Genomic DNA, 114,596 nt, shown 5'->3' with positions numbered 1-114,596 from the left:
AACTTACCTAAAAATAGCGCAAGAGGAGATAGCCCTGCAAACCAATCATGTAAGTTTACATTAAAATCAACATTCCTTGGTCGGTCTTTTTTCAGGGCGCTTTGCGCACGCCGCTAGATAGCCAGCATAATGTAGTTAAATCACTACATCACCCGTGTTTCACCCAAGCGCCGACGATGGCGCCCCGTCGTCACGGAGACTTCATCGCCCATGGTCCGACACGATCTGCTCGATCGCATACGCCGGCAGCTCGACGAGCTCAACCGATCCGAACGCAAGGTGGCCGACGTCATCCTGGCCGATCCGACATCGGCCACCAGCATGAGCATCGCCACCCTGGCCCAACTAGCCTCGGTCAGCGAACCCACGGTCAACCGCTTCTGTCGCAGCTTTGATGCCAAGGGCTATCCGGACTTCAAGATCAAGCTCGCCCAGAGCCTGGCCGGCGGCACCCCCTACGTCAGCCAGGCAGTGGAACCCGGCGACTCCGCCACCGACTACACCCAAAAGATCTTCGGCGCGACCATCGCCGCCCTGGACCAGGCCCGACGTGAAGTGCCCCCTGAGCGCATCGAGCGCGTGGTCGACTACCTGATCCAGGCCCGGCAGCTGCACTTCTTCGGCCTGGGGGCCTCCGGGGCAGTGGCGCAGGATGCCCAGCACAAGTTCTTCCGGTTCAATCTACCCGTCACCGCCTATGTGGACGTGCTGATGCAGCGCATGGTGGCCGCCGCCTGCCACACCGGCGATGTGGTGGTGGTGCTCTCCTGGACCGGCCGCACCCGGGATCTGGTGGAAATCGCCCGGCTGGCGCGAGAGAACGGCGCCGTGGTGCTCGGCATCACCGCCCCAGACTCGCCGCTGGCCACCGAGTGCACCGAGACCCTGGAAGTCACCACACCGGAGGACACCGACTACTACATGCCCATGACCTCGCGGATGATCCAGTTGGCGCTGATCGATGTCCTGGCCACCGGTGTGACCCTGCGACGCGGCGAGGACTTCCTGCCCCACCTCAAGAAGATCAAGGACAGCCTGCAGACGACACGCTATCCCGCGCGGGGTCACAACGACCAGCCTTGAGGCATTACCCGACTTGCCAGGCCGACGCCGAGCCACAACAATGACCATCCCATCATTCGCTCCGGAGACCGAGATGCGCTGGCTTGCCGCTTCTGCCCTCGTCACTTCCACCATGGCGCTGACCCTGTTCGCCCAGGGTGCCGTTGCCGATACGCTCCACTTCACCGCCATTCCCGACGAGGACCAGTCGCGGCTGGTCGAGCGCTTCTCCAAGGTCGCCGACTACCTGGAGGAGCGACTCGATGTGGAGGTGGAGTACGTGCCGGTGAAGTCCTATGGCGCCACGGTCACCGCCTTTCGCAACAACCAGGTCCAGTTGGCCTGGTTCGGCGGCCTCTCCGGGGTTCAGGCGCGTCGCCTGGTGCCGGGTTCGGAGGCCCTGGCCCAGGGCAGCGAGGATGCCCGATTCAAGAGCTACTTCATCGCCCACCGCTCCACCGGCCTGGAGCGAGCAGAGGAACTGCCCGATGCCATCGAGGGAATGAGCCTCACCTTCGGCTCACGCACCTCCACCTCCGGCCGACTGATGCCCGAGCACTTCCTGCGCCAGCGCTTTGGCGAGGCACCCGACGAGCTCTTCTCCCGGGTCGGTTACTCCGGCGACCATTCGCGCACCATCGCCCTGGTGGAAGCCGGCACCTGGGACCTGGGCGCGGTGAACTACACCGTCTGGGACGCCGCAGTGGAAGACGGCCGGGTGGATACCGACAAGGTCGAGGTAATCTGGACTACCCCAGCGTATCCCGACTACAACTGGACCCTGCGCGGCGACGTGGACGAGCAGTTCGGTGAAGGCTTTACCGAAAAGGTTCGCGCTGCCCTGCTCGAGATGGACGACCCCGAGCTGCTGGCGAGCTTTCCCCGCGAGGACTTCATCCCCGCCGACAACGCCCTCTACGCCCCCATCGAGGATGTCGCAGAAGAGCTCGGCCTGCTGCGCTGATGGGCGGCGAGCCACGCCGGCCGCTGGTCGCCTTCGAGGCCGAGGACCTCGGCTACGATAACCAGGTGGTACTATCCCGTCTGGCTCTTGCCCTGTATCCGGGCGAGCGGGTCGCGCTACTCGGCCCCAGCGGGGCCGGCAAGTCCACCCTGCTCGAGGCCCTGCGCCGACGGCTGGGTGACTCCGCTGCCTGGTGTCCCCAACAGCATGGCCTGGTGCCTCAGCTTGCGGTCTATCACAACATCTACATGGGGCGTCTGGCCGAGCACTCGGCGCTGGCCAACCTGTGGAACCTGGTGCGCCCGTTGGCGGGGCCTTGGCGCCAGGTTGCCGAGCTCTGCGACGCCCTGGGCCTGGCCGGGCTGATGCGCCGGCCGGTCGGCCAGCTCTCCGGGGGCCAGCGCCAGCGGGTCGCCATCGCCCGGGCCCTCTACCAGCAGCAAGAGCTGTTCCTCGGCGACGAACCCGTGGCCAGCATCGACCCCCACCAGGCGCTGCGCCTGCTGGCACTGATCGAGGCGCGCCACGCCACCGCGGTGATCGCCCTCCATTATCGGGAGCTGGCCCTCAGCCATTTCGACCGGGTGTGGGGATTGCGAGACGGTCAACTGGTGATCGACGCCCCGGCCCGCGACCTGACTCTGGCGGACCTGGACGGCCTCTATCCCGATGCCGATAGCTCGGCCGACGAGGCCATTGACAGAGGCCAGCCATGAGCCAGGCCGTCCTTCGCCAGCCCGAGCCCCGGCCGGGCTGGCTGGCCGGACAGAGCAGCGGCGTGCGCCTGGCGCGCCACAGCCTGACCCTGGTGGCACTGGCGGTGATTCTGGTGCCCTTCGCCGACCTGGCGATCCTGACCCGCGACCCCTGGGGGGAGCTGGCGCGCATGGCCCGGGGGCTGGCCTGGCCCGCCTGGGGAGCGCTGGAATCACCGCTGGAGGCCCTCGGCCTGACCGTGGCCGTGGCCCTGTGGGGAACGCTGGGCGGGATGCTGCTGGGCTTCCCGCTGGCCCTGCTGTTCGCCCGCTCGCGGCTGGTCCGCGCCGGCTGCGCCTTCGTGCGGGCGATCCACGAGCTGTTTTGGGCGCTGCTCTTCCTGCAGGTGTTCGGTCTCTCGGCCGCCACGGCGCTGATGGCCCTGGCGATCCCCTATGCCGGCATCTTCGCCAAGGTCTATGCCGAGATCCTCGAGCAGCTACCGGGCGCCCCGCGCGACGCCCTGCCTCTGGGGGTCGGCCGGTTATCACGCTTCGTCTATGCCGAGCTGCCGCTGGCCTGGGCCAGGCTCGCCGCCTATACCCGCTATCGCTTCGAGTGCGGGCTGCGCGCCAGCGTGCTGCTGGGCTTCGTCGGCCTGCCGACCCTGGGTTTCCAGCTCGAGACCGCCTTCCGCGAGGGGCGCTATCACGAGGCCGGTGCGCTGCTGTGGCTGTTCTACCTGCTGATCGCCAGCCTGCCCTGGTGGGGCCACCGGCGGCTGATACCGCTGCTATTGCTGGGCGGTGCCTTGCTGCTGGGCCCCTGGCCGACGGTGGATGGCAGCCTGCTGTGGCGCTTCGCCAGCCAGGATATCTGGCCTTCGGCGCTGCTCGACGGCGACTGGCGAGGCCTCATCGACTGGCTTGCACGCATCCCGGAGCTGGGTCCTGCCATCGGCAACACCCTGCTGCTCGGCCTGCTGGGCAGCGTGGGGGCCCTGCTGGTCGCCCTGGCACTCTGGCCGCTGGCCTGCCGACACTTCGGCAACCCGGCGACTCGGCTGGCCGGGCGCGGCCTGTTGATCTTCCTGCGCTCGACGCCCGAGCTTATGCTGGCCTTCTTCTTCTTGCTGCTGCTGGGGCCTTCGCTGTTGCCCGCCTGGCTGGCGTTGGCACTGCACAACGGGGCATTGATCGCCTTCCTGGTAGCGCGCCATGCCGATGCCATCACCCCGGGCATGCCGGGGGTGAACGCCTCGGGCCGGCTGGCCTACGAACTGCTGCCGCGGCTCTATCCGGGCATGCTGGCACTGCTCTACTACCGTGCCGAGGTGATCCTGCGCGAGACGGCCATCCTGGGAATGCTGGGGGTAGCCACCCTGGGCTACTACATCGACGCGAACTTCGAGTACCTGTTGTTCGATGTGGCCTTTTTCCTGTTGCTGATTACCGCGGCTCTCAACATTGCCGTAGATGCCCTTTCGCGGCGGCTGCGCCCGCGAGAAACCGCCATCATCGATGATCCCTGCCAGCGCTAGGGACCATTGCCGCTCCCGGCGCTGAGCATCAATCGGCGCAGTCGATGCATTTCAGCACCAGCGGATCCCCTTCCAGGCGCCTGGCGCCGATCCTTTCACCACACTCGATGCACTCGCCATACTCGCCCTTGTCGATGCGCGAGAGTGCGCCCGTAATCCGGCGAAGCGCCAGCTGGCGCCGCTGCTCCTCGGCCTTGGCCATGGCCTGTCCCTGCATGGCATCCATGCGCGACAGGCGCCCCACCGAGGTCTGGTCGAGCATCACGGTATCGCGGGATTCACGGCTGGCATCGCTCTGCTCGAGCAGGTCGGCGCGCAGCGCATGCAACCGCCTCACCACGGCGTCCATGTTCAGCTCTGGATGATTCATCACCGCCTCCACTTACGGGTACATCGAATCGGCCCGGTACGCCTCCGTTGGCATTCAGCTGATATCCTGTGGTGCTTTTGGCTCTGCCTATGGGGCTCCATCTTGCCACTGCGGCCCTGCTGCCGCACTCCCGTCACCACAATCCGGAGGTCACCATGGGTTACCGCACCCTGCTGCGGGATCATCGCGGGCTGCTGGGCATCGCCTTCCTGGCAATGTTCTCCTCGAGCCTGGGCCAGAGTTTCTTCATCGGCCTCTTCCAGGCGCCCATCAGCACGCACCTGGGGTTTTCCGCCGGGCAGTTCGGTACCGCCTACGCTGCGGTGACCCTGGTGTCGGGATTCGCCGTGCTATACCTGGGCCCCAGCATCGACTGGGTGGCGCCGCGGCGCTTCGCACTGTTGGTGCTCGCCACGCTGCTCGCCGGCATCCTGCTGTTGACCGCCGCGCCCTGGTGGGGTCTGGGACTTCTCGGCCTGGGTCTGGTGCGCTTCGGCGGCCAGGGCATGATGAGCCACCTGGGCAACACCCTCGCCGGCCGCGAGTTCGTCAACCTGCGTGGCCGCGCCCTGGGCCTGGTCGGCATGGGCATCATGCTGGGTGAAACGGCGCTGCCGCCTTTGATGGCGGCTCTGCTCATGTGGTTTGGCTGGCGGGAGCTGTGGTGGCTGTTCGTGACCTTCCTGGCCTTGTTCTGGTTCCCGCTGCTGCTTCTCGGTCCCTAGCCGAAGGCGCCAGGCAAGCGCCCTGCAAGGGGCCAGCGTCGCGACGGCCCGCGCCCCTTCCGCGAGGCGCGCTTCTGGAAGCTGCTGCCGTTGCTGATGATCCTGCCGGTGACCATGACCGGGCTCTTCATCTACCAGGCGCGCATGACCGAGGACCTTGGCAGTTCGCTGGGCGTCTATGCCCTGGCCCTGACCGGCATGGGGCTCGCCAAGCTGCCCGGTGCGCTGATGGGCGGACGCTGGGTCGACAGACTCGGCCCGGTCCGCTTGGCGCGGCTCTACCTGCTGCCCTATGCGTTGGGCTTGCTGCTGGCCACCTTCGCCGGCGGTGATCTCGGCGTCTGGGCGATGATGGTCGGCGGCGGACTCACCATGGGGGCTCAGGAACCCATCGCCACCAGCCTGCTGGTGCGCAGCTGGGGGGCAAAACACCTGGGCACGGTGCGTGCCACCCTGAGCGCGTCGATGGTCTTCTCCACCGGCCTCGCCCCGGCGGTGCTGGGCATAACCCTGGACCTTGGCGCCTCGTTCAGCACCATCCTTGCCGGCATGCTGGCATTTCTGGTCGCCGGCTGGTGGCTGGCCCAGGGAGTGCTCAGGGATCTCAAGGCACAGGGGTAACAGTCGGCGGCGCCCCGGGCTCCCTGCATCGGTTCAGGATCCCGGGGCATCGGCGTGAGCAATCGAGGGCGATCAGCGCAACAGCAGCACCGGGTTGGTGGCCTTGCGCAGCATCTCGGTGGTGGTGCTGCCCACCAGCAGGTGGCGGATGCGCGAGTGGCCGTAGGCCCCCATCACCAGCAGGTCGATTCCCTGCTCCTCCTGGTAAGCATGGAGCGTCGGCTCCACTTCGCCGGCGCGGATGGCGCCCTCGGCCTCGTGGCCGGCATCACGCAGGGTCTTGAGCGCCCAGTCGAGCTGGGAGCGGTTGTCTCCTGTCTCGGCGCCAACGATGACCACATGCACCGGAATACCGTCGAACAGCGGGCTCCTGGCCAGCATCTCCACCCCCTTGCGGGTGGTCTTGCCGCCGTCGAAGGCGAGCATCACCTTCTCCGGCGTCTTGTAAGCCTCGGGCACCATCAGGATCGGCCGGTGCAGGGTGCGCACCACCCGCTCCAGATTGGTGCCCAGATGGTCACCGTCCTGGTGGGCCATCTCGCCGCGCTTGCCCATCACCAGCAGGCGGATTTCGTCCTGCAGCTCCTCCAGGGTCTCCACCAGGGTGCCGTTGCGCTGCCGAGTGGCAGGTTCGGCCACGCCATCCTCGACGGCACGCTCCTTGGCCGCAGTGAGCATCAACCGGCCCTGTTCCTGGGCCACCTTGGCGCGCTGCTCATCCAGCTGGGAGAGCTCCTCGAGCAGGTGCTCCCGGGCGCCGAGCCCGATATTGCCGGTGAGATCCGCCTCGGCGGTCTGGGGGTGGTTGTCGTTCACATGCAGGAAGATCAGCGGGGCATCAAGCGCCAGGCTGGCCCAGGCGGCGTAGCCGCTGACCCCTTCCGAGTACGTCGAGCCGTCAATGGCGGCCATTACCTGTTCTGTCATCTATCCGTTTCCTGGCTGGCGTATATCGTTGTCAGTGGCCTCGTTTCTACCCGATCGAAGGCAGCTTGCCTAGGACATGGATCAACCCCCCATGCGGTTTGGAGACGATGTCGCCGGTCAGGTGGCTTCCAGCGAGATCCGCCTCGGCGGTCTGGGGGTTGGCGGCCATTACCTGTTCTTCCATGTCAGTGACCTCCCATCAGTTTCTCGACGGCCTCGGGGTCGTCATGCACGGCGAAGCGATCGACGATGGTGGCACTGGCCTCGTTGAGGCCGATCATCTCCACCTCGGTGCCTTCGCGGCGGAACTTGATCACGATGCGGTCCAGGGTCTGGACGGCGGTGATGTCCCAGAAGTGGGCGCGCGACAGGTCGATGGTGACCTTTTCCAGCGTCTCCTTGAAGTCGAAGGCCTCGCCGAAGCGCTCAGAGGAAGCGAAGAACACCTGCCCCACCACCTTGTAGATGCGCGCATTGCCATCGTCGGTTTCTTCGCTGCCGACGTAGAGGATGTTGCCCACCTTGTTGGCGAAGTTCATGGCGGCAAGCAGCACACCGACGAAGACGCCGATGGCCAGGTTGTGAGTGCTCACCGTCACCACCACGGTGGCCACCATTACCATATTGGTGCTCATCGGGTGCTTCTTGAGGTCCTTGATGGAGCTCCAGCTGAACGTCCCGATGGCCACCATGATCATCACCGCCACCAGGGCCGCCATGGGAATCTGCGAGACCCAGTCGGCCAGGAACACCACCATCAGCAGCAACGCGACACCGGCGATCAGGGTCGACATGCGACGGCGACCGCCGGACTTGATGTTGATCACCGACTGGCCAATCATCGCACAGCCCGCCATCCCGCCGAGCAGGCCGGAACCGATATTGGCGATGCCCTGGCCCTTACACTCGCGGTTCTTGTCGCTGCGGGTATCGGTGAGGTCATCGATGATGGTGGCGGTCATCATCGACTCCAGCAGGCCCACCACGGTCAGCATCAGCGAGTAGGGCAGGATGATCATCAGCGTCTCGAGGTTGAGCGGAACCTCGGGCCACAGGAAGATCGGCAGGCTATCCGGCAGCTCACCCATGTCGCCGACGCTGCGGATATCCATTCCCGTCAGCAGGTAGACGGCGGTGAGCACCACGATACACACCAGCGGCGAAGGAATGGCCTTGCCGATCACCGGCAACAGAGGGAAGCCGTAGATGATCGCCAGGCCGGCCAGCGTCATGGCATAGACGTGCCAGGTCACGCCGGTCAATTCCGGTAGCTGGGCCATGAATATCAGGATTGCCAGGGCGTTGACGAAGCCGGTGACCACAGAACGCGAGACGAAGCGCATCAGGTCGGCGAGCTTCAGATAACCGGCGATGATCTGCAGCACGCCGGTTAGCAGAGTGGCTGCCAGCAGGTACTCCAGGCCGTGCTCCTTGACCAGGGTGATCATCAGCAGCGCCATGGCGCCGGTAGCCGCAGAGATCATTCCCGAGCGTCCGCCGGTGAAGGCGATGATCACGCAGATCGCGAAGGAGGCATAGAGGCCCACCTTGGGGTCGACGCCGGCGATGATGGAAAAGGCGATTGCCTCGGGAATCAGCGCCAGGGCGACGACGATGCCCGCGAGGGTGTCGCCCTTGAGGTTGGAAAACCAACTCAGTTTCATTTTTTCGTACATGATGCGGTCCAGTCAGGGAGGGGGTGATGGATGGGCCCGGGTAAGCGTTGTCGCCGATGGCAGATTCGGGAGAAAGCGGAAACCGCCAGGTGACGCACAGGGGCGCCAGAGACATCATCGTGATGTCGAGCGATAGCGCACCGAAGACGGTGGCATCGCCTGAAGATAGGAGGGGGTACGCTAGGGCGGCGTGGCCAGTCCTGCCAGGGAAGTCATCATGTTCTGCTGGATCCCTTGCTCTGCATCAAAGGCGTGCCATCAGACGAAAGTCCAAGGAATGGGCGCGACAAGAGCGAAGGATTCTAGCAGAGCGGAGGCCATGCTGCACCCGGACTGCCGCGACCGTTAGGGCTATTGCAGTTGGCTTTAGCGAGGGGCGCCAATACTGTTATCTGCGATAGTCCTGCCGCGACCTTGGGGTGGCCGCGGCGGAATCCCGGGGACTCGGCGGGCAGGATCAGGAGGCGTCGCTATCGTCCGGGGTAGTCCCGCCGGTACGGGCCCTGGCGGCTGGCGACGCCTTCATGTGCTTGAAGGCCTCCATGATGTCCATGGGCAACGGGAAGACGATGGTGGAGGCGTTCTTGGTACTCATGTCGCTCATGGTCTGCAGGTACCGCAACTGCAGCGCGGCGGAGTTCTCGGACATCACGTTAGCCGCCTCGACCAGTTTCTTGGAGGCCTGCAGCTCGCCCTCGGCGTGGATCACCTTGGCACGACGCTCGCGCTCGGCTTCGGCCTGGCGGGCAATGGCTCGGATCATGCTTTCGTCGAGGTCGACATGCTTGATCTCCACGTTGGCCACCTTGATGCCCCAGCTCTCGGCGGAGCTGTCGATGATCTCCTGGATATCATCGTTGAGCTTGTCGCGCTCGGAAAGCATCTCGTCGAGATCATGTTTGCCGAGCACCGAGCGCAGCGTGGTCTGGGCCAGCTGGCTGGTGGCATTGACGAAGTGCTCCACCTGGATAATCGCCTTTTCAGGGTCCACCACCCGGAAGTAGAGCACCGCGTTGACCTTGACGGTGACGTTGTCCTGGGAAATGACGTCCTGCTCCGGCACATCCATGGTGATCACCCGCAGGTCGACCACCTCCATCTTCTGGATGCCGGGAATGATGATCAGCAGGCCCGGCCCCTTCACCGACTGGAAGCGACCGAGAAAGAACACTACCCCGCGCTTGTATTCGGGAAGGATGCGAATCGACGCTGCCAGCAGCATGACCAGCAGGACGACCGGAACGAGATAGGAAATCAACATGGTTTGCTCTCCTTCGATGTGTCCGGCGACGGTAGGCGCCGGGGATCTTGCCAGAGCCTCAGGACGACGCGTCTAACGGCTCCACCTCCAGGGTCAGGCCCTCGACCGCCGTCACCCGGACCGCCTGTCCGCGGGTCAGCGGCTGCGTGCTGCGCGCATTCCAGCGCTCACCCATCAGCCGCACATGGCCTTTTCCCTCGAAATCTTCGACGGCGGTGGCCTCGCTACCGACGAGTTCCTCCTGCCCGGTGCGGGGCGCGCGGCGTCGCAGCCCGATGAAGCGGGTCACCACCCACAGCATCAGGCCTGCCGCCAGCAGGGCGATACCGCCGATCATCGGTAGCGAAATGTTCAGGTTATCTGCATCCATCAGCATCACCGATCCGATCACGAAGGCGACGATGCCGCCTATCCCGAGAATACCGAAACTGGGCATCAAAGCCTCGCCCACGATCAGCCCCAGCCCCACCAGGATCAGCGCCAGGCCGGCGTAGTTGACCGGCAGCACCTGGAAGGCGAACAGCGCCAGCAGCAGGGAGATGATGCCGATGGTGCCCGGTATCAGGCTACCGGGGTTGGACAGCTCGAAGATCAACCCGTAGAAGCCGATGATCATCAGGAAGTAGGCAACATTGGGGTTGGTGATCACAGCCAGCAGCTTGGTGCGCCAGTCGGGATCGAAGCGCTCGATGACAAGATCGGCGGTCGCCAGGGTGCGCTCGCCATCGTCCATTACCACGCTGCGACCGTCGATCTGCTCGAGCAGGTCGTCGAGGTCCCGGGCCACCACGTCGATGACGTTGTTCTCGAGCGCCTCACTGGCGGTCAGGTTGACGGCCTCACGCACGGCCTGTTCCGCCCACTCGGCATTGCGACCGTGGCGCTCTGCGAGCGAGCGGATATAGGCCACCGCGTCCTCCAGCACTTTGCGCTCCATGGCGGTCTCGCCGCGGCGCGGCTCGTCGTTCGCCGTCTCTTCCGCGGCTTCCGTATCGGCCGCTTCCTCCTCGGCAGCCTGATCGTTGGCCTCGCCCTGGCTCTCCTCTTCAGCCTCGCCGCCAATTCCCGGCAGGCCGCCACCCCCCATCTGCACCGGAGTCGCCGACCCGAGATGGGTGGCCGGCGCCATGGCCGCCACGTGGCTGGCATAAAGCAGGTAGGTGCCGGCACTGGCCGCCCGGGCTCCCGCCGGCGTGACATGGATGGCGACCGGTACGCCCGAGGACAGCATCGCCTGGATCATGTCGCGCATCGAGGCATCGAGTCCACCGGGGGTGTCCATCTCCACCATGACCAGCTCGGCCCCGCGCCCTTCGGCAAGTTCCAGGCCACGCTGGAAATAGTCGCTGATGGCTGGCCCGATGGCGCCCTCAACGGTCATCACCAGGGCGGTACGCTCACCCTGCTGCGCCTGGACCTGCCAAGCCAGCAAGGCACCGATTGCCAGGCACAGCAGACTGGCCAGCATCAGGATGCGCCCGGTCATGCCCCTGCGATCTGGATTCCTCATCTCGTGCCCGCCCTGCGATTCATGTCCCTGAGAGCCTCATCGGGGGACACTGGTTCAGTCATTACCGATATCAGCGTAGGCAGTAGGGGCGGGAGCAGCAATAGCCTGCATCCGCTCGAGCCGATCTCGAAAACTGCCCCACACTATCAATGGCGATGTAAGGAAGGTCCCCCCTCGTGCGACCATCAGTGACCGACAGCCCAGACATCGAGGAGCGTCATGCCGGATACCACCTCCAGTCATGCCTCATCACAGGCCCGACAGGGCCTCTGCCGTCCCCTGGCCGAGGCCCTGCGACACGCCGGTCTTGAGGCGGGCATCAAGGCAATGCACCCGATGGCCGATACGGGCCTGGCCCACCATCATGTGTGGCTCGAGCGCGAACAGATCGACTGGGTGGCGCGGTTGCCAAAGCAGAGCCAGATGGGACTCGCCCCCACCGCCAACCTCGATTATCAGGCGGCCTGTTTTGCCCGCGCCAGCCAGGGCGGCCATGCCCCAGCCCTGCACGGCATCCTCCCACCTAGCCCGGCGCTGCCGAGGGGCGGGCTGCTGGTCAGTGCCATCCGAGGACGCCCGGCCCGACTCCCGGAGGATCTTCCCGCCATCGCCGAGGCGCTGGCCAGCTTCCACGTGCTGGACCTGCCCGAGACCAGGGCACGCCCGCCGCTGCTGTCACCCGCCGATCCCTGGGCGGCGATGCTCGAGGAGGTCAGAGGACAGGCACGCTTCCTCGACGAGGCTGGGCTGGATGCCGACGCCAGACAGCTGATCGAGGCCGAATTGACCGCCCTTCCCCAGCACCTGCCTCAAGGGCCTGGCGCCGAGCCACGGCTGATCAGCTTCGATGCCCACCCGGGAAACTTCCTGACCACCGAGTCTGGATGCGCGGTGCTGGTCGACCTGGAGAAATGCCGCTACGGCCTGTCGGGCTTCGACCTGGCCCACGCCAGCCTCTACACCTCTACCACCTGGGATCTGGATAGCTATGCCGAACTGACACCCGCTGAAGTGGTGGCCTTCTACCGTCATTGGATGGCCAGGACCGGCCTCACCGATACGAGGAACCTGCTCAACTGTCGCCGCGCCATGTGGCTCTGGTCGCTGACCTGGTGCGCGAAGTGGCGCACCAGCCACCGTCTCGAGCGCGATGCCTCCGCCGGGGGCGAAGACTGGTCGAGCGAGCTGAGCGACGATGCCCTCGTCGCCCATGTCCGCGACCGCGTCGACCACTATCTTTCCACGGCGACCATCGAGCGTGTGCAGCGGGAATTCGGCACCCTCGAGAAGGCACTCACCGACCGAGACCGAACAACCGATGGCCGAGCGTAGTTTATCCAAACACGCCCATTGCCCAGATAAGGAACCCACGATGCCGATTCACCCGCTCGCTGTTGCTGCCGCCGCCCCTCTCGCCCTGCTGCTCGCCGGCCCTGTCGCCGCAGCCCCCGATCCGACCGACTGGGAGGCCGTGCTCGACGAGGCTCGCGGCCAGGCCGTCTACTGGTACGCATGGTCCGGCGACCAGCGCACCAACGACTATATCGACTGGGTAGCCGAGCGGGTCGACGAGCAGTTCGAGATTGCGCTCACCCACGTCAAGATCGGCGATACCGCCGAAGCGGTCTCCCGGGTACTGGCAGAGAAGCAAGCCGGCAATGACGACGACGGCAGCGTTGACCTCATCTGGATCAACGGCGAGAACTTCGCCGCCATGCGCGACAACGACCTGCTGTTCGGCCCCTTCGCCGAGTCGCTGCCGAACTTCGCGCTTACCTACCCCGAGCACAATCCCGAGGTGGTCACCGACTTCACCCTGCCCACCCAAGGATTCGAGTCGCCCTGGGGCAAGGCCCAGATCACCTTCTACTATGATAGTGATGAGCTCGGCGGGGATAGCCAAGCCATCGAGACGCCTCCGCAGGATATCCATGCCCTGCTGGAGTGGGCCGAGGCCAACCCCGGGCGCTTCACCTACCCGCGGATTCCCGACTTCACCGGCAGCACTTTTCTCAAGCAGGCGCTGATCTCACTGACCGACGAGGACGAGGCGCTCTACGCCCCGGCCGAGGAGAGCGACTTCACGGCCGTTACCGCCCCGTTGTGGGACTACCTGGACGCGCTTCACCCCCACCTGTGGCGCAGCGGTCGCCAGTTCCCCGCCACCGGGCCCGAGATGCGCAGCCTGATGGGCGATGGGGAACTGTCGCTGGCCTTCACCTTCTATCCCTCGGAGCCGGCCGCGGCGGTGGCCGACTACGAGTTGCCGCCCAGTACGCGCAGCTACGTGCTGGACGAAGGGACCCTGGGCAACGTTCATTTCGTGGCCATTCCCTACAATTCGCCCCACAAGGCCGGCGCCATGGTGGTCGCCGACTTCCTGCTCTCGCCCGAGGCCCAGGCACACAAGCAGGACCTCGACGTCTGGGGGGATCGCACCGTGCTGGATGTGTCTCGCCTCGATGACGACAGCCGGGCCATGTTCCGCCTGGACGAAAGCAACCCGGCGATGCTGCCGGCAGGCGCCCTGCAACAGACGCTGCCCGAGCCGCATCCCAGTTGGATGACAGCCTTGCAGGACGCCTGGCAGGCACGCTACATCGGCAATTGATGACAAGGATCCCCGCCCGGTGCGCCGCAGTGAGGCCCGTCCGATGATGCTGCACCTGGCGCCCGTGCTGATCGTCATCCTGCTGGTCGCGCCGATACTGGGCGGCCTGACCATGGCCCTGCTGCCGGCCTTCGGTTACCTGCCGGCCCTGGGCGGGGAGAGCCTGTCACTCGATCCCTGGCGGGCCCTGTTTGCCCAACCCGGCATCTGGCGTTCGATCGCGGTCAGTCTCGCCAGCGGGCTCATCGCCACGGCCGTATCACTGGCGGTGGTGCTGCTCTATCTGGCCGCCGTGACCGGTAGTCGCTTTGATCGCTGGATCCGGCGGCTGGTCTCGCCGCTGCTCTCCATTCCCCATGCCGCGGCGGCCTTCGGCCTTGCCTTCCTTATTGCTCCTTCAGGACTGATCGCTCGCCTCACCTCGCCGGGGCTGACCGGCTGGGAGCGCCCCCCGGACCTGCTGATCGTTCAGGACCCCTGGGGGCTGTCGCTGATCGCAGGACTGGTGATCAAGGAGATTCCCTTCCTGCTGTTGATGAGCCTGGCGGCCCTGCCCCAGCTAGACGCCGAACGCCGGGTGGCCATGGCTCGCTCGCTGGGCTATCGCCCGACGCTGGCCTGGTGGAAGGTGGTCGCTCCGTCACTCTACCCGCTCATCCGCCTGCCGGTGTTCGCGGTGGTCGCTTTCGCCTCCTCGGTCGTGGATGTGGCGATGATCCTCGGCCCCACTCTGCCACCCACGCTGGCCGTCTCGATACTGTCCTGGTTCAGCGACCCCGACCTCGACATGCGTTTCATGGCCTCGGCCGGCGCGATCCTGCAGCTGGGGGTGACCGCCTCGGCGCTGGCATTATGGTGGGGACTGGAGCGGCTCGTGGCCAGGCTGATGGGGTGTTGGATCGCGCGCGGTGGACGCGAGAGAGGCGAAAATGGCCTGCGCCTGGCCGGCAAGAGCCTAATATTGCTGGCTTCCGTAACCGCCTTCATCGGCATCGCCGGCCTGGCAATCAACTCCGTGGCCGGCTTCTGGCGTTTTCCGGATGCCTTGCCCGGCAGTTTCACGGCCAGCCACTGGGCTCGAGCACTGCCCTCGCTCGCCGGACCAATCGCCTCGACGGCGCTGATTGCCCTGGTGGCGACGCTGCTCGCCGCGGTCCTGGCGCTGGGGGCGCTGGAGAATGAGCAGCGCACCGGCCGACATCCTTCGCGGGCCCTGTGGCTGCTCTACCTGCCGCTGATCGTGCCGCAGATCGCCTTCCTGTTCGGCCTGGTGGTGATGATGGAACAGCTCGGCACCCGACCGACCCATGCGCTGGTCATCTTCGGCCACCTGCTGTTCGTGTTGCCCTATGTCTTCCTGTCGCTGTCCGAGGCCTACCGCCGCTTCGATCCCCGCTGGTCACATCTGGCGTTGACGCTGGGCGCCTCGCACAACGGGGCCTTCTGCCGAGTCCGCTTGCCGATGCTGCTGGCCCCGATTCTCACCGCCATGGCCGTGGGGCTGGCGGTCAGCATCGGCCAGTACCTGCCCACCCAGTTGCTGGGCGCCGGACGCGTGACCACCGTGACCACCGAGGCCGTATCGCTGGCCGCCGGCGGCAATCGCCGCGTCATCGGCGTCTGGGCACTGGTCCAGGCCTGCCTGCCGCTGGCGGGCTTCATCATCGCCATCGGCCTGCCCAGGTTACTATGGTCGAATCGCCGTGCCATGCAGGGAGCCCCATGACCGCCACGCATCGCCTCGAACTCCGTGACATCTGTATCCAGTTGGGCGACCAGGTCCTGCTCGAGCTGGAGGCCGAGATCGGTCCCGGTGAGGTCCTCACTGTCATGGGCCCCTCCGGCTCGGGCAAGTCGACCTTGCTGGCCTATCTCGCCGGTTTCCTGGCGCCCGAGTTCCAGGCCAGAGGCCAGGTGCTGCTGGATGGGCAGGACATTGGCGCCCTGCCCGCCGAGAAACGGGGCATGGGACTGCTCTTCCAGGACCCGCTGCTGTTTCCTCATCTTTCCGTGGCAGGCAACCTGGGTTTCGGTCTGCCCCGGTCGGTTGACGACAAGGCCGCTCGGGTCGAACAAGCACTGGAAAACATTGGCCTGGCCGGCTTCGCTGACCGCGACCCGGCCACCCTCTCCGGCGGCCAGAAGGCCCGGGTGGCGTTGATGCGCCTGCTGCTGTCGGCGCCCTGCGCGGTATTGCTCGACGAACCCTTCTCCAAGCTCGACACCCGTTTGCGCCACGAGATGCGTCAGCTGGTATTCGGCCGCCTGCGCGATGCCGGCCTGCCCAGCCTGCTGGTCACCCACGACCGGGAAGACGCCGAGGATGCCGGCGGTCGGGTGATCGAGCTAGCCCATTGATCCACGTCAGGCATTGCGTGATAGTGGCAGACAGGCCCGACCATCACGGAGATCGATACGATGCGCGATGATCCCGGAACACGTGGCCATACCTCTCAACATGTCCATGAGCTGCTCAGTTTCCATCGCGATAACCTGCCCCTGGCGGTGATCGAGTGGGACAGCGACTTTCGCATCGCGCGCTGGTCGAGACACGCCGAGACCCTGTTCGGCTGGCCGGCCGACGCCGTCATCGGTCTTCATCCCTTCGACTTTGCCTTCGTTTTCCCCGAGGATGCCGAGGCCGTCGCCGAGGTGATTCGTCGACTCCTCGCGGGTGCTGAGCCGCAACATGTCTCGACCAACCGCAACCTGACCCGGGCAGGGACCCTGGTCGAATGCGAATGGCACAACTCCATCCAGCTCGATGATCAGTGTCGCGTCGTCTCTGTGCTCTCGGTGGTGCATGAGGTCACCGAACGCAATGCCGCGGAGAGGCGCAATCGCGAGCTATTGGCCCGCGAACAGGCCCTCAAGGATCAGTTTCGCGCTATCTTCGAATCCGCCCCGGGCCTCTATCTCGTCCTGACCGCCGACGACTACCGGATCGTCGGGGTCAGTGATGCCTACCTTGAGGCGACCTATACCGATCGCGAGGCCATCATCGGGCGCCAGCTGTTCGACGTCTTCCCGGTGACGCCCGACCGTTCGAATGCCGCGGGGGTCGAGGAGCTGAGTGCGTCGCTGGAGAGAGTCAAGCGCTATGGCCAGCCCGACACCATGCCCGTCCTGCGCTATCCGATTCCCGATCCCGCGACGGGCGGCTTCGAGGAGCGCTACTGGAGCCCCATCAATGTCCCGGTCTTCGACGAACAACAACGGCTTTCGCTGATCCTGCACCGTACCGAGGACGTGACCGACTATCTCGACGACGCGCCGACCATCGAACCCACGAACCTGGAGCTGATCGCACGTGCTCGGGAGCTCAAGACCCTGCTCGAGCGCCATCGCAGCAGCGAGGAGCACTGGCGCCGGCTCTTTGCCGAGGCTGCCACCGGCATCGTGCAGGCCGACACCCAAGGTCGCTTCCTGTATGCGAATCAGGCCTTCTGCGACATGGTCGGCTATTCCGAGGAAGAGCTGAGGGCCACGGACTTCCTTGCCCTGACGCATCCCGACGACAGGCAGACCAATACCGATGAGCTCAGGCGCCTGCTAGCCGGGACGACGAATAGCTTTGTCATCGAGAAACGCCTGCTGGACTACCGCGGCGGGATAGCCTGGTGCCGAAACAGCGTCTCTGCCCAGCGCGATATGCACGGTACCATCGTCAGCCTGGTCGCGGTCATCGAGGACATCACCGCCCAACGCGAGGCAGAAACCCACCAGCGGTCGCTGGCGCAGCGGCTGACCCGCAGCCTCGAGAACATGGGCGACGCCTTCTACCTGCTCGATGAGAACTGGTGCTTCTCCTACCTCAATCACCAGGCGGAACGCGTACTGAAGCGATCCGCCGCCGAACTCCTGGGCCACAGCGTCTGGGACGCGTTTCCCGAGGCTCAGGAGAGCGAGCTCTGGGCCTGCTATCATGCCGCTATCGAATCCGGCGAGGCGCAGCAATTCACCTTCTATTTCCCGCCCCTCGCCCACTGGTTCGAGGTCAATGCCTACCCGGGAGAGGAGGGCCTGGCGGTCTACTTCCGCACCGTCACCGAGAAGAAACGCCTCGAGGCGCAGCTTCAGGAAGCGCATCGCATGGAGGCCATCGGTCACTTGACGGGAGGCATGGCCCACGACTTCAACAACCTGCTGACGGTAGTGATGGGCAATGCCGACCTGCTCGTCGAGGCGCTGGCGGACGACACCCGCCTCAGCCCCCTCGCCCAGGCCGTCGCCGACAGCGCCCAGCGAGGGGCCGACCTGACCCAGCGCCTGCTCGCCTTTGCCCGTCGCCAGGCACTGGCTCCCCAGCCCACCGACATCAATCGCTTGATCCATGGGTTGACCGAGATGCTGCGGCGAACCCTAGGAGACCAGATCGAATTGAGCTTCCATCCAGGGGGTGGTCTCTGGTCGGCCAATATCGATCCCTCCCAGCTCGAAAGCGCGATCCTCAACCTCTCCATCAACGCCCGGGATGCCATGCCCGATGGCGGTCAACTGACCATCGAGACCCGCAACACCTCCCTCTCGGCACAGTACGCCGACAGTCATCTGGAGCTGGCACCAGGCGACTATGTCTGCGTCGCGGTCAGCGATACCGGCACGGGCATACCCGAGGCCATTCGGGAACGCGTCTTCGAGCCGTTCTTCACTACCAAGGAAAAGGGTAAGGGAACGGGGCTGGGCCTGAGCATGGTCTTCGGCTTCCTCAAGCAGTCTGCCGGACACGTCAACCTCTACTCCGAGGAAGGAGAAGGCACCACCATCAAGCTCTACCTGCCACGTATCCGGCAAGCCGCCGCCGATCCGCAACCCCTGCCAAGGGAGGAAAGCCGCCTGAGCGGCAGCGAGACACTGCTGGTGGTCGAGGACGACGAAGCGGTCAGGAAGTATGTCGTGGCGCAACTCGAGGCTGCCGGGTATGGTGTGCGGCAGGCAAAGGATGGCCCGAGCGCCCTGGCGATTCTCGCCGATGACACCACTATCGCGCTTCTCTTCACCGACGTCATGATGCCGGGGGGCATGACCGGCAGAGAACTTGCCATCGCTGCCCGCCGACTGAGGCCCGATCTCAAGGTGGTCTACACCTCCGGCTATACCGAGAATGCCATCGTCCACAACGGCAGACTGGACGAGGGCGTCCGATTCCTCGGCAAGCCCTACCGCCCCGTCGCCCTGCTGAAAGTGATCAGAGAGACCCTGGATGAAGACTGAGCCACCCGGCAAGGGAAAGCCGCCGCGCCTGCTGATCCTCGACGACGAGTCGATGACCGGCGAGACCATTGCACGCATCGCCGATTTCGCCGGCTTCGAGGCGCGACACCTCATCTCGCCAAGCGCTTTCTTCGAAGAGGCAACTCGTTGGCATCCGGATATCCTGGCCCTCGACCTGATCATGCCGGAGATGGACGGCGTGGAGGTGATGGCCGAACTGGCCAGGCGTGGCTGCCGGGCCCGACTGATCATCACCAGCGGTGTGGGTAGCCGGGTGCTGGACGCCGCTGCACGCTCGGCAAGAGAGCACGGCTTGGACATCGTCGGCGTGATTGCCAAGCCCTTCTCGGCTTCGGCGCTTCGCGAGCTCTTGCACAAGGCCATCGAGAAAGGGGGGACCACCGACGACTCGGTGAGCGAACGATATCCTTCCCGGGAAGCCAGCGTCGAAGACCTGGAGGAAGCGCTGACCCTGGGCCATATCCGCCTGGCCTACCAGCCCAAGGTACGCTGTCATACCGGTACCATTGTGGGTTTCGAGGCACTGGCCCGCTGGCATCATCCCCAGTTGGGTTTTATCCCCCCGGACATCTTCATCCCCCTGGCAGAGGACCACGGCCTGATCGATCGCCTCACCCTGCAGGTCACCGAGCAGTCCCTCGACTGGCTGGCCGATATCTCATCGAACGACACCGCCCGGCGGGTCGGGCAGCACGTCCTTCAGGATACCCTACTGTCACTGAATATCTCTGCTCGATCTCTCGAGAACGGTGAGCTGTTCGACACCATCCTGCAGCACTGCCGTGATCGTGGCATTGCACCCCAGCGCATCGTGCTCGAACTCACCGAGACCAGTGCCATGCAGGATGCCACCACTTCGCTGGATACCCTGACCCGGTTGCGCCTGCAGGGCTTCCAGCTTTCCATCGACGACTTCGGCACCGGCTACTCCTCCATGGTGCAGCTGGTCCGTCTGCCCTTTTCTGAGCTCAAGGTCGACAAGCGTTTCGTGATGACGGCCAACGATTCCGAGGAATCGCGTGCGGTGATCCGTTCGGTGGTGGAGCTGGGCCGCAGCCTGGGTCTGAACACCACCGCCGAAGGCGTCGAGGACCAGGAGACACTGGATTATCTCGACGAGCTGAAATGCGATCTGGCCCAGGGTTATCTGATCTCGCGCCCTCTGCCGCCTGAAAAGGTACTCGACTGGTTCATCACCCACGAAGCACAGCGGGAGGAACGACGGCTCGCGGCACTTGCAGGCCTGGGCCTACTGGACACTCCCGCCGAGGCACGCTTCGACCGCCTCACGCGGTTGGCATGCCGGCTGTTCGGCGTCTCTACCGCGCTGATCAGCCTGCTGGATCGTGATCGCCAATGGTTCAAGTCTCGGCAAGGCCAGGATGTCACGGAGACCTCACGCGACATCGCCTTCTGTCACAAGACGCTGGAGCGCGACGCGCAAATGGTGGTTCCCGATACCCATGTCGATCCCCTCTTCCACGACTACCCCGGTGTGGTGGGCGCTCCCTTCGTCCGCTTCTACGCCGGACGGCCCCTCTACCTGCGTAGCGGCGAGAAAGTCGGCACCCTCTGCCTGGTCGACCCCAAGCCTCGTGCCTTCGGAACAGCGGATGCCGAGCTGCTCGACGACCTGGCCAGCATGGTCGAGAACGAACTGGCGCTCTCCTCGACGGATGGCCATGACGCCTGCACGGGACTGCTCAATCGCACGAGCTTTCGCGAACAGGCCGAGGCCGCCTGCCAACTATGTCGACGCCTTGGACTCCCCATGGCCCTCGTATCGGCGAGGCTGGAAGAACTCCCCACCATCAACAAGCTCTTCGGCCGGGACGCCGGCGACCAGCAGTTGCAGGACCTGGCTCAACTGGTGGTAGAGGTCGCCGAGGATGCCGACCTGACCGGTCGCTATCGCGCCACCGAAATCACCGCCCTGCTGATGGGAGCCGATATCGAGAAGGCACGGCAGATCGGGGAGCGATTGCACAGGGCCATCGCACTCAGCAATGACAGCCAGGCGCCCGACCAGGCGAGCCTCACGCCGAGCATCCGGGTGGCGGAGCTCTACCCCGATGAAGGTCCCTTCGAACAGCGCCTGGAAGAAGCCTGGCAGTTCCACCGCATGGTCGAGGCCGACTGAGCCCCGGGGCTGGAGAGGCAACGCCTGCATGCCGAATACGCCGACGCTGAGTATCATCATCCCGACGTTGAATGAAGCCGCCAAGATCGAGGATCTGCTGAACGGGCTTGTTACTCGGCAGACCGGCGATGCGAAGGGCGGTGTGGAAATAGTGGTCGTGGACGGGGGCAGCCGCGATGATACGGTGGACCGGGCTCGCCCTCTGGCATCAAGGGTGATCGTCGAAGCGCTCGGCCGTGCTCGCCAGATGAATGCCGGGACTCGCGAGGCCCGCGGACGATACCTGCTGTTCCTGCATGCCGACACGCGCCTTCCCCCCGGCGCGGACCTGTCGATCGCCTCTGCCCTGTCGGGCCAAAGTGTGTGGGGGCGTTTCGATATCCGGCTGGAAGGGCATCATCCATTGCTGCCCGTCATCGCCCGCGCCATGAACCTGCGCTCACGCCTGACAGGAATCGCCACCGGCGACCAGGGGCTGTTCATGACCCGCGAAGCCTTCGAGGCCGTCGGCGGCTTTCCCGACCAGCCGCTGATGGAAGATATAGAGATGTCGCGTCGACTCAAGCGACTCTCGCCGCCAGCCTGTTTGAAGGAGAAGGTCGTCAGCAGTGGCCGTCGCTGGGAACGGGATGGCGCCTGGGCCACCATCCGCCTGATGTGGCGGCTACGCTGGCGCTACTGGCGGGGCGAGCCAGCCGAGAGCCTGGCTCGGGAATATCGCCATGTCCGCTGATTTTCCGCTGGCGATACTCGCCAAGGCGCCGATCCCCGGGGAGGTGAAGACCCGCCTGGTGCCTGCAATCAGCGAAGGAGAGGCGGTCCGGCTCCACGAGCGCCTGCTTCGACACACCCTGGCAGTGGCCCTCGAGACCACGGCGTGCCATCGCATTACCCTCTGGACGGCGCTGGATCACGCTCACCCGCTGTTCCTGGAACTGGCCGCGCGCCACGCGATCGAGCTTCGACCCCAGCCCGAGGGCGATCTCGGCGAGCGCATGCATCACGCCCTCGCGCACATGGGAGAGCCGGGGCTGCTGATCGGCAGCGACTGTCCGGTACTAACGCCAGGGTTGCTGTACCGCTGCCAGGCTGCCCTGACAGAGGCCGACGCCGTCTTCCTGCCCGCCGAGGATGGCGGCTATGTGCTGGTGGGGGTTCGCCATGCCAACCGACGCCTCTTCGCCTCCATCGACTGGGGCACGGACCGCGTCATGGCACAGACGCGCGAGCGCGCCAAGGCACTGGGCTGGCGGCTGGCCTGCCCGGCCCGCCTCTGGGATGTGGACAGGTCTGAGGATCTGGGAAGGATGGCGCGCGAGCTCCCCGGCCTACTTCCGTACTGAAAATTCCGTACTGAAGGTTAGACAGTGGATGAGCCAGCCCTGATCATCAGGTACTGGTCATCCACTGCTGTTGTCATAGACTATCGTCATCAGGTGCAGGCGTATGGGATGCCTCGTTGTCGAAACGCTTGCCGGCCTGGTGCAGCAGGGTGAACTGCTTGTCGCATTCCCTGCAGGCGCCGCACATCAAGAGGTGCATTCGCAGCGAGAGGCGTTGCTGGAAGCTGAGGGGACGATCCTGCTTGAGTGACATCAGGCGAGTTGCTTGTTTACACATCATCATGCTGCTTACTCCTTGAGCCAACCCTTCTCGATGCATGCACGCAAGCGAAGTCTTGCCCGATGCAGGATCACCCAGCAATTGTTCTCCTTGATACCGGTTTCCCGACAGATATCCTCGGTGGAAAGACCCATTAGCTCGCGCAGGGAGAAGACCCTCGCGATGTTGTCCGGCAGTGCCACCATGCAGGCATCGAAGACCCGCCAGAAACGCTCATTCTCGAAGACAGTCTCCGGCTCTCCCCAGCCCATGGGGCGCATCTCCTCTCGCCAGCGTCCGTTCTGCTGGAACTGTCGGTCTATGGCCTCGTCGCCGGTCTCGTCATCGAGAGGCTGCCAGATTCCCTGACGCTTCTGTGCCCGCATGGCATCCAGAATCTTGTACTTGAGAATGCCGAATACCCAGGTCTCGTACCCCGAACGCCCGGCAAAGCTGGTGTCCTTCTCGATGGCCGCCATCAGTGTCTCCTGAACGGCATCCTCGGCCTGGGCATTGTGCCGCAGGTGGAGTCGAGCGAAGGACAGCAGCCGTGGCCTGACATCCGTCAGGCGTTGCATCCGCGTAGCGGATGGGCTGCCTCGATCCTCGTCCGGGCCGAGAGGATGGTCATTCATGGCGATACCTCCCTTTCAAGATAGGCTCGGGACATTACAACCCCTTGTTCATAACGGCTGAATCATTGAGTCGTGATGAAATGATTTACCTTACCGACCTGAGCTCCGCGTGCCTTGGGGCCGAGCCCATTCGGCGAGAGGAAGCTGAATTAGTGTGAATCCAGTCTGTAAGGCCGACAAGTCTCCAGCTACCAAAGGCAAGTGCCGAGTGAGCCATGCTCATTGGTGATCGGCCAGCAATGAGGGTGACAGTGAAAGATATCGACTAGATCTTCTGGAGGAAAACCATGACGAAACAAGACGACAAGCGCCGCAAACTACTGGACCGCCTTAGCCGCCAACTTGCCTACACAGCCCCCGCACTGGCACTGATTGCCGGGGGTGCGGCCTTCCAAGCCTTGGCAGAGAATAGCCCAACAGAGGCGGGAGTGACGAAGCCACATGATACGACCCTTTGGCTGGCCAGTGCTCATGCTGCGAGTGACGCCGAGGCAGAGGGCGAAGCCGAGGCAAAGGGTGAAGCCGAAGCAGAGGGCGAAGCTGAGGCAGAGGGCGAATCCGAGGCAGAGGCCGGATCAAATGCCGAGGTGGCACGCCCTGATGACTATATTCCTAATTATGCCGAGGAAGCCGGGAAAAACCCGGATGATCTGATCGCCAGAGGGGAAGCCCTTTACAGGGATACCTCCCTGAGTGCTAACGGCCTCGCATGTGCCAGCTGCCATGGTGCCGACGGCCTGAACGGCTACCAGGACACCTTCAATAACCCCTACCCCCATGCGGTTGCCATGGGAAGCAACCAGTTCGGCATGGCAAGCGTGCATGCCAATGAAATGGTGCAGATCTGCATGGTAGCGCCCATGGGGGCAGAACCGCTGCCCTGGGATTCCGAAGAATTGGCGGCGTTATCGGCCTATGTCGTGGATGCCCAGCAGCGTTATGCCGAAGAGCCCTGAAGGCAGGTAAGCTGGCAGTTCGTTTGATATGAGTGGAGTGACTTACCCGATGACTCGATCCTTGTTCTCCTGCTGCCTGATGACGCTGATGACACTGGCAGCAGGACCAGCCACAGCAGCAGATGAACTGCACTTTTCGCCAGCCGATATCCTCTCCTGGCCGACTCGGAACTTCGAGGGAGAAACCGAGTACCGGGTCATTGAAAGGCAAGGCAGTCGTGTGCTTCAGGCCAGGGCGCGGCAACAGGCCTCGGCGAAATACCTGGAACGCGAGATCGACCTGCGCAAGACACCATACCTGCAATGGTGCTGGAAAGTATCGGAAATCCATGAGGGTCTCGACGAGACACGCAAGTCCGGTGACGATTACCCGGCCAGGGTCTATGTCGCTCGCAAGACGGGTCTGCTGCCCTGGCAGGTCGAGTCGGTGAACTATGTGTGGGCCTCGAGCAAGCCTGCTGGCTCGAACTGGCCCAATGCCTTCACCTCACGCGCCCAATTGCTGGCCCTGCAAAGTGGCAAAGCGCGCGTAGGCGAATGGGTGGCGGAAGTTCGGGATATCCGCGAGGACTACCGGCGACTCTTCGGGAGCCGCCCCGACAGTATCGATGGCCTCGCCCTGATGAGCGACGGCGACAATGCCGAGGTCGACGCCACGGCCTGGTTCACGCATCTGGCCCTCTCCACGAGCAACGAACCACCCGACTGCCCCTGAGCAAGCACGGGTTAAGCACCCACGGGGAGGCCGCTCAGGCAAACTGCAGGTGGCAGTATCCCTGACCGAGGAAGATGCGTCACTAATCCGATACCTCGGTGGCACGCTGCGCAATGGCGGCAAACAAAGTATCGAGTTCGCGGGCCACCGTTTCCAGTTCTTCATCGGCCGCCTCCATGTATGGAGAAAGCAGATGCGTCGGCGTCTTCCAGGAGAGCGTGGCGCTGCCATCATCATTTTCGGTGACATAGAAGCGCATGGGGGCTTCGATCATCGCCGGGACGCTAAGCCTCAGGATCCGCACGGCGTAGTCGTTTCGAAACACGCCCACTACCCGATTGCCGGGAATGGTCACCCCTCTGTTTGCCGCCGCCTCGGTGGGCCCGGCCTCGGTGACAACGAACATGCCTTCGGCCTCGACAGCTTCATGCAAGGCCTCCAGCAATTCCTCATAGGCCAGCGGTGTCGGCATCACCTGCCAACCCTGCTCAGGCCAGCGGGATTCAGCAGCCACCGGGGCAGACAGGATCAGCGCCAGCAGCCATATTCCCAGGGTCGCGACTTTCATCAGGCACTCCTCCGCGAGAGTGACGCCTGCTCGGCAGAAGCCTGCTGCCAATGGCGTAGGGTGGAAGGATGCACGCCGAAGGTCTCGGGCAGATGTATGCCCGACTGTTCGGCCAAGAGGGCGATGATCGCCATGTGGTGAATGCTGTGACTGGTCAGGAAGGCCAGCTCTCGGTTCAGGCTAGACGGCAGGGTGAGCGTATGGTCGTCCGTGGGGTAGCCAAGAGACAACGCGTCCGGCGTCGAACCATTCCCGAGTGATAACAGCCGGGCCTCGATGCCCGCCAGATGACTCGCTGCTTGCTGCGGCCATTGCTCGAGGACCTCATCGCGCCGGCGCTGCTCGTAGTCGATGCCCTCTGCTTCTCGGTTGAGACCATCGAGAAGGGCATCGTAATGATCGATGATGTGACGCACATGCTTGCCAAGGGTGTGACGTCCATGCTCGCCGAACGCCTGTCGATAACCTTCAGGGGTAAGGTCCGCAACCATGCTCCTGAGCTGGGCAAGGATCAGTAGATTCTCCTCGACGAGGAGTGCCGTGGAAGGAGACGACCGGGATAAAGATGATGTCATGAGAATGTCCTTGAAATTCCGCTGTGGGTTCCGCTGAGAGTTACGTAAGGGAACCGCCTTGAGGCGGAAAGGGAAGAGGCCAGGCCGCCACCTTGGTGACGGGCCTGGTTTCCCGCTGATGGGGAACGAAAGGCTCAGCCCTCTGCTTCGCCCTCGCCTTCTGCTTCACCCTCGGCCTCACCTTCTGCTTCACCCTCGGCCTCACCTTCTGCTTCACTCTCGGCCTCACCTTCTGCTTCGGCGCCGCCCTCGGCGTGAGCCTCGGCAAGCATCAGCGGGGCCTCCTGGCCATTGGTATAGCCGAGTTCAGGGGATGTCTCGCTGGCAACGGCCTGGAGTGCAGCACCGCTGGCAACCAGGGCAAGTGTAGGTGCCGTATAGCCCAGTTGACGACTGAGGCGACTCAGCAGGCTACGACGCTTCTCATCTTGTAGTGTCATGATCATGACCTCCTTGATGCACATTGGGCGACATGCTGGGCATGCCGTCTTGCAGTGAAGTCGGCTCTTGGGGCCGGCTTCGTCATCGGTGATGCCATCGCATCACCGTATGCTCGTGCCCCGGATCATCCCTTCGCCATGGCAGGGTGACCGACCGAAAGATCGGGTTCTAACCGAGTGATCAGCCATTCGGCCAGAGAGTCAGCATCCGGCGCATCCGGTCCCGATTTCACGGCGCTCGAGTCAAGAGTGGCGAGCCAATCGCTCAGTAGCGTCACGCTCCGGGCATCCAGTGCCTGGTTATCGGCGGTCAGGCAATTCGCAAGCACGGCGCCAAGCACCTCCAGCATGGCGACCGGAGCGAGGGTTTCCTTGGCAGACACTTCTGCCGGCAGCAGCACGCCGCGAATTGTCACTGAGTCGGGCAACTCAGTTTCGGCAATGTCGGTGACGCCCGGCAGAGGGAAATCCAGAGGCTCGGCTGTTTGCGGGTTCGCCAGATCCAGGCGCACGCCCCGGGTCAGCACGCCACCCGTGGTCTCCCCTAGCCGCTGCATCAACAGGCAACTCTCCTCTTCGTCGGGTAGCAGGCAGAGCACCCCGGTACCCTGCGGCGTGACCAGTAGACCAGCGTCTATCACCGGGCGACCGGGCATCGCGGCTTGTCGAATCAGATGCGCCATCAGTACTGGGCCCAGCTGTGCCAGCGTCAACCGCGAGGCCAATAGTCGATCGTCGGTGGCCAGCGCATAGCCGCCGGCCTCGCGCAGTACAGCCAGCCGTGGAAGCCGGCTGGCAGTCTCATCGTCAATCGGTGACAGCCATTCGCCGAACCAGGTCGTCAACCGCGCCAGGGCGGGACCGCTACCCATGTCCAGTCTCCAGTGACGGCCGTCCAGGCTGAGTCTCATGGCCCGCCCTGACGATGACACCGGCGTCGTCTGATCATTGGCGCCGTGGTCTCCCGCCAGTGCTTGCGGCACGACGCCCTGCTGGCAGAGCAGGCCGGTAAGGCACCAGTCGTGCAGGGTGTTCCACACATCACGCCGCATTGCCGTACGCTCTGCCGGCACCCCCGTCTCGGTAGTGGCGTGAGCCAGCTCATCGGCGATGGCATCGGGCTCCAGCCCGTCGGTCGCCAGCAGCCAGGTCAGGGCCGCCGTGTCGTTAGGGCGATAATAGCGACCGCTGCGTGTGTCATAGAGTGCAAGGCGCTCTTCATCGACCAGTTCCACCACGTGGCGACGCTGTAGTCGCGGGCGCGGCAGAGAACGCCCTGTCAGCCCTTCAGCCAGCGACAGGTCAGCCGGGGTGGGCAACGTGAAATAGGGCAGGTAACGCTCTGGGTCGTCGGCCGGCAGCAGCCGACGGAAACCTCCGGCACGACCCTGTTCGGCTTCGGCCTCGGCGACCAACCGAGCGGCGAAACCGGGGCCCTGCAGGGCAGCATCCGTCTCGGCCGTTTCGGAGAGCGCCTCGCCAGGGATATCGATCAGCGAGACCATGTCACGCACCAGCCCGCCCTTGACCGCTTCCTCGATGCGCCCTCCTGTCTCCGGGGCGGCACAGATCCCCAGCGAGGGGCTGAGGTTGCACTCCAGGATCCACGGTTTGAGGGTGTCGTCCACCAGGCAGTCGAGTCCCAGCAGCTCATAGCAGCCACGCGGATCGGCGCCGGCCTGAGCCGTACGGCTGCGCATGGCGTCCACGGCGGAGATCGCAGTCAAGGCCACCAGATCCTCGATTCGCGTGAAGAGAGCATCGTCGTCGTTTCCCTGGTCGCGCAACCACTGTCGATAGCGGTCGAGGTCGATAAACTCAACCGGCACCTCGGCTCGGTCATTGAGGGCATTGATGTCCGGATTGGTCAGCTGGCTGAAGGGGTTGTCGGCATCCTCGGGATCCCAGGGCTCGGAGGCCAGCTTGGCGAAGCCCTGGCGATAGAGGTAGACACGCAGCGGCTCCAGGGAGGTAATCAGCACATAGAGTCGCAGCACATACTTGTGGCCGCGAATGGTGTGAGGATTAGCCACATACTCCTGTACCAGCCAGTCCTGGGCGAGCGGCGCCTCGGCGACATCCTGCAGGACGCGTACCCCCTTGCCCTTGGAGGCATTGGTGGGCTTGAGGATCCAGCGCTGGTCGGGGTTGGCCAGGGCGGCATCCTGCAGCGCATGGTAATCACCGGGCATCACGTAGGCATGGGGGAAAAATTCCAGTCGCCGGGCAAGATCATGCCGGGCGCCATGGCTGTCCCGGATGCGCTCGCGCAAAGTGGAAAGGCTGTCGTGGAGACGGCTCTTGACGGTCAACGCGGCATTGCCCGGAAAGTGGTTAATCCTGCGAGTCGGCGAGACCCGACGGAACTGTGCGGCATCCGGCATACCGGTGATCCAACCGGCATCCCAGTCATGCTCGTCCCCGAGTTGCCAGCCCAGAGGCTCCAGGGCCTCACGGAAGAACCGGTCCTGCTCGGCCGCCCGCTTGCCGCCCAGCCAGAAGCGTCTTGTCGGCGAATGCTTTTCCGTCATGCTCGGGGTCTCCTCTACGGCCATCGTGAGCGTGATGCTGTTGATGATGGCGTCTGGCTACTCTGTCGACGCAACCAAACGCTCCTTACATCGATAGCAAGCGGGCATGATCTGTCGCGCATTGATTTATGGAACGATCGATACTAAATTAAACGCTATGACACGAGGACGCCCTATCGCATTCAGCCCGGACGAGGCTGCCAACGCCGCCATGCAGGTCTTCTGGTCACGAGGCTATGAAAGCGCTTCGACCCGGGACCTGCTCGCGGCCATGAGCCTCTCGCGCAGCAGCCTCTATCAGGCCTTCGGCAACAAGGAGCAGCTATTCCTCGAAGCCCTGAGACGCTATCGCGAGTCTCTGGTAGGACGTCTGGGTCGCCGCCTCGAGGCATCTCCCTCGGCAGTAGATTTCCTTGCGAGCTTGTTCCGCGAGACAGCACAAGAGGCCGGCAGCGATCGCGCCGCACTGGGTTGCCTGATCTTCAACTCCGCCAGCGAGCTCGGCCAGCAGGATGGCCTACCCTCGCAGCATGCCCGCCAGAGCATCGCCGCCATCACGGCACTGTTCCAGCAGGCAGTGGAGCGAGCCCAGGCGGAAGGTGATATCGACCCGGACCGGGATGCAGCGGCCCTGGCCAGCTACCTGACGATGGGCATGGCCGGGCTCAGGATCCTGCTGAAGAGTGGGTCAGACACCCACCAGGCCGGACAGGCGGTCGAGCTGCTCCTGGACGGACTCCGACGCTGACGTTTTTTTCCTCGCCATTTTTGGAACGATCGATCCTTAAATGGTGCAACAGCAATACCCACGACAACAAAGGAGACATACACCATGTCCGCCGACTATCAGATGCAACTGGCTCCGCAGACCCTCGACAACGCCGATGCCAAGGCAAAACCTTTGCTCGAGAAGGCCAACGAAACGCTGGGCTTCGTGCCCAAGATGTACGAAGGCATGGCCAAGGCCCCGGGCGTGCTGGACACCTACCTGCACGGCTACGAGCTGTTCCGCGAGGACTCCGGCTTCGCGCCGCCCGAGCAGGAAGTCGTGTTCCTGACCATCAGCCGTCTCAACGGCTGCAGCTACTGCATGTCCGCCCACAGCATGCTGGGTGAGAAGATGTCAGAGGTGCCGGCCGATGTCCTGGAAGCGCTCCGCAACGACAAGCCGATTGCGGACGAGCGCCTCGCCGCACTGAGTGAATTCACCAAGGTGATGTTCGAAACCCGGGGCAAACCCACTCAGTCAGACGCCAAGGCTTTCCTGGATGCCGGCTTCGAGGAGCAGCAGGTGCTGCAGATCGTGCTGGCCCTGGCGGTCAAGACGCTCTCCAACTACGCCAACCACGTCAACCACCCGGAACTCGACGAGGCATTCGCCGGCCACGCCTGGCAGGGCTGATCAGCGCTTTCCTCGCACCAGCGACGGAAACAGCAGCGCCCCGCGGCTCTCCAGTCGCGGGGCGCTGTTGTGTCATGCTGGTGCAGCTAGCCTAGCCGATCGGCCAGGGCATCGAGGTCGGGGACGGTAATGTCGGGCTCGATTCCCCAAGGATCGAAGGGAGCATCTGGAACACGGCGAATCCAGGCGGCATGCAGCCCGGCATACCGGGCACCGATGACGTCGAAGGAGTTGCTGGAGATCAACCAGGTGTCGCCGGGCTCGCTCTCCAGCCGGTAACGCAGATGCGCGTAGACCGCCGGGTCGGGCTTGAATCGCTTGACCTCATCGACGCTGACCACCATCTCGAAGCGCTCGCGGATTCCTGCCTGTTCGAGCAGCCCCTCGACCGCCTCACGGCTGCCGTTGGAGAAGGCCACGCATCGAACCCCCGCCTCGGCGAGGCGATCCAGTGCGGACGACGCCTCGGGAAAGGCCGGCAGCCGGGCATAGACACCCATCAGGTGTTCCTTGTCGGTCTCCGAGAAGCGCGTCTGCAGGGCGCGGTCGGTGAACTCCAGCGCTTCGCGGGTACACAGGGAAAAGTCCGCGTAGGCACCCATCAGGCCGCGCCGGAAGCTGTACTCCAGCTGCTTGTCGCGCCAACGCCGCGAGAACGCCGGGGCCAGGTCAGAACGGTCCTGCCCGGCAAGGCGCTGTTCGAGTTCGGCGACCACGCCATGGGTGTCGATCAGGGTCCCGTAGACATCGAAGGCGAGTACCATTGCCATCCCCTTGCTCCTTTCATCGGTGAAAATCCCAGCCTGCGCCAGGAGTCCCGCGACGACAAGTCGACTTGCGGCGACAGGGCTCAGCCGGACACGAGCTGCGCCAGGGCGAAGTTGGCGATGGCGGTATCCTGGACACCGGTGCCGGTGAGATCACACACCGTGAGCGTGTCCTCCGACAGGCGCAAGCGCTGCCCCTCGGCAATCACACGGCCCAGCTCATGGACCTTGAAAGGCACTTCGCCGCCTTCGAACGCCTTTAGCTCACCGTTGCCTTCACTCTGGGCACGGCTATCGCAGACGAAGGCGTCGGCCCGGATCAGCACCGAGGCATCGAGCTCGCGCTTCTGCGCACTGTCCGAGCCCATGGCGGTGACATGCACGCCCGCGGGCAAGTCCCGGGCATGCAGCAATGGCAGGTGTGACGGCGTGGTGGTGACGATGATATCCGCCGCGGTACAGGCCTCGGCCACGTCATCGTGGACGGTTACCCTCAGCCCCATCGCGCGCATCCGCTCGGCGTAGCCCTCGGCGGCCTCGCGACGGCGGGCCCAGACGTCGACACTATCGAGGTCGCGCACCAGGCGCAGCGCCTGCACCTGCCGCTCGGCCTGCTCACCTGCGCCCAGTACCGTGACCCGTCGGCTGTTCTCCCGTGACAGCTGCTTGGCGGCGATCGCGCCAGCCAGAGCCGTGCGAACCTGGGTGAGGTAGCCTTCGTCGAAGAGCACCGCCTCCACCAGCCCGGTCCTGGCCGAGAAGACCAGCATCAGGCCATTGAGGCTGGGCAATCCCAGCTTGGGGTTGTCGAAGAAGCCGGGGCTGACCTTGATGGCGAAGCGCTCGGCGCCACGGATATGGGCCGTCTTGACGTCCACCTCGCCGTTGGCTTCCTCGATGGCCATGGAAAGGATCGGCGGCTGCACCACCTCGCCACGCCCCAGGGCGGCGAAGCCCGCCTCCACGGCGGCCAAGGCGTTGCCATCAAGCCCCACGGCACCTTCTATGGCATCGCGATGATAGAGCTTCATCAGTATCTCCACAGGGAAGAGGGAACTCAGCGTCCCGCCAGGGCACGCGCCCGATCGAGAGTCGCAAGCGACACGCCATTGCCGGAGAGGATCAGCGCCACGCGCTGGCCTCGCACATCCAGGCCATGCTCCTCGATGGCGGACAGGCCCACGGCGGCGGCGCCCTCCACCAGCAGCTTCTCGTCCTGGAGGATATCGACCATGGCCGTGGCGATGGCACGCTCGGAGACCTGGAGGTGGTCGTCCATCACCTCGCGCACCAGGGCCAAGGTGCAGCGATTGTCGAGCCCGATGCCGCCGCCCAGAGAGTCTCCCAGGCTCTCGACCTCATCGACCGCCACGGGGTGGCCAGCCTCGAGACTCTCCCACATGGCCGCGCCATGCGACAGACTCACCCCGGTGACCCGGCAGGCCGGACGAATCGCCTTCACGGCCGCGCCGATGCCGCCCAGCAGGCCGCCACCGGAGAGACCCACGATGACCCGGTCCAGGTCCGGGCAGTCCTCCATGAGCTCGAGGCCGATGGTGCCCTGCCCCGCCACGATCCGCGGGTCATCGAAGGGCGGAACCAGAGTCATGCCGTGCTCGCTCACCAGCCGCTCGACCTCCGCGAAAGCCTCATCCTGACTGGCTCCGACGCGTCTCGTCTCGGCACCCAGCGCCTCGATGGCGGCGACCTTGTTGTCCGGTACCAACCGCGAGAGACAGATCACCGCCGGTATGCCAAGGGATGAGGCGGCGTACGCCACTGCCCGGCCGTGGTTGCCGGTGGAGGCCGTGACCACTCCGGCCGCCAGCGCCCCCCGGCCGTGCCGCTCGATCAGCGCGACGAGCATGTTGACGGCACCACGCAACTTGAAGGCGCCGGTGGGCTGGTGGGTCTCGAGCTTGAGCAGGATCTCGGCATCAAAGCGCTCCGATAACGCCGCCGAGCGTATCAGTGGCGTGCGCACTACCTTGTCGGCGATGCGCCGACGCGCCTGATAGAGCGTCTCCAGGGAGACACCGTGATCGTGCATCGTCTCTCCTCCGCGCCAACGGCGTCGCCGCGGGAAGGCCCGCGGCGACGCTCATGGTTTACGGTTTCCCGGCGTGGCCAGGGTCGGGCAAACCGTCAGGCGACCGTATCCGCCACCGTCTTGATGGCACCCTCGCGGACCAGCTCGTCCAGCACCGCGTCCACGGCGCGACGGGTACGCGCGATGATCTCGTCGACCTCCTCGCGCGTGGTTACCAGGGGCGGCGCGAAGCCGAGGATGTCTCCCTGAGGCATGGCGCGGGCGATCAGGTTCTCTTCCATCGCCGCGGCGGCGATGCGTGGGCCGACCTTGAGGGTTGGGTCGAAGGCCTCGCGACGGCTCGGGTCGGCGGCGAACTCCAGGGCCGCCAGCATGCCCACGCCACGCACATCGCCGACGATGGGGTGGTCGCCGAAAGCGGCCTGCATCTGCTGCTGCAGGTAGGCGCCGGTCTCGGCGGCATTGGCGGTCAGCCCCTCGCGCTCGATGATCGCCAGGTTGGCCAGGCCGGCGGCACAGCCCAGGGCATGACCGGAGTAGGTCCAGCCGTGACCGATGGGGCCATATTCCCCAGTGCCTTGCTCCAGCACCTGCCACACGCGGTCACCGACGATCACGCCGGAGAGTGGCTGATAGGCGCTGGTCAGGCCCTTGGCGACGGTGATCAGGTCAGGCTTGATGCCATAGAAGTGGCTGCCAAAGTCGGCCCCGATGCGCCCGAAGCCGCACACTACCTCGTCGGCGATCAGCAGCACGTCGTACCTGGCCAGCACCGCCTGGATCTCGGCCCAGTAGCCTTCCGGCGGGGGCACGATACCCCCGGTGCCAAGCACCGGCTCGCCGATGAAGGCGGCCACCGTCTCCGGCCCCTCGGCGAGGATCATTTCCTCGAGCTTGGTCGCGCATTGCTTAGAGAACTCGCGTTCGCTCATGCCCTCGAGCTCGGCGGCCCGCTGGTAGTAGAACGGCGCCTCGGTGTGGCGGATGGTATCGATGGGCAGGTCGAAGTGGTCATGGAACGCCTTGAGGCCGGTCAGCGAGCCCGAGGCAATACCGGAGCCGTGGTAGCCACGCATCCGCGAGATGACCTTCTTCTTCTGCGGCAGGCCGCGCACGTTGTTGTAGTAGCGCACGATCTTCAACTGGGTCTCGTTGGCGTCGGACCCTGACATGCCGTAGTAGACCTTGGACATGCCGGGGCCGGCGAGCTCGAGGATCTTCTCGGAAAGCTCGATCTGCGGCTCGCTGGAGTGCCCCACATAGGTATGGTAGTAGGACATCTGCAGGGCCTGCTCATAGATGGCCTCGGCCACTTCGGTGCGACCGTAGCCGATATTGACGCAGTACAGCCCGGCGAAGCCGTCAATGAACTCGCGGCCATCCCTGTCAACGATATGGATCCCCTTGCCGCCGGTGATCACGCGGCCCGGTGCATCACCCTGGGCGAAGTCGCGCAGGTGGGTGGAGGCGTGAAAGGTCACCTTGCGATCACGAGCGATCAGGTCCTGGTGCTGCTGGTTCATCGTGTTTTCTCTATTCTTGTCAGGGCATCCTGCCAGGGCAATTACAGATAGGGGCTGATCCGCCGGCAGGTCTACGAGGAGGCGCCCGGCGCTGAGTGCCCATTTGCCGGGGAGGCCTCCGGCCTCCCATCGCGCAGCAAGCTGTGCTCCCACAGCCTCTTCCACTCAGCTGCCGGAGACGGAGCCAAGGGCGCCGAGGCAGTAGTACTTGGTCTCCAGATACTCGTCGATGCCGGTCACCCCGCCCTCGCGGCCGAGGCCGGAATGCTTGACGCCACCAAAGGGCACGGGCGGCCCGGTCATCTTCACCGAGTTCACCGAGACCATGCCGAACTCCAGGGCCCGCATGATCTTCCAGATACGGCGGATGTCATGGGTGTAGAGGTAGGCCGCCAGGCCGTATTCGGTGTCGTTGGCCATCTCGATGACCTGGTCATCGTTGGCGTAGGCGGTGATGCCCGCCACCGGCGCAAAGCTCTCCTCGTGCCAGATCTTCATGTCGCGGGTCACATTGGTGAGCAGCACGGGCATGAAGAAGTTCTCGCCCGGGGCCTGGCTCTGGTCACCGGCCACCAGGGTGGCGCCCTTGGAGATGGCGTCGTCGACGATGGACGCGGCCTTCTCCACCGCCTGGCGATGGATCAGCGGTCCCAGGTCGATCTCTGGCTCGAGGCCGTTGCCCACGGTCAGCGCCGCCATGCGCTCGGCGAAGTGCACGACGAAGGCGTCATGGATCGACTCGTGGACCAGGATGCGGTCCGCAGCGAGGCAATCCTGCCCGGCGGTCTGGAACTTGGCCGCCACCGCAGCGAAGGCGGCCTCCCTGGGATCCATGTCCGGGCCGACGATGAAGGGCGCATTGCCGCCCAGCTCCAGCGAGACGCGCTTGACGGTGTTGGCACATTGCTCGAGCAGCAGCCGGCCCACCCGGGTGGAGCCGGTGAAGGAGAGCACCCTGACGCGATCCTCGGCACAGAGTATGCGCGACACCTCGGGCGGATCACCCAGCACCACGTTGAACACCCCGGCCGGAATGCCGGCGCGCTCGGCGAGTTCTGCCAGCGCCAGCGCCGAGAACGGCGTCTCACCGGCCGGCTTGACGATCACCGTGCAACCGGCGGCCATGGCGGCGGCGGCCTTGCGGGTGATCATAGCCAGCGGGAAGTTCCACGGGGTAATCAGGGCGGCGATACCCAGCGGCTCCTTGAGGGTCCCCAGCGCTGCATTGGGGATGTGGCTGGGAATGGTATCGCCGAAGGTGCGCTTGCCTTCCTCCGCAAACCAGCGCACGAAGCTGGCACCGTACTCGACCTCGCCGCGAGCGTCGGGCAACGGCTTGCCTTGCTCCAGGGTCATGATGGTGGCGAGGTCTTCGCGATGGGCCTGCAGCAGGTCGTACCAGGCCAGCAGCCGCTCGCAGCGCTCATCGACGCGCAGTGCGCGCCAGTGCATGAAGGCTGCCTCGGCAGCATCGACTGCGGCGGTGATCTGGTGGGGTTCCAGCCAGGGAATATGCCCCAGCGCCTCGCCGGTGGCCGGATCGAACACGGCCTCCTCGCGACCGCCCTCGCCATGGGTCCATTTGCCGTCGACATAGGCATATTGACGGAGCAGGCGCGGATCACTGAGCTTGCTGGACAGAGTCATACTGTACCTCCTTGACGCACCGGCGTGTGTCAACACCGGCGATGTTCCGGCGCGGCTTCGGGCGCCGAGAAAATGAGCCCGGCGCGGCTCTGGGCGCCGAGGAAAAGTTAAAAACGGGCAAGCCGCCTGTTGGTAACGCAACAGAGCGGCTCGATGGGATCAGGATAGGGGATTTGGCAGGACGGGACTTTTTGTTACTCATGGCAAGCGGCACAGGATTTTTTGTCCTGTGCCGCAAAGCTGCCGTTTTTTCTGTGGGTCGCCGTTGGTTCAGCGCGTTGCCGCGCTCACCCCGCTGGCGGGTTGTGCAGTGCGTCCTCGGTGAACACCAGCAGGCCGAGCTCCGGGCGATAACCGTGGATCTCGGTGACATCCAGTGCCTGCAGGAAGTAGAGAATCTCCTCGCTGACCACCTGCCCCGGGACCAGCACCGGGAAGCCCGGCGGGTAGGGAATCACGAAGCTCGCCGACACCACGTCGCGACCGGCCCGCATGGCCGCCTGGACCTCGCCGTTGTCGAAGCGCAGGTACTCGGTGTTCTCGTCATCGTAGCTGAGGAAGTAGGCACAGCGGATGTCCCCTTCCGGCGTGTTGCCGTCGGGGTCGGGACGGAAGGCTGCGTGGAAGCGGCTGAAGTCCGGCAGCGGCGGCAGTTCCTTGGTCAGCGAATGAACCCGGTTCTCGATGATCTTGCGTTCCGGGCGACTGCTCTCCTCCCAGCGATACTCGAACTCCTTGGCCAACTTGATCAGCACGTCGAGCAGATAGGCGATGGAGCCGCGGGTGGTACCGATGTTGGTCATGAACAGCACGGTGTTGCGCGAGGTCTTGTTGATCTGGATGCCGTACTTGTTCATCAGGTATTCGTTCTTGAAGGTATCCCCGTCGATACCGGTGGCGCCGATGGCGATGGTGATGCGGCTGGGATCGACGACGAATTCGTCATTGGCCCAGGCCTCTTCCATCTTGTTCCAGCCGGTGACCGGATCGTAGAAGGTCTCGACCCCCGACTGCCGATACTCCAACGGCACCATGTCCTTGTTGATCAGCACGCGGAAGTACTTCTGCAGCAGCGGGTGGGTATAGAGCTGCTCGCGTAGCGACAACGCCGCCTCCACCTGGGCGTGGACCAGCTCGAAGCCCTCCATCTCGGCCTGCATGCGCCCCACGTCCAGTGAGGCGATGATCTGGTAGTTGGGCGAGGTCGAGGTATGGGTCATGTAGGCCTCGTGGAACGGCGCCTCGACCTTCTGGCGATAGTCCTGGTCCCAGACATGGATCATTGACCCCTGACGCAGCGAGGTCAGGGTCTTGTGGGTGGAGTGGGTGGCGTAGGCACGGATCCGCACCTGATCGGGGTCGGGCAGCAGGGGCCGGTCGAGCCAGGTGGCATCGTCGTCGGGATCGAGGGCGTCGAATTCCGCCTTCCAGGCGTCGTACTCCTCACGATAGGCCTTGCTGCCGAAGCGGTCACACAGGGTGCGGGCGGAATGCATGGCAGTGCGTGGCCGATAGGTGGGGTTGAAGCCGGCGAAGGCGAACCACGCCTCGTCCCAGAGGAAGACCAGGTCGGGCTTGATCGCCAGGCACTCCTCCATCACCCGGCGCACGTTGTAGACCACGCCGTCGAAGGTACAGTTGGTCAACAGCAGCATCTTGACCTTGTGCAACTGGCCCGAGCGCTTGTACTCGAGCAGCGTCTTCTTGATCTCCTTGAGCGGCACCGCCCCGTACATGGAGTAGTCATGCAGCGGGTAGGAGTCCAGGTAGCTGACATGCGCGCCGGCCAGCACCATGCCGTAGTGGTGTGACTTGTGGCAATCGCGGTCGACCAGCACGATGTCGCGCGGCTTGATCAGCGCCTGCACCACGATCTTGTTGGCTGTAGAGGTGCCGTTGGTGACGAAGAAGCTCTGCCGCGCGCCGAAGGCCCGCGCCGCGTACTCCTGGGCCTTCTTGATCGGCCCGTAGGGCTGCAGCAGCGAATCCAGCCCGCCGGAGGTGGCCGAGGTCTCGGCGAGGAAGATGTTGATGCCGTAGAAGTCGATCATCTGCCCGGCCCAGTGGGAGCGGGTGATCGACTTGCCCCGCGAGATGGGCATGGCATGGAAGACCCCGGTGGGCTTCTTGCTGTACTCGCGCAGGGCATCGAAGAAGGGCGTACGGTAGCGGTTGTCGATGGCGCGCAGGATGGTGTGGTGCTGCTCGATGTAGTCCGTCTCGCGATAGAAGATGCGATTGAAGTGACGGATATCGCGACTCGCCGTGGCCTCCACGTCGCCACTGGTGACCAGGAACTGGTCGATCTCGGGGCGCAGCTCGTGGATCATGGTGCTCAGCAGGATGCTGCGCTCGGCCTCGGACTGGTGCTCCAAGGACTGCTCGGAAATGCCCTCGAGGTAGCTGCGCAGTGCGCTGAGGTTGTACTTCGACTTGTAGGGGAATTCGTAGCGGATCAGGCAGGCCTGGATATTGGGGTTGACCAGCACCGCGATCAGCGCGTCCTCGAAACTGCGTACCGTGACCACGTCGTAGACGAAGCGGTCCTCGGGACGACGCATGTTGTGGAAAGCCTCGCGGACGACTTCTTCCTCCGGGGTCGATAGGTTGTCGACGATAAGCAGCTCGAAGTAGGGCTGAGCCGAGCTGTTCGACGCCGGATGCCCGCGGCGCAGCTGCGCCAGCGCATCGAGGGTCTCGAGGTCCTCGGCATCGGCGTCGGTCTCGGAGAGATCGACGTGGCGCCGCCGGTAGGACTCGCTGATCAGCGCGCGCACCAGACGCTTGACCACTTTCTCGAGCAGCCCATACTCCGCGCGGTCGAACAGCGACCATAGATGACGAAAATCCTCCTTGGAGGGGAAGGCGTGGTAGTCCTCGATGATCTCGAGCCGCGTCAGCTTGATGTCGACGGCCTTGACCAGGTTCTTGACCCGGCCCTCGTCGTTCAGGCGTACCAGCTGGCCGAGATCACGCTTGAGCGCATTCCAGGTGTCGGCACGCAGCTGGGAGATCTTGTGATAGAAGCCCAGGGCGGTATAGGGCGTCTCGGTATGGCTAGTCTCTTGCATGGCAACACCCATCCTTGCTTGTTGTTGTCGAGGAACAGCGACCAGGGGTAATACGTATCAGCCGTCGTGCAGCGCCCGCGTGCCGTAGCGTACGGTGATCCGCTCCTCGGGAAAGTCATCGAAATTAAGGTCCAGATTCATGCCGGGCCAATGGAACTGGGCACGCCCCGCGTGGGGGTGGTAGACCGCGGTATACACGGTCCCCAGACCACGCCGGTAGTCGTGACGGAACAGCGGCGGTGCCGAAAAGGCCGCGATCAGGCGCTCCTCGGTGGTGGCCTCATCGTCCACCAGGATCGATAGCTGACGCTCGCGGATCAGGGTCTCCGAGGCCAGGGCATGGGCATACCACTCGATCTTCTTCTGGTGGTTGGTGGCCACCGGCACGCGGCGGATGCTGGCACGGCGATCCGGACCGATCATCGCCGTCACGTAGCGGCCGGCGGCGTCGGCCACGGTGATGTTATAGGCCATGTGGGTGGGCACCCGGGCCAGCACCTCGGCCGCCTCGGGGACGCTGTCACAGAACTCAAGCAGGTAACGCAGGATGATCGGGGCACCGAAGCCCTCGCCCACCGCCTTGCGACCGCCAAAGGCCAGCGACACGGCGAGCCCGCGGTCGTTCATGCCATCGAGCACGCCCCACAGGCAGTCCGACATGGCGATCACCCGCCGCTCGTTCCAATGCGTATAGAGGATCGTGCCCTCGCACAGCTCCGGCGGATAATCATAGTTGCGCGCCAGCACCGTGGATTCGGGGCTGGCGAGCACGGCCTGGGAGCAGCCGGTGATATAGGGCGGCGGCTGATAGAGGCTCAGGAAGCGCGCGGCCAGGTCACTGCCGCCGGCCAGATCGCAGAGCGTCCGATAGGTACCGAGCAGCTCCGGCATGTGGCGGCGCAGGGCGTTGTAGCAGGCGAGATAGCCCGGCCGCTCGCGCTCCCCTTCACTGAGGTACCACTGCTCGTAGGCCGGCCAGTGGTAGGCGAACAGCGCCTGCCACCGGGGGCCGGCCGTATCTTCACGCAGGGTCCGGAAATCGAGCATCTTGTCCATGTCAGCCGACGGCACCTCCCGGTGCGGCAGAGAAACGGTCCCGGAACTCACAATATCTTGAAGTTGCCGCCACCGACGGCATGGCTGACCGCCACCTCCTGCACCACCGGGTCCTGCAACGACTGGCCGGCGTACTGGCCGCGGATACCATCGATCCAGGCCTTGGCACGTTCGTTGAGCTGGAAGTCGTCGTCCATCAGCCGCCCCCGAGTGATCAGGATGCCGAGGTCCGCCCCTTCATAGCGGAAGTCCCCCGCCCCGCTGATGCGCAGGAAGAAGCCCTCGCTGTCGTTCTCCGCGGCATGAGGGTGGTAGCTGTAATGGTCGTAGCTGACGCTGCCATCGCCGGCCATCTTCCACACCCCGGTGCGCGGTGCGGCGGTGAGCAGGTCGACGCTTTCGTCGGTGTGCTTGATCACCAGCTGGCTCCAGCTGTCGACGCTCTCGGGGTGCGACCAGCGCTCGTTGATCTCGTTGATGTCGAGATCGAAGTCGACGTCCGAGAACTCCAGCAGGTGGAAGAGGAACAGCGGGATATCGGAGTGGGCGAAGGCGGCCACGTTGGTCAGCGAGCTGGCGCCGGTGACACGTGGGTTGAGCTCGCCCAGGTAGACCTCGCCGTTGTCCATGTCGATCAGGAAGTCGAGCTCGAAGTAGCCGCGGTAGCCTTCCTCGCGCAATGCCTCGCCGAACTGGAAGGTGTACTCGCGCGCCTTGTCGCGGATCGACTGGTCGAAGGCACCGGCGAACATCTCGTTGCCACACCAGCCGCCCTTGTAGGGGGTCAGCGTCTTGAAGCCCACCAGCTCGGTCATCAGCGGGCCGACCACGGTGCCACAGCGAGTGGCACAGGCCTCGATGGCCGAGCCGCGGCAGTTGATGCGCTTCATGATCTTGACTTCGGACTCGGCCTCGATCTCCTCGGCATGCTTGTAGTAGTCATCCTCGCTGGAGATGAAGAAGGTGGTATGGCCGGAGTCGCCGAAGGCAGTCTGCACCACCAAGTCATTGCCGAGCTCCTTGCTTACTTCGCACAGCTCCTGATAGCTACCGACCTTGGCCAGTACATTGGGTACGCTGGGCACGCCGGCCTTGTTACCGATGCGCACGGTCTCGATCTTGTTGTCCATGCGGCTGCGCAGGTTCGCCGGCGGGAACGCCACGCGGAGCCCGAGCTGCTTGCAGGTCTCCTCGGTGTGCTCGTCGAACATCAGGAAGGCAGCCACGCCGGCATTCTCGCCGTCCGCCCGCGACTGGATGTAGTCGATCACTTCCTTGTGCTCGAGAAGGTAATTGTTGATGTCCTCGATGCTCTCGAAGTCGCGCGGGAACTTCTCCTTGGGCACGAAGACGTTGCGCTGCTGGCCTTCGAAGCAATCGATATAGTTGATATGGCGGAAATTGCCCACCCAGTCGCCGATGCCCAACAGGTTGAAATTGGTGGCCGAGATGAAATAGATCGGCTCCTTGTTGTTGCGGAAGTGCCGGCGGACATCGGCAATGCTTGTTATTTTACTCATCTTCGTCGCTCCATCTTTGACGGGGGAGGCGCCGAGCGCCTTGCGCGCGGCAGGGGCTGCCGGGGAATTACCGAACAGGCGGCGCAGCTGTCGAATCAATTGCTCCAGCATGGGGTCTTCTCTTTTCTCTTCTCTCTTATCTCAACTGCACCGCCCGCAGGCGAAGGATCAATACTCTTCGACATCGGCGCGCAGCGGCTTCTGCAGCGGGCCGAGGGTATCGAGGAAGGGGCTCGAGCGTGCATCACTGCGGTAGAGCGAGAAGTCGACGGACCGGTCGCGGAAGCTCTTAAGCGGCTGGCCGAGGCCTCGCAGGCCGGTCTCGCGCTCACGACGCACCCGGCTGGGATCGATCTCGATAGGCATGATCTCCTCACCGGTACCGGCCTGGTGAATGACGTCACCGGAGGGGCCGACCACGATGGAACGGCCGTTGCCGAGCGCGCCGGCGCCATTGATATCGAAGAAGTAGCACTGGTTGACCGCAGCATTGGTACGGGCAATGGACAGCTCGATATCACGGTCGATGGTGTCGGTCATGGTCGGGTGAAGGATCACCTCGGCACCCATGGCGGCCAGGGTACGGGTGGTCTCGGGGAACCACATGTCGTAGCAGATCGAGACCCCGAAGCGAGCCACGTTGGGAACGTCGAAGGTGACGAACTCGCTGCCGCTCTCCACACCAGCTTCATAGGGCCGGAAGGGGAACATCTTGCGGTAGCGGGCCACCACCTGGCCGTGGGGATTGATCACCGAAAGGGTGTTGAAAACGCCCTCGTCGGTATGCTCGAACATCGAACCGGGGATCAGCCAGATGCGATGCTGCTCGGCGATCTGGCAGAACAGGGACTCGCTGCTGCTGGGCATCGGCTGAGCGTGATGCGGCGATGCCCCCATGGGCATCAGCTCACTGAACAGGACCATCTGCACCTGCGGGAAGCGACTCATCAGCACGTCGATCCGGTGGCGCATGGCCTCGGTGTTGTCACCATGGTGCAGGGCGTGCATCTGCACCCCGGCAATCGTGAAATAGGACATTTTGGTCTCTCTGCGTCAGGCGATCTCGGAAACTTCCAGGGCGCTGTCGAACACTGTCCGGCACCTTCGGGAGCATGCCGGTGGGATCGCCCGGCCGGGTGAGCCTCGGCCCACCCTCCTGTCATCAAGTTATGCCACAAGGGCCGAGGTGACATCAACGCTGTACTTTCGGTCGGCCGGGTCTCAGGACAGGTCGTCCGGCGTTAAGCCTGGAACGGGGCGTTTCACTGTCTTGGTAACGATATAGGTGAAGTAGCGCTCGATGCCGGCCTCACCGGTCAGCCAGGCATCCATTAGCCGCTGGTAGGCATCGATGGAGTCGGTCTCGAACTTGATCAGGTAATCGACACCACCTCCCACGGCCACGCACTCGGTGACTTCGGGGGTAGCGTGAACCAGCGCCTCGAAGCGGGCGAAACTCTCGGCATTGTGCTGCTTGAGTTCAAGCTGCACCCATACCGGGGTGCGCTTGACCAGCGCTGCGGCATTGATACGTGCGCTGTAGCCCTCGATGATACCGGCCTTTTCGAGCCGGCGCACCCGCTCCCAGCAAGGACTGACCGAGAGGTTGATCGCCTCGGCCAGCTTGGACTTGGTGATACGGCCGTCGCGCGTGAGGATCTCGAGGATCTTCAGGTCATAACGGTCGAGCTTCATGAGAGGGTATCGACGACATCGGCAATGACCGCGATGGTATCACCCATATTGACCAGCGCCGGATGGCGCCGCGCCGCTAGCACGCCACCTCGCCGGGCGCGATATTCCACCGGTGCGGTGCCGCTGCGCGTCATGTCATAGACCCGAGCCACGACCTCGCCCTCCTCCACGCGCTCGCCCAACGCGAAGCAGAGCTCGAGCACGCCGGAGTGCTCGCTCTGCACATAGCAACTGGCATCGGGCATGTCGAGATAGACCTGGGGTTCGGCCGGCATTTCCACCTCGCCGGCCATCAGGCCATAGTGCACCAGGAAGTTGCGCACGCCGCGCTCGGTGATCGCCATGCTCTGCGGCGTGGAGGAGCCGCCGCCGCCCAGTTCGGTGGCCACGAAGATCTTGCCCTGGCTCTCCACCGCGGTGTCGAACAGCGCCGCGGCGTCGAGCTCGAACATCATCATGGCGTAGGGGGCGCCGAAGGCCTTGGCGCCTTCCAGGGCCTGGCGCTGCTGGTCGGCATCCTCCAGCACGTGGGAGGCGCCGAAGGGAATGATATCCAGGGTACGACCACCGGAATGAAGATCGAGCACCACGTCGCACATCGGCACCATCACCCGGGTAAAGTAGTCGGCGATCTTCTCGGTCACGCTGCCGTTCGGGTCCCCGGGAAAGCTGCGGTTGAGGTTGCCGCTGTCCAGACCCGAGGTGCGCTTGCCTGCCATCACTGCCGGTTGATTCATGCAAGGAACGATGATCACCCGGCCGCGCACATCCTCGGCCTTGAGCGAGCTCGACAGCTTGAGCAGCGAGGTGATGCCCTCGTACTCGTCGCCGTGGTTGCCGCCGGTGAGCAGCGCCGTGGGGCCCTCGCCGTTCTTGACCACGGTGACCGGAATCATCACCGCGCCCCAGGCAGAGTCATCCACGGAGATCGGCAGCTTGAGAAAGCCGTGCTGAACGCCGTCGGCGTCGAAATCCACGGTGGCGGAAATGGGGCTGGGACGCTTGGTCATGTCAGGGAACTCCTTGTTCTAAACGGTGGCGGCTCAGCGCACAAATAGCTGGCGCGGGAAGTCGGCCAGGGTCTCGCAACCGGTCTCGGTGATCAGGATGCTCTCGGTGATCTCCAGGCCCCAATTTTCCTCCCACAGACCCGGCATGAAGTGGAAGGTCATGCCGGGCTGCAGTACGGTCTCGTCGGAGGGACGAAGGCTCATGGTGCGCTCGCCCCAGTCCGGGGGATAGCTGATGCCGATGGGATAGCCGCAGCGCGCGCCGCCGCGGTCGAAGCCGTACTTGTCCATCGCCGCGCCCAGGGCCATGGCGATGTCCGCGGCGCGATTGCCGGGCTTGGCCACCGCCAGACCATTCTCGATGCCCTCGAGCAGCGCCGACTCGGCGCGCACGAACTCCTGGGGCGGCCTGCCCAGGAAGACCGTCCGCGACATCGGTGCATGGTAACGTTTGAAGACCCCGGCAATCTCGAAGAAGGTGCCCTCGCCCTCGCGAAACGGTGTGTCGTCCCAGGTCAGGTGCGGGGCGGCGGCATCACTGCCGGTCGGCAACATGGGGACGATGGCGGGATAGTCGCCACCGTAGATCTTGCCCTGCTCGTCTCGCCAGCCTTCGATGCCGACACGATAGATCTCGGAGACCAGCTTGCTCTTGGGCAGACCCGGCTCGATCACTTCCAGGATCCGCGTGTGCATCCCCTCGACGATCTTCGCCGCCACGCGCATGTACTCGATCTCCTGGGGCGACTTGACCGCGCGACACCAGTTGACCAGCGCATTGGCGTCCATGAAGCGGGCGTGGGGCAGCTCGCGCAGCAGGCTCTGGTAGGCCTTGGCCGAGAAGTAGTAGTTGTCCATTTCCATGCCCACCACACCCTCGTGCCAGCCGCGGTCGGGCAGGATGGTCTGGGCGAGGTAGTCCATGGGATGCATGTCCGGATTCTGCACGTAGTAATCCGGGTAGTAGGTGATGTTGTCCGGATCGATCCAGCAGGTCCGCAGTGCGCCGTTGGCGTCCATCCGTCGACCGTACCATACCGGTTCACCCGCAAGGCCAACGAGCACACACTGGTGCACGTAGAAGGACCAGCCGTCGTAGCCGGTCAACCAGGCCATGTTGGAGGGATCGCTGACGATCAGCACGTCGATACCGCGGCTGGCCATCTCGGCACGCACCTTCCACAGGCGGGTCGCGTATTCCTCCCGAGTGAAGGGCAGGGAAACCTGGATCATGAAGCCACTCGCCATCGCATCATCAAGAAAATCGGCCCTCTCTGCGCTGAGAAGGCCGGGCCGGGGGCCGCATCACCATCGAAGTGCCGGGCCGCCTCATGGGAGCCGCGGGCATAACGGACAGTCTATATCGGTTCCCCTGAATGGAGGTTACTGCCAACCCACGGTAGGCGGTCAAGCATTTCGTGCTGCCGTGTTATGGATGCACCGTCAACCTTGTTCGCAGCCCCGCACGCTCCCATGATGAAAGACCACGACTAGCACGGGAGGGGTCATGAAGGTACTGGTCCATATCGACGACGCCGAGCAATGGCGGGAGGCCCTGGCCAGGCGCCTGCCCAACGCCGAGGTGTTCACCAGCAGCGCGCCGGCCGAGAAGCGTCGCGAGGCGGACTACCTGGCGGTGTGGAAACCCTCCGCCGAGCTGCTCGGCGAGCCCGAGCGGCTCAAGGGCATCGTCAACCTGGGCGCCGGGGTGGATGCACTGCTGGGCAACCCGGGGCTCCCCGAGGGCGTGCCGATCGTCAAGCTGCGCGACGCCGGCATGGCCGAGTTGATCGGCGACTATGTCCGCTACGGTATCCTGCACTTCCAGCGAGACTTCGACCGCTACCGCCGCCAGCAGGCTCGCTGCGACTGGCGTGAGCATGCGGTGGTCGACAAGGCCGACTGGCCGGTGGGCGTGCTGGGGCTGGGCGCCATCGGCGCGAAGGTCGCCGCCATGGTGGCCGCCGACGGCTTTCCAGTGCATGGCTGGAGCCGCTCGGAGAAATCCCTCGACGGCATCACCTGCCATCACGGCGACAAGGGGCTCGCTGAGCTGCTCGACCAGGTCATGAGCCTGGTGCTGCTGCTGCCGGACACTTGCGCGACGCGCCATGTCATCGATGCCGATGCCTTGGCGAAGCTTCCCGAGGGGGCCAGCCTGATCAACCCAGGGCGCGGCACTCTCATCGACGAGGCCGCCCTGCTCGATGCGCTTGGCCATGATGGCGATGACGAGGGAAACACGGAGGGCCGGCTACGCGGGGCACTGCTCGACGCCTTCCCCGAAGAGCCGTTGCCCGAGGACAGCCCGCTGTGGCGCCACCCCCGGGTGTGGGTCACCCCGCATATGGCCGGCCCCACCCCGCTGGGAGCGGCACTGGACCAGGTAGCCGAGGCGCTGCTCGCCTTCGAGGCGGGGAAGGCACTCGATACCGTCGACCCCGAGGCCGGTTATTGAGCCGCGCCCTTATTGAGCCACCCCTACAACAAGCCCCGGCAAGGCCGTACGCTGGCAAGTGATGACACTCAATGAGTTCAGGGAGATACATGATGACCATGAAGGTGGATTATACCCCCCGCGACGCGCTGCTCGTCGTGGATATGCAGAACGACTTCTGCGAGGGCGGCGCCCTGGCGGTGGACGGTGGCAACGCCCTGGTGCCCGGCATCAACGCCGAGATCGAGGCAGCCCAAGCGGCCGGCGCCCTGGTGGTCGCCTCTCGAGACTGGCACACCGTCGACCACGTAAGTTTCTCGCATCGTGGTGGCCCCTGGCCGGTCCACTGCGTGCAGGACACCCACGGCGCGGCCTTCCACCCCGACCTGACGCTGGGCGATGACACCATCCGCGTCAGCAAGGCCACCGCCTTCGATGCCGATGCCTATTCCGCCTTCGACGGCACCGGACTCGGCGGCTACCTTAAGGAGAAGGGTATCGAGCGAGTGATCGTCTGCGGCCTGGCGCTGGACGTCTGCGTCAAGGCCACCGTACTGGCAGCCCGCGAGGAGGGCTTTGACACCCTGTTCCTGGAGCCCCTCTCCGCGGCGGTGGATCCCGACGCCGTGGCCGAATGCCGGCGCGAATTCACCGACGCCGGTGCCGAGGTATGCTCATGAAGGAGTCGATCCCCCTGCAGATCGAGGATGGCGAGCTGGCCCTGCTGACCGACCTCTATCAGCTGACCATGACACAGGCGTACTGGAAGGAGGCGATGCACGAGCGGGCCACCTTCAGCCTCTTCTTCCGCAAGATGCCATCAACCCGTCGCTTCATGCTGGCCTGTGGACAGCAGCATGCCGCAGAACTGCTCAGCCGGTTGCGCTTCGGCGAGAAGGCACTCGAGCGCCTGGCCGATACCGGAAAGTTCGAACAGGGCTTCCTCGACTGGCTGCGCGACTGGCGCTTCACTGGTGATATCTGGACAGTGCCCGAAGGGACGCCGGTATTTGCCAACGAGCCACTGCTGGAAGTCGATGCGCCCATCGCCGAGGCCCAACTGCTCGAGAGCCTGGTAATGAACCTGGTGCAGCTGGAGACGGTCCTCGCCTCCAAGGCGGTGCGCCTGGTGATGGCGGCCCAGGGCCGCCCGGTGGTGGATTTCGGCATGCGCCGCATGCATGGCGTGGACGCCGCCGTGCGCGGAGTCCGGGCCTACCGCACCGCGGGGCTAGCCGGGACCAGCAACGTGCTCGGCGGCCTGCGCCATGATCTGGCGATCAACGGTACCATGGCGCACAGCTACATCCTCGCCCATGACGACGAAACCGAGGCCTTCCGCGCCTTCGCTCGTCATTACCCCGGCACCACCCTGCTGGTCGATACCCATGACACCCTCGAAGGGGTGCGCAAGGTGATCGAGATCATGCGCGAGGAACCCGAGGTCGGCGTCAAGTCGATCCGTCTCGACTCCGGCGACCTGGGCGAACTGGCCAAGAGCGCGCGCACGCTGCTCGACGAGGCGGGGCACGATGACATCACCATCGTCGCCAGCAGCGGCCTCGATGAGCACAAGATCGCGGCACTGATCGAGGACGGCGCCCCCATCGACGCCTTCGGCGTCGGCACCCAGATGGGCGTATCGGCGGATGCCCCGGTGATCGATCTCTCCTACAAGCTGGTGGAGTATGCCGGCACCCCGCGGGTCAAGCACTCGCCGGGGAAGATCAACCTCCCCTGTCGCAAGCAGCTGTATCGGCGCCAGGACGAGCACGGCCGCTTCGTCGGCGACGTCATCGCCCTGCGTGACGAGGAAATCGATGCCGGTGAGCCGCTGCTGCGCCCGCTGGTTCGCGCGGGAAAGCTGGACGATGACGAGATGGCACGGGCCGATGACGCCCGCGAGCGGGTCTCGGATGCCCTCGAGCGCTTTCCCGAGGACATCAGGCACCTCGCCGAGGGCGGGAGCGACTATCCGGTCGAGTTGAGCCCGGGGCTCGACCGTCTGCAGTCGAAGACCTGACACCAGAGCGGTTCTAGAAGATGGCCCTCGACGTATCACTGCTCACGGTCTTCATCGCCGCCATGATCACGGCGCTCGCCACCGGGCTGGGCGCCCTTCCCTTCCTCTTCGTGAAGCGATTCGGGGCGAGATGGCTGAGCCTGTTCAATGCCCTCGCCGCCGGCCTGATGCTGGCCGCCAGTCACAGCCTGATCAGCGAGGGAGGTAATCTAGATCCCTGGCTGACGGTGATCGGCATGCTGCTCGGCCTCGGGCTGGTCATCGGCTCGGATGCCTGGATCTCCCGGCATGGCTCGCCGGACATCAACGAGCTCAGCGGCGCCAATGCCCGCAAGGCGCTGCTGATCCTCGGCGTCATGACCATGCACTCCTTCGCCGAGGGCGTCGGCGTGGGCGTCTCCTACGGGGGCGGAGAATCCTTGGGCATGTTCATCAGTGCCGCCATCGCCGTGCACAACATCCCGGAGGGCCTGGCCATCAGTCTGGTCCTGATTCCTCGCGGCATGTCGGTGCTCAAGGCGGGGGGCTGGAGTATCTTCACCAGCCTGCCCCAGCCCCTCATGGCCGTTCCGGCCTTCCTGTTCGTAACCTGGTTCGAACCCTTTCTGCCGATCGGTCTCGGACTGGCGGCTGGCGCCATGATCTGGATGGTGTTCGCCGAGCTGATTCCCGATGCCATGGAGGATGCCTCCGGAAGTTCGGTCGGCACCACCGTGACACTGGCCTTCATGGCGATGTTCGCCTTCCAGCACCTGATCAACTAGGCAACTACCAACTTGGCAACTACCGGCAACCCCATATCCGGGGTACACCAACGCAGCCGGGCCAGGTCGCTCTCGACCCGGCCCGGCTTGCCTCGTGTCATCCAACGGGCGAGTCCCTCGCCCGTTGGATTAAAGCACCCGCTTGTTCAGAGCGGCTGCTTGGTAGGACGAATGATCAGCTCGTTGACGTCGACATCCGCCGGCTGCTCGATGGCATAGGTGATTGCCCGAGCGATGGCATCGGCATCGATGGCCATCTCGTAGAGCTCATTCACGTTCTCGGCGGTGTCGGGGTCGCTGATGGAGGTGGTCAACTCGGTGGCCACCGCCCCGGGAGAGATGTTGGTAGAGCGGATTTCCTCGCCACCCTCCTGGCGAATGCCCTCGGAGAGCGCCTTCACCGCATACTTGGTGGCGGAATAGACGGCCGAGGCCGGGAAGACCACGTGGCCAGCCACCGAGGAGAGGTTGATGATATGGCCAGCATGCTGCTCGCGCATGGTCGGCAACACCGCGGCAACACCGTAGAGCACGCCCTTGATGTTGACGTCGATCATCTGCTCCCACTCGTCGACCTTGAGCTGGTCAAGCGGTGACAGCGGCATCACGCCGGCGTTGTTGACCAGCACGTCGATGCGGCCATAGGCCTCCTTGGCGGCGGTCGCCAGGGCCTCGACCTGATCACGGTCGGTCACGTCGGTAACGCGATAGATAGCCTCGCCGCCCTGCTCGACGATAGCATCACGCAGCGCCTCGAGACGCTCCTCGCGGCGTGCGCCGAGCACCAGCTTGGCGCCGGCTTTTGCCAGCCGGTGGGCGGTGGCTTCGCCGAGGCCGCTGCTGGCACCTGTGATGATGACGACCTTGCCATTGATCTCGGACATAAAATCTTCTCCTTGGAAATAGTTAGTAGTGTCATTACCCGGCCGACTCGGCCGGGGTATTCGAAGATGTCAGGCCGGCTGTTCGGCCAGGCTCGGGTAGTCGGTATAGCCGCGCTCGTCACCACCGTAGAAGGTACTGTCATCCCAGTCATTGAGCGGCGCATCGAGACGGAAACGTTCCGGAAGATCCGGGTTGGCGATGAAGGGTCGTCCGAAGGAGACCAGGTCGACCTTCCCTGCAGCGATACGCTGGCGGGCCTCGTCGGCGCTGTAGGCACCGTTGCCGATATAAGCGCGTGAGAAGGCCGCATGAATGGCCTCGATCACCGTTTCGGGACGCCCATTCGCATGGTTGCCCTGGAAGGAGTCCTCGACCAACTCGATGAAGGCCACCCCGATCCCGTCGAGAGCCCGAGCGAACTCGCCGAAGGTGGCGACCGGGTCGTCGTCGACCATGGCGTTGAAGCTCCCGGTGGGGCTGACACGCACGCCGACGCGATCGGCACCCCAGACATCGACCACGGCCTGGACGACTTCCCGCGGCAGGCGCAGGCGATTCTCCAGCGAACCCCCGTAGGCATCCGTGCGCTTGTTGCTGCCACTCTTCAGAAACTGATCGAGCAGGTAGCCATTGGCCGCGTGGACCTCCACACCGTCGAAGCCGGCGCGCTTGGCGTTCTCGGCACCCTGACGGAACTGCTCGACGATGTCAGGCAGTTCTTCGAGTGCCAGCGCCCGCGGCGTCGGAATATCCACCATGCCGGAATCGGCGCTGATGAAGGTCTTGGCGCCTTCCGGCTTGATCGCCGAGGGAGCCACGGGAGAAGCGCCATCCGGCTGCAGTGCGGGGTGGGAGATCCGCCCCACATGCCAGAGCTGCAGGATGATGCGTCCGCCGGCCTGGTGTACGGCATCGATCACCCGCTTCCAGCCCTCGACCTGCGCCTCGGAATGAATCCCCGGAGTGAAGGCGTAACCCTTGCCTTGGGGTGAGACCTGAGTGGCCTCGGCGATGATCATTCCCGCACCGGCCCGCTGACGGTAGTACTCGACATTCATGTCGTTGGGCACATCGCCCGGCTGCGAGGACCGAGCTCGAGTCAGCGGCGACATGATCACCCGGTTGGGCAACTCCAGGGCACCGAGAGTGAAAGGTTCGAAAAGGCTATCGCGTTGCGTGGTCATCTACGACCTCCTGTGTCGATGTCTGTCTGGACCCATTGGTTTGAACCGTTTTTAGACCAGTCTACTAATAACGTGACGCATGCCATGCATGACTGACGTTGCGGTCATGGATCAACTTGCCTCGGGCAGCTCGCTTGCCAATACCTGGCGGAAGAGGATCGTCTCGAAACACTCCATGGGCGCCAGCGACTTGACCGTCTTGGCGCGCAGGATGGCGCCTTCCCAACCGGCCATGATGAAGCTCGCCAGCGCCTCTGGATCGAGGGCATCCGGCACCTCGCCAGCGGAACGGGCGTCTTCGAGGCAAGCCACCAGCCGACGCTCCCAGGCACGGAACACCTGGTCCAGGCGGGCTCGGAAGACCTCACTGCGCGCCGAAAGCTCCTGCCCCAGGTTGCCGATCAGGCAGCCGCGGGCGTGGTCGCAAGAAAGCATGTCCGCCTTGCCGGCGGCAAAATAGCGGCGCAACCGCACCAACGGCGAGGCGTCGGTAGCCTCGAAGATCGCCGCCAACCGGGCGTCATACTGCTCAGCGAAGGCGTCGATGACGGCCAGGCCGAAATCTTCCTTGCTCGAGAAGTAGTGATAGAAGGATCCCTTGGGGACCCCCGCCCGGCTTAACACCGCATTGATGCCGGTGGCGTTGAAACCCTGTTCGGCGATCAGTTCGGCGCCAATCTCGATCAGCTTGTCACGGGTGGCGTGCGTCTTCATGCCCCGAAGATTAGACCAGTCGTCTAGTGACGTCAAACCGAGCCGTGATGCCTTAGTCGAGCAAGGCGGCGAACTGCTTTAGCCAGGCCGGATGGGCCGGCCAGGCGGGGGCCGTCACCAGCTTGCCGCTGGTGACGGCCTGGTCGACTTCGATCTCGGCAAAGTCACCGCCGGCCAGGCGCACGTCCGGGGCACAGGCCGGGTAGGCCGAGACCCGATGGCCCTCGAGGGAGACCGCCGCCGCCAGCAGCTGGGCAGCATGGCAGATGGCCGCCACCGGCTTGTCATGGTCGAAGAAGTGGCGGACCATCTCCAGCACACGCTCGTCGAGGCGCAGGTACTCCGGCGCACGCCCGCCAGGGACGACCAGCGCATCGTAGTCGGCGACCTTAACTTCGGCGAAGGTGGCATTCAGGGTGAAGTTGTGGCCGGGCTTCTCGGAGTAGGTCTGGTCGCCCTCGAAGTCGTGGATGGCGGTGCGCACCTGGTCGCCCTCGCGCTTGTCGGGACACACGGCATCGACCGAATGACCCATGGCCTGCAGGGCCTGGAAAGGCACCATGATCTCGTAGTCCTCGACATAGTCACCGGCAATAAGCAAGAGTCTAGCCATGGGAGTCTCCTCAGTAATGTAGCGACGACGGAAGTGTCGTCCCGCAAGGCCAGCCTAGCAGCCCCTCGTCCTGCCCGCCGGGGAAAAGGGGGGAACCCCTGACCCCGCGGGGACTCTCATCCCTGCCCCTTTGTCGGCCAAGGAAACCTCGCATGCCTTTAACGCTGCACCGTTGCGCCGCCCTCATGCTGCTCCTGATGCTGTGCGTCGGCATCGTCCATGCAGCAGAGCCGCGCCCCTTCGATGCCCGCTACCGCCTCGAGGTCTCCGGCTGGCCCAGCACCACCGTGGAACACCGCCTGATCCGCGACGGACAGCAGTGGATCAGCGAGATGCGCGCCGCCATCGCGGTGGCCAGTGGCAGCGAGTATAGCCGCTTCATTGACGGCACTGACCTCCGCGCACTGCACTACGCCAGTGGCTACCGCATGCTGGGCATCGGCAAGGACTACGAACTGAACGGTGATGCCCTGGCCACGCTGCCCGACCGCCAGACCGCCCTGTTCGACCTCTCCCGGCGCGGCGTGACCGAGGACTGCGACACCCCCTGCCGGCTGCGTTACCTCGACCATCGCGGTCGCGAGGAGCGGGTCGACTACCGCCGGCTGGACCGCCGGATGCTCGAATTGCCCGCCGGTCGCTTCGAAGCCGTCAGGGTGGAGGTTACCGAGCCGGACTCCCCCGAAAAGCGCATGATATTCAGCTTCCACCCGCACGTGCCAGGCCTGTTGCTGGCCATGGAGTACCACCGCGACGGCAAGCGGAAAAGCCGACTGTCGCTCATCGACCTGACTCTGCACCCGTACTGAGCCCGCTTCCTCCCCGAAGGGAATTTGGCTAGAGTGGGCGGCTTTTGGTCGCCACCGGTGGCCTCTGGACGTGAAGAGGGTCGTGATGCTGAGCGGTCTGGTGATCGTGCTGTTGCCGCTGGTGCTGGGTTACCTGGTGCCGGTTCGGGATACCCGGCTGATGGCGCTGATCAACCGCGGTGTGAACGCCTCGATCTACGTGATCCTGCTGTTGATGGGCGTGAGCCTGGCCGGCCTCGACGACCTGGCCGGCCAACTCTCGCGCCTGGGCGGCCAGGCCCTGCTGCTGTTCGCGGTGATCTCGAGCTGCAATCTGGCGGCCCTCTGGTGGCTATCGCAACGACTGGGCCTCACTGCCGACCCTGCAAGAGTGGTGGCAGAGGCCCCCACCAGCAAGTGGGCCGCCATGATCGGCTCGCTCGCCCTGGTGGCAATGGTGGTGGCCGGCGTGGTGATCGGGCTGCTGCTGGAATGGCTCACCGGCAGCGGCCTGTTCACCGCGGCCGAGACCCTGGCCGAAGCGGTGCTCTACGCCCTGCTGGCACTGATCGGCTGCCAGCTGCGCAACTCCGGCATGTCGCTGCGCCAGATCGTGCTCAACCGCTTCGGCCTGGCCATCGCCCTGACCCTGGCCGCCAGCTCCCTGGTCGGCGGACTGCTCGCCGCACCCCTGCTGGACCTGAGATGGAACGAGGGGCTGGCGCTGGCCGCGGGTTTCGGCTGGTATTCGCTCTCCGGCATCCTGGTCGGCGACCAGTTGGGCCCGCTGATGGGCGGGGTAGCCTTCTTCAACGACCTGGCCCGGGAACTGCTCGCCTTCGTGCTGATCCCGCTGGTCATCCGCCGCCATGCGGTCCTGGCGATCGGCTATGGCGGCGCCACCTCCATGGACTTCACCCTGCCGGTGATCCAGCAGCACGGGGGCGTATCCTGTGTACCGGTGGCCGTGGTCAGCGGCTTTATCCTGTCGCTGCTGTCGCCACCGCTGATCCTCTTCCTGCTTTCTCTGTGACCCGTCATCCTTGCCGGCCGGAACAGAGTGGCCGAGGCTGGCCTCAAGCTGCACATTGCCTGCACAGAACCTGACCGATGGCTGCACGCCGAGCAGAGAGAATACGCCATATTCTAGCCGCCCACGCTCCCGGAGCCCGTCCATGCGCTCGCCACGTATCCCACGCCCAGCCGTCTCACGGCTCGGCATCAAGCTTTTCGCGATCATTCTGGTGGTCAACGTGGTCATTTCCGGGCTGGTGTTCCTGGCGGTCTCGCGCAGCCTCGACCAGGGCTTCATAGAGTACCTGGACCAGACCCAGACCCGCCGCGCCGAGACACTGGCCGAGGGACTCGCCGAAGAGTGGGCCAGCCGCGGCGACTGGCAATGGCTGCGCCAGTCGCCGCGCACCTGGCACCGCCTGGTGCGACGCCAGCTATGGCCCGGCGACACCCCGCCGCCTAAGGGCATCGAGCAACGCCTGGGTGACCCCAAGGACTTCGTGCTCCACGACGCAAACGGTCTGCCGGTGATCGGCCTGCCGCCGGATGACGACGAGCAGGCGGCCGAGCTGCGCTGGCTGCCGATCGAGAGCGGTGGCCAGCAGGTCGGGATGCTTGGTTACCGCCCGCCCCAGCAGCTGATGGCGCGCATGGACCGCATCTTTCTCTCTCGCCAGCAGCGCAACCTGGGCATCATCGTCGCCTCCCTGGGCCTGGCCTCGCTGCTGCTGGCCGGCGGCCTCTCCTGGTGGCTGGGGCGACGCACCCGCGGCATGGCCCGGGCCACCCGCCGCCTCACCGAAGGCGACTACAGCACGCGCCTGGCAGAAAGCGGCCGCGACGAGCTCTCGAGCCTCGCCCACGACTTCAACGTGCTGGCCGCCACCCTGGAAGCCAGTCGTGAGGCACGCAACCGCTGGGTCTCCGATATCGCCCACGAGCTACGCACGCCGCTGGCGGTGTTGCGTGGCGAGATCGAGGCCATGCAGGACGGCATCCGTTCCCTGGACCAGGACAACCTGAACTCGCTGGCCCAGGAGGTCGGCCAGCTGGAGCGACTGGTGGCCGACCTGCGACTGCTCTCGCAGAGCGATGCCGGCGCCCTGGAGGTCCAGCTGGCCCCTCTGAACCTTGCGGAGAGCCTCGCCTCGCGCCTCGATGAGGCCAGTGGATGGCTCGGCGATAGCGGCATTCACCTGGAACGTGAGATAGAGGGGCCGGCCTGGATCCGTGGCGACACCCAACGGCTGCGCCAGCTGTGGAACAACCTGATCGACAACACCTGCGCCTACACGACCATTCCGGGGCAGCTTCGCGTGCGGCTGAAGGAGCACCAGGGGCAACTGCGGGTAACCTGGGAGGACAGTGCACCCGGCGTGCCCGATGCCGAATTGCCGCGGCTCACCGAGCGGCTCTACCGTGTCGAGGGGTCGCGCAATCGCGCCAGTGGTGGCAGCGGCCTGGGGCTGTCGATCGCCATCGCCCTGGCTCGTGCCCACGGTGCGCGCATGGAGGCCACCTCATCGCCGCTCGGCGGGTTATGCTGGACGCTGACCTTCCCCGCCATCGAGGACCACCCGCTCAGGGAGCACGCCACATGAGCACCCCGGATACCGATCAGGACCGGATCCTGATCGTCGAGGACGAACCCAAGATCGCCCTCCTGGTCGCCGACTACCTCCAGGGCAGCGGCTTCACCAGTCACCACCTGGACCACGGCGATGCCGTGATGCCCTGGCTCGAAAACTGCCGGACGCTTCCGGAGCTTGTGCTGCTCGACCTGATGCTGCCGGGCACGGATGGCCTGACCCTTTGCCGGGAGATTCGCCAACGATGGCCGTCGATGGCGATCATCATGCTCACCGCCCGTGTCGAGGAAGTCGACCGCCTGCTGGGCCTGGAGCTGGGCGCCGACGACTATATCTGCAAGCCCTTCAGCCCCCGCGAGGTGGTGGCCCGGACCAAGGCCGTGCTGCGCCGCAGCCGCGCAGCCAGTGCGCCCGCTCCCGGGGGCAGCGACCTGGTCCTCGACGATGAAGGCTGGCGCGCCCTGGCCGATGGCCAGGACCTGGGCCTCACCGCGGTGGAGTTCCAGTTGCTGAAGGTAATGATGCACTCTCCCGGGCGTATCTTTACCCGCGAGCAGTTGATGGACCACATGTATCGCGACCATCGCATCGTTTCCGAGCGCACCGTTGACAGCCACATCAAGAAGCTGCGCCGCAAGATTGCCGATATCTGGCCAGAGCGCGAGGTGATCCGCTCGGTCTACGGCGTCGGCTACAAGTATCAGCCGGAGGAGTGAGCCCCGGCAGATGCACGACCTTTGCACGCTCGCTGCATGCCGATTGCACCCCCGGCGACGAGACTGACAGCGTCAACCCGAGGCCCGACGAGGCCCACAAGGAGAATCTCATGACACGCTCTTTCACCCGCACTCTGCTGGCCCCCGCCCTGCTTGCCGTCGCTATCGCCCCCCTGGCGCTTTCCGCCAGTGCTGCCTCGGGAGAAGGCAAGAAGCAAGACTGGAGCGAGGAGCATCACCAGCAGTACGAACAGCGCCGACAAGCCCTCTTCGAGCGGGCCGGCATCGACGAGGAGACCCGCAAGGCCTTACAGGAGGCGCGCAGCGAGCATCGTGAGGCGGTCCGCGAACTGCGTGAGGAACACCGCCAGCGCGTGGAGGAGATCCTCGGCGAGGAGCAGCGCGAGGCCCTGAAAATGGCCCGCCAGGCAATGCACGAGGAGCAGCGCGCCGAGCACCAAGAGGCCATGCAACAGCGACTGACCGAGCTGGTCGACAGCTGGAAGCTTTCCGACGAGAAGCGCGAGGCGCTGCGCGAAGTCCGTGAAGAGGTCTACGCCGACATGCAGGCGCTGCGCGAGCGCGATCTCGACTCTCGCCAGCAGCGCCACGAAGCCATGCGTGAACTGCGCGAGGAGCATCATGAGGCGCTCTCCGAAATCCTCAGCGACGCGCAAATCGAGGAGATGCGAGCGGTGATGTCTCACCATGCCCGCTAGGACAAGGAACAGCACAGGGACAGGCGCTGCCCTCAGGCAGAGGCTCAGCGCGTAAAGGACGCCACCTGGGTCGGCTGGCCGAGGTGGGCGTCCATCTCGCCGATTCCCGAGAAGCGGACTCGATAGCCGTTGCGGCGGGCCACGCCCAGGGCCCAGTCACGAAAGCGCGCCCGGTCCCATTCGAACTTGTGGTCGGGATCGCGATATTCGCCAGGCCCCATGTCAAAGAGCGGGTTGTATTCGTGGTTGGGAGTGGTCATCACCAGCAGCTGCGGCCGTAACCCGGCGAAGACCGCACGCTCGACCCGTGAGAGCGCCTCGGGCGGGACATGCTCGATGGTCTCCACCATGGCCGCCGCCTCGAAACCAACTAGCGCAGAGTGGACATCGGAATAGGAGCCGCAGACCAGCTCGAGGCGCCCCGCGCGGGCGGCAGGCAGGTCCTCCAGGCGCAGCTTGGCTTGGGCCAGGAGTTCGCCGGACAGCTCCAGACCCACCACTCGCTCGAACTGGGGGTCGCGCAACAGGTACTGCAACAGCCCACCCGAACCGCACCCCAGGTCGAGCACGCGTCGCGCACCGCTGGCCCTGATCAGCGACATCACACGCTGCAGCCGCTCCTGGTGGAGGTCGGGAGTTTCGAGGTCGATCATTTCCATGCTGTCTCCGCAGATCCGGGCAGAGGATGATGACGCAAAGCGACCGAGACGTGTAGCGAGGAGCGAAAAAATCATGCTGTTCTCGGCACCGGCCCTGCCCGAATCGCACCGGACGTGGAGTCGTACAACCTCCTCAGAGGCATGCGCACCAAGGCTGCATGATGATATTGCAGAGACGGTGGCAATGTTTATGACCTGGATTCAGGTGACACAGTAGAACTAGAGCCTGCCCTCCACTTGATCCGCCGAAAACACAGATTTGACGTCGTAGAGAACGCCGCCAGGCTTGAGCCAGTTGCGGACTCCTTTCGCACCCAACTCGTGAAAGGCAGTATGCGCAACGGCAAGAATGACAGCATCGTAGTGACTTGGATTCGGCTGATCTGTGAGCGCAATGCCCAACTCCCGTTCGGCCACGTCGGCAGCCACATGGGGGTCATGAACATCCACTTCAGCGCCTTGATCTGAAAACTCACGAATAATACCCGGCACCTGGGTATTGCGCAGATCCGCACTATTCTCCTTGAAAGCCAGGCCCAGCACCAGAATGCGTGATTTCAGTACGGGCGTTCCATGTTTCGCCATCAGTTTCGCAACCTGACTGGCCACATACATCCACATACTGTCGTTGAGACGTCGCGCAGATGACATAAGCGCTGGCTCATACCCTTCAGACCGGGACTTGTAAATAAGGTAATAGGGATCCACACTCATGCAGTGTCCGCCCACCAGTCCAGGTCGGAAAGGCATAAAGTTCCATTTGGTACCTGCTGCTTTCAGCACTTCCTCAGTATCGAGCTCCAGCAGATTGTATTGAATGGCCAGTTCATTCATAAGCGCAATATTGACGTCTCGCTGGATATTCTCCGTCACCTTGGCGGCTTCCGCTACTGCGATTTTCGAGACCCGATGAGTCCCAGCAACAATGATTCTGCTGTAGAGGCTATCCACGAATAGCGCAGCTTCGGGGGTAGAGCCACTGGTGATCTTGACGATATCCGTCAAAGAATGCGCCGAATCCCCTGGATTGACACGCTCGGGACTATAGCCGACGTAGAAATCCCGATTAACGGTCAAGCCCGATGCCAACTCCAGGACAGGAACACACTCTTCCTCGGTGGTCCCGGGGTAAACAGTCGATTCATAAATGACCACCGAGCCAGGAGAAAGATGGCTACCCACGGTCTCGCTTGAACGTATTAGCCGCGAAAGATCCGGCTTTTTTTGTTCATCGACAGGGGTTGGCACAGTAATAATGAACACATTGCAGCTTGCGATTGAGGCAGGATCACTGGTATAGAACAAGCCACAGTGTTCGACTGACGCAAGCTCCTTATCACTATCCCCTTGGTTACGTAAATGCTCTTTCTGTAATTCCTCGACGTACTTGGCATCAATATCAAAACCGACAACCGAATACGTACTTGAAAAGGCATTTGCCAATGGCAAGCCTACATAGCCGAGACCGATGACAGCAATTCGAGGGTCGTCCGGAAGCGGTTCGTAACTATGCATTTATGGTGACCTTATTGACCAGCTCCCAGTCGCAGGAAATCCTCATGGAATCAATCTGAGACGAAACTTTCTTTGCCGTATCTCCCGGCGGGCCATCAAAAATGGCATCATGCAGAAATGAACTCACCACGCTAACGCCTCGCGAAACAGCATCCTTGAATTTCAACATCAACACTACGGGATCCCAGTCACCTGAAACAGTTACTGGCGTAAACAATGGCGCCTCGTCTTTCAGAAAATTTTCAGCGTTGTCCATCAACATTATCCGCACGAGCTGTCGGCGATTGATGGCGCCGAATAGCCTCCTAAACTCTTCGGGAAGCTCAGTTGCAAGAGGGTATATATTTTCCACTCTCCCCGGGAGCAGATTCTCACCAAAGCGAACGGTCACTGGCTCACTAACTTTTACATTATAAAGACGGCCGACAGGCAAATAGGCAAGAACATAGCGCCTACCATGATGGATTGTCAGAATATCGCCACCAACTTCCAATGCTTGACCTACATTTCTGTGTATTCTACTGACCGTACCTTCGAAAGGAGCCGTAACACGCCCTTCATTATAGATACTACGGAGTCGATCGAGTGTGTCGCCACTGCGTTCGAGCATAATTTCCAAACGGGGAATTTCCTCTTCGACGACCTTTCGATCAGAGCGCAGCGTTGCTAACTCTCGCTTGGCCTCCAGTAGCTCTACCCCTGTCTCGGTTACGTTACCCCTCCCAGAAAGACCTTGGCTTTTTAACTGACTATATGCATCGAATGATTCTTGAAGGGCTTCAATATTTTCTTTAGCGAGCGGGATCTGTGAATCAATATTTTTCTTTCTTATGCGGATTTCAGATAAACGGCTTTCCAGATCCAGGCGCTCCATAGATTTATCATATAAATCATCAAGCATTCGCGTAGAACTTATCTTTCCAAGCAAATCGCCTTTCGCAACTCTTTGCCCTTCTTCCACTCGCAAAGAAACGAGCTCTGCTTGAAAGTCCCTATCCACAGTAAAAGCACTTCGCATTATCATGCCATCTGCCGACATATATATTCTGTCACCGAAGAAAATATCGAAGAGATAAAGAAGAAATATCACCACTAAAAAAAGGTAGACAGAACGTCCAATTCTACCTTGCTTCTTGACCTTGCCGCGGGACTCACTTTTAAGGTTGTCAACTCTAGTAGGGCGAGAAATTCGACGCATCAGAACTGATCCTGCTGGGCACGAACTTTATGCGGATAAAAATCATCATCATAGGATTTTCTAAAAATCAACTCGCTGAAATATGCTTCAAGCCTGTTAAAACGCATTATTATCCCCATAAACACACTCCAACCAAACAAATAAGGCCACAAGCGAAAAAATTCACGCCGCCCTATAGTTGCACACCCAACAATGAATTCAAAAACACCTGCTACAAAAATCAAAAGATGCGTCGCGATAAAGAAAACAACAGCAGATGAGCCAAAATTTTCAATTAAATAAATAATGTATGCCACATAAGAAACACTGAGGACAAAATTATAAAAAAGCTGGCTTAACGATGCAGCGACATCGCGGAGGAAGAAGTTTTCCTGATTAGGATAAAATACATGCTTAAACTTTCGAAGCCTGTTTCTTATTAAACTTCTATTCCAACGCAGCCGTTGTCGGTGCAGTGCTTTAAACCTTGTCGGGACAGCCGTAAGGCACCAAGCGTGAGGTTCAAAGGCGATCGACCAGCCGCTTCTCCTTAATTTAAGCGTAAGATTAGAATCATCGCCCGGGCCGACATCCCAGCCACCCACCTGTTGGATGGCCGACTTTCTAAAAGCGCCAAAGGCCCCTGACACTATGGTAAGCAAACCAAACATCGCAAGAAATTGTCGCCCCATGGATATGGCAGTGAAATATTCCAGCGACTGGAACTCAGTCCAAAGGCTAGCCCTTGGATTCTGCACACCAAGATTTCCTGCCACAGCACCTATATCGGGTGAAGAGTATAATCTTCGGGTAATCTGATCGATGGCATCACGATCCAGCGATGTGTCTATATCCATGACCACCAGCGTTTCATGTCGACAATAATGAAAGCCTAGATTGAGGGCCGCTGCCTTACCACCCCGGACTCCTGTGGCAATATATTGGTCAATAAGACCTGAATCACGAAAATTTTGGGCAATGGACGACATCGCCGTTCCCCCGCCATCCTCGACGACAACCACCTGAAGTGCCTGATGAGTTTGTTCGCGCAGAGACAACACTGAACGGCGCAATCCCCCAGGGTCGTCCATTCCCACCAAAAGCACGCTTATGCTCGTAGCGGCTGGCGTTTTCGGAAATTGCGTTTGAAAAATTGCTGCAATACCAACCGCAAGAGTGGAGAACGTATATCGAGGCAACTCCAGAAGAAAGAAATACCAAAAAAAGGCCAACAAGGCTTGCCAAGAGGAATTATAAAGAATACTTAAAGCCGACTCGATCATCTCGACTTGGCCTCTTTTAGTATTTCAAATCTCCCCTCTTCATCCAAAATATCAATCTCGACATCTCCGGGTTCTTTCAGTTGCTCATGAAAAATACTTCGAAGACGCTTTACAAGGTATTCGGATTGCTCTGGCGAGGTTTCGGGAAGGCATAGAATAATTTTTCTATCGAACAAACTAACGCCATCCGTTTCCCTGACTGAATTTGCTACTGTATCAACAACCAGCCTATGTACCTTAGCAACCCCTTGGGCACCCAGTCGGTCAAAGATATCTCCGTCATCGCGCAACTCTATCGTCAACAAGGAGTACGGACGCTCATAACGCTCGTAAATATTCCTACAAAAATTTATCAGTAGCGCCATATCTCGGGGGGAACGCCATGCCTCAAGCCCACTTAGCGCACTTTCAAGCTGTGTTCCCGGTAAGCTTCCTTTCCTGACGGCCGCTTCACCAGCTCCAGTCAATGTATAGCTGAAGTAATCAACCCACCCGGCGCTTTCTCCATCTGTTTGATGCTGGCAGTCAATACAGAGAAAAGCCACAGCAGGTTCGTTCTCATGCGATCCGCATAATTTGCACACGATAACTTGGCCGGGTGTATCGTAATCTACGCCAAAATGCCTGAGGTGAGAGTTGCATTTCGGACATACGAGCAACTCTCCCTGGAGAAAGTCCGTACGGGGCGCCTGGTGGCCACATCGATAATGGTTGACGAGCTCTCTCGTATTGATGTTGGCACTTTTACAATTAGCGCATACTTCACGCGCCAGGATTCTTGCTCCACGGCATTCGCCGCAGATATACAGTCTCTCAGAAAATGTGCGCCGGCATAATCCCATGTCGGCAATGCTCTCGAGTATCTGCCGAGGCAGCATGAAACTACCCAGCATTGGATACTCCATGACCCAACTTTTCTCTGCGTCAATGACGGGCTCAATGGACGTGTCACGAGAAAACATAAGACCAAGCGCAATCAGTCCCTCACGGTCCTGATTGAATGGAATGTCAGACACTGACTCCAAAAGTTCCCGCTGATCCACAGCAATACGCAGCCCCGCCGTTAAATTCTCGACATTGGGCGATTCGGCCACGTAGTCCGCTCGCACTCCGGCATTGGAGCCGACGACGATAACGGTGGACAATGGCGAAGGTCCGCCCGTCAACCACTCCAGGTTTTCAGAGCTGGTTTCTTCGGGTGTCGCAATCACCGCATCATAAGGCTCGGTTTCGGAGACATAGCGGCAGGAAAGATCGGGGAGGTCCTCTGAGTCGAGGCCACGCAGGAGAACCTTCAATGGCTTGCTATCGATTTTTTCGCGAAATTGACTGGCCATCTAAGTGCTTCTATACCCGATAGAGGTTGTGCAGAGGGCAAATGGGGCCGGGATGCCAGGAAGACATTTTTTGCGCCCCTCAAGGTTGCGCGACACAGTGCCCATTGGAGCCCCGTTGCAGGTCTTGCCGCTCAAGTGGGCGGGACCGGCCTTAATAGTACCACCCCACGAAAGCAGACCCCACTGCCGAGCCGCCTCGTAGCTGGCGAAGCCGTCTCCCGGGTAGAAGGACCGGTACTTGCAGGTGCAGAATAGCGGTTCCGAGTATCGACTAAATGATCGCCCAATCTAAGTAGCGGAAAGGATTTTGGTTGGCAGGGATGCGATTGCCACAGCCACGGGCGATCAGCTGGCTGGTAAAGAATGCCGATCTCTAAGGTCTTCCCCAGGTCAACTGCCCCGGTCGTCCCATCCTTAGTTCTGTCACGGCTCGTCCAAGCCTTTGCGCTTCTTGCCACTGCGCTTTTCGGCCGCATCCTCGCCTTCTGCCGGCGCATCAGCACCCGACGGAGCGCCGCCCGACGCGAAGTGTCCGCGGACCAGTCCCAGCAGGCCCTGGGTGGAGCCGTCGAAATCCTGGCTGTGGGCATCGATGCGCTCGCTGATCTCGCCGGCGATGCGCTTGCCCAGTTGCACGCCCCACTGGTCGAAAGAGTTGATGTTCCAGATCACTCCCTGAACGAACACCTTGTGCTCATAGAGCGCGATCAGTGCGCCGAGATTCTTGGGTGTCAGTTCGTCGAGCAGCAGCACGCTGGAGGGGCGATTGCCCGGGCAGCTGTAGGGGTCAGGCTGGCTGCCGCTTGCGCCATCCCCCTTGAGGCTGCCCTCCATGAAGGCGTTGGCCTGGGCCAGCATGTTGGTGAGCAGCGCGAAATGGTGGTCCTCGACGCCGGGCTCGGGCTTGAGCGAGGCGATGAAGTCGAGGGGCACGTAGCGGGTGCCCTGGTGGAGCAGCTGGAAGAAGGCGTGCTGGCCGTTGGAGCCGGTCTGGCCCCAGACGATAGGTCCGGTCTTGTAATCCACCGGATTGCCGAAGATATCCACCGACTTGCCGTTGGACTCCATGTCGAGCTGCTGCAGAAAGGCCGGCAGCTGATGCAGCGCCTGGTCGTAGGGCACGATGGCCTGGGTCTCGGCGTCCTGGAAGTTGATGTGCCAGATGCCGATCAGCGCCATCAGCACCGGCATGTTCTCTTCGAAAGGCGCAGTCAGGAAGTGCTGGTCCATCTCATAGGCGCCCTCAAGCAGTTCCATGAACCCCTCGAAGCCAATGGAGAGCGCGATGGGCAGGCCGATCGAGGACCACATGGAGTAGCGACCGCCGACCCAGGCCCAGAACTCGAAGACGTTCTCCTCGCGGATGCCGAAGGCCATGGCCGCCGCCTTGTTGGTAGAGGCGGCGATGAAGTGCGCCCCCACGTCAGCGTCCGGGCCGGCGTTCTCCAGGAACCAGCGGCGCGCGGTGTGGGCGTTGAGCAGCGTCTCCTGGGTAGAGAAGGTCTTGGTGGAGACAATGAACAGGGTGGTGGCCGGGTTGAGGCGGCTGAGCACCTTCTGGATATGCGCACCATCGACGTTGGAGACGAAGTGGAAGCCGAGCTCCGGATGGCGGTGCTTGAGCAGCGCCCGGCAGGCCATGTTCGGGCCCAGGTCCGAGCCGCCGATGCCGATGTTGACCACATCCTTGATGCGTTGGCCACTGTAGCCCGTCCACTCGCCGCTGCGCACCGCCTCGGAGAAGGCGCGGATCTGCTCGCGGGTGCGCTGGATCTCCGGCATCACGTCCTGACCGTCGACCATCAACGGCTTCTCTCCGAGGTTGCGCAGGGCCGTATGCAGAACGGGCCGGTTCTCGGTAACGTTGATGATGTCGCCGGAGAACATCTGGGCGCGGCGCTGGACCAGCGCCGAGTGATCGGCGAGCTCGATCAGCTTGGCCAGTACCTCGTCGGAGACCGGCTGCTTGGAGTAGTCGAGGAAGAGCCCGCCGACACGCAGGCTCATCTTCTCGAAGCGCTGGGGATCGGCCACGAAGTAGTCACGGATGCGGTCGTCGGCGGTCTTCTGTTGCAGGCCCTTGAGGGCCTGCCAGGTAACGCTGCGGGTGAGCTGGAACATCCCGATATCCTCTTGTTGTCGATTGTCTCGATCAGGCATTGGCCTCGACGGCCACGGCCTGGCTACCGCGCTTGATCGCCGCATAGCCGAGACCGGTGACCAGGGAGCCGATAACGATGGCGGCGAGATACAGCAGCACCGGGGTGATGGCGTTGGGGATCAGCAGCACGAAGATGCCGCCATGCGGTGCCATCAGCTTGGCACCGACCAGCATGGAAAGTGCACCGGTGATCGCCCCACCGACCATGCATACCGGGATGACCCGCAGCGGGTCCTTGGCGGCGAAGGGAATGGCGCCCTCGCTGATGAAACAGAAGCCCAGCACGAAGGAGGCCTTGCCTGCCTCGCGCTCCGGCTCGGAGAACTTGCTCTTGGCCACGAAGCTGGCGATACCCATGCCGATGGCCGGCACCATGCCTGCGGCCATGATCGCTGCCATGGGACCGTAGGTCTCGGAGGCCAGCAACCCCACGCCGAAGGTGTAGGCAGCCTTGTTGACCGGACCACCGAGGTCGAAGCACATCATCGAGCCCAGCAGGATGCCGAGCAGCACGGCATTGGCCGACCCCATGTTCTCGAGGAAGGTAGTCAGCGCGGAGAGGATGGCCGCCACCGGCTCGCCGACCACGTAGATCATGGTCAGGCCGGTGATCAGGCTCGCAACCAGGGGAATGATCAGAATCGGCTTGAGCGATTCGACGCTCGACGGCAGCTTCACATAGCGCGTCACCGCCAGCGCCACGTAGCCGGCCAGGAAGCCCGCCAGGATGCCGCCGATGAAGCCGGCACCGATCTCCGAGGCCAGCATGCCGCCGATCATGCCCGGGGCGATGCCCGGACGGTCGGCAATGGAGTAGGCGATATAGCCCGCGAGCACAGGGATCATCAAGGCGAAGGCAGTGCCGCCACCGATCTGCATCAGCGCCGCGGCCAGAGTGCCCTCCTCCTGGAAGGCCTCGATCCCGAACACGAAGGAAAGGGCGATCAGCAGGCCCCCGGCCACTACCATGGGCAGCATGAAGGAGACCCCGGTGAGCAGGTGCTGATAGACGCCCTTCTCCTTGGCCCCCTTTCTCGCCTCGCCGCTGGCGGAAGCGCCGCCCGCCTGCTCTACCTCGGCCTCCTTGAGTGCCGCCTCGATGGTTGGCTTGGGCTTCTTCAGGGCGTTGCTGGTGGAGGTGCGGTAGACGCGCTTGCCGGCGAAGCGGGCCGCATCGACCTCGATGTCACAGGCCAGGATCACCAGGTCGGCTTCGCGAATCTCCTCGTCGGTGAGCTGGTCCTGGGCGCCTACAGAGCCCTGGGTTTCCACGCGGATGGCGTGGCCCAGCGCCTTGCCCGCCTCGTTCAGCGCTTCCGCGGCCATGAAGGTGTGGGCCACCCCGGTGGGGCAGGCGGTGACGGCGACAATCTTGCGGGCAGCGGCCTGCTGGGTAAGGGGCGACTGCGCCTCGGCAGGTGGCGTGTACTCGACCGCCTCGCGGCTGGCACGCTCGAGGAAGCCCTGGGGGTCGGGCAGGGCCTCGCCGGTAGATGCTTGGAAGAGGCGCTTGCCGGCGAAACGCGGCGCTCCGGGCACATGGTCGGCGGCGACGACGATCAGCTCGGCGGCGGCGATCGCCTCAGCAGACAACGGGGTGAGCGGCTCGAGCTCGCTGTGCATCTCGACCTGGACGTCCCAACCGAGTCGTTTGGCGGCCTGTTCGAGGCGGCGCGCGGCGAGAAAGGTGGTGGCCATGCCGCTGGGGCAGGCGGTAACGAGGATGGCGTTCATGCGAAGGCTCCCCCCGCGCTGGCATCGACGTCATTGAGGCGCCGCACGCGGGTCTGTTGTTGGAGTTGCGGGAAGTCGGCGGCGCGGAGGTCGCCTACGCCGACATGGCGAACGGATTCGGCGGAGAGCGCCGTGGCCAGACGTAGCGCCTGCTCGGCGGTGTGCCCCGAGAGCACGCCGTGCAGCAGTGCGGCGATCAGGGTGTCGCCGGCGCCCACGGTACTGACGACCTCCAGGCGCGGCGGCACGGCCTGCCAGGCGCCGCGGCGGCTCACCCAGAGCACGCCGCCGGGGCCGGCGGAGAGCAGCGCCTCCTCGACGCCCTCGGCGTAGAGGCGCAGGGCCGCCTTGAGGCGCGCCTCGGCACTAGTCAGGTCCTGGCCGGCCCAGGCGGCCAGCTCGTGCTCGTTGGGCTTGACCGCGGTGGGGCGGGCGGAGATGGCGGCGGTGAGTGCCTTGCCGCTGGTATCGACCCACACCGGCAGGCCGGCTCCGCGCAGGCGGGTGACCAGGTTGGCGAGGTCCTCCGGGCTCACGCCGGGGGGCAGGCTGCCGGCGATCACCACCGCGTCGGGGCAGCGGTGGGCGTCGGCCAGGCGCGTGTCGAGGCCGTCAAGCAGGCGCTGCCAGGCGGCCTCACTGATGGTCGCGCCGGGGCCGTTGATGTCGGTGACCCGGCCGTCGGCCTCGGCAAGCTTGGCGTTGATGCGCGTCTCGCCGGGCACGCGCAGGAAGGCATCCTCCACGCCCATGGCCTCGAAGGCGCGCAGGAAGGGGCCGTCGTTGTCGGCGCCGAGAAAGCCCGACACCGTGACGTCGTGTCCCAGCGCCACCAGTACCCGAGCCACATTGACGCCCTTGCCGGCGGCGGCGAGATGGGTTTCGTGGGTGCGGTTGACCGCACCGGGCTCGAGCCGCTCGAGGCCGATCGACAGGTCGAGTGCCGGGTTGAGGGTAAGCGTGAGGATGCGGGCCATCAGCGCACCTCCAGGGCGTCGCGAACCGCCTCGCTGGTGGCCTGAGCCAACGCCAGTTGGGCTTGTGCTTGCGCATCCGCCAAGTCGAACTCGGCGAGGCGCGCCTTGACCAGTGGGATCTGGCGGGAACTGACCGAGAGCTCGTCGACGCCGAGGCCCACTAGCACCGGCACGGCAGTAGCGTCAGAAGCCAGCTCGCCGCACACGCCGACCCACTTGCCCTGGGCATGGGCGGCAGCCACGGTCATCTCGATCAGCTTGAGTACCGATGGATGCAGGCCGTCGGCCTGGGCGGAGAGCACCGGGTGGTCGCGGTCGATGGCCAGGGTGTACTGGGTCAGGTCGTTGGTGCCTATCGAAAAGAAGTCCACCTCGGCGGCAAGGCTCGGTGCCAGCAAGGCGCTGGAGGGCACCTCGACCATCACGCCCAGCTGCAGGTCGCTGGCGCGCTCCTCGGCGGGGATCTCGGCGAGCAGACGATCGACGATCTCCCGGGCGGCGCGGAATTCCGCCACGTCCTTGACCATAGGCAGCATGATGCGCAGCGGCTTGGGCTTTTGATTCCCCCCCGCCGCAGGCGCTTGATCCACCCCCTCCGCGGGCGCTGCCGCTAGCAGCAGGGCCCGCAATTGGGTCTCGAGCACCTCGGGGCGGGTCAGCGTCAGGCGAATGCCGCGCAGGCCCAGGAAGGGGTTGGTCTCGTGGGGCACCGGCCAGTAGGGCAGCGGCTTGTCGCCGCCCACGTCCAGGGTTCGCGCCACCAGCGGGCGGCCGTCCAGGGCGTCGATCGCCTCACGGTACTCGGCGATCTGGGTGTCAAGATCGGGCAGCTTGGCATGGGCCATGAACAGGAACTCGGTGCGCAACAGCCCCACCCCCTCGGCACCCCGCTCAACGGCATCGGCGGCATGCGCCGTGTTGCCCAGGTTGGCAGCCACCTCGACGCGGTGGCCATCGCGGGTGCGTGCCTCAGCGAAGCGCGTCGCCCAGGCCTCGGCCTCGCGGCGCTCACGCTCCACCAGGCGCTGCTCAGCGGCGGCGCGCCGCTCGGCAGAGGGGCTCGGCGTGATGCGTCCGCGCTCACCATCGAGGATCAGCTCGGTGCCGTTTTCCAGCGTCATCACCCGCTTGCCGGCACCGACTACGGCGGGAATACCCAGCGCCCGAGCGAGAATCGCGCTGTGGGCCGTGGCGCCGCCGCGAGCGGTGAGCAGGCCGCGCACACGAGAGGTATCCAGGCGGGCCACGTCGGAGGGGCCGATGTCGTCGGTGACCAGGATGTAGGGGTGATCCGGGGGATCGGTGAGCTTGACGTCGCACAGCACGCCCAGTACCCGACGCCCCACGTCTCGCAGATCGGCGGCACGCTCGGCAAGCAGCGGATCGGCGAGCATCGCTTGTGAGCGGGCGGCGGTGTCGATGGCCTCCCACCAGCCGGCTTCGGCGGAGCCGCCTTCCTGAATGCCCTCGCGGGCAGCCTGGTAGAGTTCGGGGTCTTCGAGCATCTCCTCGTGCATCGAGAGGATCTGCGCCACTTCACCGCCTTTGGCCTCGCGTACCAGTGCCTCGAGCTGCTCGACCCCCTCGCGGATTGCCACCTCCAGGCGGCGCTCTTCGGCGGCCGGGTCATCGGCGTGCTCCGGATAGTCGAAGCGCGGCGTGGTGAACACGAAGGCCGGGGCGATAGCGAGCCCCGGCGAGGCGGCGATGCCGGGGTGGGGAGCGTCTGCGGGTAACGGCTCGGGCGGCGGCGTGTCGTTCTCGCGGGGAGCAATGTGCTCGCGGCTCTCGTCGAACGGCAGCACCGCTTCGCCGAGGCCGTCTTCCACGGCCTGACACACCGCAGCGAGCGATGCCTCGGCGCCCTCGCCTTCGGCAGAAAAGGCAAGCTGCTGGCCGCGCCGGGCGCCGAGGTTGATCACCTTGGTAAGGCTGGCCGCCGACACCGTCTGCCCGCCGCCTTCGGCGAGGCGCACGCGGACGGGCACGGTCTGTTCGCGGGCCACCTGCACCAGCTGCTTGGCGGGGCGGGCGTGCAGGCCGTGGGCATTGAGCACCCTGCCCAGGCGGGTGTGAGCCGTGGCCGATTCGCCGGCCAGACGCGCCAGCACGGTGGCGGCGTCGACGTCACGCAGGCTGGCGCCGGCATCGCTTTCCAGCAGGGCAAGCAGCCGCTCGAGCAGGCCTCGATGGGCCTCGCCGTCGGCGGCGAGGCTGAACACCCCCGTGACCGCCTCATCCGCCTCGCGGAGTGCCGTCTCGGGGGTGGCCAAGGCGAGCGCCGGCGCTTCGACACCGCGGTGGCTGGAGGCCAGCCACAGCCCCTGGCCCAGGCGCACCGGCGCCTGCTCGGCCAGGGCGGCGACGAAGTCACTGCCCACGCAGCCAAGCTGGCGCAGCCGCGCGGCGCCGGCCAGCGCCAGCTCGCGGATATCGCGGGCGGGAAAGCCCAGGCAGAGGGTATCGGCGTCCAGGCGCGCCTCGACCACCGCCCGGGAAAGCAAGGTGGCGACCTCCTGCGCTGATTCGGCGGCGGCCAGGCGTTCGGCGACGCTTTCGTCGTCCAGCACGTGGGTGAGCTGACGCAGGATGCCCAGGTGCTCGTCGCTCTGGGCGGCGATGCTCACCAGGACGTGAACGCGGTTGCCATCGTGCCACTCCACGCCAGCGGGAAACTGCAGCACACGGATGCCGGTGGCACACACGTGCGCACGGCTCTCGGCGGTACCGTGGGGAATGGCGATACCGCTGCCGAGAAAGGTGGAAGACTGCGCCTCGCGGGCGAAGAGGCCATCACGATAGGCGGCGGCGACCAGGCCGGCGGCATGCAGCGACGCGGCGGCCTGCTCCAGGGCGTCGCGCCAGTCGTCGGCCCGACAATCGAGCAGGATATCGTCCTGGCGTAGGGTCAACATGATTCTCTCCTGTTCGCTCGGTGACGGGCGTTGTCGCCACTCGCTCAGCCGTCTCGGAGAGTCGATGCGCTCATTGGCTGAATCGTGTCACCTTGATGTCATTCATGCTGAATCGATTCATACTGGTTGGCAAGGTCGATACGCTACGACTTTGGCAGGGGTAGTCGCCGCCACCAGTGACCTGGAATCGCCTTCAACCGTTACCGAGGACGCTCATGACTCTCGCTGAAATCGCCCGCCTGGCCGGGGTCTCCCGCACCACGGCTAGCTATGTCATCAACGGCAAGGCCCGTGAGCGACGCATCAGCCAGGACACCGTCGAGCGGGTGATGGCCGTGGTTCAGCAGCATGGCTACCGTGTCGACGCCCAGGCCGCCGCCCTGCGGCGCGGGGCGAGCCGCCTTCTGGGATTGATCATTCCCGACCTGGAGAACGTCAGCTATGCGCGCCTGGCCAAGCGACTCGAGCGCGGGGGTCGGGAGGCGGGCTACCGGCTGCTGATCGTGGGTTCCGACGACGATCCGGAGAGCGAGCGCGAGTTGGCCCTGGCGCTGCGTGCCCAGCGCTGCGAGGTGCTGATCACCGCCAGCTGCCTGCCCATGGAGGACCCCTTCTATCGTGAGCTGATGGCGGCCGGCCTGCCGGTAGTGGCGGTAGACCGTGGCCTCGATCCACGCCGCTTCGCCAGCGTAGTCAGCAACGACCGCGAGGCCGCCGAGCGGCTGACCCGTTCGGTGCTCGATGACGCGGTGACGAGCATCGCCTGGCTGGATGCGGTCCCGGCCCTGTCGATCAGCCGGGAGCGCCGCGCCGGCTTTCAGCAGGCACTCGCCGACCATCCGCCGCTGGAGGTGATCTCTTGCGGTGCCCAGCGCTACGACCGCTTCGAGGGCGCCCGGTTGATGCGCGAGCTGCTCGATGGCCATGGCATGCCCGACGCCCTGGTCACCGCCTCCTACACGCTGCTCGACGGGGTGTTCGACGTGCTGCTGGAAGACGGCGGCCTGCCGCCATCACTGCGACTGGCCACCTTCGGCGACAGCCGCCTGCTGGACTTCCTGCCCCTCCCGGTCAACTCCGCTGTCCAGGACCATGACCGCATCGCCACGCTGACCCTGGCGTGCGCCCTCGCCGCCTCGCGGGGCGAGTACCGGCCAGGCCTGCAGGTGGTCGCACGCGACCTGCGCTGGCGCCTGCCCGGACGCACCATCCCACACGCCTGAGGCCTCACTCGCCCGGCGTCCAGGCCTCCAGCGCCGTCAGGGTCAGGTCCAGGCAGCGATGAAGGTCGCTCAGGGCGACGGCGGCCTCGTCCAGTCGCTCCTCCCTTCCCAGGCGCTCCAGCCGCGTGGCCAGCCCGGCCACCTTCACTGCTCCCAGGCTCGACGACTCTCCCTTGAGCTGGTGGGCGAGGTACTCGACCCGGTCAGGCACCCCCTCCGCCACGGCCTGGTCCAGGCCGGCCAGATGCGCTACTGCCTGTTGCCGGTAGAGGGCGATCAGGGAGGCCAGCCCCTCCTCACCCAGGCTCTCGCCCAGCGCCGAGAGGGTGGCGGCCTCCAGCGGCTGGCCGACCGGATCCTCCTCCGCCTTGGCGGAAGGACGTCCGACGCTGGTCGTTGTCGCATGGCGCAAGTGACGTTGCAGCATCGTCATCAGGGCATCTTGGAACAGCGGCTTGGTGAGGTAGCCATTCATGCCGGCAGCCAGGCAACGGGCCTGGTCCCCGCCCGGCCCACCGGCGGTCATGGCCACCACCGGCACCTCGGCCGACCAGCCGCCGCGGGCACGCAGCCGACGCGTCGCCTCCAGCCCGTCCATACCGGGCAGCTGCACGTCCATGAAGATCAGGTCGAAGCGGTCCCGGGCGGCCTGGTGAAGCGCCTCATCTGCCGACTCCGCCACGCTGACCCGACAGCCCAGGCGCTCGAGCATGGCGCGGGCGACCTGCTGGTTGACCGGATTGTCCTCGACCACCAGCAGCCGTGCATCGGTCACACGCTGCTCGGGAGCGGCCACCACCACATCGTCCGTGTCCTCGCCGGATTCGGCCGCGGCCAGCGGCAACACGAACCAGAAGCGGCTACCGTGACCCACTTCGCTCTCCAGCCCGATGCGCCCTCCCTGGGCCTCCACCAGCCGCTTGCTGATCGCCAGCCCCAGGCCTGTGCCGCCGTAACGACGCGCGGTGGAGGGGTCGCCCTGCTGGAAGGGCTCGAAGAGCTGGGCCTGGCGGCCGGGTGTAATCCCGCTCCCCGTGTCGATGACCTCGAACAGCACCTGCCCGTCTCCCTCGTCACGCACCCGCAACCGGACCTCGCCCTGCTCGGTGAACTTTATGGCATTGGAGAGCAGGTTGAGCAGCACCTGGCGCACGCGGCCGGCATCCCCCACGAGATACCGCGGCAGGCCGGGGTCCAGCTCGAACGTCAGGCGGACGCCCCGCACCTCGGCCCGGGGCGCGAACAGCGAGATCGCGCCCTCGACCAGCTCGCCGAGGGCGAAGGGGCACGCCTCGAGCTCCAGGCGCTGTGCCTCTATCTTGGAGAAGTCCAGGATGTCGTTGATCAGCTCGAGCAGCAGCCGGGCACTGTCATGGATGGTGTCGGCATAGTGGCGCGCGCGCTCGGGAAGCAGCTGGTCCTGCAGCAGGTCGCTCATGCCGATAACGCCGTTGAGCGGCGTACGGATCTCATGGCTGACGGTGGCCAGGAATTCCGACTTGGCCCGACTGGCCGACTCGGCCTGTCGGGCGGTGACCTCCAGCTCGCGGCTCAGCGACTCCAGATCCCGCCGTGCAGCGGCATTGTCGCGAGCCTCGCGAAACAGGAAGGCAACCACCAGCGAGGCGGCCAGGCTCATGGCCAGGATCAGCAGCAGGAGCAGGCCGTAGAGGGTCTGCAGCCGCTCCCGTTCACGGGTGGTGGTCTCGGCCAGATGACCATTGATGGCGATGATCAACCGCTCGGTCACCCCACCCAGGGCCTCCAGTTGCCGGGACAGACCGGCCCGGGCGTCCTCGTCGAGGCGTTCGAGGCCGCGGATCTGTTCATCCAGGGCCTGTAGGTGCCGCTCGATCTCCGGGACCAGTTCCTCGGCCACGCGAATATTGTCGAGCAGTTGGGTGATGTCGCCATCCTGGAGCAGGTTGAGTCGGCTATAGAGCAGCTCGAAGCGCAGGCGCAGTGCCGGCAGCGACTCAAGGGAGAGGTCGGGGCGGGCAAGGAAACTGCGCAGTTGCACCGTGTCTCGATCAAGCTTGTAGGCGTGCCAGACTGCATCCCCCCCTACGCTCTCGGCCAGGCTATCCTGGCGCCAGGCTACCAGGCCGACCACCACCAGGGCGGCAGCGAAGAACACCAGGGCGGCGATGGCACCCAGCTTGAGACGCAGGGGATAGCGCAGCAATTACGATCTCCGCGGCCGGGCGGGCTCAGGGCACGATGATCCGCTCGACATGCCACACCGAGCGGAAACGGATGGCCTCGGTGAGCAGTTCGGGATGGTCATCGAAGGGGTAGAGCACGAACAGTGGCCCGTACTCACGGATGGTCAGCGGCTCGCCGTCGCGGGTCATGGCCAGGATCACGTCGTGGCGCCGGAAATCTGCTACCGGCACCTCCGCCTCGTAGTGGTTGAGGGCGCGGATGCGCACCTGCTCGCTATCATCGGCTCCGACCGTCTCGAGCAGGGCGCGCATCAGCGGGCCCTCGAAGCGCCCCTTGTCGCGATGCCAGGGCGTATGGGTCTCGATGATGCGTGAAGGCAGGGCTTCGAGCATTGCCCGGTCGAAACGCGCCTCGTCCTCCACGTTGGTGTGTGCGAGGTCACCACTGAGGATCAGGAGCACAGGTCCCGCGGGCGCCGGCAGCGGCGCGGACACGGCGATGGAGAGCGGCAGAAGGGCCGAGAGCAGCACGAGGAGCGGACGAAAGGCAATACCGGTCAGCATCGGCAGGCTTCCTGCTAACGGGAAAGGAGTCTCAAGCGTACGCGATTCGAGGTCGCGGGTCAGGAGAGCGCCCTACAAAAACATCAGGGGGCGCCGAGCGCCCCCTGATGTCACCAGTGCCTGCCCGGGGATTACATCAACTCTAGACTTCCTCCACCGGTTCCATCGGTTCGATGCGGACCAGATCCTCGTAGGCGTGCCAGCTGGCATGGCCCAGGACCGGCAGGATCAGCGCCAGGCCGATGTAGAAGGTCATCACCCCGACCAGTACGCAACCGGTGAGGATCGCCGCCCACAGCAGCATCGGACGGAAGTTGTTCGCCACTGAACGGATGCTGGCCTCGATCCCCTCCATGAAGGTCAGGTCCTGATCCATCAGGGTCGGAATGGCCACCACGCTGATGGTGAAGGCGCCGAAGGCCAGGACGGCGCCGATTGCGGTTCCCACCGCCAGCATCATCAGGCCATCGACGGTAGTCAACAGCGAGGCATAGAGCGTCTCGGGGCTAGGGGCCTCGAAGCCGAAGAACAGCGCGAACAGCAGGGTGGCCAGGCGGATCCAGGCGAGGAAGAAGATCATCATCATCACGCCCATCATCGCCAGCTGCCCCGCATGACCCTTCCAGCCGCCGAAGGCATCGCCCAGGTTGGGGACGCGGCCCGCCTCGAGGGCACGGCTGATGCCGTAGGAGCCCACCGCCACCAAGGGACCGAGAAACATGAAGCCGGCGACCAGCGGCAACAACCAGTGCCAGAGGCCCAGTGTGAAGGCACCGGCGGTGATGGCAATACTCAGCCCCACCCAGAACATGCCATAGGCCAGGCTGACCGCCATGGCCTGGCGAAAATCCTCGAACCCGGCTGCCAGCCAGGCTCGCGGCTTGTCCATGCCCACCGTGCGGATGTTGATCTTGACATTGGGCGCAGCCCCCTTGCCATGTTCTCTTGTTGTTGCCGCATTCATGGTCACACCCCTGTTTACCGCTTGTTGAGTCCCGGTGCTGCCGGGCTGCTTCAAGGCCACATCTCGGCACACAACCGTCATGCGTCCTTCATCCCTTGATACCTGATTAATGTAGCCGACGGCAACCCATACCGCAGCGGGTCTTGCATCGCGAGACTCAACGCAGAATCTCATGACGGTGCAGCCTTCACCCCTGAGTCTTGCCCAGGGTCATCCTCAGCACGACGACCAGCGAGCTGATGCGCGAACGCCCCCATCGAGAGGAGGCGTTCGCAGGGTGCTACATCAGAATCCTACATGAAACGGCGGTCCCGCTCAGCGCACGATCATCACCGACATCTTGGTGTGGTGCACCACGTGCTCGGCGTTGGGGCCGAGCACGTAGTCGGTGAACTTGCGCTTGTTGTGGGACGCCATAACGATCAGGTCCACCTCGAGCTTCTTCGCCGCCTTGATGATGGCCTCCCAGGGGGAGCCATCGACGATGACGCTCTGGGCCTTGACGTCCTCGGGCACGTTGTCGCGAATGAACTCGTGCTGGGCGTCCGAGACCGCCTCATGGGCCTTCTTGGCGAAGTCCTTGGGAAAGTAGGAGCCGACCAGCGGCATGCGGTAGTCCGGCAGTACCGTCACCACATGCAATGAGGCGCCGAAGCTACGGCACAACGCCAGTGCCGTAGGCAGTGCCTTCTCCCAGGAGGCTTCCTCGTTGAGGTCCACCGGTAACAGGATCTTTTGGTACATGACGCTCTCTCCTTCAGGCTGACGCCGTGGCGGCGCTACGATCACGCCGACGGCGCTGCATCACGACGATCAGACCGAACACCAGGAAGGCCGGAATCCACATCAGCTCCTTGGTCCAGCGGTCCACCGGGGCCAGCACCTCGATGATCTCCTGCTCGAAGTCGAAGCCCATGTTCGCGGCCTGGCTGCCGTAGGCCACCATGTCGACCACCGCCCGATCGTCCTCGATCAACAGTTCCAGGCCCAGATTCTCGAGCCTCTCCTCGCCGGTCTCGCCCTCCGGCACCGGCAGCTGCATGTAGGTGGTCATGGGTTCGCCATAGGGATCAACACCGGCGATCTGCAAGCGCATGGTGGCGTCTTCATCGACATCACCCAGGGCCTCGACGAACTGCGACGGCGGCACTGATTCGTAGGGGTCGTGGACCATGTCCATCCAGAACCCGGGCCGGAACAGCGTGAACGCAATCAGCAGCAACACGATCGATTCGTACCAGCGGTTGCGGGCCAGCATGAATCCCTGGGTCGCTGCGGCGAAGATCAACATGGCGATGGTCGATACCACGAAGATCACGATGCCCTGAAGGAAAGAGACATCGATCAGCAGAAGGTCGGTATTGAAGATGAACAGGAACGGCAGTGCCGCGGTACGCAGGCTGTAGTAGAAGGCCTGGAAGCCGGTGCGAATGGGGTCACCACCCGACACCGCCGCCGCCGCGAAGGAGGCGAGTCCCACCGGGGGCGTGACGTCCGCCATGATGCCGAAGTAGAACACGAAGAGGTGCACCGCGATCAACGGCACCAGCAGGCCGTTCTCCGCCCCCAGGTTGACGATGACCGGGGCCAGCAGCGCGGATACCACGATGTAGTTGGCGGTGGTAGGCAGCCCCATGCCGAGTATCAAGCTGAGCACTGCAGTGAGGAGCAGGATCAGCATCAGGTTACCCATGGCGAGGGTTTCCACCACTTCGGCCAATACCAGCCCTACACCAGTCTGCGATACGGCCCCAACAATGATGCCGGCGGTCGCTGTGGCGATGCCGATGCCGATCATGTTGCGGGCACCGGTGACCAGGCCGTTCCACAAGTCCATGACACCTTCGCGGAGGTCCGCGGCCATGTCGCTGCGGTTGCGAAAGATCGAAGTGATAGGACGCTGGGTAAGGATGATGAAGACCATGAACACCGTAGCCCAGAAGGCCGACAGCCCCGGCGAGAGGCGCTCCACCATCAGGCACCAGATCAGCACGATCACCGGCAGGATGTACTGCAGACCGACCAGCACCGTGGGACGGGTCTCAGGGAGCTTGTAGATGGGGGTATCAGGATCGTCGAGCTCCAGCTCGGGGTAACCCGCTGCCAGCTTGAGCAGAGCGATATAGATCACCGTGAGCCCCACAGCCACCACCCAGGGGGTTGCACCGCCCAACACCGGCTTGAGCCAACCCAGGCCGTAGTAGACCGCCAGGGCGGTCACCATCATCAGCAGCAGGCCGCCGAGGAAGCCGATCACCTTGCGCACCAAGGGCTTGGGCGGATTGCTGCTTTCCAGCCCCTGCATGTTGGCCTTCATGGCCTCGAGGTGAACGATATAGACCAGCGCGATATAGGAAATCAACGCCGGCAGGAAGGCGTGCTTGATGACTTCCACATAGGAGATGCCAACATACTCGACCATCAGGAAGGCGGCAGCGCCCATGACCGGCGGCATGATCTGTCCGTTGACCGAAGAGGACACCTCGACGGCACCGGCCTTTTCAGCGGAGAAGCCGACTCGCTTCATCATCGGCACGGTGAAGGTGCCGGTGGTGACCACGTTGGCGATGGAAGAGCCAGAGATCAGGCCGGTCATGGCCGAGGCTACCACGGCAGCCTTGGCCGGCCCCCCGCGATAGTGACCCAGCAGCGAGAAGGCGACCTTGATGAAATAGTTACCGGCCCCGGCCTTGTCGAGCAGGGCACCGAACAGCACAAACAGGAAGACGAAGCTGGTCGAGACCCCCAGCGCAATACCGAAGACCCCCTGGGTCGTCAACCATTGGTGGTTGATCAGCCCGTAGAGACTAACCCCGCCGTGCGAGAGGATGCCGGGCATCCAGGGGCCGGCCAGGCTATAGAGTAGAAAGACCGACGCCACGATCATCAACGGTGGACCGAGCGCCCGTCGTGTGGCCTCGAGGAGCAGCAGGATGCCTGCCACACCGATGATCACGTCCTGCAGTATCGGCGCCCCGGGGCGCTGGGAAAGCTGCTCGTAGAACATGAACATGTAGGCGCCGCAGAAGGCCGCCGCCGCCGCCAGAACCCAGTCCTGAATGGGGATGCGATCACGCGGCGAGCGCTTGAGCGCCGGATAGGCCATGTAGGCTAGGAAAAGCGCGAACGCCAGGTGAATGGAACGGGATTCGGTGGCACTGAACACCCCGAACCCCAGCATGAAGGGGATCGGAGACGCAATCCACAGCTGAAACAGCGACCAGGCGGCGGCGATGCTTACCAATAGCTTTCCGGGCATGCCGGCCGGCTTGCGAGATCCCGAATCGGTCGAGGCGACCATATCCTCGAGATCGACCTCCGATTCCGAGGTCCTCTTGTTATCCTCACTCATAAGCGTGCCCTGCTCTATAAGGTTTGCCCTGGGGTTCCCTTGGGGGATGCCATACGACATCCCAAACAGAATGCGCGGCCCCTCGGGTAACCGCGCATTCTTCACCGAGGTATGATTACCTCAGATGAGCCGTCTTACTCGATCCAGCCCTGCTCACGATAGTAGCGAGCCGCGCCCTCGTGCAGCGGAGCGGACAGGCCAGAGGTAACCATCTCCTCCGGATCGAGATTCTCGAAGGCCGGATGCAGACGCTTGAAGCGATCGAAGTTGTCGAACACTGCCTTGACGGTCTGGTAGATGACCTCGTCATCGGCCTCGGCAGTGGTCACGAAGGTCGCGGCCACACCGAAGGTCTCGACCGGGTCGGGGTTGCCCTTGTAAAGGCCGCCGGCAATGGTCGACTTGGAGTAGTAGGGATACTCCTCGACGATGGCGTCGATATCGTCGTCATTGAGCGGAATCAGTCGCGAATCGACGGTGGTGGTGGCTTCCTGGATGGAGCCATTGGGGTGACCGACCACGTAGACCATGGCATCGACGTTGTTGTCGGCCAGGGCGGCAGCCTGTTCGGCGGCATCCAACTGAGACGCCAGCGCGAAGGTATCCTCGGTCCAGCCCTTGGCCTCCATCACCACTTCCATGGTGTTGCGCTGGCCGGAGCCCGGATTACCGATGTTGACGCGCTTGCCTTCCAGGTCATCGAGTTCCTCGATACCCGAGTCGGCGCGGGCCAGTAGGGTCAGCGGCTCGCCATGGACGCGAAATACCGCCCGCAGCTCCTCGAAGGCGTCACCCTCGAAGTTGCCGGTACCGTTGTAGGCTTGGTACTGGACGTCGGACTGGGCAACCCCCATGTCCAACTGACCGGACTTGATGCCGTTGATGTTAGCCACCGACCCGCCGGTAGAAGGCGCGTTGCACTTGATGTTGGACTCTTCCAGACGATTCACCAGGCGGCAGATCGACTGACCGACTACGTAATACACGCCGGTCTGGCCACCGGTACCGATAGTGATGAACTTCTCTTCGTCTTGGGCCATGGCCGGCGATGCGAACATCGCGGCCCCCAGGATTGCGCCGGTGAAGGCTGCAGCAGAGAATGCATGGCGTTTCATGAACACACCTCTATGTGTTTGTGCTAACGAGTTCCGATTTGGCAGCCCCATAACGCGACCACCAGCGGCTTAGCCGCCCTTTCCTACTTTAGCGAAAAAAGCAGTCATGTGATGAAGCCTTTTTCCGTAAGGTTAGTCTAGCCCCCGGGGCACGTTGAGTGAGCGTTAATTTTTCCCGTCACTTCTCACGCAGGCTTTCACTTCGAAAGCTATAGACACTTCACGACGCCTTACGTCGCATTGCGACGAATATCACGCTTTTCAGGAGCCGCATGCAGCTACTCGCCGGACAGATCGTCATCCCCCGCACCCGTACCCGCGATGACCAGCTCAACCACCTGCGTGGCGTCGCCGAGCGTATGCGCGAAGCCTGCACCCGAGTCACCCCGGACCTGATCGCGCTGCCGGAACTGGCGGCCCAGGAGTACGGGGACGAGGCCTTTGCCTGCCTGGATGCCCTGGACGATGACCTAGCCGGCCCGGTGGTCACGACCTTTGCCGAGCTAGCCAGAGAGCTCGGCACCACCATCGCCTTCGGCGTGGCCCGACGCGTGGATGCCAGGCGCCATATCAGCCAGGTGTTGGTCGGCCCCGACGGACGCCTGGCCGGCGTCTACGACAAGCTTCACTGTGCCCAGTTCGGTGCCTCCGGCGAGGCCGCCCACTTCTCGCCGGGTGAGCGGCTGCTGGTCACCGAGATTGCCGGATGGCGGGTCGGGGTGGTGATCTGCTATGACCTGCGCTTCCCCGAACTAGCCAGGCAACTGGCCGACGAGGGCGCCGAGCTAATCCTCCACCCGGTGGCCTTCACCCGCGACTTCAGCTTCGCCAGCTGGCACGCCTTCGTCACTACCCGCGCCATGGAGAACCAGCTCTACTGGCTGAGCCTCAATCGCGCCGGGGACGACTGGGGCCATTCGCTGTTCTGCCCGCCGCTGGTGGACGACGACCACCCTTCCCTCACCTTCGACAGCAGCGAGCAGTGGCGCTGGCTGACCCTGGAAAAGGAGGCAGTGCAAGAGGCGCGCGAGCGCCTGCCGCTGCGCCGGAACCGTCGCGACGACCTTGAAGACTTGCCGCTCTGGCGGCCAGACTGAGACATGCCATCCAACAGGAGGGAAGCGAGATGGGTACCATCGAATGCGTTCAGGGCGATATCGCCCAGCAGTCCGACATCGACGCCGTGGTCAACGCCGCCAATGCGGAGTTGCAGAGCGGCGGTGGCGTGGCCGGTGCGCTGCATCGCGCCGCAGGCCCCGGGCTAGCGGAAGAGTGCAGCCCGCTAGCGCCGATTCGGCCTGGCCAGGCGGTAATCACCAGTGCCCACGAGCTACCCAATCGCCACGTCATCCATTGCCTGGGGCCGGTCTACGGCGTGGATGAGCCCGCCGACGAGCTGCTGGCCGCCTGCTACCGCAACGCCCTCGAGCTGGCCGAGCGCGAGGGCATCCGCTCCATCGCCTTCCCGGCACTCTCTGCCGGGGCTTTCGGCTACCCACCGGCCGAGGCCGCCCGTGTGGCACTCTCCACGGTGCTGAAGACACTGCCCGAGTGCCCGACCATCGAGCAGGTCCGCTTCGTGCTGTTCGACACCGACAGCACGGAGCTCCACCAGCGCACCCTGGAGTCCCTGCAGAGCGGCCAGGAATAAGGATCACTACCCGAGGTTGTAGCCCAGCACCCTTGGCAGCCAGAGGGCGATCTCGGGAAACACGGCGACCAGCAAGAGGGCGCTCGCCATGGCCGCCACGAAGAGCAGCGCCCAGCCCAGGGTCTGCTCGAGGGGGACCTTCGCCACTTCCGTGGTCACCATCAGATTCACCGCTACCGGCGGGGTAAACTGGCCAATGGCGATGTTCATCGCCAGCAGGATGCCGAACCATACCGGATTCCAGCCGAAATGCTGCATTACCGGGATCAGGATCGGCATCATGATCAAGTAGATGGAAATTGCATCCAGCAGCATGCCGGCCACCAGCACCGCCAGCATGATCAACACCAGCAGCAGGGGGCCGCTGTCGGAGAGCCCGATGATCCACTCCGCCAGGTGACGGAAGGTGCCGAGCATGGTGCCGGCCCAGGCGAAGATGCCGGCCAGGGCGATGATCAGCATCACCACCCCCGAGATCACCGCCGCCTCACCGAGCAACCCCCAGAGATCCCGCCAGCTCATCTCCCGGGTCAGGAAGAGCCCCACCAGGGCGCCATAGGCGACGGCCACCACGGCCGCCTCGGTGGGGGTGAAGAGCCCGCTGCGCAGCCCGCCGAGGATCAGCACCGGGGCGAACAGCGCCGGCAGCGCCTGCCGGAAACTCTCGCCTACCCGCGGAAGCTCCGCCCCGTCCACGGACGTGCTGCCCTCCCAACCACTCCCTTCCCAATCATAGCGACGGGAGACGAACAGCGCCGGCCCCAGCAGCGCCAGCCCGGCGAGGATGCCCGGGAAGAGGCCCGCGGCGAACAGCGCCCGAAGGTCGACTCCCGGCACCACGATGGAGTAGAGGATCAGCGCCACCGAAGGCGGGATCAGGATCGCCGTGGAGGCCGAGGCGGCGATCAGGGTGGCCGAGAAGGGCCGAGGGTACCCGGCCTTCGTCATGCTCGGCAGCATCACCATGGCCACCGCAGCAGCATCCGCGGGGCCTGAGCCACTCATCCCGCCCATGATCATGCAGACCAGCACCGCCACCAGGGCGAGGCCGCCGTGACGAGGCCCGATCAGCGCCTGGGCGAAGCGCACCAGCCGCGCCGCCACTCCGGCCCGTTCGAAGATCAGGCCGGTGAGGATGAACAACGGGATGGCGATCAGCGGGTACTTGGCGATGCTGTTATAGGTGTTGGTGCCGAGCGTGGCCAGCATGGTCGGCGACAGACCGGCCAGTATCCCCGCGGCACCGGCAAGGCCCAGCGAGAAGGCCACCGGCACCCCGGCGATCAGCAACCCGGCGAAGGCCAAGATCATCCACAGGTCAGGGCTCATCCTCGAGCCTCCCGCGCAAGCGATCGAGTGTCTGCTGTATCTGGCGCAGCAGCATTAGCCCCGAGAGCAACGGCAACCAGCCGAGGTACCACCACTGCGGCAGTCCCAGCCCCGGTGAGAGAGAGCCCCACTGGAGCTCCTGCCAGGTCATCCTGGCGCCGAACCAGGTGATCAGCCCCAGCACCACGAGCCCGCAGACACCCTGGAAAAGGATCAATGCCTTGCGCGCAGGACCGGGCAGGGCACGTTCAAGCAGGCCGATGCGGATATGGCCGTTGCGGCGCAGCGCCACCGAAGCGCCAGCGAAGGTCAACACCACCAGCAGGAACACCGAGAACTCCTCGGTGAAGGCGAAGGAGGCATCGGTGATATAGCGCACCAGCACGTTGGCCAGGCTGATCACGCCGATGATCAGGATCGCCAGGGTCGCCAGCAGGCGCTCGAGTCTTGCATCGGGATCTTTCATGGGCGTCGCGGCGTCATGGGAGGGGAAACGCCATCGGCCCCGAGGCGGGGCCGATGGCACGGGCGTTGCGGGAGGTCACTCGCCGTGCATGTCGACGCGGGCCGCCTCGACGATCTCGCTGCCGATGCGCGGCACCCATTCGTCGTGGACGCTCTCGGTGGCCTCGACGAAGGCCTGGTGCTGCGCCTCGTCGAGCTCAGTGACCGTGACGCCGCGCTCCTTGATCGCCGCCAGGCGCTCTGGCTCCTGCTCGCGGGTCATCTCAATCTCCCAGGCGCCGGCCTCCTCGGCGGTTTCCCGCAGCAGGGTACGCTCCTCCTCGGAGAGCGAGTTCCAGACCTGCTGGTTCACCGCGAAGATGAGAGGGTCGTTCATGTAGTTCCACAGGGTCAGGTATTCCTGTCCCACCTGGTCGATGCGCGCCACGTCGAAGACCGAGAGCGGGTTCTCCTGGCCATCCACCGCGCCGGTGGTCAACGCCGGTTTAGCGTCGGTCCAGCTCATCTGGGTGGGATTGGCGCCCAGCGCCGTGAAGGTGTCCTGGAACAGCGGCGAGCCCACCACACGAATCTTCAGGCCATCGAGGTCAGCCGGCTCGTCGATGGGCCCACGGGAGTTGGAGAGCTGGCGGAAGCCGTTCTCGCCCCAGCCCAGGGGTACCACGCCACGGGACTCGATGGCGTCGAAGACCATCTCGCCGGCAGTGCCGCCGGTGACTGAATCAACGTCATCCACGTCAGCCATGAAGAAGGGCAGCGAGAAGAGGTTGAGCTCCGGCACCTGGGGCGACCAGTTGATGGTCGAGCCCACGGCGGCATCGATCAGTCCCGAGCGCATGGCCGAGAACTCACGGGTCTGGTCGCCGTTGACCAGTTGGGAGTTGGGATAAACCCGCAGGGTCAGCTCGCCGTCGGAACGTTCGGCGACCAGATCTGCCCACTTCTCGGCGGCCTGGCCCCAGGGGAAGGCGTCGGAAAGCACGGTGGAAACGGATAGCTCGCGGGCCTGCACGGAAGCAGAGATGGACAGCGAGAGGGAGATGGCGGTAACAGTGGCCAGTCGGGTCAGGTGGCGAGATGAGGTCATGGCGTGTCCTTGCTGTGTCGAGCTCGAGGCAGGCCTGCGCGGCCTGCCCGGCATGTTTATTGGTGGGGCGTCAGAGACGCCGCGAACGTCAAGATGCCCTGTCATCCCGTGTTCATGCAAGACGGCACGCCGCCCTGCCCTGTCCCCGCGGTCAACGCAATTGCTATGCTGCCTCGCTTTCACCATCCCACCCCGAGGAGGCGCCAGCACGCTAATGGCGCGGATGTCGCGCCCATCGACCCACGAGCTGACTCACTGGGCCGCTGCTCCTGCACAGAGCCCGCCGTCTCCCGGCCAGCTGACACAGTCGCCCGCGGCCACGCCCATCGCCTCGAAGGCGCCGGCATTGACCTCAAGGGCCGCACGGTAAGGCACCGAAGGGCGCGTCACCGGGCACTCCCCCGCCTGGGCAGCCTTGCAGGGGGTCATGCGGTGAATCTCGGCAATACGACCCGCCTCGTCGATGAAGGCAATATCCAGCGGAATCCGCGTGCGATACATCCAGAAGCCATTGCGCGAGGACTGGGGGCGATCATAGAGGAACAGCATGCCCGACTGCTCGGCCAGGTGGTCACGCTCCATCAGGCCTCGGCTACGCTCGGGAATGGTGCGGGCCACCTCCACCTCGAGCCGGTGTGGACCCTGCCCACCGTGGATCACCAGGGAAACGGTCTCGAGGGTCTGAGGCTCAAGATCCGGCCCCGAGTCTGATCCGGCGGCCGGCAGGACCCGCGGCAGCAGGGAGACGGCGGGCAGCAGGGCCAGGCCCAGCAGCAGATGGCGTCGGGTGGTGTTCATGGCGGTTTCCTCAGTGATCGGGACTCTCGGGATGGGTGACACGGACATCAGGCATCAGATGGATACCGGCGGCCAGCAGCGAGACCCCCACCGCCTCGCCGCGGGCCAGGCCGTTGCGGCGCGCTGCATGGGTAGGAAGCTCGAAGCGCAGGGTATCGTCGCAGTGATCGAAGGCTAGTGCCACGGAGGTGATGCCGCCCAACACCGCCATCTCGATAACTCGGCCCTGAACCGGATTCTCGCGCTCACCCCGCGAGGGCCGGCCGCGACGATGGAGGACCACGTCCGAAGGCGGCAGGTACCAGTTGACCCGCTGTCCCACGGCCAGAGACGCCAGGCCCTCAATCACCTCCAGGCGCCAGGGCCCCCATTGCAGGCGGCGCCCCCCCTCCTCGGCTACCACCGTGCCGGTGAACACATTGTGGCGGTCGAGCAGCCGCGCCACCTCGGGGCTGGCCGGCCGGCGGAAGAGCTGCTCAGCCGGTGCCTGCTGCAGGCTGCGGCCAGCGTGCAGTACACAGAGCCGGTCAGCCAGGGCAGCGGCCTCGTCCAGGTCGTGAGTGACCAGCACGATGGGGATCCGGATCTCCTCGCGCAGCAGGGCAAGTTCGCGCTGCAGGCGCCGGCGGGTCACCTGGTCCACTGCCGAAAAGGGCTCGTCCAGCAGCAGCACCCGCGGGCTCCTGGCCAGCGCTCGGGCCAGGGCGACTCGCTGACGCTGGCCGCCGGAGAGCTCGGACGGCAGCCGGTCGGCAAGGCCCTCGAGGCGCACTCGCACCAGCCACTGCTCGGCGGCCTGGCCGCGCTCGACGGCGGGCAGATGCTCCAGGGCCACCATGACATTGGCGCGCGCATCGAGATGCGGGAAGAGCGCATAGTCCTGGAACACCAGTCCCACGCGACGCTGCTGCGGACGCAGTGAGCGCCTTGCCTCGGCATCGAACCAGGTCTCGCCGGCACAGTGGATCATGCCCCGCGCCGGTCGGTAGAGCCCGGCAATGGCACGCAGCAGGGTGGTCTTGCCGCTCCCCGAGGGACCCACCAAGGCCAGCAGCTCGCCGGCGTCGCAGTGGAAGTGGGCGTCCAGCGGGATCGGTCCGGCCTGCTGCAGCTGCACCGTCAGGCGAGCCTGGCTCAGGGGCAGATCCGGCTCAGCCACGGCGCCACCTCCGGCGTCCTGCCAGGCCGTAGACCACTCCGATGGTCAGGAAGGAGATCAGCAGCAGCATGGCCGACATGATGGCGGCCCCGGACTCATCGAAGGCCTGGACACGGTCGTAGATGGCGATGGCCAGGGTGCGCGTCTCCCCATCGATCGCACCGCCGACCATCAGGATCACGCCGAACTCGCCGAGGGTATGGGCAAAGGTCAGCGCCAGGGCCGAGATCAGACCCGGCCACACCAGCGGCAGCTCGATACGCCACAGCGTACGGGCGGGAGAGAGGCCGCTGCACCAGGCGGCCTCGCACAGATTCGGCGGAATCGTCTCGAAGGCGCGCTGGATCGGCTGCACGGCGAAGGGCAGGTTGGCCACCAGCGAGGCGATCAGGATGCCGGTGAAGGTGAAGTTGAGCCCGCTGCCGGTCAGCGACTGCCAGAAAGTGCCGAAGGGCGCCTCCACGCCGAAGGCCTGCATGAGGTAGAAGCCCAGCACCGTCGGCGGCATCACCAGCGGAAGCGCCACGAGCGCCTCGCACAGCGGCTTGCCGCGAAAGCGCGAGAGCGCCAGGGTGCGCCCGAGCCAGAGTCCCAGCGGCAGCAGCAGCAGGCAGGTCAGCCCCGCCAGACGCAGCGAGACCGAGAGCGCCGTCCAGTCCATCAGCGGGGGTTGCCCTGGTCTGGCAAGCGGAAACCGTAAGCCGCCAGGATCTGCCGGGCCGCTGGCTGCTGGAGCCAGGCGTAGAAGGCCCGAGCGGTCTCGCCTGCCCCCTCGATCAGCGCCATGCGCTGGACCAGCGGGGCATGCCACTCCTCGGGGATCAGTACCTGCTCGCTACGCGCGGCTAGCGGCGGCGCAAGTGCCAGTGACCAGGCCACCAGCCCGCCGCGGGCCTCGTCTGCCAGGGCGAACTGTGCGGCCTGGGAGACATTTTCGCCGAGGATGCGCAGCGGTTCCGAGTCTTCCCAGAGACCGACATGGTCGAGGACCTGGCGAGCCACCACGCCGTAGGGGGCATGCTCGGGGTTGGCCAGGGCGATACGCGGCCTGCCCTGCCCGGCCCGATGGGCATCGATGGCCTCGCGCACGCCGGCCATCGAGTCCGCCATATCCGGCAGTTCGCCACTGCCGGGACGCTGCAGCCACGCCAGCCGACCCACGGCGTAGACCACCCCCTCATCCTCGGTCCACCCCGCCTCGTGGAGGGCGAGCACATACGCCTCGTCCGCGGACAGGTAGAGCTCGAAGGGGGCGCCCTGTCGGATCTGGCGCTTGAAATTGCCGGAGGAGCCGAAATTCAGGCGCAGCTCCCGTCCGGTCTCGTCCGTGAAGCGCTCGGCGGCCTCGGTGAGGGCGAACTGAAGATCCGAAGCCGCCGCCACGGTAGGCACTTCAGCCAGGGCCACAGGCGCCGACAGGGCGAGCCAGGCGAGGAGGGCCCAGCGCAGGGGAGAGAACATGCAAGATTCCCGAAAGGCGATTAGAGTCGCTGCATTGTCGACCAGGCGCGCCCCGTGGGACAAGGCGAGGCCGAGGAACTCGACCCGGCCTTGATGCGGATCAGGCCTGTTCCCGGGAACGCCCGAGGATCGCCTTCAGGTCGATGCTCGCCTCGCGGGGACTCAGGTCCAGCAGTGCCTCGAGGCTCTCCAGGTGGTGCCGGATGCCCTCCCGGGCCACCTCGGCATCGCCCTGCTCCAGCGCCGCCAGCAGCGTCGTGTGATCGCCCTCCAGGAAGCAGGAGGCCAGGTTCGCCCACTTGTAGAGGGCGATGACAATGGAGGTGCGCAGGATCAGATCGGTCAGCATGGCCCCCAGCACGCGGTTGGGCGAGAGCTCCGCCAGCAGGTGATGGATGGCCAGGGAGTGCTCGATGCGGGCCGGCTCGTCTCCCCGCCCGTGGGCCTCGATCTCGCCCCGCGCCTCTGCCGCCAGCCGATCCCGCGAGGCTGCATCGAGGCGGCCCGCCAGCAGCGAGGCCACCTCCCCCTCGACTAGCCGGCGAGCCGCGAAGGTCTCGCGGGTCTCCTCGATGCTCGGCGCGCGGACTCGCGCCACCTGGTTGGGACGCTGGTCCACCACGTGCTCGGAGGCCAGCCGGGTCAGGGCCTTGCGCACCACCGAGCGACTCACCCCGAAGACCTCGCCGAGGGTCACCTCCGGCAGTCGGGTGCCGGGCGGCAGGCGCTGCATCAGCACCGCCCGGCGCACCTTGTCGACGATATCCCGGTCGCTGATGCGACTCCCGGCCCTGACCTCGGCCAGCACCTCCTCCTGCCATTCGTGCATGAACTGCCCCCTGCGTATTCCCGCCGCCAGCGTCTCACCCCGCGAGCGGAATGACTACATCAAACCCATTCATTGTATACAGGATTCATGTCTCTGGCACGGCGATGTGCCGGGGTCGCGTCGAGGATCGCTTCCAGGACGCCTCAAGGCCGCCGGCTGGCCCAGGGTGGCGACGATCCTAGTGCGACGGTGGGGATCATGGGGTCCTCGGCAGCACCAGGATGGCACGGAAATCGTTGACGTTGGTCCGTGTCGGCCCGGTGACGATCAAGTCGTCCAGAGCCTGAAAGAACGTATAGGCGTCATTGCGTGACAGGTAGTCGGCGGGGTCGAGGCCCCGAGTCCGGGCAAGGGCCCAGTCATCGGGTGAGAACAGCGCCCCGGCATTGTCCTCGGAGCCGTCGATGCCGTCGGTGTCGATGGCCAACGCATGGATACCCTCGGCTCCGCGCAGGGTCTCGAGGAGCCCCAGCAGGTACTCCACATTGCGCCCGCCGCGGCCGTCACCCTGCACGGTGACGCTGGTCTCTCCACCCGAGAGCAGCAGCAGCGGGACTCGGCCCTCCTCGCGGGCGCTCAGAGCCAGGTTCCCCTGGGCGCGCCCCAGTTCCCGTGCCTCGCCTTCCAGGTCATCGCCAAGCAGGCGCACTTCTATACCCTCGGCCTCGGCGGCGAGCCGGGCCGCCTCGAGAGCATCCCGGGCTCGGGCGAGGATCTCGTTCTCGTCGCGGGCGAAAGCCAGCTCACCGGGATGCGGGGCCGAGGTATCGGCTAGCAGATGGCGGCGGACCCCCTCAGACACCGCGATGCCGCGGTGTTCGAGGATCGCCAGAGCGTCGCCGGGCGTCGTGGCATCCGGCAGGGTCGGCCCCGAAGCGACCAGGGAAGCTGCGTCACCGGGCACATCCGAGATCAGCCAGGTCAGCACCCGAGCCGGATGAGCGGCCGCGGCCAGGCGCCCGCCCTTGATGGCCGACAGGTGCCGGCGGACGGTATTGATCTCGCGGATGGGCGCGCCACTTCTCAGCAGCGCCTTGTTGATGGCCTGCTTCTCGGCCAGCGTCACGCCGTGCGCCGGCAGGGTCATCAGCGCCGAGCCGCCGCCGGAGATCAGGGCGATGACCAGATCGTCCTCGCCCAGGTCCTCGACGGCCTCGAGCATGCGGCGGGCGGCCTTTTCGCTCAGATCGTCGGGCATGGGATGGGCAGCCTCGAGAACCTCGACATGACGACACTCGGCGTCCAGCCCTTGTGGACCATGGCCGTAGCGGGTCACTACCAGACCGGACAGCCGCGCTTCGGGTTGGTGTTCCTGCCAGGCACGTTCCAGGGCGGCTGCCATGGCGGCTGCCGCCTTGCCGGCCCCCACCACCACGGTTCGTCCAGGCGGCGGTTCCGGGAGCCTGTCGGGCAGAAGCGTATCGGGATGGACAGCGGCGATCGCGGTATCCGCCAAGTGCCGGAGCCAGGCACGCGGCGTATCGTACGGGCCATCAGTGACCAAAGGACTGGGTGTCTTCATGAGAAGTCTCCTTCACGGAAAAGGCCCGGTGACGGGAGGGTACTTCAGGGGGAACCCACCACCGGGCAAGGATCGCCAGCGGCGATCAGGCAGGCGACGACCCGACGCCTGCCGTCAGGGAGCAGTCACCTCCCTGTCGCTCACCGGCTCTTGTGAGCCGGTGGGCAGACTCACGACTGACCTACCTCATGCTCGGCCAGTGCCTCCAGGGCCCGCAGGATGCCGGCATGATCCCAGTCGGCGCCACCGTGGGCGGCACAGGCCTGGAACAGCTGCTGGGCATTGGCGGTACCGGGCAGCGCAAGGTTGAGGCTACGCGCGCCCTCCAGTGCCAGGTTGAGATCCTTCTGGTGCAGGCGAATCTTGAAGCCCGGATCGAAGGTTCGGTTGATCATGCGCTCGCCATGCACGTCGAGGATCTTCGACTGCGCCAGGCCGCCGAGCAAGGACTCGCGGACCTTGGCCACGTCGGCACCCGCGCGGGAGGCGAAGAGCAGGCCCTCGGAAACGGCCTCGATGGTCAGGGCCACGACGATCTGGTTGGCCACCTTGCAGGTCTGGCCGGCGCCCTGGTCACCGATGTGGGTGATGGTCTTGCCCATGATCTCGAGAAGCGGCTGGGCGCGCTCGAAGCCTTCCGGGGTGGCGCCGACCATGATGGTCAGGGCGGCATTGATGGCACCGCCCTCGCCGCCGGAAACCGGGGCGTCGACGTACTCACCGCCGGCGCCCTGAATGCGCTTGGCGAACTCCTGGGTGGCCAGCGGGGCGATGGAACTCATGTCGATCACCAGAGTGCCAGGCTTCAGGCCTTCGATGACACCGCCTACGCCGAATAGCACCTCCTCGACATCCGGGGTGTCCGGCACCATGGTGATGATCACTTCGGCGGCCTCGGCGACCGCCTTGGGATCGGCGAGCTCCTGCATGCCCTTGGAGGCCAGGGTCTCGTCCAGAGTGCCGCGCTTGACCGTCACCAGCTCATGGCCGGCGTCCAGCAGGTGACCCGCCATGGGGCGACCCATGATGCCCAGTCCGATAAAGCCGATCTTGCTCATGATGTCTCTCCTTCTCGTCTCTCGTCGAAAAACCGCGCTTAGCGCACGCTCTTCAGCCAGCCCAGTCCCTCTCGGGTGCCCGCCCTGGGCTTGTACTCGCAGCCGATCCAACCCTGATAGCCCAGGCGATCGAGGTGCGCGAACAGAAAGGGATAGTTGATCTCGCCGGTGCCGGGCTCGTGGCGCCCGGGGTTGTCGGCCAGCTGGACGTGGGCGATGCGATCCAGATGTTTCTCGATGGTCGGGGCCAGATCCCCTTCCATGATCTGCATGTGATAGATGTCGTACTGCAGCTTCAGGTTTCGGCTTCCCACCTCGTCGAACAGCGCCAGGGCCTGCTCGGTGCGGTTGAGGAAGAAGCCCGGGATGTCGCGGGTGTTGATCGGCTCGGCAATCAACAGGATGTCGGCGGCCTCGAGTTTCTCTGCGGCGAAGCGCAGGTTCTCGACCAGGGTCTTGCGCGCCTCGACGTCGCTGACGCCCTCCGGCTGGATGCCGGCCAGGCAGTTGACCTGAGTGTTGCCCAGGACCCGGGCGTACTCGATGGCGCGATCGACGCCGGCGCGGAACTCCTCGATGCGGTCCGGGTGGCAGGCGATGCCGCGCTCGCCAGCACCCCAGTCGCCGGCCGGCAGGTTGAACAGCACCTGGATCAGGCCATTGTCGTCGAGGCGCTGTCTGATCTCGGCGGCTTCGAAATCATACGGAAAGAGGTACTCCACACCCTTGAAGCCGGCCTCGGCGGCAGCCTGGAAGCGGTCGAGGAAATCGACCTCGGTAAACAGCATACTGAGATTGGCGGCAAACTTGGCCATGTGAATCTCCCGGTGTCTTCTGGTGTATATCAGCGTACGTCTCGTGCCGCCCGGGCGCCGGTCCGACCAGCTGCCCGGGAAGCGGCCGCCCTCAGCGCAGGGCAGCGATGGAGCTGGGCGCGTCGGCGACGTTCTCGGCCAGTTCCTCGAACTCGTTGATGCCGGCCAGGTCGGTGCCCATGGAGATGTTGGTCACTCGCTCGAGGATCACCTCGACGACCACCGGCACGCGGTGCTGCTGCATCAGCTCTCGGGCCTGCTCGAAGGCCGGGCCTATCTGGTCGGGCTCGGTGACACGGATCGCCTTGCAGCCAAGGCCCTCGACCACGGAGACATGGTCCACGCCGTAGCCGTTGATCTCCGGGCAGTTGATGTTCTCGAAGGACAACTGCACCTGGTAGTCCATGTCGAAGCCGCGCTGGGCCTGGCGGATCAACCCCAGGTAGGAGTTGTTCACCAGCACGTGAATGTAAGGCAGGTTGAACTGCGCGCCCACGGCCAGTTCCTCGACCATGAACTGGAAATCATAGTCGCCGGAGAGCGCAACGATCTCGGTGTCCGGGTCGGCACGGCGCACCCCGAGAGCGGCGGGGATGGTCCAGCCCAGCGGGCCCGCCTGGCCGCAGTTGATCCAGTGTCGCGGCTTGTAGACATGCAGGAACTGGGCACCGGCGATCTGCGACAGGCCGATGGTGCTGACGTAGCGGGTATTCTTGCCGAACGCCTTGTTCATCTCCTCATAGACGCGCTGCGGCTTGACCGGCACGTTATCGAAGTGGGTCTTGCGCAGCAGGGTGCGCTTGCGCGCCTGGCACTCCTCGGCCCACTCGCGGCGATCCTTCAGCCGGCCCTCGGCTTGCCACTCCTTGGCCACCTCGACGAAGAGCTCGAGCGCCGCCCTGGCGTCGGAGACGATGCCGTAGTCCGGCCCGAAGATGCGCCCGATCTGGGTCGGTTCGATGTCCACATGGACGAACTTGCGCCCCTTGGTGTAGGTGTCGAGCGCCCCGGTGTGGCGGTTGGCCCAGCGGTTGCCGATCCCCATCACGAAGTCGGACTCGAGCAGGGTCGCATTGCCGTAACGGTGCGCGGTCTGCAAGCCGACCATGCCCGCCATCAGCTCGTGGTCGTCGGGGATGGTACCCCAACCCATCAGGGTCGGGATGACCGGCACGCCGGTGATCTCGGCAAATGCGGTGAGCAGCTCACTGGCATCGGCGTTGATGATACCGCCCCCGGCCACCAGCAGCGGCTTGTCAGCCTCGTTGAGCATGGTCAGCGCCTTCTCGATCTGGGCGCGGCTGGCGGTAGGTCGGTAGGCCGGGAGCGGCTCATAGGTGTCCGGATCGAACTCGATCTCGGTCATCTGCACATCGATAGGCAGGTCGATCAGCACCGGACCAGGGCGCGAGCTACGCATGATCTGGAAGGCCTGCTGGAAGGCGCGCGGCACCTGAGCCGGCTCCAGTACGGTGATGGCCCACTTGGTGACCGCACCGGCGATAGACTTGATGTCCACCGCCTGGAAGTCCTCCTTGTGCAGCTTGCCGGTCGGTGCCTGGCCGGTAATGCACAGGATCGGGATGGAATCGGCGATGGCCGAGTACAAGCCCGTGATCATATCGGTACCAGCCGGCCCGGAGGTGCCGATGCACACCCCGAGGTTGCCCGGCTGGGCGCGGGTGTAGCCCTCAGCCATGTGCGAGGCCCCCTCGACATGACGCGCCAGGACATGGTCGATACCCCCGAGCTTGCGCATGGCGGCATAGAAGGGATTGATGGCGGCACCCGGCACCCCGAAGGCGACATCGATGCCTTCCTTGCGGAGCACGTGAACGGCGGCTTCAGCGGCAGTCATGCGCGTCATGAGCTTTCCTCCTGTGAGGGGATTGTTATTTTTGAAAAATATTTCTGTATACAAAGGCTAGGCATCCCCTCGCGGGCCGTCAACAATTTATGGAAAATATTTCCACTTAATTTGGAATAATAAAATACCCAAGCCATTTCATTGGCTTGGGTTACTGAAAAACATGCAGAAAATCAGCTTCTCACGTCAGGCCGGGCACCGACGTCAGGAGTCAACAGAGACGAATCAGGGACGCTTTCGTATCCAATGCCCACGCACCGAGCCACAGCAGCGCTTCGCCGATCCCACGCCCGCTGGCACGCACGTGTCCATTGACCATCTTAACCATGAGTCTTGCCGGGTCCCCCGGGGGATAGGCTGCCAGCAGGCGTTTGGGCGGCAATATCCATCAGAGTGTTCTGCTGCATACCTCAGAACCCCTTGGCTCGACCGCGCGGTCGGGCCGGCTGGGGCTTGTCGCACTTGAGGAACTGGCCATAGCCCGGCTCGCCGCTGGGCCGGCCATCCCTCGAGACCACCTGTCCCCGGCACAGCGTCAGCACCGGCTTACCGGTGAGCTCCACGCCCTCGTAGGGGGTGTAGTCGACGGCGTGGTGCAGGTCGGCATTGCGAATGGTGGTGCACGCAGCGGGGTCCCAAAGCGTCAGGTCGGCATCGCTGCCGATGGCGACGGTGCCCTTCTGCGGATAGAGGCCGTAGATCTTGGCCGGGTTGGTCGCAGTCAGGGCCACGAAGCGCGTCGGGTCGATGCGCTCCTTTACCACGCCCTCGGAGAACAGGATAGAGAGCCGCGTCTCGAGCCCCGGGATACCGTTGGGGATGTGCTCGAAGCTGGCCGACTCGCCGTGCAGCTTCTTGCCCTGGGGGTCGTCGAAGCGAAAAGGCGCGTGATCGGATGAGAAGACCTGGAATACCCCGCTCTCCAGTGCCTGCCATACCGCCTCCTGAGCCGCCTTGTCACGGGGTGGTGGGCTGCACACGCACTTGGCTCCCTCGAAGCCTTCCTGGTCAAGGTCAGAGGCCGTCAGCATCAGGTACTGAGGGCAGGTCTCGCCATAGACACGCAGACCACGCCCTTGAGCCCAGCGAATCTGCTCGATGGCCTCGGGTCCGGACACGTGCACGATCAGCAACGGGACATCGATCAGCTCCGCCAGCGAAATGGCCCGGTGGGTCGCCTCACGCTCGGCGATCGCCGAATGCGCCACGCCATGGTAGAACGGCGACGTCTGTCCCTGGGATTCGAGCAACTCGGTCAAGTACGCGATGCAGTCGGCGTTCTCGGCATGCACCATCACCATGCCGCCCTCGCGCCGCGCCATGGCCAGCACGTTGAGCACCTCGCGATCGTTGAGCTTGAGGTCGTCGTAGGTCAGGTAGATCTTGAAGGAGCTGTAACCCTCGTTTATCAGCGCTGGCAGCTCCTCCTTAAGTACCGTCTCGGTGGGATCGGTGACAATCATGTGGAAGGCGTAGTCGATGAAGGCCTTGCCGTCGCTGCGCCGGTGGTAGTCCTCCACGGCGGCGCGCAGGCTCTGGCCCTTCTGCTGGGCGGCGAAGGGGATCACCGTGGTGGTGCCTCCCGCCGCCGCCGAGCGAGTGCCGGTCAGGAAGCCGTCGGCCATCACCGCCCCATCCCCGAGCGGCTGGTCCAGATGGCAGTGGGCATCGATGCCGCCCGGCATTACCCAACGCCCCTCGGCGTCTATGATCTCGTCGGCCTCCCCCAAGACCTGGCCCAGGGCGACGATGCGCCCGTCCTTGATGCCGATGTCGGCATCGTAACTGTCAGCCGCAGTGATGATTCGGCCATTGGTGATCAGGATATCGAAGCGCGTCATGTCCATTACCTTGTCGTTGTTGCCTGAAGCTAGCCCATGGCCTCGGGCAGCCACATCACCAGGCCGGGCCAGAGAATGATCAACAGCACGAACAGCAGCATGATGGCCAGGAAAGGCAGGCTGCCGACCATCACGTCGGTGATGGAGCCACGGCCGCGCACGCCCTGGACCACATAGAGGTTCATGCCGATCGGCGGGGTGATCAGCGAAATCTCCATCATGATCACCAGGAAGATGCCGAACCACACCGGGTCAAAGCCGAACTGCACCACCATCGGCACCACGATGGGCACGGTGGCAATCATCATCGACAGCGTCTCGAGGAAGCAGCCCAGCACCAAGTAGAAGATCACCAGCGCCAGGATCAGCCCAAGCGGCGAGAGCCCCAGGTCGGCGACCCACTGGGTCAGGGTGTGAGGAATGCCGAGGATGCCGACGATATAGTTGAGGAAGAAGGCCGCCACGATGATCAGCATGATCATCGCCGTTGTGCTTGCCATCGACAGGAAGCACTCGTGCAGCATCTTCCATGTCAACTTGCGGTTCCAGGCGGCCAGCCCCAGGGCCGCGATGACGCCCAGGGCGGCCGCCTCGGTGGGCGTTGCCCAGCCGCTGTAGATGCTGCCGATAACGATGGCGAACACGAAGGCCGGGGGCAGCAGATCCACCAGCGAGGCAAGCCGCTCACGAAAGGTCGAGCGCTCGGAGGCCTGGCCCACTAGCCCGGGTCGCAGCAGGGTGAACGCCATGATGGTCAGCATGAAGGCCCCCGCCAGTGCCACACCCGGGAGTATTCCCGCGATGAACAGCTTGCCGATGGAGGTGTTGGTGATGGCACCATAGATGATCATGTTGATGCTGGGTGGAATCAGGATACCCAGGGTCGCACCAGCCGCCAGGGTGCCGAGCGCCAGCCGCTCGCTGTAGCCACGCTCGGCGAAGGCCGGCAGCGCCACGGTGCCGATGGTGGCCGCTGTGGCCACCGAAGAGCCTGACATGGCAGCGAAGACCGAGGATGCCCCGATATTGGTATGCAGCAGCCCGCCCGGCATGCGGTCGAGCCATACCGACAGTGCACTGTACATGCGCTCGGTAATCCCGCTGCGAAGGAGCAATTCCCCGAGCAGGATGAAAAGTGGAATCGCCGTCAGGATGAAGTCGTTGAGGGTCCCCCAAAGGGTATCGCCGAAGGAGTAGAGCAGTGGCGTACCCAAATACATCAGGGTACCCAGGGTGGCGATGGTGAAGATCGCCACGGCCACGTGGATACCGACCGCCATCATTCCCAGCATGATGAAGAAACCGACCATGACCTCGAAGGCACCGATCATGACTCTGCCCTCCCCGGCTCGGCGGTGATGCCGCTGCCATAATCCTTGCGAGCCTCATCCAATTCATCATCGGCAGAGCGCGGACCATACTCCCGGTCCAGCATCGCCAACTGGCCGGTGGCCAATAGCTTCAACGCTCTAGCGGCCAGCAACACCGTCAATACGGTGAAGACGCCAAGCCCGATCACCCACAGGCCCTGCGGGATCCACAACGGCGTCTGCAGCGGTGTGCTGGCCAGGCTACCGAACTCCAGAGTTTCCTTGAGTGTCTCGACGGCGCGCCACAGCATGAAGACCGAGAAGGCCGCCAGCATCAGAATGGCCAGGGCGTTAAGCGGTGCCTGCAGCCACCTGGGCAGGTGTGTCAGCAGTACGTCGACTCGAGTATGGGCGCGATGCAATAGCGCATAGGCAAAGCTGAAGGAGACGCCGATGGCCAACACGTAGCCACCGATCTCATCGACGCCTTGCAGCGAGAAGTTGAACAACTTGCGGGCCACGACCTCGAAGGTGATCAGCAGCGAGAGACCGAGTGACGCATAGCCGGCGGATATAGCGGCGCCGTGCGCCAGCCGCCTGGCCAACAGATAGGGGGGCGGTGAAGACATCGTGATTCTCCCAAGGCGCCCCGGCCGATCCGTGCCGTCCGGAGCGCGCTAGCAGCATTACTCGGAAATGGTCATGCCGGCGGCTTTACCCACCGTCTCGTTCCAGACTTCGACGCAACCCTCGTACTGCCGGCTGCAGGTCTCGGCCCACACGGGGAGGACCTCTTCCTTGGTGATTGTCTCCACCAATTCACGAGAGGCCGGGTCGATCTCCACCAGCGCCATGTCATAGGCCTCATGACGGGAGCAGCTGTCCTGCCCGGTATTGCAGGCGATAGCATCGTCATTGACGCCATAGGCCAGCTCCCACATCTGCTCCTCGAGCCGGGCAAAGGCCTCAGTCAGCGCCTGCTGCTGCGACTCGTCGAAGCTGTTCCAGGTATCCAGATTCATGAAGTGGCCCTGGACCGAGTAGGAGAGTGGCAGAGGCACGAAGGTATCGGTTACCTCGGGCCACTTACCGTTGTTGCCGGCAGAGGGGGCGGTGACGCCGCAATCAGCCACGCCACGCTGCAGCGCCAGATAGACTTCGCTGAACTGCAGGGTTACCGGGGTCGCACCGAGCCCTTCTACCAGCCTGGACATTGAAGGAGTGAAGACACGCACCTTCTTGCCGGAGAGGTCACCGACGTCATCGATATCGCCGTTACAGAACATCATCTGCGGACCGAAGGGCCACAGCGTCATCAGCTTGGCGTTGAAACGCTCCTTCAAGCGTGAATCGAAGGCATCACGCACGGCATCGATAGCCTCACGCTGGGTATCCAGATCCGGTGACACCCCGGCCAGGTCGATGCCCTCGAAGAAAGGCTCGTCACGGGAGGCCATGCCGATCTGCACCGACATGACGTCAAAGGCTCCGGAACGGATGTTGCGAAGGGCATCGGCGGCTTCCACGCCGATGGCGTCCATGGTGTTGTAGACCACAGTCAGGTCGTCACGATCATTCAGCTCCTGGAAGAAGGGACGTTCGACCTCATCCACGTGCAGCTTGTTACCCGAGAAGTTGCCAACCACACGCAGCGTGGTCTCCGCCTGGGCCAAGCCGCCGGCCGCAATGCCGCCCGCGAGCGAAACGCTGAGTGCCAGGGCCTTGAAGGGTGTCTTGATGGACATGGTGTCACCTCGTCTTAGACTTTGTTGTGGGTGTTACATCGGTAATCGAGCATCCGTGTCGTCAGGCGCCTAGGCGCGGGTCCTGAAAAAGCTGCCCCCAGCCCTTGACTCGCGAGGGGTCGACTCCCGCCAGCGCAAGCGTTTTCCATACGGTGACGCTGACCGAGTCATATATCGGAATGCCGAGCTCCCGCTCCAGGGCCGGCACGATTCCAGCCCCGCGTAGGTTAGTGCAGAGAATGGTGATCGCCTGGGGGGCATCACGGGCGACTTCGCGAACCATCTCCGCGAGGGTCTGCTCGTCATAGTCGGAGAACGAGAAGTTCCCCTTGTCGTTGAGGTGCCGCTCGCTCACCACCTCGACCCCCTCCGAGGCATAGTTGGCCACGATGGCCGACTGGATATCGTCAAGGTAGGGAGTCACCAGTCCCAGGCGTGTCATCCCGGTGCGCTCAAGCACCTCGTTGAGTGCCAGCACGCTGGTAGTGGCCTGAACGCCGGTGGCTTGGGTAATGGCGGCGCACAATCGGCGATCAGCCGAGAACCCCATCCAACTGGCGGAGGTGCCGTTCCAGGCAATGACATCCATGCGGGCATCGTTGAGCAGCCCGGCGGCCTCTAGCAGCGGCGCCGGGTCAAACTGAGCCAGCGCCTCGTCACGCATGGAGATCTCGCGGACAGTGAAGCGTTGAAAATGGGCGGTGACCTCGGGAAAAAGGTCACTCAACAGCGCCGCGGTAAAGGGCTCCAGCACGGTATTCGAGGACGGTGTCAGCATTCCGATCAGGGTGCGTTCCATGGGCGCTCCAGGATTGTTCTTGATATTCTGTATACTGTATCCAATCTACGTATATAGCCTTGCACAGGATGGCAACTTTGCAACCCCCACCCGGGCATGCCACCGCAAATTTATGCAAAAATTAAAAATCAAGCTATTGATTTTAAATGAATAAAAAAATTATAGTATCCTGTATTTTGTATTTTGATTGATCCTGTTCTAGGGTTAAGACAGTCGCCCTGCTCCAGCAGGCGGCCTTCCAGCCACTCGTGGAACCAAGAGGATTTCTGCATGACAACAACAACAGTACTTGCCCGACGCACCTCCGCAGCACTGCTGGCCCTGGGCCTAGGGGCTCCGCTGATGGCCAGCGCAGAGAATCTGCGCTTCGGGGGCAACTTCACCGACGATCACTCCAGCAGTCGCGCCATGGAGATGTTCCAGGAAGCCCTGGCCGAACGCACTGACGGTGACCTGACCGCCCAGCTGTTCCCCAACATGCAGCTCGGTGGCGCTGGCGAGAATGTCGATCAGGTCAGCACGGGTGCCATCGCCGGTACCTGGATCGGAATCTCATACCTGTCGCGCACGGTGCCTGAGCTGGAGGCCTTGAGCCTGCCCTTCGCCTTCAATAGCCGCGAGGAAGCCTTCGAGCTGATAGACGGCGAAGTGGGTGAGATGCTCGACGAGAAGCTAGCCGAGAAGGGCTTTACTGCTCTGGGCTACATGGAGCTGGGCTTTCGTCACGTAACCAATAACGAACGTCCCATCGAGTCCATCGAGGACTTCGAGGGCCTGAAGATCCGGCTGCAACCCAACGAGACTCACCTGGACACCTTCCGCGCAATCGGTGCGAACCCGGTATCAATGGACATCAATGAGGTATACGGGGCACTGCAGCAGGGCGTCCTGGATGGCCAGGAGAACCCCTACAGCATCATCAGCACCAAACGGCTGGACGAGGTGCAGAAGTACCTCTCTGACAGCGGGCACTTCTATGACTTCATTGTGGTAGTAGCCAACCGCAGCACCTTCAATGGACTGAGCGACGAGCAGCAACAGGCGGTTCTCGAATCGATGGACGAAGCCGTGGCCTGGCAGCGGCAGACCGCTGCAGAGGAGGATCAAGCGGCACGGGAAACCCTGATCGAGCGAGGTATGGAGTTCACCCCCATCAGCGACGAGACCCGCGCCGAACTGCGCAAAGCCAGCCAAGTCGTGGTGGACGATCTGCGAGAGAAGATCGGTTCCGAGATCGTTGATCAGGTTCTCGAGGAGCAGGCGTCGTGACACCTGCATGGAACCGGCTGGGGGCAACCGCCTCCAGCCCCTTCAAGCGTTCTTTCCTTCGCGGACTGATAATCCTGGATCGCAGCTCTTACTACGCCATTCTTGTGGCGATGGGCATGATGACGCTGCTCGTATCAGCCCAGGTATTCACCCGCTATGTTCTATCGAGCTCCATCGACTCTGCTGATGAGCTTTCGCGGCTGTTCTTCGTATGGGCGATCTTCCTGGCCATTCCCCACGGCATTAAGATCGGTATCCACGTGGGCATCGATGCCCTGGTGACTCATTTCCCGGAGTTCCTTCAACGCCGGCTCGCACAGCTGATGTCCTGGGTAGGTGCCGCCATGATGGGCGCACTGTTCTGGATCAGCATCGGTGCAGTGGCCAGCAAGTGGCAGGAGATGATGCCGACCCTGCCGGTCACTGCCGCCCTCTTCTATATCGCTGTGCTGGTCTGCGCAGCACATAGTTGCCTGCACCTTGTGGCTCAGGCCCTGGGCCTCGAGCCGCTACCCAGCGCTCCGGAACATCACGGAGGAACCCCGTCATGACGCCGGCCATCATCTTCACTTTCTTGGGCTTCGCGCTGTTGCGCATGCCCCTGGCCTTCGCACTGGGCGTCGCTTCTCTGGTCGGCCTCCATGTCGGCGGCTTGGACTTCTCGATACTGCCTCAGCGCATGATGCACTCGGTCAATAGCTTCCCGTTGATGGCCATCCCATTGTTCATGTTGGCAGGCGAACTGATGGTGGCGGCGGGCATACTTCAGCGCCTGGTGGACTTTGCCAACTCACTGGTGGGCCGCGTGCACGGTGGGCTAGCCCACGTGGCTATCGTCGCAGGCATGGTACTCGCGGCAGTGAGCGGAGCCGCCGTAGCCAGCGCCAGTGCCCTGGGCAGCTCGCTGGTGCCGTCCATGCGCCAACAGTACGGCACCGGCTACAGCAGTGCGGTGGTAGCTTCGGCGGCGAACCTTGGCGCCATCATCCCGCCGAGTAATGCCATGATCGTCTACGCCCTCATGGCTGGCTCCTCAGTCTCGGTTGGTGGCCTTTTCATGGCAGGTGTGGTGCCGGGCATCATCCTGGCGCTTGGCTTCATGGGGCTAGCCACCTTTATCTCCATGCGGCGCCGATATCCACTGGTCGGCGGCGAGCTCGGTCTTAAGCATGTGCTGATTCAAACCTGGCGCGCCCTGCCGATACTCCTGATGCCCTTCGTGGTGGTCGGCGGCATTGTTGCCGGGGCCTTCACCCCTACCGAGGGAGCGGCGATCGCTGTGGTGTACGCCTTGCTCATAGGCTTCTTCGTGACACGGAAGTTGCGCCTCAGTGACCTGCCACGGGCGATGTTCAATGCCGCTGTCACCGCCGCCATGGTAGGCGCGCTGATAGCCTTTGCCTCGACCATGACCTTCGCCTTTACCCTCGACCTGATTCCCATGCAGTTGACTAGCTGGCTTCAGGACTTCACTCAAGATCCTCTGGTATTCCTGCTGCTAGTGATGGTGCTACTGATCGGGGTGGGGATGTTCATCGAGTCCAACGCAGCCTACATCATGCTGGTGCCGCTGCTTGCCCCAATCGCGCTCACCTATGGAATTGACCCGCTTCTGTTCGGCTTCCTGTTCGTGATGAACCTGGTAGTGGGCATGATGACGCCTCCGGTGGGGGTGCTGCTGTTCGTGATGTGCGGCATCTCCCGGATCAGCCTCAACGAGCTCATGAAGAGTGCATGGCCCTTCATCGCCTTCCAGTACGCCATGCTGTTTGCCTGCATCGCCTTCCCGGGCATCGTCACCTGGCTTCCCCGCGCCTTGGGCTATTGAGCCGACCCACATAATCATAACGATTGAAGGAAAAACGCCATGAAACTCCTGGTCATCAACCCCAACATTTCAGGCGATGTGACTGATCTGATCGAGTCCGAAGCACTCCGTAGCATCCGACCCGGGACCGAGCTGACCATGGCCACCGCTCCGTTCGGGGTGGCCTATATCGAGACGCGAGCCGAGGCACAGATCGGCGGCTATGCCGCCATGCAAATTGCCGCCGAGTGCCATGCTGACCACGACGCGGTGGTAGTCGCTGCCTTCGGCGACCCCGGCCTCGCCGCCTTGCGAGAGATTCTGAAGATTCCGGTCGTGGGAATGACCGAAGCAGCCCTGGTCAGTGCCTGCCAGGTCGGCAGCCGGTTCTCCGTCATCGCCATCTCCCAGCGCATTCAGGCCTGGTATCGGGAGAACATCGCAGCCTGCGGGTTCAGCAACCGTCTGGCCAGCATTCGTGCCCTGGACGAGCCCCTGGCGCACATCGGCCGGATTCAGGAGGACCAGGGAGAGCGGCTGGTTACTCTAGCTGAGCGAGCGGTCCAGGATGACGGAGCCGATGTGCTTATCCTCGCCGGTGCACCGCTGGCGGGGCTGGCCCGCAGCGTAGCCAGCCGCCTGCCAGTACCCGCCCTTGACGGTGTCACCTGCGCCCTGCACCAGGCCCAGGCACTGGTTGACCTCGGCGCCGCCGCCCCCACCGCTGGCAGCTTCGCCCTGCCTCCCGAGAAACCCTGCAAGGGGCTTCCCGTGGCGTTGGCACGCCTGGTCGGACGAGATATTGCCAGGTCTGTGACTCCGGGCGGCTGATTGTGTATTTACCAAGTGTTCGGAGACAATCACTGCGTCTCCCCAGCAAAGAAGAATGGACGACATGACGATGGAAGGAGCGGCCCTGCTCGGGCGAAGACGCATCACGACCCCCTCACTGGCCGAGGAGGCATACCTGGCGCTGCATGACCTGATCGTTCACGGGCGCCTGGCACCAGGTCAGCGGCTGATCGAGCCGGAGCTGTGCGAACAGCTCGGTATTTCCCGCACACCGCTGCGCGAAGCCCTGAAGATGCTGGCTACCGATGGCCTGGTGACTCTGAGGCGCAACCGCAACGCTCAGGTATCGCTGATCGATTCTCAGGAGCTGGAGCATCTCTTCGAGGTGGAAGCCGGTATCGAGAGCCTGGCAGCGAGCCTTGCCGCTCAACGTATGACGAATACCGAACTCAAGCGACTGGAGACACTGCAGGAGCGCCTGGAGCGTCTGCTGGAGAAGGGAGATCGGAATGCCTACTTCGAGCTCAATCAGCGAATTCACGGACTGATCGTGGCCGGTGCCAAGAACCCTGTCCTCGCAGAGACCCACCGAAGCCTGCTGGGGCGGCTAGAACGAGCACGCTACCTGGCCCTGGATCGCCTTGGCCGCTGGAGCGAATCTACCCAGGAACATCGCCAAATCCTTGAAGCTCTCAAGGTCCGGGACAGTGACCTGGCACGGCGGCTGCTGGCCGATCATGTGCAGCATACCGGCGATGCAATCGCCGCCATCAATCGCCCGCTTCCCTGACCTTGCGGCAAGGCGCCCTCCTTTATGGAGGGTAAAAGATGCCAGCTCCTTGGGCCCTCGGCTTCCACTGATGGGCACTCATACCAGGGTCACGCGAACCGCAAGAGGATACTCGTCGCAGTTGTTCCCTTCGCCGCCACGGTCGACCACCAGGAACTCCCCTTCCCGCTCCAGCACCGACTGGATGGCGTGCCAGGTGCCGGCACGGTAGTTGACCCCCTGGCGACCGTCGGTGACGAAGGCGCGCACCTCAGCGGGATCGATCTCGTCGCCCGGTGGTGCGACGACCACCACAAATCTTTCTTCGTGGAGCGGCATGAAGGCCTGGCTGCCCAGCGGGTGGCGCTCCAGGAAGTCGAGCTCCAGCGGTATCTCCACCGGCTGGCTGACGAAGATGTTGATCAGCGTCCGCGCTCCCTCTCCCAGGGTCTCGACCATCGCCAGGTCGTGATAGCGCCGGGTGCGCCCGGCGTTGATGGGAAACCACTCCGAGATCCGGGCATCGATCACTTCGCCGAAGGGGGCGAAGGCCTCGGCGGTCAGCGGCTCGGCTTTCAGTTCCAGCATGTCAGTCTCCAATCCAGAACAGCCATCTATCGGGGCTTACCCGGGGACCCTCTCGTGGGTATCAGCGACCACCAAGGTGCAGCTTTGGGTGGCGATTGACGTCCTTGTAGAGCAGGTAGCGGAAGGGCCCCGGGCCACCGGCGTAGCAGGCCTGGGGGCAGAAGGCACGCAGCCACATGAAATCGCCGGCCTCGACCTCCACCCAGTCCTGGTTGAGGTGGTAGACCGCCTTGCCTTCCAGCACATAGAGGCCGTGTTCCATGACATGGGTCTCGTCGAAGGGGATCACCGCGCCGGGCTGGAAGGTGACGATGTTGACGTGCATGTCATGGCGCACGTCGACCGGGTCGACGAAGCGGGTGGTGGCCCAGCGCCCCTCGGTGTCGGGCATCTCGTTGGGCGAGATATCGTTCTCGTTGACCACGAAGGCCTCGGGCACTTCGATGCCTTCGACCCGCTCGTAGGCCTTGCGCACCCAGTGGAAGTGCACCGGGGAGTCGACCTCGTTCCTGAGCTGCCAGTCACTGCCGGGAGGGAGGAAGGCGTAGCCACCGGGCTGCATCTGATAGCGCTCGCCGGCCAGCGTCAGGGTCATCTCGCCCTCCACCACGAAGAGCACCCCCTCGGCCTCGGTGTCGGGCTCGGGGTGTTCGCTGCCCCCACCGGGGGCGACCTCCATGATGTACTGGGAGAAGGTCTCGGCGAACCCGGAGAGCGGACGTGCCAGCACCCACAGCCGGGTGCCCTCCCAGAACGGCAAGTTACTGGTGACGATGTCGCCGAAGACACCCTTGGGGATGACGGCATAGGCCTCGGTGAACACCGCCCGGTCGGAAAGCAGCTGGGTCTGGGGCGGATGGCCGCCGTGCGGAGCGTAATAGTTGCGTTGTTTCATGGGATGTCCTGAGTCATCGGATCTCTGGCTTCGCTATGGGACAAGTCCCTCGGGGCTGATCCGGCGACAGGCCTTCGAGGAGGCGCTGTGAACCCTTCCCTGGGCGCTACCGACGCCATCCCTGGCGTAGGACCTCCTCTTCGGCCTATCCCCGGCGCCCCTCGGTCGTCCAGGAAGCGAACCTACTCGAGTGCAATTTTTAGCGGCCTGGCGCCGGATGATGCTTCGCCCAATGGCGGGCGATATCCACGCGTCGCGCCACCCAGACCCGGTCATGGGCCTCGATATGGTCGAGGAATCGCTGCAGGGCGCGAAAGCGGCCCGGGCGGCCCAGCAAGCGACAGTGCATGCCCACCGAGAGCATCTTCGGTGACTCCTCGCCTTCGGCATAGAGCACATCGAAGGCGTCACGCAGGTAGGTAAAGAAGTGGTCGGCGGTGTTGAACCCCTGGGGGGCGGCGAAGCGCATGTCATTGCTGTCCAGGGTATAGGGCACGATCAGATGGTCATGCTCACGGCCCTGGCTGTCCGCCTCGCGGGTCCAGAACGGCAGGTCGTCGCCGTAGTAGTCGCTGTCGTAGAGGAAGCCGCCCTCATCGAGCACCAGCCGGCGAGTGTTGGGGCTGTCGCGACCGGTGTACCAGCCCAGCGGCTTCTCGCCATAGAGGCGCTGGAAGATCGCCATCGCCTTCTTAAGGTGCTCACGCTCGACCTCTTCCGGTACCTCCTGGTAGTGGATCCAGCGATAGCCGTGACAGGCGACCTCATGGCCCAGTTCCTTGAAGGCATGGGCCACCTCGGGGTGGCGCTCCAGGGCCATGGCCACGCCGAACACGGTGAGAGGCAGGCCGCGGCGCTCGAACTCGCGCAGGATGCGCCACACCCCGGCCCGCGACCCGTACTCGTAGATCGACTCCATGCTCAGGTGGCGATCGGGGAAGGCGGGAGCACCGATGATCTCGGAGAGGAACTGCTCGGACCCCTCGTCGCCGTGCAGCACGCAGTTCTCGCCGCCTTCCTCGTAGTTGAGCACGAACTGCACGGCGATCCTCGCCCCACCCGGCCAGTTGGCGTGGGGCGGGGTGCGGCCGTAACCGACCAGGTCACGGGGATAATCGGTCGAGGGAACGTGCGTCATGGCTGGGCTTCCTGATTGTTCTGGCGCCTTACACCGGCGAAACGCCGGAGACGGGGCATATCGTGTATACAATGCAAAGATAGAGTGTGCTCACTAAGTCCGCAACCCTCCAGCAAAGTCCAAGCCGATGTGGACTAGGGTTTGGTCCTGTAAACCCCGATACTGTATACATTTTTAATTATAAACTGTCCTCATTTGAGGCGGAATCGTGTGCCATTGCCGGTTGCTGCTTGCGGTGACATTTCTGAAGATTGCTCGTAAAAACGCTAAACTATTAATATTAAACGAATATTTTTTATATTCTAGGTTGGATTTCCGTACTTGCAGACTGTGCCCTCGGGAGCTATTTTGTGTACAAAGATAAAATTTATTGTTCACGAAGCTAACCTCCGAGAGACCTCGCCATGCATATCCGCGTCATCAACCCCAATACCACTGCCGGCATGACGGCCACGATCGGCGAGGCGGCGAGCCGCATCGCTTCCCCCGGTACCCGCATCTCTGCGCGCCATCCCGACCATGGACCGGTCTCCATCGAGAGCCACTTCGACGAGGCCGTCAGTGCAGTCGGCGTGCTCGAGGAGGTGCTGGCCGGCGAGCGTGAGGGCGCGGATGCCTACGTGATCGCCTGTTTCGGCGACCCCGGCCTGCTGGCCGCTCGCGAACTGACCCGCGCACCGGTGATCGGGATCGCCGAAGCCGCCTTCCATATGGCGACGCTGATCAGCACCCGCTTCTCCATCGTCACCACTCTGGGACGTACCGGCATCATCGCCGAGCACCTGCTGGAGCAATACGGTTTTCACCAGCACTGCCGGCGGGTTCGCGCCGCGGAAATCCCGGTGCTGGACCTGGAAGCGGATGATGACGTGGCCCTGAATCGCATCATTGACGAGTGCCGACAGGCCCGCGACGAGGACAATATCGGCGCCATCGTGCTGGGCTGCGGCGGCATGGCCGACCTGACCGACACCATCAGCCGCGAGGTCGGCCTGCCGGTGGTCGAGGGGGTAACCGCCGCCGTCAAGCTGGCCGAGGCCCTGGTCGGTCTGGGGCTTTGTACCAGCAAGCATGGCGACCTCGCCTTCCCCCGGCCCAAGACCTTCACGGGGCGCTTCGAAGGCTTCTCCCAGTTGACGCCGCAGCTCTGAACGGCACGCTTCGTGCATCAATAGCCGTAACGAACAACTAGAACGCATCGCGCCACCGGCGCGCGCCACGCCGCAAGCCTTCCACGGCAGTCCCTGCCGGAAGACAACCACAAGCACAGAAACGACTTGCGAGGACATCACCATGAGTCATCCCACTCCCGACAGCACGACCACGGCCGCGGGGATCGCCGCTGCCCCCTCACAGACCAGCGACAAAAGCACCAAGGCTCCGGGTCAGGAGAGCCTGGCCCCCCAGCAGACCCGTATCATGGGCCGGCCCTCCTATTTCCTGGCCTGGTTCGGCGGCTGCGTCTCCATCGGCACCTTCGCCATGGGCTCCAGCGTGGTCGGCACCTTGAACCTGATCCAGGCCACCCTCGCCATCGCCATCGGCTGCTTTGTTATCGGCATTGCCCTGGCCATCAACGGAGCAGCCGGCTACAAGTACGGCATCCCCTTCATGGTCCAGGCGCGCAGCGCCTTCGGCTTTTCCGGCACGCGAATTCCCGGGCTGGTGAGGGCAGTGCCCGCGGTGGTCTGGTACGGCTTCCAGAGCTGGATCGGTGCCGGCGCCCTGAACATGGTCTCGGCCACCCTGTTCGGCTTCGATAATCTGATCTTCTACTTCATCGCCTTCCAGTTCCTGCAGATCGGCCTGTCGGTGATGGGTTTCCAGGGCATCAAGTGGCTGGAGAACATCGGCAGCGCCTTCATCCTTGCCTCGCTGATGTACATGTTCTACGCCACGGTGCAGCGCTACGGTGATGAACTCTCCGCCAGTCTGCTGACCATGGAAGGCTCCTGGGGAATGCCGTTCTGGGGCGCCACCATGCTGTTCCTGGGGATTTACAGCACCATGATGCTCAACGTCAGCGACTATTCCCGGGAGCACAAGCACGGCACCGGCCCGGGGCTCCTCACCACCATCTACGCCATGTCGATCCTGCCCTGCACCCTCTTCATGGGCCTGATCGGCTACATGGTCTCCGAGGCCACCGGCACTGCCGACCCCATTCAGGTGTTCGCCAGCGCCGTGGACAACACCCCGCTGCTGATGACTACCCTGCTGTTCATCGCCTTCGCCCAGGTCACCACCAACGTGCTCAACAACGTGGTACCGCCGACCTATGTGCTGATGGACGTTTTCAAGCTGAAGTTCCCGGTGGCCACCGTGATCGTCGGTCTTCTGGCCTTCGCCACCTTCCCCTGGAAGCTGGTGCAGCCGGATTCCGCTGCCGGCCTGCAACTTTTCGTGCAGACCTACTCGGCTTTCCTCGGCCCGATCTTCGCCATTTTGGTGGTGGACTACTACATCATCCGTCGCCGCACCCTGGATCTCGGCAAGCTGTATGACGAAACCGGCCCCTACCAAGGCATGAACTACGCGGCACTGGTGGCCACCGCGGTGGGCATCGTCGCTGCCCTCTCATTCTCGGCTGTCTCCTGGTACGCCAGCCTGATACCGGCCGGCCTGACCTATTTCCTGCTGATGAAGCACTGGGCCCCCTGCCAGCGCTTCCGTGAGTAAGCCACGGCCCCACGATCGCTGCCCGGCCATGCCGGGCAGCCCTCCGACATACGCAGTACCCTCACGATCACAGCGGTGACGTCGATAAATTGAGAGCGAGTTGGTTATCCAGACGATCGGTCAAATCTGACAGCCTCTCAGGGTTCCAGAGAGCCCAATATCCGCATGGCACAGCACGCATGCAATCCCAGCAAGACGATAGCGGTCGGCAGATACACGAACAGCCAACCCCCATACTCCTGCAGGTAGAGAATGATCGATGGAAATACCACCACCAGCAGATAGAAGACACCCCAGAAGCCATTGGCCGCGGGGGCATGGTAGCGTCGAAACCAGTCCGGCCAGCCGCCGGCGAGATGGAAGAGCTCGCCGCGATCACCGGCGGCACGGTTGAGGACTCGCTCAAGCGCTTGCATGCGCTGCAGATGGAAGAAGAAGATCGACTGCTTGAGCAGGTCGAAGAACATCACCAGCACGATCAACAGCAGCAGGATCAGGAAGCCAACCGGGGTCACCGGTTGCTGGAGTTGGGCATCCAGCTCGAACAGGCGTGCCAGGGGATCCCACGCCAGCAGGGCCCCGATGGAGCCGAATAGGCGTATGTCCCCCAGCGACCGGTGAATATAGTCGTTGCAGACCTCACTGATCCGGACATACTCCTCATAGACCCTGCCCAGGGAAATCTCTTCCGGGGCGTCATCTGTCGGTAGAGACACGACCATATCACCCGAGAGTGTCTTCCATGCCCTCAGTATGGCGTGGCTCCGGAGGGTTGCCAGGGCGAAGAGCAAAGCCTGATGGCGACTCCACCACCAAGCGCGGCTCACTAGGGAACTAGTGAGTTGCGCGCCGAGCCTTAGCCTCAGTCAGAGAAGATCCTGTGGAGGTCCGGCGCCTCCGCCTCTTCCTCGACGATGGACAGCGAGGCCTCGATGGCCTTGAGGTGTCGGCCCATGAAGGCCTGGGCGCGCTCGCCGTTGCCAGCCTCCAGGTAGCCAATCAGATCGTCATGGTCGTGGGACTCGCAGCCGAGGTGACCGGGATTGCCATAGACCGCGAGGATCAGCGAGGAACGTGAACAGAGCCGATCGACGAAATCGGCCAGGGTGGCATTGCCGGAGATGCGCGCCAAGCGGGCGTGAAAGTCCGCAGAGAGCCGGATCGCCATGCTCTGCTCGCCGGACTTCAGGGCCTGGCGCTCGCGCCGGGCCATTTCGAGAAGCTCGCGCAGGTCATCATCGGTGATGCGCCGGGCGACCTCCGGCATCAAACCGCACTCGACCATCTGGCGAGCGTCGAATACATCCTTGGCCTCCTCGGCGGTGGGCCGGGTCACGCTGGCCCCACGGCGCGGCGTCAGCGTGACGAGCTGTTCCAGGGCCAGGCGCTGTAGGATCTTACGGATCCCGGTCCGGCTGATGCCGAAGACCTCGGCCAGGGCATCCTCGCGCAGGCGCGCCCCGGGCCTGAGGCGATGCTCGATGATAGCGTCGCTGATCGAACGGTGGATCTCCTCGTGACGCTCGGCACCGTCCCCGCTCTTGCCCGGTCGTCCCGAGTTGTCACCATCAGTAATCGTCTGGCGCTGGTTCATCGAGCCCCTCCTTCCCTGATAGTCACCGGCATGCACGAACATTGTATACATGTCGGTGGCCGGCCGGCGACCGGTCTCGGTTCACTCTTCCCAGGCGGCGATGATCGCGCGCTCCTCGTCGGTCATCCCGGTCATGTTACCCAGCGGCATGTAACCGCTCGCCACCACGTCCTTGACCTTTTCCTGCTGGGTCCGGAGCTGCTCGAGGGTGTCATAGGCCATGCCGGCCGGCGGTGCAGTGAAGCCCGGCTGGGTCGGTTCGCGAGAGTGACAGGTCACGCAGCGCGCCTGAATGATCTCGTGCACCTCCTCCAGATCGGGGGCCACGGCGGCCGTAGCATTGGCCTGGCTACCGCTTGAGGGAGCCGCCATCCAGAACGCCACCAGGATCAGAGCCACTCCGGCCGCTGGATAGGCCGGGCGCTTGTGACCGGCATGCATCAGCACGAAATACTGGCGGATCAGGGCACCGGCGAAGATGAACAGCGACATGATCACCCAGGACAGCTCATGGGCGTAGGCGAAGGAGTAGTGGTTACTGATCATCAGCAGCACCACCGGCAGGGTGAAGTAGGTGTTGTGCACCGAGCGCTGCTTGCCGCGCTTGCCATCCAGGGGATTCGGGGTCTCGCCGGCCTTCATCGCCTTCACCATGCGGCGCTGGCCGGGAATGATCCAGAAGAAGACGTTGGCCGACATGGCGGTGGCCATCACCGCGCCGGTGAGCAGGAAGGCAGCACGTCCCGAGAAGATCTGGCTGCTCAGGTAGGCCACCACTACCATCATTACCGCCACGGCGATGCTCAGAAGGCCGTCGCGTTCCATGTCGGGGCTGATGCGCTTGCACAGTTCGTTGTAGACCACCCAGCCGGCCAGCAGGAAGACCAGCGCCATGACATTGGCCTGCCAGCCGCTCATGTTCGCCGCCCAGGCCCAGTCGCTGCCAGGATTCACCAGATAGAAGCTCGGGTTGACCATGTAGAGGATGACGAACAGGCCGAAGCCGGTGAGCCAGGTGGTATAGGCCTTCCAGAACGACCAGTGCAGGTCCTCGGGCAGCTTGTCGGGGGCGCTGGCGTACTTCTGATTATGGTAGAAGCCGCCACCGTGCACCGCCCACATCTCACCGAATACGCCCTTGCTGCGATCCTCGGCGGCCTTGGGCGGGCGCAGGCTGTTGTCCAGCATCACGAAGTAGATGGATTCACCGATCCAGGCGACGGCAGCGATGACGTGCAGCCAGCGCAGCATGAAGTTGGCAAAATCCAGCAGGTAGGCTTGCATGAGGGGGAACCTCGTCTTGCGTTTCGCTAGCAGGCTGTCGGGTTAAGGGGCTCGAACCGCAGATGCAGCGTCCCCTCGTTGGTTTTTCCGCAGGGTAATTGGTCATGCGGCTGGAAAGACGCTGTTGACCCTCCCTGCGCCGATTCTGGCCCCGTTATGCGGGGCCAGATGAGGGGGTTTCCCTCACCCTGCCGTCAGGCGGTGCATCCGCTTGATGTTCCAGGCCATGGTGGCCAAGCGCCATTCACCGCTGACCTTGTCGAGACCGCGCAGCGAGACCTGCCGGAACCCCATCACGTGTTTGATGATGCCGAAGACCGGCTCCACCGTGTGCTTGCGCAGCGCATACAGCGCTCG

General features: G+C 64.0%; 104 protein-coding genes. 37 read left to right on the top strand and 67 right to left on the bottom strand.

All coding sequences use genetic code 11. From position 1 onward, the window contains the following. The first annotated feature begins 210 nt into the window (after positions 1–210). The 4 genes from BMY30_RS06450 to BMY30_RS06435 all read left to right on the top strand — a co-directional run bounded on the left by BMY30_RS06450 (position 211) and on the right by BMY30_RS06435 (position 4,262). On the top strand, positions 211–1,083 hold the full coding sequence (locus tag BMY30_RS06450; protein ID WP_089711762.1) for a MurR/RpiR family transcriptional regulator: 873 nt from the start codon (positions 211–213) through the stop codon (positions 1,081–1,083). 73 nt (positions 1,084–1,156) lie between these two features. Beyond that, entirely contained in the window at positions 1,157–2,026 is an 870-nt protein-coding gene (locus tag BMY30_RS06445; RefSeq protein WP_089711760.1) for a putative selenate ABC transporter substrate-binding protein, read from the top strand. Further along, positions 2,026–2,742: an ATP-binding cassette domain-containing protein gene (locus tag BMY30_RS06440; RefSeq protein WP_089711758.1), complete on the top strand. Its 717-nt coding sequence runs from the start codon at positions 2,026–2,028 to the stop codon at positions 2,740–2,742. The genes BMY30_RS06445 and BMY30_RS06440 overlap by 1 nt, the downstream gene beginning before the upstream one ends. Beyond that, complete coding sequence (locus BMY30_RS06435; RefSeq protein ID WP_089711756.1) at positions 2,739–4,262, top strand: ABC transporter permease family protein; 1,524 nt, start codon at positions 2,739–2,741, stop codon at positions 4,260–4,262. Before BMY30_RS06440 ends, BMY30_RS06435 begins: the two co-directional genes overlap by 4 nt. A gap of 28 nt (positions 4,263–4,290) precedes the next feature. On the opposite strand, the gene BMY30_RS06430 is transcribed toward BMY30_RS06435, so the two are convergent. Next, positions 4,291–4,632, bottom strand: coding sequence for a TraR/DksA family transcriptional regulator (locus tag BMY30_RS06430; RefSeq protein ID WP_089711753.1), 342 nt, complete (start codon positions 4,630–4,632; stop codon positions 4,291–4,293). 89 nt (positions 4,633–4,721) lie between these two features. Here BMY30_RS06430 and BMY30_RS18115 point away from each other — a divergent pair, with 89 nt between their 5' ends. Both BMY30_RS18115 and BMY30_RS18110 read left to right on the top strand, forming a co-directional pair. Further along, complete coding sequence (locus BMY30_RS18115) at positions 4,722–5,357, top strand: MFS transporter (protein WP_244516136.1); 636 nt, start codon at positions 4,722–4,724, stop codon at positions 5,355–5,357. A gap of 96 nt (positions 5,358–5,453) precedes the next feature. Next, complete coding sequence (locus BMY30_RS18110) at positions 5,454–5,978, top strand: MFS transporter (protein ID WP_244516140.1); 525 nt, start codon at positions 5,454–5,456, stop codon at positions 5,976–5,978. Between the two features lie 72 nt (positions 5,979–6,050). Here BMY30_RS18110 and BMY30_RS06420 read toward each other — a convergent pair whose 3' ends face one another. From BMY30_RS06420 to BMY30_RS06405, 5 genes are all read right to left on the bottom strand, one after another. Continuing rightward, positions 6,051–6,905 carry a universal stress protein gene (locus BMY30_RS06420; RefSeq protein WP_089711751.1) on the bottom strand — a complete coding sequence of 285 codons (855 nt, stop codon included), beginning with the start codon at positions 6,903–6,905 and terminating at the stop codon, positions 6,051–6,053. A gap of 46 nt (positions 6,906–6,951) precedes the next feature. Then, positions 6,952–7,089: a hypothetical protein gene (locus tag BMY30_RS17830; RefSeq protein WP_170840089.1), complete on the bottom strand. Its 138-nt coding sequence runs from the start codon at positions 7,087–7,089 to the stop codon at positions 6,952–6,954. Position 7,090: 1 nt separating this feature from the next. After that, entirely contained in the window at positions 7,091–8,581 is a 1,491-nt protein-coding gene (locus BMY30_RS06415) for a SulP family inorganic anion transporter (RefSeq protein WP_089711749.1), read from the bottom strand. Between the two features lie 457 nt (positions 8,582–9,038). After that, positions 9,039–9,842 (bottom strand): slipin family protein, encoded by an 804-nt coding sequence (locus BMY30_RS06410; protein WP_089711748.1) that lies wholly within the window; start codon positions 9,840–9,842, stop codon positions 9,039–9,041. A 58-nt stretch (positions 9,843–9,900) separates the two neighbouring features. Continuing rightward, a complete protein-coding gene (locus BMY30_RS06405) occupies positions 9,901–11,328 on the bottom strand; it encodes an NfeD family protein (RefSeq protein WP_089711746.1) in 1,428 nt (475 codons plus the stop codon). 243 nt (positions 11,329–11,571) lie between these two features. On the opposite strand from BMY30_RS06405, the gene BMY30_RS06400 reads away from it, so the two are divergent. From BMY30_RS06400 to BMY30_RS06365, 8 genes are read left to right on the top strand one after another with little or no spacing between them, the layout of a single operon-like run. Continuing rightward, on the top strand, positions 11,572–12,684 hold the full coding sequence (locus BMY30_RS06400) for a phosphotransferase (protein WP_089711744.1): 1,113 nt from the start codon (positions 11,572–11,574) through the stop codon (positions 12,682–12,684). Between the two features lie 40 nt (positions 12,685–12,724). Further along, positions 12,725–13,963, top strand: coding sequence for an ABC transporter substrate-binding protein (locus BMY30_RS06395; protein WP_089711742.1), 1,239 nt, complete (start codon positions 12,725–12,727; stop codon positions 13,961–13,963). A 46-nt stretch (positions 13,964–14,009) separates the two neighbouring features. After that, positions 14,010–15,689, top strand: coding sequence for an ABC transporter permease (locus tag BMY30_RS06390; RefSeq protein WP_089711952.1), 1,680 nt, complete (start codon positions 14,010–14,012; stop codon positions 15,687–15,689). After that, positions 15,686–16,321 carry an ATP-binding cassette domain-containing protein gene (locus BMY30_RS06385; RefSeq protein ID WP_170840088.1) on the top strand — a complete coding sequence of 212 codons (636 nt, stop codon included), beginning with the start codon at positions 15,686–15,688 and terminating at the stop codon, positions 16,319–16,321. Before BMY30_RS06390 ends, BMY30_RS06385 begins: the two co-directional genes overlap by 4 nt. A gap of 60 nt (positions 16,322–16,381) precedes the next feature. Continuing rightward, on the top strand, positions 16,382–19,177 hold the full coding sequence (locus BMY30_RS06380; RefSeq protein ID WP_089711738.1) for a hybrid sensor histidine kinase/response regulator: 2,796 nt from the start codon (positions 16,382–16,384) through the stop codon (positions 19,175–19,177). Further along, positions 19,167–21,338 (top strand): EAL domain-containing protein, encoded by a 2,172-nt coding sequence (locus tag BMY30_RS06375; protein ID WP_089711736.1) that lies wholly within the window; start codon positions 19,167–19,169, stop codon positions 21,336–21,338. The genes BMY30_RS06380 and BMY30_RS06375 overlap by 11 nt, the downstream gene beginning before the upstream one ends. 28 nt (positions 21,339–21,366) lie before the next feature. Continuing rightward, on the top strand, positions 21,367–22,071 hold the full coding sequence (locus tag BMY30_RS06370; protein WP_089711734.1) for a TIGR04283 family arsenosugar biosynthesis glycosyltransferase: 705 nt from the start codon (positions 21,367–21,369) through the stop codon (positions 22,069–22,071). Then, positions 22,061–22,681 carry a TIGR04282 family arsenosugar biosynthesis glycosyltransferase gene (locus BMY30_RS06365; protein ID WP_089711732.1) on the top strand — a complete coding sequence of 207 codons (621 nt, stop codon included), beginning with the start codon at positions 22,061–22,063 and terminating at the stop codon, positions 22,679–22,681. The genes BMY30_RS06370 and BMY30_RS06365 overlap by 11 nt, the downstream gene beginning before the upstream one ends. 73 nt (positions 22,682–22,754) lie before the next feature. Here the strand turns inward: BMY30_RS06365 and BMY30_RS06360 are convergent, their stop codons facing one another. Both BMY30_RS06360 and BMY30_RS06355 read right to left on the bottom strand, forming a co-directional pair. After that, positions 22,755–22,964, bottom strand: a complete 210-nt coding sequence (locus BMY30_RS06360) for a zf-HC2 domain-containing protein (RefSeq protein WP_089711730.1) — start codon at positions 22,962–22,964, stop codon at positions 22,755–22,757. A 5-nt stretch (positions 22,965–22,969) separates the two neighbouring features. Continuing rightward, on the bottom strand, positions 22,970–23,575 hold the full coding sequence (locus tag BMY30_RS06355; protein WP_244516135.1) for a sigma-70 family RNA polymerase sigma factor: 606 nt from the start codon (positions 23,573–23,575) through the stop codon (positions 22,970–22,972). 287 nt (positions 23,576–23,862) lie between these two features. Between BMY30_RS06355 and BMY30_RS17825 the strand changes: the two genes are divergently transcribed. Both BMY30_RS17825 and BMY30_RS06345 read left to right on the top strand, forming a co-directional pair. Further along, the gene (locus BMY30_RS17825; RefSeq protein ID WP_089711727.1) at positions 23,863–24,531 is read left to right on the top strand and encodes a c-type cytochrome; all 669 of its coding nucleotides are present in this window, start codon (positions 23,863–23,865) and stop codon (positions 24,529–24,531) included. A gap of 49 nt (positions 24,532–24,580) precedes the next feature. Continuing rightward, a complete protein-coding gene (locus BMY30_RS06345; protein ID WP_089711725.1) occupies positions 24,581–25,246 on the top strand; it encodes a DUF3047 domain-containing protein in 666 nt (221 codons plus the stop codon). 82 nt (positions 25,247–25,328) lie between these two features. Here the strand turns inward: BMY30_RS06345 and BMY30_RS06340 are convergent, their stop codons facing one another. The 4 genes from BMY30_RS06340 to BMY30_RS06325 form a co-directional block, all read right to left on the bottom strand. Further along, on the bottom strand, positions 25,329–25,814 hold the full coding sequence (locus BMY30_RS06340; protein WP_089711723.1) for a DUF302 domain-containing protein: 486 nt from the start codon (positions 25,812–25,814) through the stop codon (positions 25,329–25,331). Then, positions 25,814–26,389, bottom strand: coding sequence for a DinB family protein (locus tag BMY30_RS06335; protein WP_089711721.1), 576 nt, complete (start codon positions 26,387–26,389; stop codon positions 25,814–25,816). The genes BMY30_RS06340 and BMY30_RS06335 overlap by 1 nt, the downstream gene beginning before the upstream one ends. 134 nt (positions 26,390–26,523) lie before the next feature. Next, on the bottom strand, positions 26,524–26,829 hold the full coding sequence (locus BMY30_RS17820; RefSeq protein WP_170840087.1) for a hypothetical protein: 306 nt from the start codon (positions 26,827–26,829) through the stop codon (positions 26,524–26,526). A 125-nt stretch (positions 26,830–26,954) separates the two neighbouring features. Further along, positions 26,955–29,360 (bottom strand): amylase, encoded by a 2,406-nt coding sequence (locus BMY30_RS06325; RefSeq protein ID WP_170840086.1) that lies wholly within the window; start codon positions 29,358–29,360, stop codon positions 26,955–26,957. A 157-nt stretch (positions 29,361–29,517) separates the two neighbouring features. On the opposite strand from BMY30_RS06325, the gene BMY30_RS06320 reads away from it, so the two are divergent. Together BMY30_RS06320 and BMY30_RS06315 are read left to right on the top strand one after the other, a co-directional pair. After that, positions 29,518–30,108 carry a TetR/AcrR family transcriptional regulator gene (locus BMY30_RS06320; RefSeq protein WP_170840085.1) on the top strand — a complete coding sequence of 197 codons (591 nt, stop codon included), beginning with the start codon at positions 29,518–29,520 and terminating at the stop codon, positions 30,106–30,108. Positions 30,109–30,192: 84 nt separating this feature from the next. After that, positions 30,193–30,762, top strand: coding sequence for a carboxymuconolactone decarboxylase family protein (locus BMY30_RS06315; protein ID WP_089711715.1), 570 nt, complete (start codon positions 30,193–30,195; stop codon positions 30,760–30,762). 86 nt (positions 30,763–30,848) lie between these two features. Here BMY30_RS06315 and BMY30_RS06310 read toward each other — a convergent pair whose 3' ends face one another. The 12 genes from BMY30_RS06310 to doeA form a co-directional block, all read right to left on the bottom strand. Continuing rightward, positions 30,849–31,532 carry a haloacid dehalogenase type II gene (locus BMY30_RS06310; RefSeq protein ID WP_089711712.1) on the bottom strand — a complete coding sequence of 228 codons (684 nt, stop codon included), beginning with the start codon at positions 31,530–31,532 and terminating at the stop codon, positions 30,849–30,851. Between the two features lie 80 nt (positions 31,533–31,612). After that, on the bottom strand, positions 31,613–32,560 hold the full coding sequence (locus tag BMY30_RS06305; RefSeq protein ID WP_089711710.1) for a cyclodeaminase: 948 nt from the start codon (positions 32,558–32,560) through the stop codon (positions 31,613–31,615). A 26-nt stretch (positions 32,561–32,586) separates the two neighbouring features. After that, complete coding sequence (eutB, locus tag BMY30_RS06300) at positions 32,587–33,579, bottom strand: hydroxyectoine utilization dehydratase EutB (RefSeq protein WP_089711708.1); 993 nt, start codon at positions 33,577–33,579, stop codon at positions 32,587–32,589. A gap of 95 nt (positions 33,580–33,674) precedes the next feature. Continuing rightward, on the bottom strand, positions 33,675–35,102 hold the full coding sequence (locus BMY30_RS06295) for an aspartate aminotransferase family protein (protein ID WP_089711706.1): 1,428 nt from the start codon (positions 35,100–35,102) through the stop codon (positions 33,675–33,677). A 165-nt stretch (positions 35,103–35,267) separates the two neighbouring features. Continuing rightward, the gene (locus tag BMY30_RS06290) at positions 35,268–36,749 is read right to left on the bottom strand and encodes an NAD-dependent succinate-semialdehyde dehydrogenase (RefSeq protein WP_089711704.1); all 1,482 of its coding nucleotides are present in this window, start codon (positions 36,747–36,749) and stop codon (positions 35,268–35,270) included. Positions 36,750–37,036: 287 nt separating this feature from the next. Further along, complete coding sequence (locus BMY30_RS06285) at positions 37,037–39,820, bottom strand: aminotransferase class I/II-fold pyridoxal phosphate-dependent enzyme (RefSeq protein ID WP_089711702.1); 2,784 nt, start codon at positions 39,818–39,820, stop codon at positions 37,037–37,039. 57 nt (positions 39,821–39,877) lie between these two features. Further along, positions 39,878–40,876, bottom strand: a complete 999-nt coding sequence (locus BMY30_RS06280; protein WP_244516134.1) for a C45 family autoproteolytic acyltransferase/hydrolase — start codon at positions 40,874–40,876, stop codon at positions 39,878–39,880. Between the two features lie 47 nt (positions 40,877–40,923). Then, positions 40,924–42,396 (bottom strand): biotin carboxylase, encoded by a 1,473-nt coding sequence (locus tag BMY30_RS06275; RefSeq protein ID WP_089711946.1) that lies wholly within the window; start codon positions 42,394–42,396, stop codon positions 40,924–40,926. Positions 42,397–42,564: 168 nt separating this feature from the next. Beyond that, the gene (locus BMY30_RS06270) at positions 42,565–43,434 is read right to left on the bottom strand and encodes a carbon-nitrogen hydrolase family protein (protein ID WP_089711700.1); all 870 of its coding nucleotides are present in this window, start codon (positions 43,432–43,434) and stop codon (positions 42,565–42,567) included. A 183-nt stretch (positions 43,435–43,617) separates the two neighbouring features. Then, complete coding sequence (locus BMY30_RS06265; RefSeq protein WP_089711699.1) at positions 43,618–44,091, bottom strand: Lrp/AsnC family transcriptional regulator; 474 nt, start codon at positions 44,089–44,091, stop codon at positions 43,618–43,620. Continuing rightward, complete coding sequence (gene doeB, locus BMY30_RS06260; RefSeq protein WP_089711697.1) at positions 44,088–45,101, bottom strand: N(2)-acetyl-L-2,4-diaminobutanoate deacetylase DoeB; 1,014 nt, start codon at positions 45,099–45,101, stop codon at positions 44,088–44,090. Before doeB ends, BMY30_RS06265 begins: the two co-directional genes overlap by 4 nt. 33 nt (positions 45,102–45,134) lie before the next feature. After that, positions 45,135–46,334, bottom strand: coding sequence for an ectoine hydrolase DoeA (gene doeA, locus BMY30_RS06255; RefSeq protein ID WP_089711944.1), 1,200 nt, complete (start codon positions 46,332–46,334; stop codon positions 45,135–45,137). Between the two features lie 274 nt (positions 46,335–46,608). On the opposite strand from doeA, the gene BMY30_RS06250 reads away from it, so the two are divergent. From BMY30_RS06250 to BMY30_RS06235, 4 genes are all read left to right on the top strand, one after another. Beyond that, complete coding sequence (locus BMY30_RS06250; protein WP_089711695.1) at positions 46,609–47,559, top strand: 2-hydroxyacid dehydrogenase; 951 nt, start codon at positions 46,609–46,611, stop codon at positions 47,557–47,559. A gap of 89 nt (positions 47,560–47,648) precedes the next feature. Further along, the gene (locus tag BMY30_RS06245; protein WP_089711693.1) at positions 47,649–48,218 is read left to right on the top strand and encodes a nicotinamidase; all 570 of its coding nucleotides are present in this window, start codon (positions 47,649–47,651) and stop codon (positions 48,216–48,218) included. Beyond that, a complete protein-coding gene (locus BMY30_RS06240; protein WP_089711691.1) occupies positions 48,215–49,561 on the top strand; it encodes a nicotinate phosphoribosyltransferase in 1,347 nt (448 codons plus the stop codon). Before BMY30_RS06245 ends, BMY30_RS06240 begins: the two co-directional genes overlap by 4 nt. 20 nt (positions 49,562–49,581) lie before the next feature. Further along, entirely contained in the window at positions 49,582–50,325 is a 744-nt protein-coding gene (locus tag BMY30_RS06235) for a ZIP family metal transporter (RefSeq protein WP_089711689.1), read from the top strand. Between the two features lie 146 nt (positions 50,326–50,471). Here the strand turns inward: BMY30_RS06235 and BMY30_RS06230 are convergent, their stop codons facing one another. From BMY30_RS06230 to BMY30_RS06215, 4 genes are all read right to left on the bottom strand, one after another. Next, a complete protein-coding gene (locus tag BMY30_RS06230; RefSeq protein WP_089711687.1) occupies positions 50,472–51,209 on the bottom strand; it encodes an SDR family oxidoreductase in 738 nt (245 codons plus the stop codon). Positions 51,210–51,278: 69 nt separating this feature from the next. Continuing rightward, positions 51,279–52,394: an alkene reductase gene (locus BMY30_RS06225; protein ID WP_089711685.1), complete on the bottom strand. Its 1,116-nt coding sequence runs from the start codon at positions 52,392–52,394 to the stop codon at positions 51,279–51,281. 111 nt (positions 52,395–52,505) lie between these two features. Continuing rightward, positions 52,506–53,108, bottom strand: a complete 603-nt coding sequence (locus tag BMY30_RS06220; protein WP_089711683.1) for a TetR/AcrR family transcriptional regulator — start codon at positions 53,106–53,108, stop codon at positions 52,506–52,508. A 52-nt stretch (positions 53,109–53,160) separates the two neighbouring features. Continuing rightward, complete coding sequence (locus tag BMY30_RS06215; RefSeq protein ID WP_089711681.1) at positions 53,161–53,721, bottom strand: DJ-1/PfpI family protein; 561 nt, start codon at positions 53,719–53,721, stop codon at positions 53,161–53,163. Positions 53,722–53,873: 152 nt separating this feature from the next. On the opposite strand from BMY30_RS06215, the gene BMY30_RS06210 reads away from it, so the two are divergent. The 5 genes from BMY30_RS06210 (at position 53,874) to BMY30_RS17960 (ending at position 58,547) form a co-directional block, all read left to right on the top strand. Next, on the top strand, positions 53,874–54,530 hold the full coding sequence (locus BMY30_RS06210) for a hypothetical protein (protein WP_089711679.1): 657 nt from the start codon (positions 53,874–53,876) through the stop codon (positions 54,528–54,530). An 85-nt stretch (positions 54,531–54,615) separates the two neighbouring features. Beyond that, a complete protein-coding gene (locus tag BMY30_RS06205) occupies positions 54,616–55,542 on the top strand; it encodes a LysO family transporter (RefSeq protein ID WP_089711677.1) in 927 nt (308 codons plus the stop codon). A gap of 142 nt (positions 55,543–55,684) precedes the next feature. Continuing rightward, positions 55,685–57,124, top strand: coding sequence for an ATP-binding protein (locus BMY30_RS06200; protein ID WP_089711675.1), 1,440 nt, complete (start codon positions 55,685–55,687; stop codon positions 57,122–57,124). Beyond that, positions 57,121–57,828 (top strand): response regulator, encoded by a 708-nt coding sequence (locus BMY30_RS06195; RefSeq protein WP_089711673.1) that lies wholly within the window; start codon positions 57,121–57,123, stop codon positions 57,826–57,828. Before BMY30_RS06200 ends, BMY30_RS06195 begins: the two co-directional genes overlap by 4 nt. A 110-nt stretch (positions 57,829–57,938) precedes the next feature. Next, positions 57,939–58,547 carry a hypothetical protein gene (locus BMY30_RS17960; protein WP_211607260.1) on the top strand — a complete coding sequence of 203 codons (609 nt, stop codon included), beginning with the start codon at positions 57,939–57,941 and terminating at the stop codon, positions 58,545–58,547. A gap of 44 nt (positions 58,548–58,591) precedes the next feature. On the opposite strand, the gene BMY30_RS06185 is transcribed toward BMY30_RS17960, so the two are convergent. From BMY30_RS06185 to ptsP, 9 genes are all read right to left on the bottom strand, one after another. Next, the gene (locus tag BMY30_RS06185; protein ID WP_244516133.1) at positions 58,592–59,206 is read right to left on the bottom strand and encodes a methyltransferase domain-containing protein; all 615 of its coding nucleotides are present in this window, start codon (positions 59,204–59,206) and stop codon (positions 58,592–58,594) included. 219 nt (positions 59,207–59,425) lie between these two features. Further along, on the bottom strand, positions 59,426–60,721 hold the full coding sequence (locus BMY30_RS06180) for a nucleotide sugar dehydrogenase (RefSeq protein WP_089711671.1): 1,296 nt from the start codon (positions 60,719–60,721) through the stop codon (positions 59,426–59,428). Then, positions 60,714–61,919, bottom strand: coding sequence for an HlyD family secretion protein (locus BMY30_RS06175; protein WP_089711669.1), 1,206 nt, complete (start codon positions 61,917–61,919; stop codon positions 60,714–60,716). Before BMY30_RS06175 ends, BMY30_RS06180 begins: the two co-directional genes overlap by 8 nt. Beyond that, positions 61,919–63,181, bottom strand: a complete 1,263-nt coding sequence (locus tag BMY30_RS06170; protein ID WP_089711667.1) for a glycosyltransferase family 2 protein — start codon at positions 63,179–63,181, stop codon at positions 61,919–61,921. The genes BMY30_RS06175 and BMY30_RS06170 overlap by 1 nt, the downstream gene beginning before the upstream one ends. Then, positions 63,178–64,518, bottom strand: coding sequence for a TackOD1 domain-containing metal-binding protein (locus tag BMY30_RS17580; RefSeq protein WP_139195485.1), 1,341 nt, complete (start codon positions 64,516–64,518; stop codon positions 63,178–63,180). Before BMY30_RS17580 ends, BMY30_RS06170 begins: the two co-directional genes overlap by 4 nt. A 423-nt stretch (positions 64,519–64,941) precedes the next feature. After that, positions 64,942–66,639, bottom strand: a complete 1,698-nt coding sequence (gene pgi, locus BMY30_RS06165) for a glucose-6-phosphate isomerase (protein ID WP_089711665.1) — start codon at positions 66,637–66,639, stop codon at positions 64,942–64,944. A gap of 31 nt (positions 66,640–66,670) precedes the next feature. Beyond that, positions 66,671–68,413, bottom strand: coding sequence for a PTS fructose-like transporter subunit IIB (locus BMY30_RS06160; RefSeq protein WP_089711663.1), 1,743 nt, complete (start codon positions 68,411–68,413; stop codon positions 66,671–66,673). Beyond that, on the bottom strand, positions 68,410–69,390 hold the full coding sequence (gene pfkB, locus BMY30_RS06155) for a 1-phosphofructokinase (protein ID WP_089711661.1): 981 nt from the start codon (positions 69,388–69,390) through the stop codon (positions 68,410–68,412). Before pfkB ends, BMY30_RS06160 begins: the two co-directional genes overlap by 4 nt. Then, complete coding sequence (gene ptsP, locus BMY30_RS06150; protein WP_089711659.1) at positions 69,390–72,305, bottom strand: phosphoenolpyruvate--protein phosphotransferase; 2,916 nt, start codon at positions 72,303–72,305, stop codon at positions 69,390–69,392. The genes pfkB and ptsP overlap by 1 nt, the downstream gene beginning before the upstream one ends. A gap of 215 nt (positions 72,306–72,520) precedes the next feature. Between ptsP and cra the strand changes: the two genes are divergently transcribed. Next, positions 72,521–73,528 (top strand): catabolite repressor/activator, encoded by a 1,008-nt coding sequence (cra, locus tag BMY30_RS06145; protein WP_089711657.1) that lies wholly within the window; start codon positions 72,521–72,523, stop codon positions 73,526–73,528. A gap of 4 nt (positions 73,529–73,532) precedes the next feature. Here cra and BMY30_RS06140 read toward each other — a convergent pair whose 3' ends face one another. From BMY30_RS06140 to BMY30_RS06115, 6 genes are all read right to left on the bottom strand, one after another. Next, on the bottom strand, positions 73,533–75,713 hold the full coding sequence (locus BMY30_RS06140) for an ATP-binding protein (RefSeq protein WP_089711655.1): 2,181 nt from the start codon (positions 75,711–75,713) through the stop codon (positions 73,533–73,535). Positions 75,714–75,738: 25 nt separating this feature from the next. Continuing rightward, positions 75,739–76,257, bottom strand: a complete 519-nt coding sequence (locus BMY30_RS06135) for a putative pterin-binding protein (RefSeq protein WP_089711653.1) — start codon at positions 76,255–76,257, stop codon at positions 75,739–75,741. A 142-nt stretch (positions 76,258–76,399) separates the two neighbouring features. Next, the gene (locus BMY30_RS06130) at positions 76,400–77,221 is read right to left on the bottom strand and encodes a DUF2189 domain-containing protein (protein ID WP_089711651.1); all 822 of its coding nucleotides are present in this window, start codon (positions 77,219–77,221) and stop codon (positions 76,400–76,402) included. Positions 77,222–77,536: 315 nt separating this feature from the next. After that, positions 77,537–77,965, bottom strand: coding sequence for a universal stress protein (locus tag BMY30_RS06125; protein ID WP_089711649.1), 429 nt, complete (start codon positions 77,963–77,965; stop codon positions 77,537–77,539). Positions 77,966–77,978: 13 nt separating this feature from the next. Continuing rightward, positions 77,979–80,573 carry a TRAP transporter permease gene (locus tag BMY30_RS06120; RefSeq protein WP_089711647.1) on the bottom strand — a complete coding sequence of 865 codons (2,595 nt, stop codon included), beginning with the start codon at positions 80,571–80,573 and terminating at the stop codon, positions 77,979–77,981. A 134-nt stretch (positions 80,574–80,707) separates the two neighbouring features. Further along, positions 80,708–81,688 carry a TAXI family TRAP transporter solute-binding subunit gene (locus BMY30_RS06115; RefSeq protein WP_089711645.1) on the bottom strand — a complete coding sequence of 327 codons (981 nt, stop codon included), beginning with the start codon at positions 81,686–81,688 and terminating at the stop codon, positions 80,708–80,710. 272 nt (positions 81,689–81,960) lie between these two features. Between BMY30_RS06115 and BMY30_RS06110 the strand changes: the two genes are divergently transcribed. Both BMY30_RS06110 and BMY30_RS06105 read left to right on the top strand, forming a co-directional pair. Next, positions 81,961–82,785, top strand: coding sequence for a carbon-nitrogen hydrolase family protein (locus tag BMY30_RS06110; RefSeq protein ID WP_089711643.1), 825 nt, complete (start codon positions 81,961–81,963; stop codon positions 82,783–82,785). A 29-nt stretch (positions 82,786–82,814) separates the two neighbouring features. Beyond that, on the top strand, positions 82,815–83,339 hold the full coding sequence (locus BMY30_RS06105; RefSeq protein ID WP_089711641.1) for a macro domain-containing protein: 525 nt from the start codon (positions 82,815–82,817) through the stop codon (positions 83,337–83,339). Between the two features lie 6 nt (positions 83,340–83,345). On the opposite strand, the gene BMY30_RS06100 is transcribed toward BMY30_RS06105, so the two are convergent. The 17 genes from BMY30_RS06100 to BMY30_RS06020 form a co-directional block, all read right to left on the bottom strand. Continuing rightward, positions 83,346–84,668, bottom strand: coding sequence for a TRAP transporter large permease (locus tag BMY30_RS06100; RefSeq protein ID WP_089711639.1), 1,323 nt, complete (start codon positions 84,666–84,668; stop codon positions 83,346–83,348). Beyond that, on the bottom strand, positions 84,658–85,134 hold the full coding sequence (locus BMY30_RS06095) for a TRAP transporter small permease (RefSeq protein WP_089711637.1): 477 nt from the start codon (positions 85,132–85,134) through the stop codon (positions 84,658–84,660). Before BMY30_RS06095 ends, BMY30_RS06100 begins: the two co-directional genes overlap by 11 nt. 75 nt (positions 85,135–85,209) lie before the next feature. Next, a complete protein-coding gene (locus BMY30_RS06090; protein ID WP_089711636.1) occupies positions 85,210–86,220 on the bottom strand; it encodes a DctP family TRAP transporter solute-binding subunit in 1,011 nt (336 codons plus the stop codon). Between the two features lie 252 nt (positions 86,221–86,472). Beyond that, the gene (locus BMY30_RS06085; RefSeq protein ID WP_089711634.1) at positions 86,473–87,018 is read right to left on the bottom strand and encodes a DUF192 domain-containing protein; all 546 of its coding nucleotides are present in this window, start codon (positions 87,016–87,018) and stop codon (positions 86,473–86,475) included. 10 nt (positions 87,019–87,028) lie between these two features. Then, complete coding sequence (locus BMY30_RS06080; protein ID WP_244516132.1) at positions 87,029–88,177, bottom strand: ABC transporter ATP-binding protein; 1,149 nt, start codon at positions 88,175–88,177, stop codon at positions 87,029–87,031. Further along, positions 88,170–88,838 carry a molybdate ABC transporter permease subunit gene (gene modB / locus BMY30_RS06075; RefSeq protein ID WP_089711632.1) on the bottom strand — a complete coding sequence of 223 codons (669 nt, stop codon included), beginning with the start codon at positions 88,836–88,838 and terminating at the stop codon, positions 88,170–88,172. Before modB ends, BMY30_RS06080 begins: the two co-directional genes overlap by 8 nt. Continuing rightward, a complete protein-coding gene (gene modA, locus BMY30_RS06070; RefSeq protein ID WP_089711630.1) occupies positions 88,838–89,638 on the bottom strand; it encodes a molybdate ABC transporter substrate-binding protein in 801 nt (266 codons plus the stop codon). The genes modB and modA overlap by 1 nt, the downstream gene beginning before the upstream one ends. A 100-nt stretch (positions 89,639–89,738) precedes the next feature. Next, entirely contained in the window at positions 89,739–90,467 is a 729-nt protein-coding gene (locus BMY30_RS06065; protein WP_089711628.1) for a GntR family transcriptional regulator, read from the bottom strand. A 196-nt stretch (positions 90,468–90,663) separates the two neighbouring features. After that, on the bottom strand, positions 90,664–91,989 hold the full coding sequence (locus BMY30_RS06060) for a glycerate kinase type-2 family protein (RefSeq protein ID WP_089711626.1): 1,326 nt from the start codon (positions 91,987–91,989) through the stop codon (positions 90,664–90,666). A gap of 170 nt (positions 91,990–92,159) precedes the next feature. Beyond that, positions 92,160–93,047 (bottom strand): 2-hydroxy-3-oxopropionate reductase, encoded by an 888-nt coding sequence (locus tag BMY30_RS06055; RefSeq protein ID WP_089711625.1) that lies wholly within the window; start codon positions 93,045–93,047, stop codon positions 92,160–92,162. A gap of 38 nt (positions 93,048–93,085) precedes the next feature. Further along, entirely contained in the window at positions 93,086–93,862 is a 777-nt protein-coding gene (gene hyi / locus BMY30_RS06050; RefSeq protein ID WP_089711623.1) for a hydroxypyruvate isomerase, read from the bottom strand. Positions 93,863–93,953: 91 nt separating this feature from the next. Next, a complete protein-coding gene (gene gcl, locus BMY30_RS06045; RefSeq protein WP_089711621.1) occupies positions 93,954–95,729 on the bottom strand; it encodes a glyoxylate carboligase in 1,776 nt (591 codons plus the stop codon). A 410-nt stretch (positions 95,730–96,139) separates the two neighbouring features. Continuing rightward, positions 96,140–97,624: a dihydropyrimidinase gene (gene hydA / locus BMY30_RS06040; RefSeq protein ID WP_280140880.1), complete on the bottom strand. Its 1,485-nt coding sequence runs from the start codon at positions 97,622–97,624 to the stop codon at positions 96,140–96,142. Continuing rightward, entirely contained in the window at positions 97,600–98,901 is a 1,302-nt protein-coding gene (locus BMY30_RS06035) for a TRAP transporter large permease (RefSeq protein WP_089711618.1), read from the bottom strand. Before BMY30_RS06035 ends, hydA begins: the two co-directional genes overlap by 25 nt. After that, positions 98,898–99,509, bottom strand: coding sequence for a TRAP transporter small permease subunit (locus BMY30_RS06030; RefSeq protein WP_089711616.1), 612 nt, complete (start codon positions 99,507–99,509; stop codon positions 98,898–98,900). Before BMY30_RS06030 ends, BMY30_RS06035 begins: the two co-directional genes overlap by 4 nt. Positions 99,510–99,566: 57 nt before the next feature. Then, the gene (locus BMY30_RS06025) at positions 99,567–100,625 is read right to left on the bottom strand and encodes a TRAP transporter substrate-binding protein (RefSeq protein ID WP_170840084.1); all 1,059 of its coding nucleotides are present in this window, start codon (positions 100,623–100,625) and stop codon (positions 99,567–99,569) included. 61 nt (positions 100,626–100,686) lie between these two features. Beyond that, positions 100,687–101,424 (bottom strand): maleate cis-trans isomerase family protein, encoded by a 738-nt coding sequence (locus BMY30_RS06020; protein ID WP_089711615.1) that lies wholly within the window; start codon positions 101,422–101,424, stop codon positions 100,687–100,689. Positions 101,425–101,694: 270 nt separating this feature from the next. Between BMY30_RS06020 and BMY30_RS06015 the strand changes: the two genes are divergently transcribed. The 5 genes from BMY30_RS06015 to BMY30_RS05995 all read left to right on the top strand — a co-directional run bounded on the left by BMY30_RS06015 (position 101,695) and on the right by BMY30_RS05995 (position 106,082). Further along, complete coding sequence (locus BMY30_RS06015) at positions 101,695–102,693, top strand: TRAP transporter substrate-binding protein (RefSeq protein ID WP_089711613.1); 999 nt, start codon at positions 101,695–101,697, stop codon at positions 102,691–102,693. Further along, the gene (locus BMY30_RS06010; protein ID WP_089711611.1) at positions 102,690–103,244 is read left to right on the top strand and encodes a TRAP transporter small permease; all 555 of its coding nucleotides are present in this window, start codon (positions 102,690–102,692) and stop codon (positions 103,242–103,244) included. The genes BMY30_RS06015 and BMY30_RS06010 overlap by 4 nt, the downstream gene beginning before the upstream one ends. Then, the gene (locus BMY30_RS06005; protein ID WP_089711609.1) at positions 103,241–104,521 is read left to right on the top strand and encodes a TRAP transporter large permease; all 1,281 of its coding nucleotides are present in this window, start codon (positions 103,241–103,243) and stop codon (positions 104,519–104,521) included. The genes BMY30_RS06010 and BMY30_RS06005 overlap by 4 nt, the downstream gene beginning before the upstream one ends. 39 nt (positions 104,522–104,560) lie before the next feature. Next, the gene (locus BMY30_RS06000) at positions 104,561–105,331 is read left to right on the top strand and encodes an aspartate/glutamate racemase family protein (protein ID WP_089711607.1); all 771 of its coding nucleotides are present in this window, start codon (positions 104,561–104,563) and stop codon (positions 105,329–105,331) included. 64 nt (positions 105,332–105,395) lie between these two features. Next, the gene (locus BMY30_RS05995) at positions 105,396–106,082 is read left to right on the top strand and encodes a GntR family transcriptional regulator (RefSeq protein WP_211607257.1); all 687 of its coding nucleotides are present in this window, start codon (positions 105,396–105,398) and stop codon (positions 106,080–106,082) included. A gap of 78 nt (positions 106,083–106,160) precedes the next feature. On the opposite strand, the gene BMY30_RS05990 is transcribed toward BMY30_RS05995, so the two are convergent. From BMY30_RS05990 to puuE, 3 genes are all read right to left on the bottom strand, one after another. Continuing rightward, positions 106,161–106,649 (bottom strand): ureidoglycolate lyase, encoded by a 489-nt coding sequence (locus tag BMY30_RS05990; RefSeq protein WP_089711605.1) that lies wholly within the window; start codon positions 106,647–106,649, stop codon positions 106,161–106,163. A gap of 61 nt (positions 106,650–106,710) precedes the next feature. Continuing rightward, entirely contained in the window at positions 106,711–107,544 is an 834-nt protein-coding gene (locus tag BMY30_RS05985; RefSeq protein WP_089711603.1) for a bifunctional allantoicase/(S)-ureidoglycine aminohydrolase, read from the bottom strand. 199 nt (positions 107,545–107,743) lie between these two features. After that, positions 107,744–108,682 carry an allantoinase PuuE gene (gene puuE / locus BMY30_RS05980; protein ID WP_089711601.1) on the bottom strand — a complete coding sequence of 313 codons (939 nt, stop codon included), beginning with the start codon at positions 108,680–108,682 and terminating at the stop codon, positions 107,744–107,746. Positions 108,683–109,086: 404 nt separating this feature from the next. Here puuE and BMY30_RS05975 point away from each other — a divergent pair, with 404 nt between their 5' ends. Further along, on the top strand, positions 109,087–109,833 hold the full coding sequence (locus tag BMY30_RS05975) for an aspartate/glutamate racemase family protein (protein ID WP_089711599.1): 747 nt from the start codon (positions 109,087–109,089) through the stop codon (positions 109,831–109,833). A 142-nt stretch (positions 109,834–109,975) separates the two neighbouring features. Next, a complete protein-coding gene (locus BMY30_RS05970; protein ID WP_244516131.1) occupies positions 109,976–111,361 on the top strand; it encodes an NCS1 family transporter in 1,386 nt (461 codons plus the stop codon). Positions 111,362–111,498: 137 nt separating this feature from the next. Here the strand turns inward: BMY30_RS05970 and BMY30_RS05965 are convergent, their stop codons facing one another. From BMY30_RS05965 to BMY30_RS05950, 4 genes are all read right to left on the bottom strand, one after another. After that, positions 111,499–112,077, bottom strand: a complete 579-nt coding sequence (locus tag BMY30_RS05965) for a hypothetical protein (RefSeq protein ID WP_139195483.1) — start codon at positions 112,075–112,077, stop codon at positions 111,499–111,501. Between the two features lie 146 nt (positions 112,078–112,223). Further along, complete coding sequence (locus tag BMY30_RS05960; RefSeq protein ID WP_089711595.1) at positions 112,224–112,955, bottom strand: GntR family transcriptional regulator; 732 nt, start codon at positions 112,953–112,955, stop codon at positions 112,224–112,226. Between the two features lie 81 nt (positions 112,956–113,036). After that, entirely contained in the window at positions 113,037–114,239 is a 1,203-nt protein-coding gene (locus BMY30_RS05955; RefSeq protein ID WP_089711593.1) for a urate hydroxylase PuuD, read from the bottom strand. A gap of 183 nt (positions 114,240–114,422) precedes the next feature. Beyond that, on the bottom strand, positions 114,423–114,596 hold a 174-nt coding region (locus BMY30_RS05950), incomplete at its 5' end, for a transposase (protein WP_139195482.1).

The sequence above is a fragment of the Halomonas daqiaonensis genome, from assembly GCF_900109725.1.
Taxonomy (GTDB): domain Bacteria; phylum Pseudomonadota; class Gammaproteobacteria; order Pseudomonadales; family Halomonadaceae; genus Halomonas; species Halomonas daqiaonensis.
The sequence above is the reverse complement of the archived record's forward strand: the minus strand, read 5'-3'. Positions and strand labels throughout refer to the sequence as shown.

Bases quoted from the DNA above. Each gene is read 5' to 3' on its own strand.
- BMY30_RS06450 (WP_089711762.1), top strand. From the start codon at position 211: ATGGTCCGACACGATCTGCTCGATCGCATACGCCGGCAGCTCGACGAG.
- BMY30_RS06445 (WP_089711760.1), top strand. From the start codon at position 1,157: ATGCGCTGGCTTGCCGCTTCTGCCCTCGTCACTTCCACCATGGCGCTG.
- BMY30_RS06440 (WP_089711758.1), top strand. From the start codon at position 2,026: ATGGGCGGCGAGCCACGCCGGCCGCTGGTCGCCTTCGAGGCCGAGGAC.
- BMY30_RS06435 (WP_089711756.1), top strand. From the start codon at position 2,739: ATGAGCCAGGCCGTCCTTCGCCAGCCCGAGCCCCGGCCGGGCTGGCTG.
- BMY30_RS06430 (WP_089711753.1), bottom strand. From the start codon at position 4,632: ATGAATCATCCAGAGCTGAACATGGACGCCGTGGTGAGGCGGTTGCAT.
- BMY30_RS18115 (WP_244516136.1), top strand. From the start codon at position 4,722: ATGGGGCTCCATCTTGCCACTGCGGCCCTGCTGCCGCACTCCCGTCAC.
- BMY30_RS18110 (WP_244516140.1), top strand. From the start codon at position 5,454: ATGATCCTGCCGGTGACCATGACCGGGCTCTTCATCTACCAGGCGCGC.
- BMY30_RS06420 (WP_089711751.1), bottom strand. From the start codon at position 6,905: ATGACAGAACAGGTAATGGCCGCCATTGACGGCTCGACGTACTCGGAA.
- BMY30_RS17830 (WP_170840089.1), bottom strand. From the start codon at position 7,089: ATGGAAGAACAGGTAATGGCCGCCAACCCCCAGACCGCCGAGGCGGAT.
- BMY30_RS06415 (WP_089711749.1), bottom strand. From the start codon at position 8,581: ATGTACGAAAAAATGAAACTGAGTTGGTTTTCCAACCTCAAGGGCGAC.
- BMY30_RS06410 (WP_089711748.1), bottom strand. From the start codon at position 9,842: ATGTTGATTTCCTATCTCGTTCCGGTCGTCCTGCTGGTCATGCTGCTG.
- BMY30_RS06405 (WP_089711746.1), bottom strand. From the start codon at position 11,328: ATGACCGGGCGCATCCTGATGCTGGCCAGTCTGCTGTGCCTGGCAATC.
- BMY30_RS06400 (WP_089711744.1), top strand. From the start codon at position 11,572: ATGCCGGATACCACCTCCAGTCATGCCTCATCACAGGCCCGACAGGGC.
- BMY30_RS06395 (WP_089711742.1), top strand. From the start codon at position 12,725: ATGCCGATTCACCCGCTCGCTGTTGCTGCCGCCGCCCCTCTCGCCCTG.
- BMY30_RS06390 (WP_089711952.1), top strand. From the start codon at position 14,010: ATGCTGCACCTGGCGCCCGTGCTGATCGTCATCCTGCTGGTCGCGCCG.
- BMY30_RS06385 (WP_170840088.1), top strand. From the start codon at position 15,686: ATGACCGCCACGCATCGCCTCGAACTCCGTGACATCTGTATCCAGTTG.
- BMY30_RS06380 (WP_089711738.1), top strand. From the start codon at position 16,382: ATGCGCGATGATCCCGGAACACGTGGCCATACCTCTCAACATGTCCAT.
- BMY30_RS06375 (WP_089711736.1), top strand. From the start codon at position 19,167: ATGAAGACTGAGCCACCCGGCAAGGGAAAGCCGCCGCGCCTGCTGATC.
- BMY30_RS06370 (WP_089711734.1), top strand. From the start codon at position 21,367: ATGCCGAATACGCCGACGCTGAGTATCATCATCCCGACGTTGAATGAA.
- BMY30_RS06365 (WP_089711732.1), top strand. From the start codon at position 22,061: ATGTCCGCTGATTTTCCGCTGGCGATACTCGCCAAGGCGCCGATCCCC.
- BMY30_RS06360 (WP_089711730.1), bottom strand. From the start codon at position 22,964: ATGATGATGTGTAAACAAGCAACTCGCCTGATGTCACTCAAGCAGGAT.
- BMY30_RS06355 (WP_244516135.1), bottom strand. From the start codon at position 23,575: ATGAATGACCATCCTCTCGGCCCGGACGAGGATCGAGGCAGCCCATCC.
- BMY30_RS17825 (WP_089711727.1), top strand. From the start codon at position 23,863: ATGACGAAACAAGACGACAAGCGCCGCAAACTACTGGACCGCCTTAGC.
- BMY30_RS06345 (WP_089711725.1), top strand. From the start codon at position 24,581: ATGACTCGATCCTTGTTCTCCTGCTGCCTGATGACGCTGATGACACTG.
- BMY30_RS06340 (WP_089711723.1), bottom strand. From the start codon at position 25,814: ATGAAAGTCGCGACCCTGGGAATATGGCTGCTGGCGCTGATCCTGTCT.
- BMY30_RS06335 (WP_089711721.1), bottom strand. From the start codon at position 26,389: ATGACATCATCTTTATCCCGGTCGTCTCCTTCCACGGCACTCCTCGTC.
- BMY30_RS17820 (WP_170840087.1), bottom strand. From the start codon at position 26,829: ATGACACTACAAGATGAGAAGCGTCGTAGCCTGCTGAGTCGCCTCAGT.
- BMY30_RS06325 (WP_170840086.1), bottom strand. From the start codon at position 29,360: ATGACGGAAAAGCATTCGCCGACAAGACGCTTCTGGCTGGGCGGCAAG.
- BMY30_RS06320 (WP_170840085.1), top strand. From the start codon at position 29,518: ATGACACGAGGACGCCCTATCGCATTCAGCCCGGACGAGGCTGCCAAC.
- BMY30_RS06315 (WP_089711715.1), top strand. From the start codon at position 30,193: ATGTCCGCCGACTATCAGATGCAACTGGCTCCGCAGACCCTCGACAAC.
- BMY30_RS06310 (WP_089711712.1), bottom strand. From the start codon at position 31,532: ATGGCAATGGTACTCGCCTTCGATGTCTACGGGACCCTGATCGACACC.
- BMY30_RS06305 (WP_089711710.1), bottom strand. From the start codon at position 32,560: ATGAAGCTCTATCATCGCGATGCCATAGAAGGTGCCGTGGGGCTTGAT.
- eutB (WP_089711708.1), bottom strand. From the start codon at position 33,579: ATGCACGATCACGGTGTCTCCCTGGAGACGCTCTATCAGGCGCGTCGG.
- BMY30_RS06295 (WP_089711706.1), bottom strand. From the start codon at position 35,102: ATGAACCAGCAGCACCAGGACCTGATCGCTCGTGATCGCAAGGTGACC.
- BMY30_RS06290 (WP_089711704.1), bottom strand. From the start codon at position 36,749: ATGACTCTGTCCAGCAAGCTCAGTGATCCGCGCCTGCTCCGTCAATAT.
- BMY30_RS06285 (WP_089711702.1), bottom strand. From the start codon at position 39,820: ATGCAAGAGACTAGCCATACCGAGACGCCCTATACCGCCCTGGGCTTC.
- BMY30_RS06280 (WP_244516134.1), bottom strand. From the start codon at position 40,876: ATGGACAAGATGCTCGATTTCCGGACCCTGCGTGAAGATACGGCCGGC.
- BMY30_RS06275 (WP_089711946.1), bottom strand. From the start codon at position 42,396: ATGAGTAAAATAACAAGCATTGCCGATGTCCGCCGGCACTTCCGCAAC.
- BMY30_RS06270 (WP_089711700.1), bottom strand. From the start codon at position 43,434: ATGTCCTATTTCACGATTGCCGGGGTGCAGATGCACGCCCTGCACCAT.
- BMY30_RS06265 (WP_089711699.1), bottom strand. From the start codon at position 44,091: ATGAAGCTCGACCGTTATGACCTGAAGATCCTCGAGATCCTCACGCGC.
- doeB (WP_089711697.1), bottom strand. From the start codon at position 45,101: ATGACCAAGCGTCCCAGCCCCATTTCCGCCACCGTGGATTTCGACGCC.
- doeA (WP_089711944.1), bottom strand. From the start codon at position 46,334: ATGATCCAGGTTTCCCTGCCCTTCACTCGGGAGGAATACGCGACCCGC.
- BMY30_RS06250 (WP_089711695.1), top strand. From the start codon at position 46,609: ATGAAGGTACTGGTCCATATCGACGACGCCGAGCAATGGCGGGAGGCC.
- BMY30_RS06245 (WP_089711693.1), top strand. From the start codon at position 47,649: ATGATGACCATGAAGGTGGATTATACCCCCCGCGACGCGCTGCTCGTC.
- BMY30_RS06240 (WP_089711691.1), top strand. From the start codon at position 48,215: ATGAAGGAGTCGATCCCCCTGCAGATCGAGGATGGCGAGCTGGCCCTG.
- BMY30_RS06235 (WP_089711689.1), top strand. From the start codon at position 49,582: ATGGCCCTCGACGTATCACTGCTCACGGTCTTCATCGCCGCCATGATC.
- BMY30_RS06230 (WP_089711687.1), bottom strand. From the start codon at position 51,209: ATGTCCGAGATCAATGGCAAGGTCGTCATCATCACAGGTGCCAGCAGC.
- BMY30_RS06225 (WP_089711685.1), bottom strand. From the start codon at position 52,394: ATGACCACGCAACGCGATAGCCTTTTCGAACCTTTCACTCTCGGTGCC.
- BMY30_RS06220 (WP_089711683.1), bottom strand. From the start codon at position 53,108: ATGAAGACGCACGCCACCCGTGACAAGCTGATCGAGATTGGCGCCGAA.
- BMY30_RS06215 (WP_089711681.1), bottom strand. From the start codon at position 53,721: ATGGCTAGACTCTTGCTTATTGCCGGTGACTATGTCGAGGACTACGAG.
- BMY30_RS06210 (WP_089711679.1), top strand. From the start codon at position 53,874: ATGCCTTTAACGCTGCACCGTTGCGCCGCCCTCATGCTGCTCCTGATG.
- BMY30_RS06205 (WP_089711677.1), top strand. From the start codon at position 54,616: ATGCTGAGCGGTCTGGTGATCGTGCTGTTGCCGCTGGTGCTGGGTTAC.
- BMY30_RS06200 (WP_089711675.1), top strand. From the start codon at position 55,685: ATGCGCTCGCCACGTATCCCACGCCCAGCCGTCTCACGGCTCGGCATC.
- BMY30_RS06195 (WP_089711673.1), top strand. From the start codon at position 57,121: ATGAGCACCCCGGATACCGATCAGGACCGGATCCTGATCGTCGAGGAC.
- BMY30_RS17960 (WP_211607260.1), top strand. From the start codon at position 57,939: ATGACACGCTCTTTCACCCGCACTCTGCTGGCCCCCGCCCTGCTTGCC.
- BMY30_RS06185 (WP_244516133.1), bottom strand. From the start codon at position 59,206: ATGGAAATGATCGACCTCGAAACTCCCGACCTCCACCAGGAGCGGCTG.
- BMY30_RS06180 (WP_089711671.1), bottom strand. From the start codon at position 60,721: ATGCATAGTTACGAACCGCTTCCGGACGACCCTCGAATTGCTGTCATC.
- BMY30_RS06175 (WP_089711669.1), bottom strand. From the start codon at position 61,919: ATGCGTCGAATTTCTCGCCCTACTAGAGTTGACAACCTTAAAAGTGAG.
- BMY30_RS06170 (WP_089711667.1), bottom strand. From the start codon at position 63,181: ATGATCGAGTCGGCTTTAAGTATTCTTTATAATTCCTCTTGGCAAGCC.
- BMY30_RS17580 (WP_139195485.1), bottom strand. From the start codon at position 64,518: ATGGCCAGTCAATTTCGCGAAAAAATCGATAGCAAGCCATTGAAGGTT.
- pgi (WP_089711665.1), bottom strand. From the start codon at position 66,639: ATGTTCCAGCTCACCCGCAGCGTTACCTGGCAGGCCCTCAAGGGCCTG.
- BMY30_RS06160 (WP_089711663.1), bottom strand. From the start codon at position 68,413: ATGAACGCCATCCTCGTTACCGCCTGCCCCAGCGGCATGGCCACCACC.
- pfkB (WP_089711661.1), bottom strand. From the start codon at position 69,390: ATGGCCCGCATCCTCACGCTTACCCTCAACCCGGCACTCGACCTGTCG.
- ptsP (WP_089711659.1), bottom strand. From the start codon at position 72,305: ATGTTGACCCTACGCCAGGACGATATCCTGCTCGATTGTCGGGCCGAC.
- cra (WP_089711657.1), top strand. From the start codon at position 72,521: ATGACTCTCGCTGAAATCGCCCGCCTGGCCGGGGTCTCCCGCACCACG.
- BMY30_RS06135 (WP_089711653.1), bottom strand. From the start codon at position 76,257: ATGCTGACCGGTATTGCCTTTCGTCCGCTCCTCGTGCTGCTCTCGGCC.
- BMY30_RS06130 (WP_089711651.1), bottom strand. From the start codon at position 77,221: ATGAATGCGGCAACAACAAGAGAACATGGCAAGGGGGCTGCGCCCAAT.
- BMY30_RS06125 (WP_089711649.1), bottom strand. From the start codon at position 77,965: ATGTACCAAAAGATCCTGTTACCGGTGGACCTCAACGAGGAAGCCTCC.
- BMY30_RS06120 (WP_089711647.1), bottom strand. From the start codon at position 80,573: ATGAGTGAGGATAACAAGAGGACCTCGGAATCGGAGGTCGATCTCGAG.
- BMY30_RS06115 (WP_089711645.1), bottom strand. From the start codon at position 81,688: ATGAAACGCCATGCATTCTCTGCTGCAGCCTTCACCGGCGCAATCCTG.
- BMY30_RS06110 (WP_089711643.1), top strand. From the start codon at position 81,961: ATGCAGCTACTCGCCGGACAGATCGTCATCCCCCGCACCCGTACCCGC.
- BMY30_RS06105 (WP_089711641.1), top strand. From the start codon at position 82,815: ATGGGTACCATCGAATGCGTTCAGGGCGATATCGCCCAGCAGTCCGAC.
- BMY30_RS06100 (WP_089711639.1), bottom strand. From the start codon at position 84,668: ATGAGCCCTGACCTGTGGATGATCTTGGCCTTCGCCGGGTTGCTGATC.
- BMY30_RS06095 (WP_089711637.1), bottom strand. From the start codon at position 85,134: ATGAAAGATCCCGATGCAAGACTCGAGCGCCTGCTGGCGACCCTGGCG.
- BMY30_RS06090 (WP_089711636.1), bottom strand. From the start codon at position 86,220: ATGACCTCATCTCGCCACCTGACCCGACTGGCCACTGTTACCGCCATC.
- BMY30_RS06085 (WP_089711634.1), bottom strand. From the start codon at position 87,018: ATGAACACCACCCGACGCCATCTGCTGCTGGGCCTGGCCCTGCTGCCC.
- modB (WP_089711632.1), bottom strand. From the start codon at position 88,838: ATGGACTGGACGGCGCTCTCGGTCTCGCTGCGTCTGGCGGGGCTGACC.
- modA (WP_089711630.1), bottom strand. From the start codon at position 89,638: ATGTTCTCTCCCCTGCGCTGGGCCCTCCTCGCCTGGCTCGCCCTGTCG.
- BMY30_RS06065 (WP_089711628.1), bottom strand. From the start codon at position 90,467: ATGCACGAATGGCAGGAGGAGGTGCTGGCCGAGGTCAGGGCCGGGAGT.
- BMY30_RS06060 (WP_089711626.1), bottom strand. From the start codon at position 91,989: ATGAAGACACCCAGTCCTTTGGTCACTGATGGCCCGTACGATACGCCG.
- BMY30_RS06055 (WP_089711625.1), bottom strand. From the start codon at position 93,047: ATGAGCAAGATCGGCTTTATCGGACTGGGCATCATGGGTCGCCCCATG.
- hyi (WP_089711623.1), bottom strand. From the start codon at position 93,862: ATGGCCAAGTTTGCCGCCAATCTCAGTATGCTGTTTACCGAGGTCGAT.
- gcl (WP_089711621.1), bottom strand. From the start codon at position 95,729: ATGACGCGCATGACTGCCGCTGAAGCCGCCGTTCACGTGCTCCGCAAG.
- BMY30_RS06035 (WP_089711618.1), bottom strand. From the start codon at position 98,901: ATGATCGGTGCCTTCGAGGTCATGGTCGGTTTCTTCATCATGCTGGGA.
- BMY30_RS06030 (WP_089711616.1), bottom strand. From the start codon at position 99,509: ATGTCTTCACCGCCCCCCTATCTGTTGGCCAGGCGGCTGGCGCACGGC.
- BMY30_RS06025 (WP_170840084.1), bottom strand. From the start codon at position 100,625: ATGTCCATCAAGACACCCTTCAAGGCCCTGGCACTCAGCGTTTCGCTC.
- BMY30_RS06020 (WP_089711615.1), bottom strand. From the start codon at position 101,424: ATGGAACGCACCCTGATCGGAATGCTGACACCGTCCTCGAATACCGTG.
- BMY30_RS06015 (WP_089711613.1), top strand. From the start codon at position 101,695: ATGACAACAACAACAGTACTTGCCCGACGCACCTCCGCAGCACTGCTG.
- BMY30_RS06005 (WP_089711609.1), top strand. From the start codon at position 103,241: ATGACGCCGGCCATCATCTTCACTTTCTTGGGCTTCGCGCTGTTGCGC.
- BMY30_RS06000 (WP_089711607.1), top strand. From the start codon at position 104,561: ATGAAACTCCTGGTCATCAACCCCAACATTTCAGGCGATGTGACTGAT.
- BMY30_RS05995 (WP_211607257.1), top strand. From the start codon at position 105,396: ATGACGATGGAAGGAGCGGCCCTGCTCGGGCGAAGACGCATCACGACC.
- BMY30_RS05990 (WP_089711605.1), bottom strand. From the start codon at position 106,649: ATGCTGGAACTGAAAGCCGAGCCGCTGACCGCCGAGGCCTTCGCCCCC.
- BMY30_RS05985 (WP_089711603.1), bottom strand. From the start codon at position 107,544: ATGAAACAACGCAACTATTACGCTCCGCACGGCGGCCATCCGCCCCAG.
- puuE (WP_089711601.1), bottom strand. From the start codon at position 108,682: ATGACGCACGTTCCCTCGACCGATTATCCCCGTGACCTGGTCGGTTAC.
- BMY30_RS05975 (WP_089711599.1), top strand. From the start codon at position 109,087: ATGCATATCCGCGTCATCAACCCCAATACCACTGCCGGCATGACGGCC.
- BMY30_RS05970 (WP_244516131.1), top strand. From the start codon at position 109,976: ATGAGTCATCCCACTCCCGACAGCACGACCACGGCCGCGGGGATCGCC.
- BMY30_RS05960 (WP_089711595.1), bottom strand. From the start codon at position 112,955: ATGAACCAGCGCCAGACGATTACTGATGGTGACAACTCGGGACGACCG.
- BMY30_RS05955 (WP_089711593.1), bottom strand. From the start codon at position 114,239: ATGCAAGCCTACCTGCTGGATTTTGCCAACTTCATGCTGCGCTGGCTG.